The organism is Nocardioides sp. Root140, from assembly GCF_001426745.1.
Taxonomy (GTDB): domain Bacteria; phylum Actinomycetota; class Actinomycetes; order Propionibacteriales; family Nocardioidaceae; genus Nocardioides.
This window is the reverse complement of record NZ_LMFI01000012.1, coordinates 112,993-226,324: the sequence shown is the minus strand read 5'-3', so window position 1 is coordinate 226,324 and position 113,332 is coordinate 112,993. Positions and strand designations below refer to the sequence as shown.

General features: G+C 69.8%; 113 protein-coding genes and 1 tRNA gene (2 of these 114 running past the window's edge). 39 read left to right on the top strand and 75 right to left on the bottom strand.

Annotated features, from left to right (window positions below; genetic code table 11):
• From ASD30_RS21165 to ASD30_RS21155, 3 genes are all read right to left on the bottom strand, one after another.
• Positions 1-465: the 5' end (the start) of a PhoH family protein gene (locus ASD30_RS21165; RefSeq protein WP_056686703.1), read on the bottom strand. 552 nt of this gene lie to the left of the window's left edge; 465 of the gene's 1,017 nt are visible here — the first part of the coding sequence; the start codon lies at positions 463-465; its stop codon lies off the left edge, out of view.
• A complete protein-coding gene (locus ASD30_RS21160; RefSeq protein ID WP_056686700.1) occupies positions 462-662 on the bottom strand; it encodes a hypothetical protein in 201 nt (66 codons plus the stop codon). The genes ASD30_RS21165 and ASD30_RS21160 overlap by 4 nt, the downstream gene beginning before the upstream one ends.
• A 124-nt stretch (positions 663-786) precedes the next feature.
• Entirely contained in the window at positions 787-1,143 is a 357-nt protein-coding gene (locus ASD30_RS21155; protein WP_056686697.1) for a histidine triad nucleotide-binding protein, read from the bottom strand.
• 87 nt (positions 1,144-1,230) lie between these two features.
• On the opposite strand from ASD30_RS21155, the gene ASD30_RS21150 reads away from it, so the two are divergent.
• The 3 genes from ASD30_RS21150 to ASD30_RS21140 are packed head-to-tail and all read left to right on the top strand — an operon-like array spanning position 1,231 to position 3,964.
• Positions 1,231-1,803 carry a SigE family RNA polymerase sigma factor gene (locus ASD30_RS21150; protein ID WP_056686693.1) on the top strand — a complete coding sequence of 191 codons (573 nt, stop codon included), beginning with the start codon at positions 1,231-1,233 and terminating at the stop codon, positions 1,801-1,803.
• Positions 1,800-2,903, top strand: a complete 1,104-nt coding sequence (locus ASD30_RS21145) for a Gmad2 immunoglobulin-like domain-containing protein (RefSeq protein WP_056686690.1) — start codon at positions 1,800-1,802, stop codon at positions 2,901-2,903. Before ASD30_RS21150 ends, ASD30_RS21145 begins: the two co-directional genes overlap by 4 nt.
• A 17-nt stretch (positions 2,904-2,920) precedes the next feature.
• On the top strand, positions 2,921-3,964 hold the full coding sequence (locus tag ASD30_RS21140; protein WP_056686687.1) for a winged helix DNA-binding domain-containing protein: 1,044 nt from the start codon (positions 2,921-2,923) through the stop codon (positions 3,962-3,964).
• On the opposite strand, the gene ASD30_RS21135 is transcribed toward ASD30_RS21140, so the two are convergent.
• From ASD30_RS21135 to hrcA, 4 genes are all read right to left on the bottom strand, one after another.
• On the bottom strand, positions 3,950-5,242 hold the full coding sequence (locus tag ASD30_RS21135) for a cytochrome P450 (protein ID WP_082564051.1): 1,293 nt from the start codon (positions 5,240-5,242) through the stop codon (positions 3,950-3,952). The two genes, ASD30_RS21140 and ASD30_RS21135, sit on opposite strands and share 15 nt — an antisense overlap.
• Before the next feature lie 79 nt (positions 5,243-5,321).
• Positions 5,322-6,062 carry a 16S rRNA (uracil(1498)-N(3))-methyltransferase gene (locus ASD30_RS21130; RefSeq protein ID WP_056686681.1) on the bottom strand — a complete coding sequence of 247 codons (741 nt, stop codon included), beginning with the start codon at positions 6,060-6,062 and terminating at the stop codon, positions 5,322-5,324.
• Entirely contained in the window at positions 6,062-7,237 is a 1,176-nt protein-coding gene (gene dnaJ / locus ASD30_RS21125) for a molecular chaperone DnaJ (RefSeq protein ID WP_056686678.1), read from the bottom strand. Before dnaJ ends, ASD30_RS21130 begins: the two co-directional genes overlap by 1 nt.
• Before the next feature lie 37 nt (positions 7,238-7,274).
• Positions 7,275-8,297, bottom strand: coding sequence for a heat-inducible transcriptional repressor HrcA (gene hrcA / locus ASD30_RS21120; protein WP_056686675.1), 1,023 nt, complete (start codon positions 8,295-8,297; stop codon positions 7,275-7,277).
• Positions 8,298-8,446: 149 nt separating this feature from the next.
• Between hrcA and ASD30_RS21115 the strand changes: the two genes are divergently transcribed.
• The 3 genes from ASD30_RS21115 (at position 8,447) to ASD30_RS21105 (ending at position 10,990) form a co-directional block, all read left to right on the top strand.
• Complete coding sequence (locus tag ASD30_RS21115; protein ID WP_056686672.1) at positions 8,447-9,148, top strand: hypothetical protein; 702 nt, start codon at positions 8,447-8,449, stop codon at positions 9,146-9,148.
• 146 nt (positions 9,149-9,294) lie between these two features.
• Positions 9,295-10,116, top strand: coding sequence for an MBL fold metallo-hydrolase (locus ASD30_RS21110; protein ID WP_056686669.1), 822 nt, complete (start codon positions 9,295-9,297; stop codon positions 10,114-10,116).
• Between the two features lie 19 nt (positions 10,117-10,135).
• Positions 10,136-10,990: a DUF3097 domain-containing protein gene (locus ASD30_RS21105; RefSeq protein ID WP_056686665.1), complete on the top strand. Its 855-nt coding sequence runs from the start codon at positions 10,136-10,138 to the stop codon at positions 10,988-10,990.
• Between the two features lie 106 nt (positions 10,991-11,096).
• On the opposite strand, the gene hemW is transcribed toward ASD30_RS21105, so the two are convergent.
• From hemW to ASD30_RS21080, 5 genes are all read right to left on the bottom strand, one after another.
• Positions 11,097-12,344 carry a radical SAM family heme chaperone HemW gene (gene hemW / locus ASD30_RS21100; protein WP_082564050.1) on the bottom strand — a complete coding sequence of 416 codons (1,248 nt, stop codon included), beginning with the start codon at positions 12,342-12,344 and terminating at the stop codon, positions 11,097-11,099.
• A 24-nt stretch (positions 12,345-12,368) separates the two neighbouring features.
• Complete coding sequence (locus tag ASD30_RS21095) at positions 12,369-13,283, bottom strand: intradiol ring-cleavage dioxygenase (protein ID WP_056686658.1); 915 nt, start codon at positions 13,281-13,283, stop codon at positions 12,369-12,371.
• Positions 13,284-13,406: 123 nt separating this feature from the next.
• Positions 13,407-15,227, bottom strand: a complete 1,821-nt coding sequence (locus ASD30_RS21090; protein ID WP_056686655.1) for an AMP-dependent synthetase/ligase — start codon at positions 15,225-15,227, stop codon at positions 13,407-13,409.
• 185 nt (positions 15,228-15,412) lie between these two features.
• Positions 15,413-16,162 (bottom strand): SDR family oxidoreductase, encoded by a 750-nt coding sequence (locus ASD30_RS21085; RefSeq protein ID WP_056686652.1) that lies wholly within the window; start codon positions 16,160-16,162, stop codon positions 15,413-15,415.
• Between the two features lie 25 nt (positions 16,163-16,187).
• Complete coding sequence (locus ASD30_RS21080; protein WP_056686649.1) at positions 16,188-17,126, bottom strand: aminoglycoside phosphotransferase family protein; 939 nt, start codon at positions 17,124-17,126, stop codon at positions 16,188-16,190.
• 96 nt (positions 17,127-17,222) lie between these two features.
• Here ASD30_RS21080 and ASD30_RS21075 point away from each other — a divergent pair, with 96 nt between their 5' ends.
• Positions 17,223-18,020: a hypothetical protein gene (locus ASD30_RS21075; protein ID WP_056686645.1), complete on the top strand. Its 798-nt coding sequence runs from the start codon at positions 17,223-17,225 to the stop codon at positions 18,018-18,020.
• 8 nt (positions 18,021-18,028) lie between these two features.
• On the opposite strand, the gene lepA is transcribed toward ASD30_RS21075, so the two are convergent.
• Both lepA and ASD30_RS21065 read right to left on the bottom strand, forming a co-directional pair.
• Positions 18,029-19,918, bottom strand: a complete 1,890-nt coding sequence (gene lepA, locus ASD30_RS21070; RefSeq protein WP_056686642.1) for a translation elongation factor 4 — start codon at positions 19,916-19,918, stop codon at positions 18,029-18,031.
• 79 nt (positions 19,919-19,997) lie between these two features.
• A complete protein-coding gene (locus ASD30_RS21065; protein WP_056686640.1) occupies positions 19,998-20,537 on the bottom strand; it encodes a GNAT family N-acetyltransferase in 540 nt (179 codons plus the stop codon).
• A gap of 168 nt (positions 20,538-20,705) precedes the next feature.
• Between ASD30_RS21065 and ASD30_RS21060 the strand changes: the two genes are divergently transcribed.
• The 3 genes from ASD30_RS21060 (at position 20,706) to rpsT (ending at position 22,710) form a co-directional block, all read left to right on the top strand.
• Positions 20,706-21,194 carry a DUF4189 domain-containing protein gene (locus ASD30_RS21060; protein WP_056686637.1) on the top strand — a complete coding sequence of 163 codons (489 nt, stop codon included), beginning with the start codon at positions 20,706-20,708 and terminating at the stop codon, positions 21,192-21,194.
• A gap of 103 nt (positions 21,195-21,297) precedes the next feature.
• Positions 21,298-22,236 (top strand): hypothetical protein, encoded by a 939-nt coding sequence (locus ASD30_RS21055; protein WP_056686634.1) that lies wholly within the window; start codon positions 21,298-21,300, stop codon positions 22,234-22,236.
• A gap of 213 nt (positions 22,237-22,449) precedes the next feature.
• Positions 22,450-22,710, top strand: coding sequence for a 30S ribosomal protein S20 (gene rpsT / locus ASD30_RS21050; protein WP_056686631.1), 261 nt, complete (start codon positions 22,450-22,452; stop codon positions 22,708-22,710).
• A 126-nt stretch (positions 22,711-22,836) separates the two neighbouring features.
• Here the strand turns inward: rpsT and holA are convergent, their stop codons facing one another.
• The 5 genes from holA to leuS form a co-directional block, all read right to left on the bottom strand.
• Positions 22,837-23,829: a DNA polymerase III subunit delta gene (holA, locus tag ASD30_RS21045; RefSeq protein WP_056686628.1), complete on the bottom strand. Its 993-nt coding sequence runs from the start codon at positions 23,827-23,829 to the stop codon at positions 22,837-22,839.
• Between the two features lie 84 nt (positions 23,830-23,913).
• Entirely contained in the window at positions 23,914-26,211 is a 2,298-nt protein-coding gene (locus ASD30_RS21040) for a ComEC/Rec2 family competence protein (RefSeq protein ID WP_235532646.1), read from the bottom strand.
• On the bottom strand, positions 26,211-27,263 hold the full coding sequence (locus tag ASD30_RS27675; protein WP_056686625.1) for a ComEA family DNA-binding protein: 1,053 nt from the start codon (positions 27,261-27,263) through the stop codon (positions 26,211-26,213). Before ASD30_RS27675 ends, ASD30_RS21040 begins: the two co-directional genes overlap by 1 nt.
• A gap of 98 nt (positions 27,264-27,361) precedes the next feature.
• Positions 27,362-28,222 carry a DegV family protein gene (locus tag ASD30_RS21030; RefSeq protein ID WP_056686622.1) on the bottom strand — a complete coding sequence of 287 codons (861 nt, stop codon included), beginning with the start codon at positions 28,220-28,222 and terminating at the stop codon, positions 27,362-27,364.
• A 101-nt stretch (positions 28,223-28,323) separates the two neighbouring features.
• Positions 28,324-30,840, bottom strand: a complete 2,517-nt coding sequence (gene leuS / locus ASD30_RS21025) for a leucine--tRNA ligase (RefSeq protein ID WP_056686619.1) — start codon at positions 30,838-30,840, stop codon at positions 28,324-28,326.
• 310 nt (positions 30,841-31,150) lie between these two features.
• Between leuS and ASD30_RS21020 the strand changes: the two genes are divergently transcribed.
• Together ASD30_RS21020 and ASD30_RS21015 are read left to right on the top strand one after the other, a co-directional pair.
• Positions 31,151-31,771, top strand: coding sequence for a hypothetical protein (locus ASD30_RS21020; protein ID WP_056686616.1), 621 nt, complete (start codon positions 31,151-31,153; stop codon positions 31,769-31,771).
• A 55-nt stretch (positions 31,772-31,826) separates the two neighbouring features.
• Positions 31,827-32,588, top strand: coding sequence for an SDR family NAD(P)-dependent oxidoreductase (locus ASD30_RS21015; RefSeq protein WP_056686612.1), 762 nt, complete (start codon positions 31,827-31,829; stop codon positions 32,586-32,588).
• Positions 32,589-32,613: 25 nt separating this feature from the next.
• On the opposite strand, the gene ASD30_RS21010 is transcribed toward ASD30_RS21015, so the two are convergent.
• Both ASD30_RS21010 and ASD30_RS21005 read right to left on the bottom strand, forming a co-directional pair.
• Positions 32,614-33,267 carry a response regulator gene (locus ASD30_RS21010; protein ID WP_056686809.1) on the bottom strand — a complete coding sequence of 218 codons (654 nt, stop codon included), beginning with the start codon at positions 33,265-33,267 and terminating at the stop codon, positions 32,614-32,616.
• On the bottom strand, positions 33,264-34,220 hold the full coding sequence (locus ASD30_RS21005) for a sensor histidine kinase (protein ID WP_056686609.1): 957 nt from the start codon (positions 34,218-34,220) through the stop codon (positions 33,264-33,266). Before ASD30_RS21005 ends, ASD30_RS21010 begins: the two co-directional genes overlap by 4 nt.
• A 193-nt stretch (positions 34,221-34,413) precedes the next feature.
• On the opposite strand from ASD30_RS21005, the gene ASD30_RS21000 reads away from it, so the two are divergent.
• Positions 34,414-34,833 (top strand): hypothetical protein, encoded by a 420-nt coding sequence (locus ASD30_RS21000; RefSeq protein ID WP_056686606.1) that lies wholly within the window; start codon positions 34,414-34,416, stop codon positions 34,831-34,833.
• 21 nt (positions 34,834-34,854) lie between these two features.
• Positions 34,855-36,351, top strand: coding sequence for a potassium/proton antiporter (locus ASD30_RS20995; RefSeq protein WP_056686603.1), 1,497 nt, complete (start codon positions 34,855-34,857; stop codon positions 36,349-36,351).
• Positions 36,352-36,368: 17 nt separating this feature from the next.
• On the opposite strand, the gene ASD30_RS20990 is transcribed toward ASD30_RS20995, so the two are convergent.
• The 10 genes from ASD30_RS20990 to ASD30_RS20950 form a co-directional block, all read right to left on the bottom strand.
• The gene (locus ASD30_RS20990) at positions 36,369-36,836 is read right to left on the bottom strand and encodes a universal stress protein (protein ID WP_056686601.1); all 468 of its coding nucleotides are present in this window, start codon (positions 36,834-36,836) and stop codon (positions 36,369-36,371) included.
• A 73-nt stretch (positions 36,837-36,909) separates the two neighbouring features.
• Positions 36,910-37,722 (bottom strand): alpha/beta fold hydrolase, encoded by an 813-nt coding sequence (locus ASD30_RS20985; RefSeq protein WP_056686598.1) that lies wholly within the window; start codon positions 37,720-37,722, stop codon positions 36,910-36,912.
• Between the two features lie 141 nt (positions 37,723-37,863).
• A complete protein-coding gene (locus tag ASD30_RS20980) occupies positions 37,864-38,997 on the bottom strand; it encodes a hypothetical protein (protein ID WP_056686595.1) in 1,134 nt (377 codons plus the stop codon).
• 295 nt (positions 38,998-39,292) lie between these two features.
• Positions 39,293-39,368: transfer RNA gene (locus ASD30_RS20975), tRNA-Ala, on the bottom strand.
• 147 nt (positions 39,369-39,515) lie between these two features.
• The gene (locus tag ASD30_RS20970; RefSeq protein ID WP_056686592.1) at positions 39,516-40,142 is read right to left on the bottom strand and encodes a histidine phosphatase family protein; all 627 of its coding nucleotides are present in this window, start codon (positions 40,140-40,142) and stop codon (positions 39,516-39,518) included.
• The gene (gene rsfS, locus ASD30_RS20965; RefSeq protein ID WP_056686589.1) at positions 40,139-40,516 is read right to left on the bottom strand and encodes a ribosome silencing factor; all 378 of its coding nucleotides are present in this window, start codon (positions 40,514-40,516) and stop codon (positions 40,139-40,141) included. The genes ASD30_RS20970 and rsfS overlap by 4 nt, the downstream gene beginning before the upstream one ends.
• A complete protein-coding gene (gene nadD / locus ASD30_RS20960) occupies positions 40,513-41,124 on the bottom strand; it encodes a nicotinate-nucleotide adenylyltransferase (protein WP_056686586.1) in 612 nt (203 codons plus the stop codon). The genes rsfS and nadD overlap by 4 nt, the downstream gene beginning before the upstream one ends.
• A gap of 2 nt (positions 41,125-41,126) precedes the next feature.
• Entirely contained in the window at positions 41,127-41,276 is a 150-nt protein-coding gene (locus tag ASD30_RS26750) for a hypothetical protein (RefSeq protein WP_156388885.1), read from the bottom strand.
• A gap of 73 nt (positions 41,277-41,349) precedes the next feature.
• Positions 41,350-41,808: a hypothetical protein gene (locus ASD30_RS20955; RefSeq protein WP_056686582.1), complete on the bottom strand. Its 459-nt coding sequence runs from the start codon at positions 41,806-41,808 to the stop codon at positions 41,350-41,352.
• Between the two features lie 57 nt (positions 41,809-41,865).
• Positions 41,866-43,116, bottom strand: coding sequence for a glutamate-5-semialdehyde dehydrogenase (locus ASD30_RS20950; protein ID WP_056686578.1), 1,251 nt, complete (start codon positions 43,114-43,116; stop codon positions 41,866-41,868).
• A gap of 88 nt (positions 43,117-43,204) precedes the next feature.
• Here ASD30_RS20950 and ASD30_RS20945 point away from each other — a divergent pair, with 88 nt between their 5' ends.
• Positions 43,205-44,668: a lysyl oxidase family protein gene (locus ASD30_RS20945; RefSeq protein ID WP_082564048.1), complete on the top strand. Its 1,464-nt coding sequence runs from the start codon at positions 43,205-43,207 to the stop codon at positions 44,666-44,668.
• 204 nt (positions 44,669-44,872) lie between these two features.
• On the opposite strand, the gene ASD30_RS20940 is transcribed toward ASD30_RS20945, so the two are convergent.
• The 4 genes from ASD30_RS20940 to ASD30_RS20925 form a co-directional block, all read right to left on the bottom strand.
• On the bottom strand, positions 44,873-45,817 hold the full coding sequence (locus ASD30_RS20940) for an electron transfer flavoprotein subunit alpha/FixB family protein (RefSeq protein ID WP_056686572.1): 945 nt from the start codon (positions 45,815-45,817) through the stop codon (positions 44,873-44,875).
• An 11-nt stretch (positions 45,818-45,828) separates the two neighbouring features.
• Positions 45,829-46,611 (bottom strand): electron transfer flavoprotein subunit beta/FixA family protein, encoded by a 783-nt coding sequence (locus ASD30_RS20935; protein WP_235530242.1) that lies wholly within the window; start codon positions 46,609-46,611, stop codon positions 45,829-45,831.
• A 351-nt stretch (positions 46,612-46,962) separates the two neighbouring features.
• Positions 46,963-47,340, bottom strand: coding sequence for a hypothetical protein (locus ASD30_RS20930; RefSeq protein WP_235530240.1), 378 nt, complete (start codon positions 47,338-47,340; stop codon positions 46,963-46,965).
• A 69-nt stretch (positions 47,341-47,409) separates the two neighbouring features.
• Positions 47,410-48,213, bottom strand: coding sequence for an enoyl-CoA hydratase/isomerase family protein (locus ASD30_RS20925; RefSeq protein WP_056686565.1), 804 nt, complete (start codon positions 48,211-48,213; stop codon positions 47,410-47,412).
• Between the two features lie 75 nt (positions 48,214-48,288).
• On the opposite strand from ASD30_RS20925, the gene glgX reads away from it, so the two are divergent.
• The gene (glgX, locus tag ASD30_RS20920) at positions 48,289-50,454 is read left to right on the top strand and encodes a glycogen debranching protein GlgX (RefSeq protein WP_056686802.1); all 2,166 of its coding nucleotides are present in this window, start codon (positions 48,289-48,291) and stop codon (positions 50,452-50,454) included.
• 16 nt (positions 50,455-50,470) lie between these two features.
• Here the strand turns inward: glgX and ASD30_RS20915 are convergent, their stop codons facing one another.
• A complete protein-coding gene (locus tag ASD30_RS20915) occupies positions 50,471-50,833 on the bottom strand; it encodes a hypothetical protein (RefSeq protein ID WP_156393740.1) in 363 nt (120 codons plus the stop codon).
• 57 nt (positions 50,834-50,890) lie between these two features.
• Here ASD30_RS20915 and ASD30_RS20910 point away from each other — a divergent pair, with 57 nt between their 5' ends.
• Complete coding sequence (locus ASD30_RS20910; protein ID WP_082564047.1) at positions 50,891-51,652, top strand: ion channel; 762 nt, start codon at positions 50,891-50,893, stop codon at positions 51,650-51,652.
• A 117-nt stretch (positions 51,653-51,769) separates the two neighbouring features.
• Here the strand turns inward: ASD30_RS20910 and ASD30_RS20905 are convergent, their stop codons facing one another.
• Together ASD30_RS20905 and glgP are read right to left on the bottom strand one after the other, a co-directional pair.
• On the bottom strand, positions 51,770-53,464 hold the full coding sequence (locus tag ASD30_RS20905; protein ID WP_056686559.1) for an MFS transporter: 1,695 nt from the start codon (positions 53,462-53,464) through the stop codon (positions 51,770-51,772).
• Positions 53,465-53,530: 66 nt separating this feature from the next.
• Complete coding sequence (gene glgP, locus ASD30_RS20900) at positions 53,531-56,125, bottom strand: alpha-glucan family phosphorylase (protein ID WP_056686556.1); 2,595 nt, start codon at positions 56,123-56,125, stop codon at positions 53,531-53,533.
• Between the two features lie 113 nt (positions 56,126-56,238).
• Between glgP and ASD30_RS20895 the strand changes: the two genes are divergently transcribed.
• From ASD30_RS20895 to ASD30_RS20865, 7 genes are all read left to right on the top strand, one after another.
• Positions 56,239-57,117, top strand: coding sequence for a hypothetical protein (locus ASD30_RS20895; RefSeq protein WP_156393739.1), 879 nt, complete (start codon positions 56,239-56,241; stop codon positions 57,115-57,117).
• 54 nt (positions 57,118-57,171) lie between these two features.
• Positions 57,172-59,160, top strand: a complete 1,989-nt coding sequence (locus tag ASD30_RS20890) for an alpha-1,4-glucan--maltose-1-phosphate maltosyltransferase (RefSeq protein ID WP_056686550.1) — start codon at positions 57,172-57,174, stop codon at positions 59,158-59,160.
• Positions 59,157-60,848 carry a maltose alpha-D-glucosyltransferase gene (gene treS, locus ASD30_RS20885; RefSeq protein WP_056686547.1) on the top strand — a complete coding sequence of 564 codons (1,692 nt, stop codon included), beginning with the start codon at positions 59,157-59,159 and terminating at the stop codon, positions 60,846-60,848. The genes ASD30_RS20890 and treS overlap by 4 nt, the downstream gene beginning before the upstream one ends.
• Positions 60,845-62,236: a maltokinase N-terminal cap-like domain-containing protein gene (locus ASD30_RS20880; protein WP_056686544.1), complete on the top strand. Its 1,392-nt coding sequence runs from the start codon at positions 60,845-60,847 to the stop codon at positions 62,234-62,236. The genes treS and ASD30_RS20880 overlap by 4 nt, the downstream gene beginning before the upstream one ends.
• A gap of 27 nt (positions 62,237-62,263) precedes the next feature.
• The gene (gene glgB, locus ASD30_RS20875; protein WP_056686541.1) at positions 62,264-64,444 is read left to right on the top strand and encodes a 1,4-alpha-glucan branching protein GlgB; all 2,181 of its coding nucleotides are present in this window, start codon (positions 62,264-62,266) and stop codon (positions 64,442-64,444) included.
• Between the two features lies 1 nt (position 64,445).
• Entirely contained in the window at positions 64,446-65,408 is a 963-nt protein-coding gene (locus ASD30_RS20870; RefSeq protein WP_056686538.1) for a phosphotransferase, read from the top strand.
• Between the two features lie 188 nt (positions 65,409-65,596).
• The gene (locus tag ASD30_RS20865; RefSeq protein WP_056686535.1) at positions 65,597-66,376 is read left to right on the top strand and encodes an NUDIX domain-containing protein; all 780 of its coding nucleotides are present in this window, start codon (positions 65,597-65,599) and stop codon (positions 66,374-66,376) included.
• A 118-nt stretch (positions 66,377-66,494) separates the two neighbouring features.
• Here the strand turns inward: ASD30_RS20865 and ASD30_RS27795 are convergent, their stop codons facing one another.
• Both ASD30_RS27795 and ASD30_RS20855 read right to left on the bottom strand, forming a co-directional pair.
• On the bottom strand, positions 66,495-67,445 hold the full coding sequence (locus ASD30_RS27795) for a tetratricopeptide repeat protein (protein ID WP_056686533.1): 951 nt from the start codon (positions 67,443-67,445) through the stop codon (positions 66,495-66,497).
• Positions 67,446-67,467: 22 nt separating this feature from the next.
• Positions 67,468-68,499, bottom strand: coding sequence for a hypothetical protein (locus ASD30_RS20855; protein WP_156393737.1), 1,032 nt, complete (start codon positions 68,497-68,499; stop codon positions 67,468-67,470).
• Positions 68,500-68,735: 236 nt separating this feature from the next.
• On the opposite strand from ASD30_RS20855, the gene ASD30_RS20850 reads away from it, so the two are divergent.
• Together ASD30_RS20850 and ASD30_RS20845 are read left to right on the top strand one after the other, a co-directional pair.
• Positions 68,736-69,491 carry an SDR family NAD(P)-dependent oxidoreductase gene (locus ASD30_RS20850; protein WP_056686527.1) on the top strand — a complete coding sequence of 252 codons (756 nt, stop codon included), beginning with the start codon at positions 68,736-68,738 and terminating at the stop codon, positions 69,489-69,491.
• Positions 69,492-69,513: 22 nt separating this feature from the next.
• A complete protein-coding gene (locus tag ASD30_RS20845; protein WP_056686523.1) occupies positions 69,514-70,590 on the top strand; it encodes a serine/threonine-protein kinase in 1,077 nt (358 codons plus the stop codon).
• A gap of 99 nt (positions 70,591-70,689) precedes the next feature.
• Here ASD30_RS20845 and ASD30_RS20840 read toward each other — a convergent pair whose 3' ends face one another.
• From ASD30_RS20840 to ASD30_RS20820, 6 genes are all read right to left on the bottom strand, one after another.
• Positions 70,690-71,967, bottom strand: coding sequence for a hypothetical protein (locus tag ASD30_RS20840; RefSeq protein ID WP_056686520.1), 1,278 nt, complete (start codon positions 71,965-71,967; stop codon positions 70,690-70,692).
• A gap of 38 nt (positions 71,968-72,005) precedes the next feature.
• On the bottom strand, positions 72,006-72,494 hold the full coding sequence (locus tag ASD30_RS20835) for a MarR family winged helix-turn-helix transcriptional regulator (protein WP_056686517.1): 489 nt from the start codon (positions 72,492-72,494) through the stop codon (positions 72,006-72,008).
• Between the two features lie 8 nt (positions 72,495-72,502).
• Entirely contained in the window at positions 72,503-73,024 is a 522-nt protein-coding gene (locus ASD30_RS20830) for a PH domain-containing protein (protein ID WP_056686514.1), read from the bottom strand.
• 5 nt (positions 73,025-73,029) lie between these two features.
• Complete coding sequence (locus ASD30_RS26745) at positions 73,030-73,200, bottom strand: hypothetical protein (protein ID WP_156388880.1); 171 nt, start codon at positions 73,198-73,200, stop codon at positions 73,030-73,032.
• 116 nt (positions 73,201-73,316) lie between these two features.
• Positions 73,317-74,321, bottom strand: coding sequence for a methylmalonyl Co-A mutase-associated GTPase MeaB (gene meaB / locus ASD30_RS20825; protein ID WP_056686511.1), 1,005 nt, complete (start codon positions 74,319-74,321; stop codon positions 73,317-73,319).
• 1 nt (position 74,322) lies between these two features.
• A complete protein-coding gene (locus ASD30_RS20820) occupies positions 74,323-75,507 on the bottom strand; it encodes an acetyl-CoA C-acetyltransferase (RefSeq protein ID WP_056686509.1) in 1,185 nt (394 codons plus the stop codon).
• A 129-nt stretch (positions 75,508-75,636) separates the two neighbouring features.
• Here ASD30_RS20820 and mce point away from each other — a divergent pair, with 129 nt between their 5' ends.
• The 4 genes from mce (at position 75,637) to ASD30_RS20800 (ending at position 80,220) form a co-directional block, all read left to right on the top strand.
• Entirely contained in the window at positions 75,637-76,092 is a 456-nt protein-coding gene (gene mce / locus ASD30_RS20815) for a methylmalonyl-CoA epimerase (protein ID WP_056686506.1), read from the top strand.
• Between the two features lie 93 nt (positions 76,093-76,185).
• On the top strand, positions 76,186-77,526 hold the full coding sequence (gene ccrA / locus ASD30_RS20810; RefSeq protein WP_056686504.1) for a crotonyl-CoA carboxylase/reductase: 1,341 nt from the start codon (positions 76,186-76,188) through the stop codon (positions 77,524-77,526).
• Positions 77,527-77,647: 121 nt separating this feature from the next.
• Entirely contained in the window at positions 77,648-79,000 is a 1,353-nt protein-coding gene (locus tag ASD30_RS20805; RefSeq protein WP_056686502.1) for a hypothetical protein, read from the top strand.
• 8 nt (positions 79,001-79,008) lie between these two features.
• The gene (locus ASD30_RS20800) at positions 79,009-80,220 is read left to right on the top strand and encodes an AI-2E family transporter (protein ID WP_082564045.1); all 1,212 of its coding nucleotides are present in this window, start codon (positions 79,009-79,011) and stop codon (positions 80,218-80,220) included.
• Between the two features lie 83 nt (positions 80,221-80,303).
• Here ASD30_RS20800 and ASD30_RS20795 read toward each other — a convergent pair whose 3' ends face one another.
• Positions 80,304-81,278, bottom strand: coding sequence for an EamA family transporter (locus ASD30_RS20795; protein WP_056686498.1), 975 nt, complete (start codon positions 81,276-81,278; stop codon positions 80,304-80,306).
• Positions 81,279-81,316: 38 nt separating this feature from the next.
• Between ASD30_RS20795 and ASD30_RS20790 the strand changes: the two genes are divergently transcribed.
• The 3 genes from ASD30_RS20790 to ASD30_RS20780 all read left to right on the top strand — a co-directional run bounded on the left by ASD30_RS20790 (position 81,317) and on the right by ASD30_RS20780 (position 83,129).
• Positions 81,317-81,847: a CGNR zinc finger domain-containing protein gene (locus ASD30_RS20790; RefSeq protein WP_056686496.1), complete on the top strand. Its 531-nt coding sequence runs from the start codon at positions 81,317-81,319 to the stop codon at positions 81,845-81,847.
• 78 nt (positions 81,848-81,925) lie between these two features.
• On the top strand, positions 81,926-82,744 hold the full coding sequence (locus ASD30_RS20785) for a MerR family transcriptional regulator (protein ID WP_056686796.1): 819 nt from the start codon (positions 81,926-81,928) through the stop codon (positions 82,742-82,744).
• Positions 82,745-82,778: 34 nt separating this feature from the next.
• Positions 82,779-83,129 carry a VOC family protein gene (locus ASD30_RS20780; protein ID WP_056686493.1) on the top strand — a complete coding sequence of 117 codons (351 nt, stop codon included), beginning with the start codon at positions 82,779-82,781 and terminating at the stop codon, positions 83,127-83,129.
• 73 nt (positions 83,130-83,202) lie between these two features.
• Here the strand turns inward: ASD30_RS20780 and ASD30_RS20775 are convergent, their stop codons facing one another.
• A complete protein-coding gene (locus ASD30_RS20775) occupies positions 83,203-83,991 on the bottom strand; it encodes an alpha/beta fold hydrolase (RefSeq protein WP_235530238.1) in 789 nt (262 codons plus the stop codon).
• Between the two features lie 290 nt (positions 83,992-84,281).
• Between ASD30_RS20775 and ASD30_RS20770 the strand changes: the two genes are divergently transcribed.
• A complete protein-coding gene (locus ASD30_RS20770) occupies positions 84,282-84,872 on the top strand; it encodes a DinB family protein (protein ID WP_056686490.1) in 591 nt (196 codons plus the stop codon).
• An 11-nt stretch (positions 84,873-84,883) separates the two neighbouring features.
• The gene (locus ASD30_RS20765; protein WP_056686487.1) at positions 84,884-85,351 is read left to right on the top strand and encodes a VOC family protein; all 468 of its coding nucleotides are present in this window, start codon (positions 84,884-84,886) and stop codon (positions 85,349-85,351) included.
• Between the two features lie 112 nt (positions 85,352-85,463).
• On the opposite strand, the gene ASD30_RS20760 is transcribed toward ASD30_RS20765, so the two are convergent.
• Both ASD30_RS20760 and ASD30_RS20755 read right to left on the bottom strand, forming a co-directional pair.
• Positions 85,464-87,272: a 3-hydroxyacyl-CoA dehydrogenase family protein gene (locus ASD30_RS20760; RefSeq protein ID WP_056686484.1), complete on the bottom strand. Its 1,809-nt coding sequence runs from the start codon at positions 87,270-87,272 to the stop codon at positions 85,464-85,466.
• A 96-nt stretch (positions 87,273-87,368) separates the two neighbouring features.
• Positions 87,369-88,589 (bottom strand): 3-hydroxyacyl-CoA dehydrogenase NAD-binding domain-containing protein, encoded by a 1,221-nt coding sequence (locus ASD30_RS20755; RefSeq protein ID WP_056686480.1) that lies wholly within the window; start codon positions 88,587-88,589, stop codon positions 87,369-87,371.
• 95 nt (positions 88,590-88,684) lie between these two features.
• On the opposite strand from ASD30_RS20755, the gene nucS reads away from it, so the two are divergent.
• Both nucS and ASD30_RS26180 read left to right on the top strand, forming a co-directional pair.
• The gene (gene nucS, locus ASD30_RS20750; RefSeq protein WP_056686477.1) at positions 88,685-89,374 is read left to right on the top strand and encodes an endonuclease NucS; all 690 of its coding nucleotides are present in this window, start codon (positions 88,685-88,687) and stop codon (positions 89,372-89,374) included.
• Between the two features lie 45 nt (positions 89,375-89,419).
• Complete coding sequence (locus ASD30_RS26180; protein ID WP_082564060.1) at positions 89,420-89,968, top strand: DUF952 domain-containing protein; 549 nt, start codon at positions 89,420-89,422, stop codon at positions 89,966-89,968.
• 6 nt (positions 89,969-89,974) lie between these two features.
• Here ASD30_RS26180 and ASD30_RS20740 read toward each other — a convergent pair whose 3' ends face one another.
• The 4 genes from ASD30_RS20740 to ASD30_RS20730 all read right to left on the bottom strand — a co-directional run bounded on the left by ASD30_RS20740 (position 89,975) and on the right by ASD30_RS20730 (position 94,034).
• Positions 89,975-90,880 (bottom strand): FAD-dependent oxidoreductase, encoded by a 906-nt coding sequence (locus ASD30_RS20740; protein WP_056686473.1) that lies wholly within the window; start codon positions 90,878-90,880, stop codon positions 89,975-89,977.
• A gap of 68 nt (positions 90,881-90,948) precedes the next feature.
• Positions 90,949-91,668: a hypothetical protein gene (locus ASD30_RS20735; protein ID WP_156393736.1), complete on the bottom strand. Its 720-nt coding sequence runs from the start codon at positions 91,666-91,668 to the stop codon at positions 90,949-90,951.
• Between the two features lie 106 nt (positions 91,669-91,774).
• The gene (locus tag ASD30_RS27285) at positions 91,775-91,948 is read right to left on the bottom strand and encodes a hypothetical protein (RefSeq protein WP_200951203.1); all 174 of its coding nucleotides are present in this window, start codon (positions 91,946-91,948) and stop codon (positions 91,775-91,777) included.
• A gap of 73 nt (positions 91,949-92,021) precedes the next feature.
• Positions 92,022-94,034 carry a protein meaA gene (locus ASD30_RS20730; protein ID WP_056686467.1) on the bottom strand — a complete coding sequence of 671 codons (2,013 nt, stop codon included), beginning with the start codon at positions 94,032-94,034 and terminating at the stop codon, positions 92,022-92,024.
• Between the two features lie 79 nt (positions 94,035-94,113).
• Here ASD30_RS20730 and ASD30_RS20725 point away from each other — a divergent pair, with 79 nt between their 5' ends.
• The gene (locus ASD30_RS20725; RefSeq protein WP_056686464.1) at positions 94,114-94,629 is read left to right on the top strand and encodes a hypothetical protein; all 516 of its coding nucleotides are present in this window, start codon (positions 94,114-94,116) and stop codon (positions 94,627-94,629) included.
• A 28-nt stretch (positions 94,630-94,657) separates the two neighbouring features.
• On the opposite strand, the gene ASD30_RS20720 is transcribed toward ASD30_RS20725, so the two are convergent.
• Entirely contained in the window at positions 94,658-94,966 is a 309-nt protein-coding gene (locus ASD30_RS20720; RefSeq protein WP_056686460.1) for an STAS domain-containing protein, read from the bottom strand.
• Between the two features lie 251 nt (positions 94,967-95,217).
• Here ASD30_RS20720 and ASD30_RS20715 point away from each other — a divergent pair, with 251 nt between their 5' ends.
• Complete coding sequence (locus tag ASD30_RS20715) at positions 95,218-95,793, top strand: cob(I)yrinic acid a,c-diamide adenosyltransferase (protein WP_056686458.1); 576 nt, start codon at positions 95,218-95,220, stop codon at positions 95,791-95,793.
• 77 nt (positions 95,794-95,870) lie between these two features.
• Here ASD30_RS20715 and ASD30_RS20710 read toward each other — a convergent pair whose 3' ends face one another.
• From ASD30_RS20710 to ASD30_RS20615, 20 genes are all read right to left on the bottom strand, one after another.
• Positions 95,871-97,064: an MFS transporter gene (locus ASD30_RS20710; RefSeq protein WP_235532645.1), complete on the bottom strand. Its 1,194-nt coding sequence runs from the start codon at positions 97,062-97,064 to the stop codon at positions 95,871-95,873.
• A gap of 8 nt (positions 97,065-97,072) precedes the next feature.
• Positions 97,073-97,528: a DUF2550 domain-containing protein gene (locus ASD30_RS20705; RefSeq protein WP_056686452.1), complete on the bottom strand. Its 456-nt coding sequence runs from the start codon at positions 97,526-97,528 to the stop codon at positions 97,073-97,075.
• 60 nt (positions 97,529-97,588) lie between these two features.
• Positions 97,589-97,993, bottom strand: a complete 405-nt coding sequence (locus tag ASD30_RS20700) for a F0F1 ATP synthase subunit epsilon (RefSeq protein WP_056686450.1) — start codon at positions 97,991-97,993, stop codon at positions 97,589-97,591.
• The gene (atpD, locus tag ASD30_RS20695) at positions 97,993-99,447 is read right to left on the bottom strand and encodes a F0F1 ATP synthase subunit beta (protein WP_056686447.1); all 1,455 of its coding nucleotides are present in this window, start codon (positions 99,445-99,447) and stop codon (positions 97,993-97,995) included. The genes ASD30_RS20700 and atpD overlap by 1 nt, the downstream gene beginning before the upstream one ends.
• Positions 99,448-99,465: 18 nt before the next feature.
• The gene (locus ASD30_RS20690; RefSeq protein WP_056686446.1) at positions 99,466-100,398 is read right to left on the bottom strand and encodes a F0F1 ATP synthase subunit gamma; all 933 of its coding nucleotides are present in this window, start codon (positions 100,396-100,398) and stop codon (positions 99,466-99,468) included.
• 45 nt (positions 100,399-100,443) lie between these two features.
• The gene (atpA, locus tag ASD30_RS20685) at positions 100,444-102,084 is read right to left on the bottom strand and encodes a F0F1 ATP synthase subunit alpha (RefSeq protein WP_056686441.1); all 1,641 of its coding nucleotides are present in this window, start codon (positions 102,082-102,084) and stop codon (positions 100,444-100,446) included.
• A gap of 65 nt (positions 102,085-102,149) precedes the next feature.
• A complete protein-coding gene (locus tag ASD30_RS20680; protein ID WP_056686439.1) occupies positions 102,150-102,959 on the bottom strand; it encodes a F0F1 ATP synthase subunit delta in 810 nt (269 codons plus the stop codon).
• Entirely contained in the window at positions 102,959-103,498 is a 540-nt protein-coding gene (locus ASD30_RS20675; protein ID WP_056686436.1) for a F0F1 ATP synthase subunit B, read from the bottom strand. Before ASD30_RS20675 ends, ASD30_RS20680 begins: the two co-directional genes overlap by 1 nt.
• Before the next feature lie 52 nt (positions 103,499-103,550).
• Positions 103,551-103,760, bottom strand: a complete 210-nt coding sequence (gene atpE, locus ASD30_RS20670; RefSeq protein WP_056686433.1) for an ATP synthase F0 subunit C — start codon at positions 103,758-103,760, stop codon at positions 103,551-103,553.
• Between the two features lie 89 nt (positions 103,761-103,849).
• Positions 103,850-104,674 carry a F0F1 ATP synthase subunit A gene (atpB, locus tag ASD30_RS20665; RefSeq protein WP_235530236.1) on the bottom strand — a complete coding sequence of 275 codons (825 nt, stop codon included), beginning with the start codon at positions 104,672-104,674 and terminating at the stop codon, positions 103,850-103,852.
• 25 nt (positions 104,675-104,699) lie between these two features.
• The gene (locus tag ASD30_RS27665; RefSeq protein ID WP_056686425.1) at positions 104,700-104,945 is read right to left on the bottom strand and encodes an AtpZ/AtpI family protein; all 246 of its coding nucleotides are present in this window, start codon (positions 104,943-104,945) and stop codon (positions 104,700-104,702) included.
• Between the two features lie 30 nt (positions 104,946-104,975).
• Positions 104,976-105,422 carry a hypothetical protein gene (locus ASD30_RS20655; RefSeq protein WP_056686423.1) on the bottom strand — a complete coding sequence of 149 codons (447 nt, stop codon included), beginning with the start codon at positions 105,420-105,422 and terminating at the stop codon, positions 104,976-104,978.
• Positions 105,423-105,547: 125 nt separating this feature from the next.
• Positions 105,548-106,678 carry a glycosyltransferase family 4 protein gene (locus tag ASD30_RS20650; RefSeq protein WP_056686420.1) on the bottom strand — a complete coding sequence of 377 codons (1,131 nt, stop codon included), beginning with the start codon at positions 106,676-106,678 and terminating at the stop codon, positions 105,548-105,550.
• Positions 106,678-107,331 (bottom strand): L-threonylcarbamoyladenylate synthase, encoded by a 654-nt coding sequence (locus tag ASD30_RS20645; protein WP_056686417.1) that lies wholly within the window; start codon positions 107,329-107,331, stop codon positions 106,678-106,680. The genes ASD30_RS20650 and ASD30_RS20645 overlap by 1 nt, the downstream gene beginning before the upstream one ends.
• A gap of 4 nt (positions 107,332-107,335) precedes the next feature.
• Positions 107,336-108,187, bottom strand: a complete 852-nt coding sequence (prmC, locus tag ASD30_RS20640; RefSeq protein ID WP_056686414.1) for a peptide chain release factor N(5)-glutamine methyltransferase — start codon at positions 108,185-108,187, stop codon at positions 107,336-107,338.
• On the bottom strand, positions 108,184-109,257 hold the full coding sequence (gene prfA, locus ASD30_RS20635) for a peptide chain release factor 1 (protein WP_056686412.1): 1,074 nt from the start codon (positions 109,255-109,257) through the stop codon (positions 108,184-108,186). The genes prmC and prfA overlap by 4 nt, the downstream gene beginning before the upstream one ends.
• A 98-nt stretch (positions 109,258-109,355) precedes the next feature.
• A complete protein-coding gene (gene rpmE, locus ASD30_RS20630) occupies positions 109,356-109,595 on the bottom strand; it encodes a 50S ribosomal protein L31 (RefSeq protein WP_056686409.1) in 240 nt (79 codons plus the stop codon).
• Between the two features lie 130 nt (positions 109,596-109,725).
• Entirely contained in the window at positions 109,726-110,970 is a 1,245-nt protein-coding gene (locus ASD30_RS20625) for a multidrug effflux MFS transporter (protein WP_082564044.1), read from the bottom strand.
• A gap of 8 nt (positions 110,971-110,978) precedes the next feature.
• A complete protein-coding gene (locus tag ASD30_RS20620; RefSeq protein WP_056686406.1) occupies positions 110,979-112,517 on the bottom strand; it encodes an ATP-binding protein in 1,539 nt (512 codons plus the stop codon).
• Positions 112,514-113,332, bottom strand: partial view of a glycosyltransferase family 2 protein gene (locus ASD30_RS20615; RefSeq protein ID WP_056686403.1) — the 3' portion only. It continues 648 nt past the right edge of the window; the window shows 819 of its 1,467 coding nt (coding positions 649-1,467); its start codon lies off the right edge, out of view; its stop codon occupies positions 112,514-112,516. Before ASD30_RS20615 ends, ASD30_RS20620 begins: the two co-directional genes overlap by 4 nt.

Sequence of the window (113,332 nt, the reverse complement as noted above, 5' to 3'; positions counted from 1 at the left end):
GGCCAGGTAGGTCTTGCCGGTGCCGGCCGGGCCGATGCCGAAGGTGATCGTGCTCTTGTCGATCGAGTCGACGTAGCGCTTCTGGTTCAGCGTCTTGGGCCGGATGGTGCGGCCGCGGTTGCTCAGGATGTTGAGCGAGAGCACGTCGGCCGGGCGCTCGGTGGTCTCGGCGCGCAGCATCGACACGACCCGCTCGACGGTCTCGTCGGTGATGCCCTGACCGGTGCGGATGATCGTCACCAGCTCTTCGAGGAGTCGCTCCACGAGCGCGATCTCGGCCGGTGCGCCCTGGAGGGTCACCTGGTTGCCACGCACGTGTACGTCGGCCTCGAAGGCGCGCTCGATCAGGGACAGGTGTTCGTCGTTGGGCCCGAGCAGGCTGACCATGTTGACGCTCGACGGCACGACGACGGTGTGCTTGGTGGTCGGGCCGCGGGAGCCGGACTCGCTCTGGGTGTCTGTCATGAGGACTCCATGCTACGGCGCGGCGAGCACCGGGTCACACCGGCTTTTTGCGACAGGGCTGCCACGGCCTCGGCATCGGCGGCGTCATCGGTGATCAGCTGGCAGATCGCGCTGGCGTCGCAGATCCGGGCCAGCGCCACCTTGCCGAGCTTGTGCGATCCCGCGACGACGCTGACCCGCTGGGCGCTGCTGACCATCTCCGCGTTGATGCCGGCGCACGGCCGTCGCCGACGAGGTCACCCGACTCCTCGGGCTCCTGTCCGGCTCGGTCGTCAGCGCGGACTGACCAGCGCCGTCAGCGCCGGCCGCCGTACGCGACCGTCAGCCCGGGGGCCAGGTCAGGTCGCGCCCGCCGAGCACGTGCAGGTGGGCGTGGAAGACCGTCTGCTGCGCGGCCGCCCCGGTGTTGAACACCGCGCGGTAGCCGGGCAGGTCCTCCTTCTCGGCGACCTCGCGGGCAGTGGTGAACAGCTCGGCCAACGCCGCCGGCTCGTGGTCGGCCAGCGACGCGGCGTTCTCGTAGTGGCTGCGCGGCACGACCAGGAAGTGCGTCGGCGCCTGCGGTTGCAGGTCTCGGAAGGCGACCGTGAGATCTGTGGCGTGCACGATCTCGGCGGGCAGGTCGCCGGCCACGATCTTGCAGAAGATGCAGTCGTCAGGGGGAACGGGTGCACTCATGCAGGCCACACTAGAGGTGGCGCCGCGAGCAATGAAGGGCCCCCGGCGTGTAAACCGGCGGAGCGACCTGCGCGTGCCACTAGCGTGATGACCCATGCACCTCCGACGACGACGGACCGCCCAGTGACCGGCGACGGCCGGCCCGGCGACGCCGACTCCGCGGTCGAGCAGCTGTACGCCGCCCACTGGCGCTCGCTGGTCCGCCTCTCGGTGCTGCTGGTGCGTGACACCGGCACGGCCGAGGAGATCGTCCAGGACGCGTTCGTCGCGATGCACGGGCGGTGGGGCAGGTTGCGCGAGCCGGAGAAGGGCCTCGCCTACCTGCGCCAGGCCGTGGTGAACCGGTCGCGGTCGGTCCTGAGGCACCGCAAGGTGGTCGACCGGCACCTCGAGGTCGAACGCCACCGCGGTGTGCCCCTCGCCCCCGGCGCCGACGAGCACGCCCTCGAGCAGGCGCGGCGCGAGAGCGTCCTCGACGCTGTGGCCGCACTCCCCCGACGCCAGCGCGAGGTGATCGCGCTGCGCTACTACCTCGATCTCACCGAAGCACAGATCGCGGACACCCTCGGCATCAGCCGCGGTGCCGTGAAGAGCCACGCGTCGCGTGGCGCCGAGTCGTTGCGCCAGCACCTCGGAGAACTCCTGGAGGACCACTCATGAACCGCCCCGAGAAGAACGACCCGCTCCGGGAGCTGATCTCCGACGCGGTCTCCGACGTGGAGCCCGCAGACGGGCTCGAGTCCATCCGCAACCGAACGAAGGTGACCAGCATGAGCACTCGCCGACCCTGGATCTACGGCGCCGGTGGCGCCATCGTCGCCACCGCTGCCGTCATCACCGCGATCGCGTTCGCCGGGAACTTCGGCGACGGTGACTCCGCCGACCCCGGCCCGGCCGGGAGCTCGTCGGCCGGCACCACCGATGGTGCGACCGACGACGTCACCGTCGAGGACCCGTCGGCCTTCACGACCGAGGGCGAGACCGACCCGGCCGACCCACCGGCGGTACTCGTCACCGTGCCGGTCTACTACATCGGTGACGGCCCGGGGGGCAGCGTGCTGTTCCGCGAGTTCACCAAGCTGCGACCGGGATCCGGGCAGAGCAATGTCGAGGCCGCCCTCGGGATGGCCGTCAGCGGCACCCCGATGGATCCCGACTACCGCCAGCCGTGGCCGGACGGCACCAAGGTCGACACCACGGCCGAGACGATGCAGGGCGACGTGATCGTCGTACCCCTTCTCGAGGGTGGCACGCCCTTGCACGACCGGCCCGACGGCATGAGCGAGCGCGACGCCCAGCTGGCGATCGAGCAGCTCGTCTACACGGCACAGGCCGCCGTCGGCAAGGGTCGACTGCCCGTCCAGATCCTGCTCGACGGCGAGCACAGCGACACCGTCCTCGGCGTACCCACCTCGGAGCCCCTCGCCAACGCCGACGTGCTCGACACGCTCTCGCTGATGAACGTGACGGCGCCCGTCGAGGGAGCCGAGGTGTCCGGGTCGTTCACCGCCACCGGCGTCAACAACAGCTTCGAGTCGAACGTCCAGTGGCAGGTGCTCAAGGGCGACAAGGTGGTCAAGGACGGCTTCGGCACCGCCGAGGGCTGGGGCATGGATCGCCTGTTCCCCTGGAAGGTGAAGGTCGACGTCAGCGGCCTGGCCCCGGGCGAGTACACCTTCAAGGCGATGAACGACGACCCCACCGGTGGTGCCGAGGGCAACGGGCCGGACGTCGACACGAAGACCATCGTCGTCAAGTGAACGCCTAGGTTGGGGTCGTGCAGCTCACGCCACGCGACCTCAACCGCACCCTGTTGGCTCGCCAGCACCTGCTGGAGCGCACGACGATGCCGGTCCCGGCGATGGTCGCGCACCTGGTCGGCCTGCAGGCCCAGGCCAACCTGCCGCCGTACCTCTCGCTGGCCGCACGTCTGGAGGGCTTCGACCCGTACGACGTGAGCGCCGGCCTGACCACGAAGGCTCTGGTCCGGCTGCTGACGATGCGCGGCACCGTGCACCTCCTGGTGCCCGACGACGCGCTGTCGCTGCGGCAGTGGACGCAGCCGCGCCAGGACCGCGAACGCGCCGCCAGCCAGAACACCGCGTCCGCGCTGCACCTCGACGCAGGTGAGTTCGCGACCGCCGTCTCCGAGCTGCTCGCCGACGCTCCACTCTCGGGCAAGGAGCTCGGACTTCGCCTCGAGGAGCGCTTCCCCGGCGTGCCGCCGACCGCCCTGACCAACCTGGCCCGCGTGGACCTTCCCCTGGCCCAGCTGCCTCCGCGCGGCTGCTGGCAACAGGCGGGCGGAGTCGTCTACCAGTACGTCGACCGGTGGCTGGAGCGATCGTTGGTCGAGCCCGATCCCCCGGCGATCGTCCGCCGCTACGTGCGCGCGTTCGGGCCGGCCACCGCTGCCGACGTGACCGCCTGGTCGGGCATCACCCGGCTCGGTCCGGTGGTCGCCGGGATGGACGACCTCGTGCGGCACACCGACGAGAACGGCCGGGCACTGTTCGACGTCGAGGGAGCGCCGATCGTGAACGCTGAGGCGGCGGCGCCGGTGCGCCTGCTCGGACAGTACGACAACGTGTGGCTCTCCCACGCTGCGCGCGATCGCGTGACCACCACCCTCAACCGCAAGCGCTGGATGGGACCGAACGGCGGGATGGCGAACACGGTCTTCGTCGACGGCATGCTCGAGGGGCTGTGGCGGGTCGTCGACGACGCCCTCGAGTTCGAGCTGTTCCGTGACCTGACCCGTGCCGAGCAGCAGGAGCTCGACGCGGAGGCCGCGCGGGTCGAGGCGCTACTTGCCTCGTGACTCCGGTCCGGGGATCACCGGCACCCGCTCCACGCCGTACACCAGAGAGCTGTGCCGGAAGCCGAGGTCGGAGTCGGCCAGCTGCATCTGGGGGAAGCGGCGCACCAGCGCGGGGAAGGAGGTCCGCAGCTCCATGCGGGCCAGCTCGGAGCCGATGCAGCGGTGCAGGCCGTGGCCGAAGGCCAGGTGGCCGTGTGCCGGCCGGGTCGGGTCGAACGCGTCGGGCGCGTCGCCGAAGACCGGGTCGCGGTTGACGCCCGGGACCGAGACCAGCACCACGTCGCCCTTGTGCACCCGGTTGCCTCCCACGGTCATGTCCTGCCTGGCGAACCGCGGGAACGCCACCTGCACCACCGAGAGGTAGCGCAGCAGTTCCTCGACCACCGGGTTCACCGACTCGTCGTCGTCGCGCAGCCGCTCCCATGTGGTGCGGTCGCCGAGCAGCACGGCCGTGCCCATCGCGAGCATGCCGGCACTGGTCTCCATGCCGCCGGTGAAGACCCCGTCGGCGAGCCCGGCCAGGTCGTAGTCGCTGATCTCGTCGCCGTGCTCGCGAAGGATCTGGCCGATCAGGCCCGGACCGGGCTCGGCGCGTTGCCGGCGGGTGGCCTCCTTGAGGAACTCCCGCGAGTCCGAGATGGCCCCGAGCGTGCCGTAGCCACCCTCGGTGACGTCGAACCGGGCGCTGCCCAGCCCGCGGAAGATCTCGCGGTCGTGGTCGGGCAGCCCGAGCAGCTCGCAGATCACCAGGAACGGCACGGGGAACGCGAAGGTCGGCACGAGGTCGACGACCTCCTGATCGCGGGCACGCGCGGCGATCTCGTCCAGCTGTTGCTCGACGATGCGGGTCACCATCGGGCGGATGCGTTCGAGCCGGTGCATCGTGAACTCGGGCGTGATCAGCTTGCGCAGCCGCGTGTGGTCGGGCGGATCGGTGAAGCCGAGACCGCCGATGTCGCCGTCGGACGCGCCGCGCTTGCCGACGTACGGGCGGATGTCGGTGCTGTACGCCGTCGGATCCATCAGCACCTCGCGGCCCTCGTCGAGCCCGGTGACGAGCCACACGTTCATCCCCAGCAGGGCGGTGAGGTGATGGACAGGGGCCTCGCTGCGGGTCTCGGCGAGGCGGGGCTGGGGGTCGAAGCCGTTGCGGGCCAGGGGCCAGCCGAGTGCGTCGGGCACCTTGTCGAGCCGGGACAGGTCAATGGTCTGGGCCGGCATCAGACGCAGCAGGGTCTTGCGCACCAGCCCCTGCAGCTGTCGCTTCATCACACTCATGCCTCCAGCATCACCGAGTCCGTGCTGCCTCACATCGGGGTTCTCCCCGAGTGCGTCCCCCATTCAAACCCTCCTCCGGTCACGACCAACGGTCAGTGCCCGCCAACAACGCGGCCACTGCGGCCAGCCCGGCGGTGGAGGTGCGCAGGACCTCGCGTCCCAGTCGCACGGGGCGAACCCCCGCGGCCTCGAAGGAAGCGAGCTCCTCGTCACTGATGCCACCCTCGGGACCGACCACCACCACCATGGTGACACTCCCCTGCACAGAGATCGCGGACAAGGGCTCCGTGGCGCCCTCGTGGAGCACGACGGCCACCTCGGCCTCGCCGAGCAGGGCGGCGACGTCCTCGGTGGTGGCCAGCGGCGCCACCGTCGGGAACCAGGCGCGCCGGGACTGCTTGGCCGCCTCGCGTGCCGTGGCCGTCCACTTCGCGTGTGACTTGGCCGCGCGGTCACCACGCCACACCGCCACCGACCGGGACGCTGCCCACGGCACGATCACGTCGACGCCGATCTCGGTGAGCACCTCGACTGCGAGCTCTCCGCGGTCACCCTTGGGCAGGGCCTGGACCACCGTGACCGACGGGGCCTGACGCTCCTCGTGGCGCGGCTCCGCCACCTCGACGGTGAACACCCGCTTGCCCGTGGTTGCCACGACTCCGCGGGCCGACGTACCAGCACCGTCGGTGAGCACGACCTGCTCCCCGACCCGGAGCCGGCGTACGGCGACCGCGTGGTGGGCCTCGTCGCCGGAGATCTCCACCACGTCACCTGCGGCCACACCCGCGAGGGTGGCCACCAGGTGCACGGGCAGCGACATCAGTGGTTGAAGGCGTCGCGGAGGCGACCGAAGACGCCCTTGTGGGTGGCCTGGACGCTGCCGTCGGGGGTCTCCTCGCCACGGAGGGCGGCGAGCTCGCGGAGCAGCTCCTCCTGGCGCGGGTCCAGGCGGGTCGGGGTGTCGACCACCACGGTCACGATGAGGTCACCGCGGCCGACGTTGCGCAGGCCGGGAACCCCGCGTGCACTGAGCGTCTGGGTGGCGCCGGACTGGGTGCCGGGCCGGATCTCGAGGGCGAAGCTGGTCTCGACGTCGGAGTCGTCACCGGCCAGGTCGGCCTCGAGCGTGGGCAGGGTCAGGGAGGCACCCAGCGCGGCCGCGGTCATCGGCACCGTCACCGTGCAGTGCAGGTCGTTGCCGTGGCGGGTGAAGGTCGGATGGGGGGCGACGTGGATCTCGACGAACAGGTCGCCGGCCGGGCCACCGCCCGGGCCGACCTCGCCCTGGCCGCTGAGCTGGACACGCGTGCCGACGTCGACCCCGGCCGGGATCTTCACGGTGAGGCTGCGGCGCGAGCGCACGCGCCCGTCGCCGGCACACTCGCGACAGGGGTCGGGGATGATCGTGCCGAAGCCGCGGCAGGCCGCGCAGGGCCGCAGGGTGCGGATCTCACCCAGGAACGAGCGCTGCACGTGGGCGACCTCTCCCGCGCCGCGGCAGGTCTCGCAGGTGATCGGCTTGCTGCCCGGCGCGGCACCGTCGCCGTGGCAGGCCTCGCACTGGATGGCGGTGTCGACCTTCAGCTCGCGGGTGACCCCGAAGGCCGCCTCGGCGAGCTCGATCTCGAGGCGGATCAGGGCATCCTGGCCGCGGCGCATCCGTGGTCGCGGTCCACGACCACCCTGGCCGGCCTGGCCCTGGCCACCGAAGAAGGCGTCCATGATGTCGGTGAAGGAGAACCCGGCGCCCTGGCCGAACCCGCCGGCGCCCATGCCGCCGCCGAAGGGGTCGCCGCCGCGGTCGTACGCCGCACGCTTCTGGGGGTCGCTGAGCACCTCGTAGGCCAGCGAGACCTCCTTGAACTTCTCCTGGGTCTCGGGGTCGGGGTTGACGTCGGGGTGCAGCTGTCGGGCCAACCGTCGGTAGGCCTTCTTGATGGCGTCCGCATCCGCGTCTCGTGACACGCCGAGGAGTTCGTAGAGGTCCTGGCTCATGAGTCCTTCTGGTTCGTGGTGGTGATGATCGAGTGGGTCACGCTTCGTTGAGGATCCGCGAGACGTAGCGGGCCACGGCGCGAACGCTGGCCATGGTGCCCGGGTAGTCCATGCGGGTGGGACCGACGATGCCGAGGGTGGCCAAGGCCTGCTCCTGCGGGCCGTAGCCGGTCGCGATCACGCTGGTGGTGGCGAGTTCCTGGTAGGGGCCCTCGTGTCCGATGCGGACGGTCACGGCGTCGCCGTCGCCGGCCTCACCGAGGAGCTTCAGGAGCACGACGTGCTCCTCGAGCGCCTCGAGAAGGGGTCTGATGGTGGTGTCGAAACCGTCGCCGAAGCGGGCCAGGTTCGCCGTACCGCCGACGGCGACGCGAGCGTCGGAGCGGTGGTCGGACATCGCCTCGACCAGCGCGGCGACGACGGCCGTGGCCACGGGCCGGCCGGCTGGCGGCAGCTGGTCGACGACGTCGTCGAGGGCCAGGGCCGCGTCGGCGATGACCTCGCCGATGGCAGCCCGGTTGACCAGGGTGCGCAGCTTCTGGAGGTCGTCGTCGCCGAGGTCGCCGTTGAGGTCGAGCACGCGCTGCTCGACGCGACCGGTGCTCAGGATCAGCACCAGCAGCAGGCGGTTGGGGGTCAGGGCGACGATCTCGACGTGGCGCACGGTGCTGCGGCTCAGCGTCGGGTACTGCACGACCGCGACCTGGCGGGTCAGCTGGGCCAGCAGTCGCACGCTGCGCTGCACGACATCGTCGAGGTCGACCGCGCCCTCGAGGAAGGATGCGATCGCGCGCTGCTCGGCGGCGCTCATCGGCTTGACCGTGGTGAGTCGGTCGACGAAGAGGCGGTAGCCCTTGTCGGTGGGCACCCGGCCGGCGCTGGTGTGGGGCTGGGTGATGAACCCCTCCTCCTCGAGCGCGGCCATGTCGTTGCGGACCGTGGCCGGCGAGACACCGAGCTGGTGCCGCTCCACGAGGGCACGCGAACCGACCGGCTCCTCGGTCGAGACGTAGTCCTCGACGATCGCCCGGAGCACGGCAAGGCGGCGGTCCTCGACCATGGTCGTCCTCCTCGATGCTGGCACTCCGACTTTACGAGTGCCAATGCTACTCGGCAGGCCCCGCGAACGCCGAAGCCGTGCCGTGAGGGTCTGGTCACCCCACGTTCATTAGGTTAGGCTGCCCTAAGTTTCAAGTAGAGAGCGAGTCCATGACCACCACCAGCCCGTCGCCCGACCCGGCCAGCCTGGCCGCCCACGCCCGCAGCATCCTGTCCTGCCCCGAAGGCGTCAGCCTCGTGGTCGAGGGCGCCGAGTACGACCTCGACGAGGGCGTCTCACTGCACGACGACGCGGGCACGCCTACTTTCTTCGCGCCGTTCGGCTGCACCGTCGACCGGGCTGCGGGCGAGAACCGCAACGCCCTGCTGCGGGTCACCGGCCGACTCGACGCCGACAACGACGTCCGCTCGCACGTCGTCCTGGCCGGCACCCTGCGGGTCCAGGGCGAGTGCTGCCACGAGGACACACTGCGAGTGGTCACGCTCGAGATCGGGATGGTCTCGCTCGTCCTGACCGGCGGCGGCCACCCCGAGCGCCACCTCACCGTGCCGACCTCGCAGTTCCGGCACCCGGCCCACCGCCTGAACCGCGGCTACCTGCACAGCTGCGCGCAGCATGCCAACGAGTGCCACCAGGACGAGCTGCTCCGGGCGGTCGCCCTCGCCACGGGCACGCCGCTGGGCCAGCTGGCCGGCGTCACCCTGGCCGACCTGCGTCCCGCGGGCGTCAGCCTCCGGTGGATCGACGCCTCCGGCTCGCACTCGCGCGAGATCGCCTTCCCGGTGCCGGCCCGCAACCCCGAGGAGCTGGCCGGCCTGCTCAGCGCCCACCTCCACAGCGACCTCTGCTGACCCTTCCCGCGAACCGTGGATTCTTGATGCGCGAGCCGTGGATTCTTGTGTCACGAGCCTGCAGTTGTTGGTGTGCGAGCCGGTGATTCTTGCGGTGACGCGGCACGGCCGTACGGCGTCCGCGGGCCACGTCCTAGTCTGGCCGGATGGCTACTCCCCTGGTCGAGGTCGCGGATCGTGTCTGGGTCGCGCGCCACGAGTGGTTCGACGTCAACGTCACGGTGATCGGTGGCACCACCGGCCTCGTGGTCGTCGACACCCTTGCCTCGACGCGCGAGATGCGCGGCACCCTGGACGCCGTACGACGCCTCGGTGAGGTGGTCGCCGTGGTCAACACGCACGAGCACTTCGACCACGTGCTCGGCAACTCGCTCTTCGACGGCCTCCCGATCCATGCGCACGAGGAGACGGCGGCCGCACTCGAGCGCTTCCGCGACGACCGGCCGGCGTACGACGGCGAGCGGAGCGAGGAGATCGACGCCTCCCCCGTCGTGGTGCCCACCGACACGTTCTCGTCCGCGCGCGTGGTCGACCTGGGAGATCGACAGGTCGAGCTGCTCCACCCCGGTCGCGGCCACACCGCCGGCGACATCGTGGTGCGCGTGCCGGATGTGAACGTCGTGGTCACGGGCGACCTCCTCGAGGAGTCCGCGCCACCGGCGTACGGCGAGGACTCGTGGCCCATGGACTGGCCCACCTCGCTGGACCTCGTCATATCGCTGATGACCGACGAGACGGTCGTCGTACCGGGCCACGGGGCGGTCGTGGACCTCGACTTCGTGCACGAGCAACGCGGTGGGATCGGCGTCGTCGCGGAGACGATCCGCGACCTCGCCGGGCGCGGCATCCCCGCGAGCCAGGCGCTGGCCGAGGGCGAGTGGCCCTGGCCACACGAAGCGCTGCGGCACGCCGTCGCTCGCGGGTACGAGCAACTCCCCCGCGCGTCGAAGCGGCTCCCGCTGATCTGATCGGGCTAGCGTTCGCAGGGTGTCTTCCCCCAACGACCGCTACGGATCAGACGTGCTCAACACCGACTGGGGCGCGCCCAAGAACGGCCGCGCCACCGAGGTGGAGGCCGACACCGGGTTGGTCGTCGAGGAGATCACCACCGACTGGTGCGGCGAGATCGTGGCCGTCGACCGCGACATCGACACGGTGACGCTCGAGGACCGCCGCAGCCAGCGCCGCACGTTCCCGCTCGGCCCCGGGTTCCTGCTCGAGGGCAAGCCGGTGATCCTTACCCGGCCGACCCGGTTGAAGACTCCCGCCAAGCCGACGCGTACGGCGAGCGGGTCGGTCGCCGTACACGGCGCGAAGGCCCGCGTGGCGCGAGCCAGTCGCATCTTCGTCGAGGGCCGCCACGACGCCGAGCTGGTCGAGAAGGTGTGGGGTGACGACCTGCGCATCGAGGGCGTGGTCGTGGAGTTCCTGGGCGGCGTCGACGACCTGTCCGAGCACCTCCGCGACTTCAAGCCGGGACCGGACAGGCGGGTCGGCGTTCTCGTCGACCACCTCGTCCGCGGCTCGAAGGAGAGCCGGATCGCCCAGTCGATCGCGAAGTCCCCGGTCGGCAAGCACGTGCTCATCGTCGGCCACCCGTTCATCGATGTCTGGGCGGCGGTGAAGCCCGAGCGGCTGGGCATCGCCCGGTGGCCCGACGTGCCGCGCAACATCGAGTGGAAGTACGGCGTCTGCCAGCAGCTTGGCTGGCCGCACCGCAACCAGACCGACATCGCCCGCGCCTGGCAGCACATCCTCGGCGGGGTGCGCGGCTTCCAGGATCTCGACCCGGCTCTGCTCGGCAGGGTCGAGGAGCTGATCGACTTCGTGACCGCTCCCTGAGGTCGCTGCCTGGCGCCAGACCGCAAGGACTGCAGGTTCGGACGTCAAGGACTGCGGGTTCGAGGCGCAAGAATCCACGGTTCGCGCATCAAGAATGCACGGTTGGTCAGATGAGGTCGCGGACGACGGCGTCGGCCAGCAGCCTGCCTTGCAGGGTCAGCACCAGACGCCCCGGGTCGTGTGGGCCCTGGTCGAGTGGGTTCGGGTCGAGTGGGTTCGGCTCGATGAGGCCGCGGGCGAGCAGGTCGGGCAGCAGCGCGCGGGCCTGGTCGTCGAGCAGGTCGAGTGACAGTCCGTCGCGGATCCGGATCTCCAGCAGCACGCGCTCGACCCGGCGGGTCTCGTCGTCGAGGACCTCCCGGGCCAGCGCCGGGCTGACTCCTCGGGAGATGCGCTCGGCGTACGCCGCCGGGTGCTTGACGTTCCACCAGCGAACCCCGCCGACGTGGGAGTGCGCGCCGGGGCCGACGCCCCACCAGTCCGCCCCCTGCCAATAGAGCATGTTGTGCCGGCATCGCGTGTCGACGCCGGTCGACCAGTTCGAGACCTCGTACCAGCCCAGTCCGGCCGCCGACAGGGCCGCGTCGGTGGCGAGGTACTTGTCGGCGTGGTCGTCGTCATCGGTCATCGGCACCTCCCCCCGGCGCACCCGACGGGCCAGCGCCGTGCCCTCCTCCACGATCAGCGAGTACGCCGACACATGGTCGGGGCGGCACGCCAGCGCGGCGTCGAGCGACTCCTGCCAGTCGGCTGCCGACTCCCCCGGCGTCCCGTAGATCAGGTCGAGGCTGACCTGGTCGAAGCCGGCCTGCCTGGCCCAGTCGACCACCGCCGGGACTCGCAACGGGTCGTGGGTGCGGTCGAGGGTCTTGAGCACATGTGGCACCGCCGACTGCATGCCGAACGAAAGCCGGTTGAACCCGCCGTGACGCAGGGCCTCGAGGTCCCACAGGGCCACGCTGTCCGGGTTCGCCTCCGTCGTGACCTCGACGTCGTCGGCCAGACCGAACTCGGCGGAGATCGACGCGACGATGGCGGTCAGGTCGGCCGGGGGCAGCAGCGTCGGCGTACCGCCGCCGAAGAAGATCGTGTCGACGCGACGGTCGACGTCGCCGAGCACGGCGCGCGCCTGGCGGATCTCGGCGATCGCCGACTCGGCGTACGTCGCACGCGTGACGCCCTCACCCAGCTCGGTCGCGGTGTAGGTGTTGAAGTCGCAGTAGCCGCAACGCACCGTGCAGAACGGCACGTGGACGTAGACGCCGAACGGGCGGTCGGCGGCCCCGGCCAGCGCCAATTCCGGGAGCCGGCCGTCGGCGGGAGCCGGGTCTCCGGGAGGCAGGGCTGAGGGCACCCGCCCATCCAATCACCGGGTGGCTCAAACCGGGACATTCAGCGTGGCCACATACCCCTTCTCCATCGAGCCGGTGACCTTGGCCATCTGCAACGAGTGGCCGTCGGAGAACACGTTGTCCTGGTCGAGAGGCGTCTGCTCCATGTTCGAAGCGCTCGTCCCGTAGCCGTCCGCGTTCGCGTAGACCTCGTCGCAGACGTCCTCGGGGAAGGCGAGCTGCGAGGTGCGCAGGCGGTTCGACGCACTCGTGGCGTCGTCGAGGGATGGGTAGATCTCGAAGTGGATGTGCGGCCACCTGCCCATGTAGGCGGCCGGGAAGATGGTGGTGAACGTGACGTTGCCCGACTCGTCGGCCGCCTGGACGCCGCGCAGGTAGTTCTCTTCGGAGACGGCCTCGGAGTAGAGCGAGTAGTTGCCGTCGCGGTCGCAGTGCCACACGTAGACGGCCGCGCCGGCCAGCGCCGAGATCTCCTCGCCGTCGAGGTCGTAGACCTTCAGCTTGAGGGTCAGCGGTACGCCGGCGGCGACACCCGACGCACTGCCGAAGCTGCTGGTGATGTCGCTGCGGACCACGCCGCTCTCGGTGAGCACGTTGACGCCGTTGGTGCCGTCGGCCGGGTAGGGGCCGTTGGTCTCCTCGGGGATCTCCCCCTCGGCGACGTCGGCGCCTGAGTCCGCACCGCCACCGGCCGGTGGCGCCCCGCCTGCCGGCGGCCCGCCCTGCGCCGCGGACTCCGTGCCGCTGACCACGGTCTTGTCCGACCCCTCGGCGCAGGCCACCAGACCCGCGGCGCCCACTGCGCCGAAGAGGGCGAGTACACCGCGCCGCGCCATCGGCCGCCTTCCGCTCTCGACGATGCGACCGAGGTCCTGCGACAGGCCCTCGTCGTGGGCATGGTCATGGCCGTCGCGCTCGCCGTCGTCGTGCACCGGGTTCATCGTCGTACCGCCTCCAGGAAATGCCGAATGGGTGTCGGCGGATCTCTCCGCCGACACCCATCAGAGCCGGTCGACCTGTGTGCCTGCTGTGCGTTGCCAGTGCCGGAGCACAGAGCCCCAGGCTCAGCCGTAGAAGGACGCGATGAGCTCCTTGTTGTTGTCCTCCACGACCTTGCGCTTGACCTTCATCGACGGCGTCAGCTCGCCGGACTCGATGCTCAGGTCGTGGTCGAGGATCTTGAACTTCTTGATCGTCTCCCAGCGGTTGAGGCGGCCGTTGAGCTCGTCGACGTACCCGCTGACCATCTCCTTGGCCTCGGGGCTGGTGACGACCTCGGTGTAGGAAGCCCCCTCCTTGCCGTTCTGGGCGGCCCAGTCGGTCATCTGGTCGGGGTCGAGGGTGACCAGGGCCGAGACGAAGTTGCGCTCGTTGCCGATCACCAGGAACTGGCTGGCGTAGGGGCAGATCGCCTTGAACTGCGACTCGATCGCCGACGGCGCGATGTACTTGCCGCCGGAGGTCTTGAAGAGGTCCTTCTTGCGGTCGGTGATCTTGAGGAAGCCGTCGTCGTCGAGCTCCCCGATGTCACCGGTGTGCAGCCAGCCGTCCTCGGTGAGCGCCTCGGCGGTGGCCTCCGGGAGGTTGTGATAGCCCTCCATGACGTGGGGGCCGCGCAGCAGCACCTCGCCGTCCTCGGCGATCTTCACCTCGCTGCCCGGGAACGGCGCGCCCACCGAGCCGAACTTGTACTGGTCGGGGTGGTTGACCGTGGCGCCGGCCGCGTTCTCGGTCATGCCGTAGCCCTCGAGCACCGTGATGCCCGCGGCGTGGAACCACTCGGCGACCTCACGGTTCAGCGCCGCGGAACCGGAGATGAAGAACCGGACCCGGCCACCGAACCGGTCACGGACCTTGCTGAACACCAGCTTGTCGAACAGCCCGTGCTGGAGCTTGAGGGTCAACGGGACCGTTTTGCCCTCGCGCTTGAGCCGGTCGACCTCGAGGCCCACCGCGAACGCCTTCTTGAACAGCTTCTCCTTGGCGCCACCCTCGGCAGCCTGCATGGTGACGATGCGCGAGTAGGCCTTCTCGAAGATGCGCGGGGCGGCACCCATGAAGGTCGGCTTCACGATCGCCAGGTTGTCGATGATCTTGTCGACCCGGCCGTCGACCGCGGTCGGGAAGCCGCAGGCCAGCTGGGTCGAGAGCAGCACCTTGCCGAACGAGTGGGCCATCGGCAGCCACAGGAACTGCAGGTCGTCCTCGTGAAGGATGTCCTGGGAGGCGATCGCCTCACCCTCGTAGACCCAGGCCCGGTGGCGCAGGCGGACGCCCTTGGGCCGGCCCGTCGTGCCGGAGGTGTAGATCAGGGTGGCGAGCTGCTCGGGGTCGATGGCCGCAGCGTGGTCGGTCACCGCTGCGGGGTTGGCCTCGAGGAACTCTGCGCCGAGCCGCTCGAGCTCGGCCAGGTCGATCACCCAGTCGCCGTCGGCGGTGCCGTCGAACGTGACCACCTTGGCCAGGTGGGGCAGCTCCGCGCGGTGCTCGACCAGCTTGGCGACCTGGTCGTCGTCCTCCGCGAAGACCACGCGCGACTCCGAGTCGCTGAGGATGTACGCCGTGTCGGCCGCGTTCGTCGACGGGTAGACCGTCGTCGTGGCGGCACCAGCGCACATCACGGCGAGGTCGGCGAGGATCCACTCGTAGCGGGTGCCTGCGGCGATACCGACGCGTTGTTCGGGCTCGATGCCCAGTGCCATCAGGCCTGCCGCGAGACGGGACACGCGGTCGCCCACCTGCTGCCAGGTGACGGACTCCCAGTTGTCGCCGACCGGGAAGCGGTATGCCTCACTGGCCGACGACTTCTCCACCCTGTCGAGGAACTGCACCGCAACGTTGCGGGGCATCGTCTCGACGAACGATGCGTCGTAGTTGATCGGCATCTCACTCCTGATGGTTCGGCTGTGCGGGCGCGGTCGTCTGACACGACCCACCCTCGTGTACGTACCAGTAACCTAGATCACCGAGGCACCTCGCGCACGCGATCCCGCCCACCAGTCGCACAATGGGCGCAAAAGCCCATGAATCAGGCAGTGCCCCGCGCGGACGGCCGGCTGCACCGGCGCGGTCAGCGACCACCGGCGACCCGCAGGGTCGTGCCGGTGACGTAGGACGCGGCGTCGGAGAGCAGCCAGGCCACGGCCTCGGCTATCTCGTCGGGTGTTCCAGCCCGGCCCAACGGCACACGCCCTCCCACCCGCTCGAGCCGGCCGGGATCACCCGCGTCCGCATGGATGCGGGTGTCGACGAGGCCGGGAGCCACCGCCACGACCCGCACCCCGTCGGCGGCCACCTCCTGCGCCAGGCCGACCGTCAACGCGTCGATGCCCGCCTTGGCGGACGCGTAGTGGACGTACTCCCCCGGCGCGCCGAGGGTCGCCGCGCCGGAGCCGATGTTGACCAGCACGCCTCCTGCCCCGCCGTACGAACGGCCGAGGGCGCGCACGGCCGCTCGGGCCACGAGGATCGCGGCGGTCAGGTTGAGCTCGATGCTGCGACGTACGACGTCGACGGGGGTCTCGGCGAGTGGCGCGATGTGCAGGGTCGCCCCGGCGTTGTTGACCACGCCGGTCAGCGGACCGGCCCCGGACGTGGCGGCCGCGAACAAGGCATCGATGCCGTCATCGGTGGTGAGGTCGCCGCGCACCACTGTGCAGGAGGCACCCGCTTCGCGCACGGCCGCCGCAGTCTCCGACGCGGCGACCTCGTCGCGGGCATGGCCCAGCACCAGGTCATGGCCGTCGGCCGCGAGTCGCAGGGCCGTGGCGGCACCGATCCCGCGCGTGCCGCCGGTGACGAGGGTGACCGGTCGTGTCATGGAGCCAGTCAACCAGTCGTCCGCGTCAGTCCTGGACTGCCTTGGCGAGCGTGACGCACTGGGTGATCCACTCCCGGTCCCCAGCGGTGAGCGGGCCGCCGGCACGCTCGGCGTCCTGCACCGCCCACATCGCGTTGTGCACCATGCGTACGACGACCCAGTCGCGAGTGCGCTCCTCGTCGAGCTCCGCGTGGTCGACCAGCGTGTGGAAGCGCCGGCGTACGGCGTCGCGCAGGTCACCGCCCGCGACCATCTCGTCCCACCTGTTCCACAACATCGGAGCGACCTCGTAGTGCGGGTCGCCACTCATCGGCTTCGGGTCGATCACCAACCAGGGCTGACGATCGCCGGCCAGGACGTTCTCATAGTGGAGGTCGCCGTGGATCAGCGTGTCGGTGCTGGCAGGGTCGTCGACGAAGGACTTCCCCAGCGCCGTGGCCTGCTCGACGAGCCGCCGCGGGATCGGGGCGTTGCGCGGCAGCCGCGACAGGTCGTCGTTCCACCGGCCGACGAACGAGGTCAGCGAGCGCAGCTGTGGGAGTGCCGGCACGTGGATCCGCCGGTAGAGGCCGGCCACCACCTCGCAGGCCTCCAGGTCCCAGAGGTCGGTGAGGTCCTCGGGATGCAGCCGTTCGAGGAGCATCGCCCGGCGCCGCGGATCGGCGCGCAGCAGCGCCACCGCTCCATGACCGTGCCAGTGCTGCAGGGCCAGGTGCTCGTGGTCGGACTCCTCGGCGTCGGCGTCCGTGTGCAGCTTGAGCACCGCGGGCAGCCCGGACACGGTGCGCACCGGCAGGACCAGGGAGCAGAAGCCGTGCATCGACGGTCCGTCGAGCGTCAGGTCCCACTCGGCCAGCACCTCGGCGGCCAGTCTGGGCAGAGCATCCAGCCAGTCGGCCCACGCGTCGCCCAGCCGGGCCTGCGCGCGCAGTCCGGAGGGGATCTCCACGACGTCACCGTTCACGTGGGCCAGCCTAGGAGTGCCCGTGTGACCCGTGGTTTGCGCGACCCGGAACTGGATAGTCTCCCCGCACCCACTGACCTCCCGGAAGCAGACGACATGAACCTGCAGGACCCGACCCGACCCGACGCTGTCATCCTGCTCCCCGCAGTGCCGGCCACCATGGCGGAGGTCTTCGGGGTGGTCTCCCCGGAGCTGGCAGCCGCCCTCGAGGGTGTGCCGCCGGTTCCCGCGCTGGCATCCCGGGTCAACGGGTGCGAGCTCACCCTCGGTGTCGTGGGTGCTCCGATCACCGACCGGGACCTGCTGGCCGACCTGTCCACGAGTCCACTGCGCGCCACCCTGGAGCCCGCCGTCGCCGCTCACCGTGCGTACGCCACCATCACGGCCCCGACCGACGATCCCTGGACCAGCTCGGACCTGGTCAGCAATCTGGTCGCCTACCTGCTGGACGACACCGATGCGAAGGCGGTCTGGTTGCCGCGCCAGATGATCGTGAACACCGATGTGATGTACGTCCACGACGTGGCCGAGGGTCAGCCCGAGCGCACCTGGTTCCGGGTGCACGCGATGCAGGGCAGCGCCGGTGCGGCGACTGCCTTCACCCGGGGCCTCGGTGCCTTCGGCTGGCCCGAGGTGCAGGCCACCAACTGGCCGGGAGGCCCGGCCGACGCCTTCACCGCACTCACCGAGGCACTCGGAGCTCGGGTGCGGGAGCGACGGGCCCTGGGCGCGGGCGAGCAGCTGGAGCTCGCCGGCACCCGCTTCAGCCTGCAGCCGGGAACCGACGTCGTGGGCCAGGGCCTGGACGTGCTCGACCTGGTCCCCGGAGGAGCGTCGACCGGGCCGACCGTCGCGGAGCCGGCCAGGAAGCGCGGCTGGTTCCGGCGCGGCTGACCCTGCTGCTACTTCTTGGACTTCTCCGTGGGCTGCGTGGTCGAGAGGGCGGCGACGAACGCCTCCTGCGGCACCTCGACCCGGCCGACCATCTTCATCCGCTTCTTGCCTTCCTTCTGCTTCTCCAGAAGCTTGCGCTTGCGGCTGATGTCGCCGCCGTAGCACTTGGCGAGCACGTCCTTGCGGATCGCGCGGATATTCTCGCGGGCGATCACCCGGGCACCGATGGCGGCCTGGATCGGCACCTCGAACTGCTGCCTGGGAATCAGTTCCTTCAGCTTGCCGGCCAGCATCACGCCGTAGTTGTACGCCGCATCGCGGTGCACGATCGCGGAGAACGCGTCGACGGGCTCGCCCTGCAGCAGGATGTCGACCTTGACCAGGTCGGCGGCCTGGTCACCCGAGCGTTCGTAGTCGAGCGAGGCATACCCCTTGGTGCGCGACTTCAGCTGGTCGAAGAAGTCGAAGACGATCTCGCCCATCGGCAAGGTGTAGCGCATCTCGACGCGGTCCTCGGAGAGGTAGTCCATGCCGCCGAGCTGACCGCGCTTGGCCTGACAGAGCTCCATGATCGTGCCGATGTAGTCGGACGGCGTCAGGATCGTCGCGCGCACGACCGGCTCACGCACCTCGGCGACCTTGCCGTCAGGGTACTCGCTGGGGTTGGTGCACTCGATGACCGTGCCGTCTTCCATCGTGACGGTGTAGATCACGTTGGGCGTGGTGGAGATCAGGTCGAGGTTGAACTCGCGCTCGAGCCGCTCACGGACGATCTCCATGTGCAGCAGGCCGAGGAAGCCGCAGCGGAAGCCGAAGCCGAGGGCACCGGAGGTCTCCGGCTCATAGGCGAGCGCGGCGTCGTTGAGCTGCAGGCGCTCCAGCGCATCGCGCAGATTGGGGTACTCGTCGCCGTCAATGGGGTAGAGCCCGGCATAGACCATCGGATTCGGATGCTTGTAGCCACCGAGGGCCTCGGTGGCTCCGTGGTGCTGACTGGTGACGGTGTCACCGACCCGCGACTGGCGCACGTCCTTCACGCCGGTGATGAGGTAGCCGACCTCGCCGACCCCGATCTCGCTCCCCTTCACCGGCTCGGGGCTGATCACGCCGACCTCGAGCATTTCGTGCACGACGCCGTTCGACATCATCTTGATGCGGTCGCGGTGGGAGAGCTTGCCGTCGACGACGCGGACGTAGGTCACCACGCCGCGGTAGGTGTCGTAGACGGAGTCGAAGATCAGTGCCCGCGCAGGCGCATCGGCGTCGCCGACGGGCGCGGGGGTCTGCTTGACGATCTCGTTGAGCAATGCCTCGACTCCGACGCCGGTCTTCGCGGAGGTGAGGAGTACGTCGGACACGTCGCAGCCCACCAGCCCGGCAAGCTCGGCGGCGTACTTCTCGACGTTGGCGCCGGGCAGGTCGATCTTGTTGAGCACCGGGATGATGTGGAGGTCCGCGCCCATGGCCAGGTAGAGGTTCGCCAGGGTCTGCGCCTCGATGCCCTGGGCAGCGTCGACCAGGAGGACGGCCGCCTCACATGCCTCGAGCGAGCGCGAGACCTCATAGGTGAAGTCGACGTGGCCGGGAGTGTCGATCATGTTGAGCACATAGTCGCCCGGCCCCGAGTCGATGCCGTGACTCGCGGCTGCTTCCTGCGTGACGGTCCACGGCATCCGGACCGCCTGCGACTTGATCGTGATGCCGCGCTCGCGTTCGATGTCCATGCGGTCGAGGTACTGAGCCCGGGCAGCCCGCGCATCGACGACTCCGGTGAGCTGGAGCATCCGGTCGGCAAGGGTCGACTTGCCGTGGTCGATGTGCGCGATGATGCAGAAGTTCCTGATGATCGCGGGATCGGTGTGGCCGGGCTTCGGCGCTTGCGAGGTCAACGGCGGCATGCTCTCTGGGCTGTGGTGCGGAGTACGACGTGCGGCTCGTCATTGTCCCATGACCCCGGGCCAGCGCCGAACCGACAGATCAGTGGCTGTGGCCGGCGGTGGGCACCCAGTAGCGTCGCTTGTCGCCACGGAGCGACTCGAGCACCCCGCCGGAGGCCTCGATGGCCCGGATCGAGCCGACGTTGTCGTCGTCGCAGGTGACCAGGGCCGGGTCGATGCCGAAGCCGTGGGCCAGCGGCAGCATGCCTCGCAGCATCGCGGTCGCGTGTCCGCGTCGCCGGGCCGAGGGGCGTACGTCGTACCCGATGTGGCCGCCTATGTCCGCCAGGAAGTCGTTGAGCTCCTGGCGCAGCGCGATCCGCCCGAGGTAGGTCTCGCCGTCGACGTACCACCGGGTGGAGGTCAGTACCCAACGCTCGGGCAGGCGGGACCGGTCGACCTCCTCGGCGGCGAGCTGGTCGACGAAGGCTGCGAAGCCCTCGGCGCTGTGCCACGTGGCGGAGTACTTCTCGATCCAGCCGGCGGTCTGGGTGTCGCGGGCGCCCTCGGCGACGTACTCGTCCATCGCCTCGAGGAACGAGGCCATGACACGGGACGTGGGGCTGACGAGTTCCGGCATGCCTCACACGACATCACGTGGAGGGGCCGTCGCGCATCGCAATTATGTCCGGGAAGGTGGGTCGAGCCGTTCATCCGCGAGTCAACCGTCGCCGAACCGTTTCGGACGACGTCGTGCGGGTAGGGGCGGGGCGTCACCGCATCAACCATCCAGAAAGGGACTGCTCCCATGAGCAAGCTGATCACCCGAGCAGGTGTCCTGCTCGCCGCCCTCCTCATGACCGTCGGCGTCATGGCCGCACTGAGCACCGGCGCCACCGCGGCCACCGCGGCGCCGGCGGCCACGGTCGCAGCCGGCCCCGCCGCAAGCACGACTGCCGCTCCGGCCCGACTGGCCGCGCGACGCTACAACTGGGGGGCGATCGCCATATCGGACGGCGACTACGCCTGGGGCACGTCGTACGACTACGCCACCAAGCGCAACGCGCGCATCTCCGCGATCCGCCGGTGCCGCGCGCACTCCAACTACCCGTACAAGTGCGTGGTCAGGATGGTGATCGTGAACCAGTGCGGCGCCTACGCCTACAAGCGCCGCGCCGACGGCACGCTGCACTGGGGCTACGCTCGCTACTACTCGAAGGCCCGCACCATCCGGACCGCCAAGGCCCGCGCCGGCTACAACTCGCGGCTCCTGACGTGGGTGTGCACCACCCGCTGATCCGACACCCTCATGTGGACGCCGGTCCGCACCTCCGGGTGCCGGCCGGCGTCCTCGTGTCCGCCGTCGTGGCGCAGACAAGACCCCCAGGAGACCATCCCGCATGACCAGCACCCTCCCGGCCCGTCCAGCCAGCGGCACGACCGCGCGCCGGCTCGAGTGGCAGTTCCTCCCGCCGCACATCCGCGCGCTGGTCGAGGAGCACTGCGGCTCCCCCGTCGTCCGGGCCGACTCCCAAGGGGGCGGGTTCACCCCCGGCTTCGCCTCGGTGCTGACGTGCGAGGACGGCACCCAGCACTTCGTGAAGGCCGCCTCGGTGAAGGCGCAGAGGATGTTCGCGCTCTCCTACCGCGAGGAGGCGCGCAAGCTGGGCGTCCTCCAGGAACTCGTGCCCGCACCCCGTCTCCTGTGGTCGCACGACGACGACTGGGTGGTGCTCGGGTTCGAGTACGTCGACGCGCACCTGCCGGCGCGCCCCTGGCAGCGACCTGACCTCGACCGGCTCCTCGACGCACTGGAGGCGGTCGCCGACGTCGAGGCGCCGGCCGACCTGGCTCTGGACCTGATCGAGGAGGACCTCGCCGACCTGCCGGCGTACTGGGACGTGATCCGGGAACGGCACCCGAGCCTGGCCCATGCCGACGAGGCAGCCGACCTGGCCGCCGGGTTCGCCGAGGCCCTGCGTGGCGGCGCGGTGCAGCACACCGACATCCGCGACGACAACACCCTGCTCGGCACCGACGGCGCCCTGTGGATCTGCGACTGGAACTGGCCGGTCCTCGGGGCGCCATGGTTCGACACGCTGTCTGCCCTGATCGGTCCCCGCGGCGACGGCCTCGACGTCGAGGCTGTCCTGGCCTCTCGCCGGCTGACCCGCGACGTGCCACCCGCACACGTCGACAGCGCCCTGGCCCTGCTCGCCGGGCACTTCCTGAAGTCCGCCGACGACCCGGTGCCGTCCAACTCGCCCCACATGCGCGCCTCCCAGGCCTGGCAGGGGGCCGCCGTGTGGTCCTGGCTCTCCGAACGCCGCAACTGGTGACCCGTCGCCAGTTCGCATCGACCTGTCGCCAGTTCGACCCGAACGACGGATTTGGGGCGTTCCGGGGCCGCTGATAGAGTTTCTCCTTGCATGTCTGGCGCCCTCTTCGCTGACACGCCACGGACCGGATTTCCCGCTGGTCCAACGGGCTTTACTCACCGGCCCACCCAAGACCTCATATCCCAGTCCGAACCAAGTGAAAGCGCAGCAAACGTGGCGAACATCAAGTCCCAGATCAAGCGCAACCGTCAGAACGAGCTTGCGCGCGAGCGCAACAAGTCGGTCAAGACCGGTCTGAAGTCGGCCGTGCGCAAGTTCCGCGAACTCGCGGAGTCGGGCGACAAGGACGCCGCCGCGGCCGCCGCCGTCGACGCGAACAAGAAGCTCGACAAGGCCGCCTCCAAGGGCGTCATCCACAAGAACCAGGCCGCGAACCGCAAGTCGGCCATCAGCAAGAAGGCCGCCTCGCTCTGAGGTAGCCCTTGCCGCAACCAGGCGCCGTCCCCGTCAGGGGTCCGGCGCCTTTTTGCATGCCGACCCGTCGTGAACTCGAACCGACCCGTCGCCAGTTCGCGAACTCACGACGGGTCGCGAGCAAGGTCAGCGGCCGGGACGCTGCTCGCGCAGACCGGCGACCGTGAGCACGAGTCGTTCGAGGGTGTAGGCCGCATCGTGGGCCGCGCCCTTGATGTCGGCGTCGGCCTGGGCAATCGCGCGGATCGCCGAGCCGAGACCATCGGGGGTCCATGAGCGTGACTGGTCGCGCAGCGTGCGCAGCTTCCAGGGCGGTACGCCGACCTCACGGGCCAGGTCGGCCTCACGCATGCCCCGCGGCGCGGAGACGTAGCGGGCCAGGCCCCGCACACCACCGGCGAAGGCGGACGTGATCAGCACCGGAGGCGTGCCCCCGTCGAGAGCCCAGCGCAGCTCCTCGAGAGCAGGCGCCCGACGCCCGAAGAACGCGTGGTCGGCGACGGCGAACGACTTCGCCTCGGCGCGGCCACCGAAGTAGCGCTTGACCCGTTCGACGGTCAGCGACTCCCCCGGGTAGTCGTTGACGAGCTGGTGGGCCGCAGCGGCCAGCGAGCGCAGGTCCTGGCCGATGGCCTGGACGAGGAAGTCGGCGGCGTCGTCGTCGAGGCGCGAGCCGTGCCCGCGCACCTCCGAGACCACGAAGCGGGTGAACTCGACGCCCTTGACTGCCTGCGACTTCACCTCGTTGACGGCGCCGACCTTGCGCAGCTTGGTGAGCACGCCGCTCCCCTTCTGCCCGCCGCCGTGCACCAGCACCAACGCGATGTCCTCGGCCGGGGCCGCGCAGTAGTCGAGCAGCCCGGCCACCGACTCGTCGGGCAGGTTCTCCAGCCCCCGCACGACCACGCACCGGGTCGTGGAGAACAGTGACGGCGCCGCCAGCTCGCCCAGCGTGGCGAGGGTGAGGTCGTTGCCCTGGGCCTCGGAGAACTCAGCCTCCGCGTCGTGCTTTCGGACGGCGGCGCGCACTCCGACGACCGTGCGTTCGTTGAGGAACTCTTCGCTGCCGGTCACCAGCGTGACTCGGCCGAGGACGTCTGCTGCGCGTGGTTCTGCCATGGTGCGCCAAGCCTGCCACAGCCCGCCGACAGCGCCGACCCGCGGTGCGGCGGCCGGCCCGCCAGCCCGAGTCCGCGGGGCCATTCAGTCGCCGGTGGAGACCCGGAGCCTTCCGTCACGCAACGCGACGACCACGTCGCCGTCCCGGTCGGTGCGGAAGACCCGGGCTCCGGAGTCGCGCAGCGGTTCCATCGTGGAGGCCGCCGGGTGGCCGTAGTCGTTGTCCTCGCCCACCGACGCGATCGCGATCGCCGGATCGAGTGCGACCAGGAAGTCCATCTCCTGGTAGCGGCTGCCGTGGTGAGGGATCTTCAGCACGTCGACGCGCAGGCCCGGGTAGGCGGCCGCGAGTCGGGCCTGCCCGTCGGGCTCGACGTCACCGGTCAGCAGGATCCGGACCCCACGGATCTCGGCCAGCACCACCAGGGAGGCGTTGTTCGGGTCGCCGGCCAGCAGCGTGCCGGGCACGGGGCCGATCACCTGCATGCGCACGTCGCCGATCTGCTGCACCTCGCCGTACGCCGGGGTGCGGATCCGGCCGTCGGTCTCCGCCTGGACCGCGGCGAACCGCTCCTCCGGCTCCGGCAGCCCGCTGACGAGTACGGCGCCCACCCGGCGCCCACCCACCGTCTCGGCGAAGCCGTCGACGTGATCGGCGTGGAAGTGGCTGAGCACGATCGTGGGCAGCACCTTCACGCCCAGTCGCTCGAGGCAGTGGTCCATCGAACCGGCCTGGGGTCCGACGTCGACCAGCACGGCCTGCCCGTCGCCGGCGTTCAGCGCGATCCCGTCGCCCTGCCCCACGTCGCACACCGTCATCACCCACCCCTCGGGCGGCCAGCCCGGCGACGGCAACGGCACCAGCACGACCAGCACCATCAGCAGGCAGCAGCCCAGACCCGAGGAGCGGTGGGCCAGCAGCGTGCCGAGCGTGACTGCCAGCCCCGCGCAGATCGCGGTGAGCACACCGAGCGCGATCCAGTCGGTGCCCCACTCGATCGCGGGGAGCGCCAGCCCTGCGGCGCGGTCGGCGATCGCGATGATGCCGCGCGCGCAGAGGCAGGCCAGCCACCCGGGCACCATGCCGGCCCCGCTCCACACCAGTCCGATGACTCCTCCGAGCAGCCCGCACACCGTGGCCGGGGCGACCAGCGGCCCCGCAGCCAGGTTTGCCAGCACCGCGACCAGGCTGACCTGGCCCGAGATCGCGGCCACCAACGGAGTGCAGGCCAGCTGTGCCGCGGTCGGTACGGCGATCGCCTGGGCCATCCACATCGGCATCCAGTGCGCCAGGGCACGCGACCACACCGGCGAGAGCAGCAGGATGCCTGCCGTGGCCAGCACGGACAGCGCGAACCCGACGGCCGTGGCCAGCCACGGGTCGAGCAGCAACAGTCCCACCACGGCCACGCCGATCGCCCGCACGCCCCGACCGGTGCCGTTCGAGCCCATCCCGAGCAGCGCGACCGTGCCCATCGCGGCGGCTCGGACCACGCTCGGCTCGGTGCGGGCGAGGAGGATGAACCCGACGATGCCCGCCGCCCCGAGTGCGTACTGCCAGCGGCCACGCACCCCGCACCACCGGCCCACCACCAGCAGGAACCCGACGACCAGCGTGAGGTTGGTGCCGGAGACGGCCAGGAGGTGGGTCAGCCCAGAGGCCCTGAACTCCTCCTGGACCTGGTCGGGCAGGCCTTGGTCGTCGCCGTCGACCAGGGCCGGCACCAGTTCGCGGGCCGGGGCCGGACCGACCGAGGAGGACTCCCTGATCGCGTGGCGCACCGCGGCGGAACCACGCCACAGGACCGAGGGTGGGTCCGCCCGCGGCGGCGGGCCGAACGGTGTCAGCACCGCCGCCACGTCATGTCCCCCGGACGGCGCCAGCCGGCCGCGCACGGTCATGGTGCTGCCCAGCTCGACGTGCGCCCACGACTCGTCGGCGATCAGCAGCACCGGCGTGTGCACGTCGTACGACGACCCGCGTGCACCCAGCACGGAGACGGTGCCCCGCATGATGATGGACGTGGCGAACTGCCCCTGCACCGGTCGCGGGTCGGAGGTCACGGTCACCCGCGCGGACACGGCGGTACGGGTCTCGGACAAGGCCGCAGCCGGACCGGACCGCACGGCCAGGTCGCGCAGCGCAGCACTGGTCCCGACGGCCAGTGCGATCAGGAACCAGGCCACGACGGCACGCCGCAGCGCCGGCGTCTCGACCAGGCGGAAGACCACCAGGGTGACCAGCGCGCCGGCCACGGCCGAGGGAACGGGCGCGAGCAGTCCTCCCACACCTCCCAGCCAGGCGGCCAGCCCGGCGGCCGGCATCCGCAGGTCGGCGACCTCCGGCACCTCGGCCAGTCGGAGCAGGTCACCGGCACGCATCAGAGTGTGACGTGCGGTGCCAGGTCGGCCAGCGTCTTCTCACCGATTCCGTCGACCTCGAGGAGCTGGTCGACGCTCTGGAAACCTCCGTTCGTGTCGCGCCACGCGATGATGGCCTCGGCCGTGACCGGACCGACCCCGGGCAGCTCCTCCAGCTCGGTGCCGGTCGCCGTGTTGAGGTTGACCAGCTCGCCGGCCGGAGCACCGGAGGACGGGGGTGACGTGGCCGCGACACCCGGCGGAGCGGGTACCCCGACAGCGATCTGTTCACCGTCGACCAGGGGCCGGGCCTGGTTGAGACCGCTGAGGTCGACGCCGCGCCGGACGCCACCGGCAGCCTTCAGGGCGTCGACGACGCGGGCACCGGGCTCCAGCACGACGATGCCGGGGCGTCGCACCTTGCCGGTCACGTCGACGACCAGCTCGGTGGACGGGGACGCCGATCCCGAAGACATCGGCGCCGACGCCGAGGGCACCCCACCCGCAGGCGTTGCGAGGGCGGCACCACCCATCGGCTCGGCGACCGGGGCCCCGGCGTCGTCGCGGATCACCCACCACGCCGTGATCGCCAGACCCACGGCGACCAGCACGGCCAAGGCCGCCACCTGGCCGGCCGTGAGGGCCACTCGACCACGGAAGGCGGAGACGTCGACCCACGAGCGCGTCGTACGCCGGGCGGCGTGGCGTCCCGGCACGGGCAATGCCGGCGCCGGCAGATCGACGGGAGCGTCGGGACCGGACGCCCGTGGAGAGCCCGGCACGACCGACGACTCGGGCAGGGCCGGCTCGGACAGAGGCGGCACTGACGGTGGCGGGACCCAGCCGTCGTCGTCGTCATCAGGCGCGATCGCCGACTCACGCGCCAGCCGCAGCTCACGCACGTGCGTGTGCCCGTCATCGCCGGGCCCGGCGTCGGGGGACGGCGACCGCGGCGGGGACCCGGACGGCGACCGAGTCTCGGGGCCGGAGTGCGCGCGCAGCTCGGCGCTCAGCAGCTCCAGCCGACGGGAGACGGCTTCGGCGTGCGCAGTGGACTGACCTCGGGGACGCATTCCACGACCGTAGGAAAACCCGAGGGCGAACGACAGGGCACCCACTCCGCCCTGTGGACAGGAGCGTGAATCGCGTGCAGCTCAGTGCACGACAGTGCTCAGGCGCCGGTGGGCATCACACACACGGCGACCATTCCGGGGCCGACGTGGGCGCCCAGGACGGCGCCCAGCTCGACGGTCCGGACCGGTGCCTGCAGGCCGAGCCGGGCGGCCAGCTTGTTCGCGAGCTGCTCGGCCCGGTCCGGGCTGGCCAGGTGGGCCACGGTCAGCTCGACCGGGTCCTCCCCCGCGGCTTCGGCTGCAAGGTCCTCGAGTCGCGCCAGGGCCTTGCCCGCCGTACGCACCTTCTCGAACGACTCGATGCTGCCGTTCTCGATGCGCAGCAACGGCTTGACCGCGAGGGCCCCACCGAAGAACGCGGCGGCACTGCCCACGCGGCCGCCGCGCCGCAGGTACTCGAGGGTGTCGACGTAGAACAGGGACGTCGACGACAGGGCCCGCTCCAGGCCGATCTTCCCGGCCTTCTCCGCACTGGCGCCCCCCTCGAGGGCCCGCACGGCGGCGATCGCGGCGTACCCGACCGCCGGACCGACCTGCTGCGTGTCAACCACGTGCACCGGGATCGTCGCGTCACGCGAGGCCATCAGCGCGGACTCGAAGGTGCCGCTCATCCGGCTCGAGAGGTGGAACGTGACGATCTCGTCGTACCCCTGCGCAGCGAGGTCCGCGTAGACCTCGAGCATCCCTGCCGGGCTCGGCCGCGACGTGGTCACCGGCGTGAACGACTTCAGGGCCGCGGCCACCATCTCGGGGCTGGCGCCCTCGTCGACGCCCTCGTCGTAGGAGGTCGCGCCGATGATCACCTGCAGGGGAATCACGACGATTCCGTGGGCCGCGGCCTCGTCGTGCGTCAGTGTCGAGGTGGAGTCGGTGACGACGGCGACACGACGCTCAGGCATGCCCGAACCCTATCGTGGCGGGGCAGATTCACAGGCGAGCCTGTGAATCTGCCCGAATGCCGTGAAGCTTCACGTCATTCGGGCAGAAACGCACGGGCAGGTCAGCCCGCGACGATGTTGACCAGCTTCGGGGCGCGCACGATCACCTTGCGCACGGTCTTGCCCTCCAGCGCCTTGACGATCGCGGGATCGGCCAGCGCCGCCGCCTCCAGGTCGGCCTCGGAGACGTCGGGAGACACGTCCAGACGGGCCTTCACCTTGCCCTGGACCTGCACCACCGCGACCACGGAGTCCTCGACCAGCAACGCCTCGTCGACCACTGGCCAGCCGGCCCGGGCGACCGTCGGCTCGTGGCCCAGTCGGTGCCACATCTCCTCGGCCGTGTACGGCGCGACCAGCGACAGCATGATCGACACCGCCTCGGTGGCCTCACGGACCGCCGGGTCGGCCGGGCCGCAGCCGGAGTCGATCGCCTTGCGGGTCGCGTTGACCAGCTCCATGATGCGGGCGACCAGCACGTTGAACCGGTACGACTCCACCAGAGCGGCACCGTCGTGCAGCGTCCGGTGGGTGACCTTGCGCAGCGCCACGTCGCCGGCCGCCGGGTCGGCGCCGGGCTCGGAGGCCACGTCGCCACTCAACCGCCAGGCGCGTTGCAGGAACTTCGCCGAACCGGCCGGAGACACGTCGGCCCAGTCGATGTTGTCCTCGGGTGGGCTCGCGAAGACCAGGGTCAGGCGTACGGCGTCGACACCGAACTCCGCAAGTTGGTCCCCCAGGTTGATGCCGTTGCCCAGGGACTTGCTCATCTTGCGACCGTTGTTGATCACCTTGCCCTGCGACAGGTACGCCGAGAACGGCTCGTCCCACGAGATCAGCCCCATGTCGCGCATGGCCTTGGTGAAGAAGCGGGCGTACAGCAGGTGCAGGACGGCGTGCTCGTCACCGCCGATGTACAGGTCGCACGGGCCCCACTTCTCGGCCAGCGCGGGGTCGAAGGCCCGGGTGTCGTCATTGGGCGACAGGTAGCGCAGGAAGTACCACGACGAGTCCACGAACGTGTCCATCGTGTCCGTGTCGCGCTTCGCGGGTCCGCCACACGTGGGGCAGGCGACGTTGACCCAGTCGGTGGCCGCGCCCAGAGGCGAGACCCCCTTGGGCTTCAGGTCCGCACCACGCAGGTCGGGCAGTACGACGGGCAGCTGGTCCTCGGGGACCGGAACCTCGCCGTCGACCGGGCAGTGGATGATCGGGATCGGGGCACCCCAGTAGCGCTGGCGCGACAGCAGCCAGTCACGCAGCCGGAAGTTGACCGTGCCGCGGCCCAGGCCGGCGTCCTGCAGGTAGGAGATGGTCGTCGACTTGGCCTCGTCGACCGGCAGTCCGTTGATGTCCAGCGGGGCGTCCACGCCGGCCGCGGGCGAGTTTATCGTCGGCCCCTCGCCGTGGAAGGCCTCGCCCTCGAAGTCGGCCGGCGGCTCGGTGGTGCGCACGATCGGCAGGCCCATCTGCGTGGCGAACTGCCAGTCGCGCTGGTCTCCGCCGGGCACCCCCATCACCGCGCCGGTGCCGTAGTCGGCCAGCACGTAGTCCGTGGCCCACACGGGGATCTGGGCACCGGTGACCGGATTGGTCGCCGTGACGCCCAGGTCGACGCCGGTCTTCGGACGGTCGGTGGACAGCCGCTCGATCTCGGTCTCCCGGCGGATCTCCTCGCGGTACGTCTCGAACTCCGTGCGGCGCTCGTCGGTCACCAGCTCCTCGGCCAAGGGCGCGTCGACGGCCACGACCATGAAGGTCGTGCCGAAGATCGTGTCGGGCCTCGTGGTGTAGACCGTGACGGGTTCGGCCCGTCCCTCGATCACGAAGTCGACGTGCGCACCCTCGGAGCGCCCGATCCAGTTGCGCTGGGCGTTGACGACCTTGTCCGACCAGTTCTCCTGCAGGTCGTCCAGGCAGTCCAGCAGCTCCTGGGCGTACGCCGTGGTGCGGAAGTACCACTGGGTCAGCTCGCGCTTGGTGACCTCGGCGCCGCAGCGCTCACACGCACCGTCGACGACCTGCTCGTTGGCCAGCACGGTCTGGTCGTTCGGGCACCAGTTGACCGGGCTGTTCTTGCGGTAGGCCAGGCCCTGCTCGCGCAGCTTCAGGAACAGCCACTGTGTCCAGCGGTAGTACTCCGGGTCGGAGGTGTGCAGCCGGCGGGTCCAGTCGAAGCTCAGGCCGTACTTCTTGAAGGACTCGAACTGCGTCTCGATGTTGGCGTAGGTGTACGTCGCCGGGTGGGTGTCGTTCTTGATGGCGGCGTTCTCGGCGGGAAGGCCGAAGGAGTCCCAGCCCATCGGGTTCAGGACCTCGTAGCCCTTCTGCCACCAGTAGCGTGCGATCACGTCGTGCAGCGCGGTGACCTCGGCGTGGCCCATGTGCAGGTCGCCCGAGGGGTAGGGGAACATCGTGAGGGCGTAGCGCTTCTCGCGGGGCGAGTCGTCGTGCGCGACGAAGGGCGCCAGGTCCTCCCAGACCTGCTGCCACCTGTCCTGCGTCGCCATGACGTCGTACGTCGCCTCGCGGTCGGTGTCGACCGAATCGACCTGTGTCCGCTCGACCTGCTCACTCATCTGTTTCTCCTCGTGTCATCCCGCGTCCCGCATGTCAGTTCCGGCCGGCATCCAGGCAGTGCCTCTCGCACTGTCTGAGTGCACAAAAAAACCCTCCGGGCAGGGAGGGTGGCCGCGATGATCGTTCTCGATCAGCGCGGCTGGCGAAGAAGCAACCGCTGAGACATGCCACCATGTTACCGCAGGTCCCAGCCGGGGATTGGCCGGTACGAGCCATGGGCAGAAGACATGCACACCGGGGGCATCCGCCCCCGCCGAACACTCAGCCGGAACACCCACACCACTCCGCCGAACACCGAGGGTCCCCACCATGCGCCTGCGCTCCGCACTCCCCGTCGTCGTCTGTCTCGCAGCCCTCGTCCTGACCGGGTGCGACAGCGGCGACTCCACCGAGTCGGCCGTGGCCGGCGACCCCGCCAGTGCGCCCACGTTGAACGTGCCCGAGCCGACGACCTCTCCGACCGACGGGCCGAGCCTGTCACCGACCGTCCCCACCTCCCCGACCTCGCCGTCCACGGACGCCGACGTCACACCCGGCGGCACGGTGCTGAAGTACGGCGAGACCGCCACCGTCGCGCTGACCGACAGCGGGGACGGCGCGCTCGTCGAGTACACCGTCCGGAACGTCGCGATCGGCAAGGCCGGACCTCTCGGCCGCAACGCCCTGGTGACCATCGAGGTACGCGCCGTCGACGACCTGGCCAGCGCGCTGTCGCTGGGCGCGTTCGACTGGAAGGGCATCGTCGACACCGGTGAGGAGACGGTCTTCGGCATCGAGGAAGGGTGCGACGGACAGCTGCCGGTCACCGCGGCCGGTGAGAGCGGCACCATGTGCGTGGCGATGTCGGTCCCCGACGATGCCAAGGCCGTGACCGAGGTCCAGTACTCCGGCCTCGGAATGTCCGGTGACCCGATCGTCTGGAAGCCCTGAGGCCGTTCCACGGCGAGCCGCCGGAGCGGGTCCGGACCGTGATACCAATGTGCGCATGAGCCTCTCCGACCTGTTCCGACTCGACGACAAGGTGGCCGTCGTGACGGGCGCCTCCAGCGGCCTCGGGGTCGCCTTCGCCCAGGGCTTCGCGGAAGCGGGAGCCGACGTCGTGCTCGGCGCCCGCCGCGTCGACCGCCTCGAGGAGACCGCCGAGCTCGTGCGCGCCGCCGGACGCCGCGTGCTCACCGTCGCCACCGACGTCGCCGACCAGGCCCAGTGCCAGGCCCTCGTCGACGCGGCGATGGCGGAGTTCGGGCGGGTCGACGTGCTGGTCAACAACGCCGGCATCGGCACCGCCGTCCCCGCGACGCACGAGACGGTCGAGCAGTTCACCAGCGTGATCGACGTGAACCTCAACGGCTGCTACTGGATGGCCCAGGCCTGCGGCCGCGTCATGGAGCCGGGCAGCTCGATCATCAACATCAGCTCGGTCCTCGGCCTCACCACCGCCGGGCTCCCCCAGGCCGCGTACGCCGCCAGCAAGGCCGGGCTGATCGGCCTCACCCGCGACCTGGCGCAGCAGTGGACCGGCCGCAAGGGCATCCGCGTGAACGCGATCGCCCCCGGCTTCTTCACCTCCGAGATGACCGAGCAGTACCCGCCGGGCTACCTCGAGCAGCAGCAACAGCGCATCCCGGCCGGGCGCAAGGGAGACCCGCGCGAGCTGGCCGCCACCGCGGTCTTCCTGGCCTCCGACGCAGCGGGCTACATCACCGGCCAGACCCTGCCGGTGGACGGCGGCATGACGATCACCTGAGCCGGCGGCGACGTACCGGTCGGCGTCACGGCTCGATCAGGCCCACCCTGATCGCGTAGCGGGTCAGCTCCGTGCGGTCGCGCATGCCCAGCTTGGCGAGCACGTTCTCACGGTGCCGCTCGACGGTCTTGACGCTGATCGTCAGCTCCCGAGCGATCTCCCGTGACGAGTGGCCCTCCGCGATCAGCTTCACGACCTCGTCCTCACGCGGCGTGAGCACGGCACGGGGCAGGCGCTCGCCGCGGCTCAACCGCGCGAGGTAGTCGCGCACCAGCGTCGACTCCGCGCCCGGGTAGAGGAACGACTCGCCACGCAGTGCGGCCCGGCAGGCGTCGACGAGGTCGCGGTCGGCCACGGACTTCAGCACGTAGCCGCTGGCGCCGACCCGCAGCGACTCGAAGAAGTACTGCTCGTTGTCGTGCATCGAGAGCATCAGGATCCGCGGCGGATCCTTGCGCCGCGAGATCTCGCGGGCCGCCTGGAGTCCGGTGAGCCGCGGCATCGCCACGTCGAGGATCGCCAGGTCGACCTCGGTGGTGCGCAGCAGCTCCACCGCCTCGGCTCCGTCGCCGGCCTCGGCCACCACCTCGAGGTCGGGCTGCTGCTCGAGGATCATGCGTACGCCGCGGCGTACCAGCGTGTGGTCGTCGGCCAGGAGGATCCGCGCCGACCTGCTCACCACGGCACCTCCAGGCGTACGACGGTGCCACCGCCGTCACGACGCTCGACGGCCAGGTTCCCGTGCACCAACGACGCCCGCTCGCGCATGCCGCGCAACCCCGTGCCGGTCGCGCCGGATCGGATGCCGCGGCCGTCGTCGGCCACCGTGAGGACGACGTCGCCGCCCACCTGCGCCAGCGACAGCTCCACCGTGGCCGCCTCCGCGTGCCGCGCCACGTTTGTCAGCGCCTCCTGGGCGACCCGGAAGACGACCAGCTCGACGGCGTCGTCCAGCACCGGCAGCCCAGGCATGATGCCGCGACTCACGTGGGTGGAGGTGTGCGTGAAGAGCTCGGTGGTCAGTGCGGCCAGGGCACTGCGCAGGCCGAGGTCCTCGAGCACGTGCGGCCGCAGCTGACGGGCCACGCCGCGCACCTCGTCGAGACTGGCTCGCGTGGCTTCGCGGGCCCGCTCGAGGGAGGCGGCGGTCTCGGGTGGAGCCTGTTCGGCCAGCGCGCCCAGCTCGAGGAGCACGGCGGTGAGCGACTGTCCGACGCCGTCGTGCAGCTCCTGGGCGATGCGGGCCCGCTCGGCCTCCTGTGCCGCGAGGGCGGCCAGGCTGCTGTCGCGCTGCGCGGCCTCGATCCGGCCCAGCAGGTCGTTGACGGAGATCGCGAGCTCCCGCGAGATGCCGGACTCGGGGACCGGCAGTCTCTCGATCGGATCGGTCGAACGGGCCCTGTCCAGCTGGGCGACGAGTCGGTCCAGCGGCCTCAGGTTGCTGCCGACGAGCACGGAGTTCGCCACGATCATCACGGCCAGGCCGACGGCCAGCACGATGACCTCGGACCACAGGGGGCGTGGCGACACGGTGGCCGGGGAGAACGCGAGCAACGCCGTACCGAGGGCGAACAGCACACCGTTGATCAGGATCACCCGTGAGGAGAGCGAGACACCGTGGGCGCTGGTCATGCCGCCATGCTCACGCACCCGTCCAAGCCTGTCCACGCAATCACGGCCTCGCAGGCAGTTTTGGGGAGCAGACCCCATGTGTTGTGGCGCGGCAGTCGCGAAGACTGGAGACCAGCGGGGCCCCGCCTCGATGTCCTTGCATCGGATCCGGCGGGGCCACCGCACCAGCACGGCGCACAGGAAGGGGCGAGGCATGCTCGTCGTGGTTGTCGGGCTCGTCGCGGTCTCGGTGCTGCTCGTGTGCGTCGCGGCGTTCCTGCGGCGTACCTCCGAAGCGACGCCGGAGCCGCACCGACTCTGGGCGGTCGCCTCGGCCAACACCACGGACGGGGTCACCGCGCGCACGGGAGTCGAGTTCGTGGTGCACCTGCCCGGGGCGGTGGCCGACGCCGGAACACTCAGTGACGCGGTGGAGGACCTGCTGCGCCGCGGGATCGCGGCCTCACCTGCCCATGCGCTCCCCTCGATCGGCGATGACCCGGCCGGGTTGTCCGGCGCCACCGTGGCCGGCGTCGCGATCGAGAGCGCGGTCGTCACGTCGTCCGAGGTCGAGGTCACCCCCGAGCTGCGCCGCCTGATGCTCGACCGCACGACGCCGCACGGGACCGGCTGACCGGATGGGCGCACCTCCCTCATGGATCTGAACGTGGCGATCCTCGGTGCCACCCTGGTCCTGCTGGCCGGGGTGGCAGCCGTCCGCGTGTCCGCCCGTGCCGGTGTGCCCAGCCTCCTGCTCTACCTGGCCATCGGCCTCGCGATCGGCGAGGCCGGCCTCGGCCTGCAGTTCGAGGACGTCGACCTCACCATGCTGCTCGGCACCCTCGCCCTGGCCGTGATCCTGGGCGAGGGCGGGTTCAGCACGAAGTGGTCGGTGATCCGGCCCGTCGTCGGCCTGGCCGGGGTGATGGCCACCCTCGGCGTCGCGGTCAGCGTCGCGGTGACGTCGGCCATCGCCTGGCTGGTGCTCGACGTCGACGTGCGTACGGCGCTCGTGCTCGGCGCGGTCGTGGGTTCGACGGACGCCGCTGCGACGTTCTCCGTGCTGCGCCGGATGCCGATCAGGCCGCGGCTGCGGTCACTGCTCGAGGCGGAGTCGGGCTTCAACGACCCACCGGTGATCATCCTCGTCACGGTGGTGGTCAGCGACGCCTGGGACACCGCGAACCCGTGGCAGATCGGCGGCCTGATCGTCTACCAGCTGACCCTCGGCGTGCTGATCGGCCTGGTCGTGGCCTGGTTCGGCCAGCACCTCCTGCAGCGCAGCGCGCTCCCCTCCGCCGGGCTCTACCCGCTGGCCACGATCGCGATCATGTTCCTGGCCTTCGCCACCGCCGGTGCGGCCGGGGCGAGCGCGCTGATGGCGATCTACGTCGCCGGCATGTGGCTCGGCAATGCCGACCTGCCCCACCGGCAGGCCACCGCCGGCTTCGCGGACGGTCTCGGCTGGCTTGCCCAGATCGGGCTCTTCGTCCTGCTCGGCCTGCTGGCCAGCCCCTCCCGCCTGCCGGAGGCCTTCGCGTCCGCGGCGATCGTCGGCATCGGACTGACCTTCGTGGCCCGCCCCGTCTCGGTGTTCGTGTGCACGTCCTGGGCCCGGATCCCCCTGCGCGAACAGGTCTTCCTGTCGTGGGCGGGCCTGCGGGGCGCCGTGCCGATCGTGTTGGCCACCATCCCCGTGGCACAGGGACTGCCTGCTGCGCAACGCATCTTCGACGTGGTCTTCCTGTTGGTCGTGGCATTCACGCTGGTGCAGGCACCGACGCTGCCGTGGCTGGCTCGTCGTACCGGCGTGACCGTGGACTCCACACCCGAGGAGCTCGAGGTCGAGTCGGCGCCGCTGGAGCACATGCACGCCCACCTGTTGCAGTTCCGGGTCCCGTCGGGGTCGCAGCTGCACGGGGTCTACGTGAGCGACCTCCGGCTCCCACCCGGTGCCGCACTCGCCCTGGTGCACCGCGACCGGGAGCTGCTCAGTCCCGACGTACACACCTCGTTGCGTGGTGGCGACCACCTGCTGCTCGCGGTCCCGGACGACGCCCGGCAGGCCACCGAGGAGCGGCTGCGCGCGATCGGGAACCATGGCCGGCTCGCGGTCTGGTACGGCGAACGCCCGGCGCCAGCCCCGGCCTGAGCGGGGTGCCGACGAGGTCAGTCGCGGACGACGACGACCGGGCCGGAGGCGTGCCGGATGCACTGGTCGGCCACCGAGCCGAGGACCAGGCTCTTGAACCCGCCGCGCCCGCGGCTGCCGACCACGAGCACGTCCGCGGTCTCTGCCGCCTTGATGAGTGCCTGCGCCGACGGACCGCAGGCGACGTGCACGTGCACCTCGATCGCGGAGTCACCGACGATGCCGGCCACCCGGGCCTTCTCTGCCTCGAGCGTGGCCTCCTCGAGCTCGAGCATCGATGGAGTGATGCCCAGCGGGACGTCGTCGGGCCTGATCGCACTGGTGAAGGTCCAGGCCCGGATCACGTGGACGGCGCAGCCCCGACGCGCGGCCTCGCCCACCGCGTAGGTGATCGCGGCGGCCGCGGATCGGGATCCGTCGTCGCCCACCACGACGCCGCCCTCGGGAGTGATGTCGCGGTTGAGCTGGTCCCTGACGCCTGCCATGGGTCAACCATGCACCATCGCTGCGGTCGACGGCGAGGGTTCGGAGTGGTTCGCCCCGGTTCGGCAGGTCAGGTCAGGCGACGCCCCGACTGCTGCTCCGGGTGCGTCCCACGACCTCGTCGATGACGTCGAGGATCGCGTCGGGATCGTCGATCATCGGCACGTGGCCGCAGTCCTTGAGCGGCACGTGGCGCGCCGCCGGGAGTCGCAGGCGCGCCGTCCGGGACTGTCGGTAGGGCAACAGCCTGTCCTTGGTCCCCCACGCCACCGTGGTCGGCACGTCGACCTGCTCCTCGAATGCGTACCCGACGCCCGAACGGGCGGTCGGGAAGAATCCGCTGCTGCGCTTCATCGCCAGGCAGTCCTGGTACGTCGCCCACGCCGTCATGCGGTCCGGATGGGCATAGAGCGGAGCACCGACCAGGCGCCTGCCCGCGGCTGACCCGGCGACCAGCTGGAGGACCCGATCGGGCAGGGTCGCCGCGACTCGCATGAGTACAAGAGGGACCAGCGCCTGGAAGCGGTCGACGCGGCCGAAGAACCCGGCCGGGCTGATTGCGGTCACCGACGACGCCAGACCACGGGCACCGAGCTCGAGGGCGATCGCGCCACCGAGCGAGTTGCCGACGACGTGCGGGCGGTCGATGCCCCACTCCGCGAAGTTCGCCGCGAGGTCGGCGCACGCGTGGTCCATCGTGTAGGCCACGCCCTTCGGGTAGCCCGGGGAGTCACCGAACCCGGCGAGGTCGAGCGCGATCACGTCGTAGCGGTCGGCGAGACGGTCGAAGAGCGGCGCCCAGGCACCGCGCCGGTGACCGATGCCGTGGATCAGCACGACGGGTTCACCAGAACCGGCGCGATCATGGACCAGGTGGGACAACTGCATGTCGACAAGCCTCCTGAAGTACGTGTTACGTGGAGTCTCACATACTTCAGGTACGAAGGGAACAGGCACGACCGGCATTGCTGGAGGGAATCACGCAGGTTCCGCGTGATTCCCTCCAGCAGATCGACTGCCTGCGACTGTCTACGGAGTGCCGGGGAAGCGGGCGAACCGGACCCGGTCGACCCCGCCGACCGTGGTGAAGGTGCCGCCGACCGACAGCGAGTTCGGCGTCGGGGTGATCGCCCAGACCCCCATGTCGCCACCGACGGGGTTCGGGTCCCAAGGGGTCACCGTGCCGTCCGAGGCGTTCAGCGAGGCCAGGAAGCAGCGCTTGATCTTGTAGGTGACGATCTGGGAGAAGTGCCCGCCGATGTAGACCTCGGTCGCCGTGGGGTAGATCGCCTGCGTGTCACCGCTGGTCTTGCGGATCCACACCAGGTCGCTGGTCGCCGTGTCGTAGGAGAAGAGGCGGTTGTCGGGCGTCGAGAAGTAGAGACGTGAGCCGTCCGGGGAGAGGCCCAGCGTGATCGAGAGGTCGCTGCCCTCGGCCGGGTTGAACGCCGTGGCGTCACCGGTGGTCGAGGCGATCGCCCCCACACCGAACGGACGGTCGAGCCCGCCGAGCTTGGAGAACGCACCGGCCGCATAGACGACCGCGCCGTCCGGTGACACCCGGATCGACTTCACCCCGGCATTGGCGCGGGAGCGGAAGTTCGAGATGACGTCACCCGACGAGCTCAGCGCCACGAGCGAGGCACGGACGGTTCCGTCGATGCCGCTGAAGGTGCCACCCACGTAGAGCCTGTCGGCGTACGTCGTCAGGGCCGAGATGCCGGGCGACGTGCCCGTCGTGTCGGCCTGCCAGGTCGGGAGCGCGGTCCCGGTCGCGATGTCGACCGCCGCCAGGTTGGCGCGGGCAGCGCCTCCGGCCGTCGTGAACCTGCCGCCCACGTAGACGGTCGTGCCGTCCGCCGAGCCGGCCAGTGCCCGGACGATGCCGTCGGTCGACGGGTTGAAGGTCGGGTCGAGGGTGCCGTCGGCGCGGATGGCGGCCACGTTCGCCCGCGGCTTGCCGCCGACCGTCGTGAAGTCCCCTCCGATGATCGTCAGGTCGCCCACCTGGGCGATCGCGTAGACGGGGCCGTTGACCCGGGGCGTCGCGTCCGTGGTCATCGACGGACTCGCCTGTGTCGGCTGGGCGAACATCATCAATGCCATGGCGACCGCCGCGATCACCGTGCGTCGCCCACGTCGAATCAACAGCTCAACGTCCATCGTGCGGCCTCCCAGCTCGACGCTTCGGCCGCACGGTGCGTCCAGTGTCACGTTAGGTTTCGGGACGCCCCGCGAGCATGCCGCAATTTGGTTACTTCGCGGGCCGCACGTGGGCCCACGCCGGCGACAAGCCAGGAAGACCGCCTGCCGGCGTGCCGTTGAACATGCAGTTCGCACCTTCACCCGCCCCGGTCACGCTCAACAGCCGGCTCGCGGAGCCCAACTGCATGTTGAACGGCACGGCTCCCGGTGCACCAACGCAGAACGGCCGCCCGAAGGCGGCCGCTCTGAGATTTGGTGGAGCTGAGGGGACTCGAACCCCTGACCCCCTGCATGCCATGCAGGTGCGCTACCAGCTGCGCCACAGCCCCATCATCACCAGCCTTGCGGCTGACAACGTCGGGAAGTTTAACCAACGTCCGGTCGAGATGCGAAATCGGGGGTCGGCACGGCACTTGTGCGGCGCTGTTGACGGATCGCACGTCGTACGACGCGTGTGGAGCGACCGTCACCTCGCGTCACCCGGGAGGGGTGGGACGGGCGGTCAGGTTGTAGGCCGCGAGCCGGAATCGACCACCCTCGTCGAGCTCCTCGAGCACCGCCCAACCGCAGTTGTCGAGGCCCTGGAGGCCGGAGGCCTGCTCGCCCGGCCAGTTGAGTGCGGCCATCAGCGCCACCTTCAGCGCCGCGCCGTGGGCCACGACCACGCCACACTCCCCCGCGGCCAGACCGGCCACGACGTCGTCGAGCCCGTCCGCGAAGCGGGACACCACGTCGGCAGTCGTCTCACCTCCGGGAACAGCCGTGAAGTGCCCGGCCCGGAAATCGGCGTACTCGGCCGGGAACTGCTCGGCGTACTCCGCCATGGTCAGCCCGGTGCGCGCCCCGAGGTCGAACTCGCGGAACCGCTCGTCGAGCCGCGCGTCGAGGCCGGTCTCCTTGGAGACGTACGCCGCAGTCTGGCGGGCGCGGGCCAGGTCGGAGGACCACAGCACGGTCGGTGCGTACGCCGCGACGTACGGCGCCACGGCGGACGCCTGCTCGTGCCCCGTGTCGTCGAGCTCGACGTCGGCATGCCCCTGCCCACGGCCGATCGCGTTCCACGCGGTCTGGCCGTGCCGGAGCAGGACGAGTCGTCGGGTCACTTCTCGTGGGAGACGACGTCTGCCGGCAGCTCGATGGCCGGACAGTCGCGCCAGAGTCGCTCGAGCGCGTAGAACTCGCGCTCCTCCTCGTGCTGCACGTGCACGACGATCTCGCCGTAGTCGATCAGCACCCAGCGTCCGTCGCGCTCACCCTCGCGACGGATCGGCTTGGCACCGATCTCGCGGAGCTTGTCCTCGATCTCGTCGACGATCGACTTGACCTGGCGGTCGTTGGAGGCCGAGGCCAGCACGAACGCGTCGGTGATCGCCAACTGCTCGGAGACGTCGAAGGCAATGATCTTCTGGGCCAGCTTGTCCGAGGCCGCACGTGCGGCGGCATGGACGAGCTCGACGGCATGGTCGGTGGCGGTCACTTCGTTGCTCCAGAGGGATAGAGGTCGTGCTTGGCGATGTATTGGACGACACCGTCCGGCACGAGGTACCAGACCGGTTCGCCGCGTTGCTTGCGGTCACGACAGTCGGTCGAGGAGATCGCCAGGGCGGGAATCTCGACCAGCGTCACCCGTTCGTGCGGGATCGAGGCCAGGGTCTCGGCCTCCATCTCGTAGCCGGGCCGGGTGCAGCCCACGAAGTTGGCGAGCTTGAACAGCTCCTCGACGTCACGCCAGGTGAAGATGTTGGCCAGCGCGTCCGCCCCGGTGATGAAGTAGAGATCGGCGTCGGGCAGCTGCTCGCCCAGGTCGCGCAGCGTGTCGATCGTGTACGTCGGACCGTCCCGGTCGATGTCGACCCGGGAGACGGTGAACCGGGGATTCGCCGCGGTCGCGATCACCGTCATCAGATATCGGTGCTCCGCCGGTGACACCACGCGATCCGACTTCTGCCACGGATCGCCGGTGGGCACGAAGATGACCTCGTCGAGGTCGAACCACGCCTGCACCTCGCTGGCCGCGACGAGGTGTCCGTGGTGGATCGGGTCGAAGGTGCCACCCATCACCCCCACGCGACGGCGTTCGCCCATGATCAGCTGTGCTCGCGCCCGCCGCCGATGGCAATCAGGATCAGCAGTGAGGCCAGCAGGAGGCCGAGCGCGATGGCGCCGACGACGTACGGGCTGACGGCGGGCTCACTGTGGGCCTCGGCGGCGATGATGGTCAAGGAGGTCAACGACATGGCCGCGATCCTATCGTGAGCCGGGCGTCGGCCACGCCACCGGACGCCGATCCGGATTCACCCGGCACCGGACTCAGTGGAACAGGCTGGTCAGGCCGGCCAGGATCACCCACGACTGGATGCTGCGTCCGACGAAGATGGTGGTGACGTACATCGTCATGTTGAACCGCAGGGCGCCGGCGATCGCACCCATCACCAGCAGGGGTGGCGCTCCGACCAGGGCGCTGGAGAACATGAAGGCTGCGGCCAACCTCGGCCGGGCCTCGATGCGCTTCTCCCAGCGGTCGAAGCTGTTCTTCCAGCGCTCGGACTCCATGCGCTTGCGCATCCACGGCAGCTGCAGCGACTTCTGCGTGCCGTGGTACCACAGCACCTTGCCCAGGGCCTGGCCCGCGCCCGCCGCAATGGCGACCGGGAGGGCGGCACTCTTGGGGATCTGGGTGGCGAGAGCCACCAGGTAGACCTCGACGTTGAAGATCGGCACGACGGCCGAGAGGATGCTGAAGCCGAGTGTGCCGAAGAACGCCTTCATGCCCCGGCTCCCCCGAGTCGCACCCCACGCATGACAGGGACGCTACAGGCTGTTGCCTCAGCGGATGTGACCGTCCCCCGTCACGACGTATTTCGTGCTGGTCATCTCGACCAGTCCCATGGGGCCGCGGGCGTGCAGCTTCTGGGTGCTGATGCCGATCTCCGCACCGAAGCCGAACTCACCCCCGTCGGTGAATCGCGTGGACGCGTTGACCAGCACGGCGGCCGAGTCCACGGCCGTGGTGAAGCGCCGGGCCGCCGCCTGGCTCTCGGTCACGATCGCCTCGGTGTGCTGGCTGCTGTTGGCGCGGATGTGCCGGATCGCCCCCTCGATGTCGGGGACGACGGCAGCCGCGATGTCGAGGCTGAGGAACTCCTCGGCGTAGTCCTCGTCGGTGGCCGGCACCACCCCGTCGTACTCACGGAAGCGCTCGTCGCCGTGGATCGTGACGCCCTTGTCCTGCAGGGCGTCGATGATCGTCGGCAGGAAGTCATCGGCGATGTCCTCGTGCACCAGCAGGGTCTCGGCCGCGTTGCACACACTGGTGCGGTGGGTCTTGGAGTTGACCACGATCGCGACCGCCTTCTCGAGGTCGGCGTCGACGTCGACGTAGACGTGGCAGTTCCCGACACCGGTCTCGATCACAGGCACCGTCGACTCGGCGACCACGCTGCGGATCAGGCCGGCGCCTCCGCGCGGGATGAGTACGTCGACCAGGCCGCGCGCCCGCATCAGCACCTTGGCGCCCTCGTGGCCCTCCCCCGGCACCAGCTGCACGACGTCGGGGTTGAGGCCGAGTCCCTCGATCGCCTCGCGGAGCACCTCGACGATGCGGGTGTTGGAGGAGAGCGCGGAGTTGGAGCCCTTGAGCAGCACCGAGTTCCCGGACTTGAGGCAGATGCCTGCGGCGTCGGCGGTCACGTTGGGACGGGCTTCGTAGATGATGCCGACCACGCCGAACGGCACCCGCACCTGGCGCAGCTCGAGGCCGTTGGCCAGCGTGCTGCCGCGCACCACCTCGCCGACCGGGTCGGCCAGCCCGGCGACGTCGCGGAGGCCCTGGGCCATGCCCTCGATGCGCTCGCGGTCGAGGCGCAGCCGGTCGATGATGTTGGGCGGCGTGCCGGCCTGCTCGGCCCGGGCGATGTCGTCGCGGTTCGCGGCCACGATGGACTCGGTCCCGGCCTCCAGCGCGTCGGCCATCGCCGCCAGCACGGCGTCCTTGGTCGACCTGGTGGCGATCGCGAGATCGTGGCTCGCCTCCCGGGCGCGCTCCGCGACTGTCCTGACGTCCTGCTCGATGCTCACTCCTTGAGCCTAGTCGGCGAACGACGCAACCATCGGGGTGTCTCAGGCGTCTGACACAGCAGGGAGTCCATCCATCGGGAGGCAACACGTGAAACGTTCCAGGCTCGTCATCGCCCTTGCTGCTCCACTCACCGCACTCGCCTGTGTCGCCGCCGGCAGCACGGCCGGGGCGGCACCGACCCTGTCCACGGCATCTTCCGGGGCCTCGGGCGTCTCGACCGCCGACGAGGCCACCCCGTCACCGCTGCGACTGACGGCGCCCCGCCTGGTCGAGGGCTACCTGTCCGGCACGCGGGTCGAGTTCGACCCGTCGCTGCGACTGGTGGCGCAGGGTGCCCCCTTCGAGATCAGGTCGAAGCGCACGGCGTACGGCGCCCCGATCGTCACCACCTGGCACCACGGGGGCGAGGTGGTCACCCTTCCCCGGCGTACGGTCACCGACTTCGCGGGCCTGCCCGGCTTCCTGCGGATGGACTTTCGCAAGGGCGGCGAACTCGTCACCACCCGCTACCGGTCCGGCTGCCTGAACAGCTGGTCCACCGAGAGGGCACACCCCGATGCCCCGCTGCGCTCGCCGTACCCCCAGAGCTGCTCGACCAGCCGCATCATGCTCGGCTCGGTGATGGGCATCCAGGAGGGCTACGCCACACGGCTCGACTCCTGGATGCGGCTGAAGCTCGCGCCGGGGCGCTACCAGGTGACGGTGGCGGTCACCGCGAAGTACCGCACCCTTTTCGGCATCCCCGCCTCGGACGGGGTGAAGACCTTCACCCTTCGGGTCAGCAAGGACGCACCCGACTACGACGATCACGAGCGTCGGACCGTCACGCCGTCGTTGCGACCAGGCACGACCGAGCCCACCAGGGCGGCAGCCGGTGCACCGGGCGAGCCCCAGCCCGACCTGCGCTCGATCCCCGCGTTCGGCATCCGGGTGGACGGCTCGGGCAACTACCTGCAGTTCTCCGCGAACGTGTGGAACGCCGGCAACAGTCCCCTCGTCGTCGACGGCTTCCGTCGGCCGAACGAGGACATCATGGACGCCTACCAGTACTTCCTGGACGCCGACGGCAACCAGGTCGGCTATCGCCTGGTCGGCACCATGGCGTGGGACAACAAGGACACCCACCAGCACTGGCACTTCCGTGACTTCGCCCGCTACCGCCTGCTCGATGCGCACAAGGTGGGCGTGGTCCGCTCGCGCAAGGAGGCGTTCTGCCTGGCCAACACCGACGCCATCGACTACACCGTCGACGGCGCCGACTGGCAGCCGGACACCACAGACCTGCACACCGCGTGCGGTGAGCGCGACTCCCTCAGCATCCGCGAGGTGCTGGCCTCGGGCTCGGGTGACACCTACGCGCAGTTCCGGGCGGGTCAGTCGTTCAGCCTGAAGGGGCTGCCCAACGGGGTCTATTACATCGCGGTCGAGGCCAACCCGGTGCACAACCTGGTCGAGAGCGACACCACGAACAACGTCGCCTACCGCAAGGTGCTCATCGGCGGACGGCTCGGTGCCCGCACGGTCAAGGTCTACCCGATGAACGTCGACTGACCCGTCGCCAGTTCCCGTTGACCCGTCGCCAGTTCTCGTTGACCCGTCGCCAGTTCTCGTGGTCCCACCGAATTCACGACGGGTCGACCGAAACTGACGACGGGTCGATCAGGACTGGCGACGGGTCGACGGAAATGAGGAACGCCGCGTCCTCCCCGACGGGAGGACGCGGCGTTCGTCGTACGACGTGCTGGCGGCGAGGGGTCAGCCCTTGCGCTGGTTGATCGCCTCGGTCAGGGCCGGGAGGACCGTGTGGAGGTCACCGACGACACCGAAGTCGACGAGCTCGAAGATCGGGGCCTCCTCGTCCTTGTTGACGGCCACGATGGTCTTCGAGGTCTGCATGCCGGCGCGGTGCTGGATCGCACCGGAGATGCCGTTGGCGACGTAGAGCTGCGGCGAGACGACCTTGCCGGTCTGGCCGACCTGGAAGGTGTGCGGCTTCCAGCCGGAGTCGACGGCGGCACGCGAGGCGCCGACGGCGGCACCGAGCGAGTCGGCGAGCGCCTCGATCGGGTCGAAGTTGCCGCCGGTGCCACGACCACCGGAGACCACGATGGCGGCCTCGGTGAGCTCGGGGCGACCGGTCGCCTCACGCGGCTGCGAGGCCACGATCTGGGCGGTCTTGGCCGCGTCGGAGATCGTCGCGGCGAACTGCTCGACGGCACCGGCACCGGCCACCTCCTCGGGGGCAGCCGAGTTGGGCTTGACCGTGATGATCGGCGTGCCCTTGGCGACCTTGGCCTGCACGGTGAACGAACCGGCGAAGACCGACTGGGTGGTGACCCCGCCGTCGGTGACGTCGGTCGCGTCGGTGATGACACCCGACTCGATCTTGATCGCCAGGCGACCGGCGATCTCCTTGCCCTCGGCGGAGGACGGGATCAGGATCGCACCGGGCGAGGCCTGGGCGGCGATCTGGGCGAGCACCTCGGCCTTGGGGGCCACGAGGTAGCCCTTGATCTCGGCGTCGTCGACGACGTAGACCTTCTCGGCACCGAACTTCTTCAGCGCCTCGACGGGGGCCTCACCGGAGCCGATGAAGACGGCCGACGGCTCGCCGAGGCGGCGGGCGATCGTCAGGAGCTCGTTGGTGGTCTTGCGGACGTTGCCGTCGACGTGGTCGACGAGTACCAGGATTTCAGACATGTTCAGGCTCCTCAGATGAACTTCTTGGAGGCGAGGAAGTCGGCCAGCGCCTTGGCGCCCGAGCCGTCCTCGTCGGTCACGATCTCGCCGGCGGTGCGCGGCGGGCGGGCCGTGGTCTCCTCGACCGTGGTCCAGGCGGCATCGAGGCCGACCTGGCCGGCGTCGACACCGAGGTCGGCCAGCGTGTAGGTCTCCAGCGGCTTCTTCTTCGCCGCCATGATGCCCTTGAACGACGGGTAGCGGGCCTCACCGGTCTGGTCGGTGACCGACAGCAGGACGGGCAGCGTGGCACCGATGACCTCGGTGGCGGCGTCGCCGTCGCGCTTGGCACGGATCTGGTCGCCCTGGGTCTCGACGACCGAGGCGAAGGTGACCTGCGGCAGGCCGAGGCGCTCGGCGAGCATCGCGGGGACGAGGCTGGTGCCGGCGTCGGTGGAGGCCATGCCGGTGACGACGAGGTCGGCAGCGCCGTTGCCCTCGGCGATCTTCTCGATCGCCTTGGCGAGGATCAGCGAGGTCGCGACGGCGTCGGAGCCGGCGATCGCGTCGTCGGTCACCAGGACACCCTGGTCGACACCCATCTGGAGGGCCTTGCGGACGGCGTCGGTGGCCTTCTCGGGGCCGATCGAGAGAGCGGTCACGGTGACGTCGTCGCCGGACTTCTCCTTGATCTGGAGTGCCTGCTCGACGGCGTACTCGTCGAGCTCGGACAGGAGCCCGTCGACGCCGACGCGGTCGACGGTGTTGTCCGACTCGAACCGCCGGTCGGCGGTGGCGTCGGGGACATGCTTCACGAGGACAACAATGTTCATGGTGGCGCGGCCTGGTCGGCCCCTCCTGTGCAAGTGGATACGACACGCCGCGGCTGCGGCGAGAACGATTGTGCTGTGAGGTTACCGGGTGGTCGCGGCGTGACGGAACAGCGTCCACGGCGAGATAACTCACAACCGACGCGCCGTACGACGTCCGCCGTGACTTCACGCAACGGTGGAGAGCACTGACTGCAGCGACCTTCACCGAATCCGGGTTCGGGGATGGCAGTGTCGGGTGTGAGGAGACACACCGAAGAGGCCCGGCACGTGGCACACACGATCCACACACCGGGCCTTCGGCTCGTCAGCGCCCCACGGCGCTGCGTCGTACGGTCAGGGGCGGATGACCTTGTCGAGCACCTTGCCGATGACCAGCCACACCACCGCGCCGATGCCCCAGTTGAAGAGGGCGTTCTTGATCTCGGCGTTCTTGCCGGTGAACTCCTTGATGCCGTTCTCCAGGCTGAAGATGCCGAGGTCGAGTCGGCCGGCCCAGTCGCGCACGAACTCGACGAGCCCGTTGTCGGCGTTGGCCTTGAGCGCATAGGTCAGGGCGCCGAGCGCCAGGATCAGCGCGAACACGGCGCACAGCAGCCACACGACCTGGGCGACCCGGGTGCGCACTGACCCGAGGCTGATCTCGATCGGTGCCTTGCGCGAAGAGGGCTTCTCCTCGGCCTTGCCCTTGGTCTTGTCCTGGTTCTCGGCCACTACCGATCCCTTCGTTGGTCTCAACTCTCCAGCACGAACATTAGGGTCAACGCGCCGTCGGTGCAGGAGTCACGCGCCGCGGAACTCCGCCTTGCCGGGGCCGTTCTCCACGAACGACGACATCCCGATGGTGCGGTCCTCGGTGGCGAAGAGCGCTGCGAACTGCGCCCGCTCGATCTCGAGGCCGGTCTCGAGGTCGACCTCGAGTCCGCGGTCGATGGACTCCTTGGCCGCGCGGACGGCGTACGACGCGGCGCCGGCGAACTGCGCGGCCCACTTCACGGCCTCGGCGTACACCTCGTCGGCGGGGACGACGCGGTCGACGAGGCCGATGGCGAGCGCCTCGTCGGCCTTCACGAACCGACCGGTGAAGATGAGGTCCTTGGCCTTGCTCGGGCCGATCAGGCGGGTCAGTCGCTGGGTGCCTCCGGCGCCCGGGATGATGCCGAGGAGGATCTCGGGCTGGCCCAGGGTGGCGTTGTCGGCGGCGATGCGCACGTCGGCGCAGAGGGCCAGCTCGCAGCCACCGCCGAGGGCGTAGCCGGTGACCGCGGCGACGACCGGCTTGGGGATCTTCGCCACGGCCGTGAACGCGGACTGCAGCCCACCGGAGCGGTCGACCATCTCCGTGTAGGACATGTCGGCCATCTCCTTGACGTCGGCGCCGGCGGCGAAGACGCGCTCGCCGCCGTAGACGACCACGGCCTTGACGTCAGCGCGTGCCGTGGCCTCGGCGGCGGCGGCCCGGATCTCCTCCTGGACCTGCTTGTTCAACGCGTTCATCTTGGGTCGGTCGAGGCGGATGGTGCCGACGCCGTCGGCCACCTCGAGCCGGACGAATTCGCTGGTGCCGGCGGTCTCGTTGGTGCCCATGTGCGGTTGCAACTCCTGACGTGGTTCGGGTGACGGATGCGACTCTAGTGGGCGGGCTCGTGGACAATGTCGCGGGTGACTCCCGGAATCTGGACCCACCCAGGGCAACACGCCGCCGTGTGGCCTGGGCGCAACTACCCCCTCGGCGCCACCTGGTCGGCGGAGGCGACGAACTTCGCCGTCCACGCGCCGGCCGCGACCGGCGTGACCGTGTGCCTCTTCGACGAGCACGGCGGTGAGAAGCGCCATGCACTGACGGAGCAGTCCCTGGGCATCTGGCACGGAGCCATCCCGGGCGTGCCGGTCGGCACGTTGTACGGCTACCGCGTCGACGGGCCGTGGCACCCCGAGTCGGGGCTGCGGTTCAACCCGGCACAGCTTCTGCTCGACCCCTTCGCCCGTGCGGTCTCCGGGGCGGTCACGCATGATCCGGCAATCTATGCGCACCAGCTCGAGGCGCCCGACGAACGCAACGACACCGACTCCTCGCCGTACGTCCCGCGCAGTGTCGTGGTGCACGACGACTTCGACTGGGGCGGCGACGCGCCCATGCACCGCCGCTGGCGCGACACCGTCATCTACGAGCTGCACGTCAAGGGCATGACCGCGCTGCACGACCGGGTTCCCGAGGAGCTGCGCGGCACGTACGCCGGGCTGGGCACCCCGGCGGTGACCGACTACCTCAAGGACCTCGGCGTGACCGCCGTCGAGCTGCTGCCGATCCACCAGTTCGTCTCCGAGCCCCGGCTCATGGAGAACGGTCAGGTCAACTACTGGGGCTACAATTCGATCGGTTTCTTCGCGCCGCACAACGGCTACGCCGCCTCCGGCGACCGCGGCGAGCAGGTCACCGAGTTCAAGGCCATGGTCAAGGCGCTGCACGAGGCCGGGCTCGAGGTGATCCTCGACGTCGTCTTCAACCACACCGCCGAGGGTGGCGCGCTCGGGCCGAGCCTCTCGTTCCGCGGCCTCGACGACCGCGGCACCTACCAACGGGTCCGGCCCGAGCCGAACGAGGACGACACGCCGCCGCCGTACGACGACACCTACTGGGACGTGACCGGGTGCGGCAACACGGTCGACGCCTCGAACCCGCACGTGCTGCGGCTGATCCTGGACTCGCTGCGCTACTGGGTGACCGAGATGCACGTCGACGGGTTCCGCTTCGACCTCGCCTCGGCGTTGACCCGGGTGCGGCAGGAGGTCGACATGGACTGTCACCTGCTCACCGCGATCGGCCAGGACCCGGTCCTGCGGCACGTGAAGCTGATCGCGGAGCCGTGGGACGCGTCGATGGACGGCTACCGCGTGGGCGAGTTCCCGCCGCCGTGGGTGGAGTGGAACGACCAGTACCGCGACACGATCCGCGACTTCTGGCGCGGACACTCAGCCGGCATCCGCACCGTCGCGACGCGCCTGGCAGGTTCGTCCGACCTGTACGCCGACGACGGCCGCTCGCCGTACTCGACGGTCAACTTCGTGACCGCCCACGACGGGTTCACCGTGCGCGATCTGGTCACCTACGACCACAAGCACAACGAGGCAAACGGTGAGGACAACCGCGACGGCACCGACAACAACCGCTCGTGGAACCACGGCGTCGAGGGCGAGACCGACGACGCGGAGATCGTCGCGTTGCGGCGTCGCCAGGCAGCCAACCTGATGGCGACGCTCTGCCTGTCGAACGGCACGCCGATGCTGACCGCGGGCGATGAGCGCGGGCGCACCCAGCACGGCAACAACAACGCCTACACGCACGACGACGAGACCTCCTGGATCGACTGGCGGCCCGACGACGCGTGGCTCGACGTCTACGAGGTCACCAAGGCCGCGCTGCGCCTGCGCCGCGAGCACCCGGCGCTGCGCCAGCGCCACTGGTTCGAGGGACGTCCGGCGATCAAGGACGGGCCGAAGGACCTTGCCTGGCTGCACCCGTCCGGACGCGAGATGACCGCCGACGACTGGTTCGACGAGTCACTCGCGGTGATCGGCATGTTCGTCTCGGGGGCACCGCTGCGCTCCCCCGGCCCCCGCGGCGAGCAGCAGGTCGACCGGTCCTTCATGATCTGGCTCAACGGCTCGGGCGACAGTGTCACCTTCACGTTGCCCGAGAACGAGTGGGTGCAGAGCGGCGAGGTCGTGCTCTCCACCGACCCCGATCAACCCCCGGGCGCCGCGGTGAAGGCCGGTGGCGCGATCGAGCTGGGCGCCCACTCCGTCGTCGTGCTCCGCCAGACCTGAGCCCCGAGGCTTAGACTCACTGGCCGTCGCACTGCTCGCGGAGGTCCTCGAGTGCCTCGTCGGCCTCGTCCATGTCGTTGCTCATGATGCCGCGCATGATGCGCTCCCCGGACTTGGCGAAGCCGGAGTCCTCACCCTCGGCAGCACGCGCATGACTGCCGATCGCCAGCAGCCGGTCGGCTTTGGTCGCGTCGAACTCGTCGAGCATCTCCTTGACGGACTCGTCATCGGGAAGCGCGTCGATGGACGTGCACGCGAGCTCGATGTCCGTCTCGGGGGCGGCGAAGGCGACCCGGCCGATCAGCAGGCCCACCCCCACCGCGAGGATCACACCGGCCAGGACCAGGACCATTCGACGATTGCCAGGAGAAGCATCCATGGCGCCCACGCTAACAACGTTTGACCCCGTGACCGCGGGGCGGAAGGATCAGCGACCGTGACCCAGTGGCTCCGGTTGACCCGTCAGCACCCGTCGGCCGTCCTGCTGTTCGTGCAGCTGCTCGGCATCGTGGCCTACCCGTTCCTCGGGGAGGCGCCGGTGGGACGAGCCGTGTTCGGCACGTTTGCCCTTGTGGTGCTGGCGATTGCGGTGATGGCGATCCGGATGACCCCGGCGCTCAGCTGGGTGGCCGTGCTGCTGGGCGGGCCAGTGATCGTGTTGACCGTCCTCGAGGCCACCTCGCCCGACAACGAGGCGTTCGCGCTGTGGTCGGCGGTCTTCCACGCCGCGTTCTACTTCTACACGGCGTTCGCGCTGATCCGTTACATGTTCTCCGACACCGTGGTCACCACCGACGAGGTCTTCGCCACCGGGGCCACCTTCACCGTCCTGGCATGGGCCTTCGCCTACGTGTACGCCGCCACGCAGCTCATCTGGCCCGACTCGTTCAACGCCGCGGTCAACACTGCCGACCCGCGCTCGTGGACCGAGCTGCTGTTCCTCTCGGTCACCACGCTGACCAGCACCGGGCTCTCCGACATCGTGCCGATCCGGCCGCACGCGCGCTCGTTCGTGATGATCGAGCAGATCGCCGGCATGCTCTACCTCGCCCTGGTGGTGGCCCGCATCATGGCGCTGCTGTCGGCCCGCGCGACCCGGCTGAGTGCCTCGCACGAGGAGGTTCGCGCCGAAGCATGGACCCCGGAGCCCGACGACGACCGGGCCGAGGGCTCGGGCACCGACGCAGCGCCGTCCTGAACGGGCCTTGCGGGTGGGCTTCCCCGGCGTCGCCGATGGCATCGACGTCGTGGGCGCGCACCGGTCCGATTCCTTCCAGCTCCGACGAGATCTCGTGCATCGGCCCGGACACGAGCTTCAGCTCGAGGTCGGCGGCGGTTCGGCGGGCGGATCCTCGGGGGCGAACCGGTCGAGCATGACCGAGACGCCGACCGCTGCCTCCCGGGCACTGGGGGTGAACCCGAGGACGACAGGCAGGAAGCGGTCCGACAGCAGGGCCCACAATCGGGCGTCGGTCGCGGCCACCACCGTCGCCGTGCGGGGCGTGCGCCGCAACAGCGCTATCTCGCCGAAGCCCTCTCCCGGGCCGAGGGTGGCCACCACGGCCCCGTCGCCGACCACCTGGACCTCGCCCACCTCGATCACGTAGTACCGGTCCCCGAGGTCACCCTGGGAGAAGACCACGTGGCCCGCCGGCACGTCGAGCGGCTCCAGACCCCGGGCCAGTTGCTCGACGGAGGGCAGCGGCAGCGTCCGCAGCATCGCCACTCGCTGGAGGAGCTCGACGTCGTGGTCGTGCTCCCCCACCGTGCCGTCGAGGAGTCGCAGCCGTCGCCACGCGAGCATCGCCAGGACCGGACACACGAGGCCGATGCCGACCAGTGCGGAGCGCGGGCCGTAGGTCGCGACCACCCAGGACGCGGCCACCGCCCCGATCCCGATGAACACCGCGACCAGGCTCTCCAGGACCCCGAACACCCGGGCCAGCACCTCGTCGGGCGCCAGCCGACCGAGCAGGGTGAAGCCCGCGACGTCGATCAACGCGTTGCCGACGCCGACGAAGGCCACGAGGAAGAGGGCCGGCCACTCCTCGGGGAAGGCCCCGACGAGCGCGAGCGGGAGCCCCCACAGTGCGACGCCCACCGCGAACCAGGCGCCCAGTCGGCGGGTGCCGACGAGCAGCGAGGCGGCAAGTGAGCCGAGCACGGCACCCACACCGACGGCCGCCATCAACGTGCCGACCCCGGCGTCTCCCGTGCCGAGCAGCTCGAGGGGAACCACGACGGAGAGCACGGTCAACGCGCCCCGGGTGAAGGACTGGGCCGCGGCGAGACCGAGAATCAGGGCCAGGTCGGCGTTCCGGAGCACCGCACGCACTCCCTCAGCGGCCTCTCGGACGAGCCAAGGCCGGGCCGCTACCGAGGGTCGGGGCGGAGCGTCGTACGACAGCCGGAGCAGGAGCGCGCCCGCCCACAGGGACGAGAGGGCCGCCACCGCGAACACCACGGCCACGTCGGTGAGCCCGAGCAGCACCGCCGCCAGGAGCGGGCCCACCAAGGTGGCGGCGGAGTCGAGGAAGCCTCGGACCACGTTGGCACTGGCCAGCTCGTGCCCGGTGTGGCACAACGAGGGCAGCAACGCGGAGTGTGCCGGCCGGAAGAGGGTCGCCGCGATCGTCGACAGCACAGCCAGGACGTAGATCACGACGGGCGGGCCCGCGAGTGCGGCAACGACAGCCGCTCCGGCGGTCGCGACACCCCGCACCGTCGACACCACGATCAGGACCCGTTCGCGACGTCCGCGGTCGGCGAGGGGCGACAGGAGCGGGGCGATGAGCGCGGAGGGCGCCATCCGCAGGAGCCCGACCAGACCCACCGCGGTCGCGCCACCGTCGCGGTAGGCGACGATGCCGAGGGCCACCGTGAAGGCCCACTCGGCGGTCCAGGCACCGAGGAAGCTCAGCTGGGCCCGGCGCAGGTCGGGGTTGCGGGCGTTGCTGGTGAACGCCGCCGCGGCGCCGGCCAGCCGGTTGCGACCCGCGGCCTCCCTCATGGACCGACTGTAGGTCCGCCCCGTCACCGTCGGTGCCGGAACGCCCCGATCAACCGGAGGGCCGACTCAGGGCAGGGCGACCAGTCCGAGCTCGGCGGGCGACGCCAACAGGTCGTGACGCGGCAGGATGCGAACCGTGTAGCCGAAGGGGCCTGGCCGCTCCAGCGTGACCGCTCCGTCGAACCGGTGTCGGCCGCCGTCGTACGACGCCACCGGCTGCAGGGACTCCCCCACGGTGTCTGCCAGCGTGTCGTCAGCGGCGATCGTGCCGTGCACCAGCTGCACGTCGACGTCCTCGGGGGCGAGGCCACCCAGCGACACGAACGCGTGCACCGACAGGCGCGAGCCGACCTCGGGTGAGTCGGCGACGTCGTGGGACTCGACGTGCTCGACCCGCACCCCGGGCCACGCGGAACGCACCCGTTGCTTCCACTCCGCGAAGGCCGCTGCGCGCGCGTGGTCCGTGAGCTCACGCGCGGTGCCGACCGCCGGGGCGTAGAGCTGCTCGACGTAGTCGCGCACCATGCGGCTCGAGAGCACCTTCGGGCCCAACGACTTGAGCGTGTGGCGCACCATCTCGATCCAGCGCGAGGGCACGCCGGCGTCGTCGAGGTCGTAGAAGCGCGGCGCGATCTCCTCCTCGATCAGTGTGTAGAGGGCACCGGCCTCGAGGTCGTCGCGACGGTCGGGATCGTCGATGCCGTCGGCGGACGGGATCGACCAGCCGTTGCGGCCGTCGTACCACTCGTCCCACCAACCGTCGAGGATCGAGAGGTTCAGGCCACCGTTGAGCGCGGCCTTCATGCCCGACGTACCGCAGGCCTCGTAGGGACGCAGCGGGTTGTTGAGCCACACGTCGCAGCCCGGGTAGAGCGGCTGCGCCATGGCGATGTCGTAGTTGGGCAGGAACACGATGCGGTGCCGCACCTCGGGGTCGTCGGCGAACCTGACGATCTCCTGGATCAGCTCCTTGCCACCGTCGTCGGCGGGGTGCGACTTGCCGGCGATGACCAGCTGGATCGGGCGGTCCGGGTCGAGCAGCAGCCGCTTGAGGCGCTCCGGTTCGCGAAGCATCAGGGTCAGCCGCTTGTACGACGGCACCCGGCGCGCGAACCCGATGGTCAGGACGTCGGGGTCGAGCGCCTCGTCGACCCAGCCGAGCTCGGCCTCGGCGGCGCCCCGGTGCTCCCATGAGGCGCGCAGCCTGCGGCGGGCGTCCTCGACCAGTCGCTCACGCAGCAGCCGCTTGACCCTCCAGATGTCGGTCGAGGCGACGCGGTCGACGACGTCCCAGGCGCCGGGACTGTCGGTGGAGACCTCGCCGCCCACGGCCGAGCCCAGCTCGAAGACCTCGCGGGCCACCCAGGTCGGGGCATGGACGCCGTTGGTGATCGACCCGATCGGCACGTCTGTCTCGTCGAAGCCCGGCCACAGGCCGTTGAACATGCCGCGTGAGACGTGGCCGTGCAGCTGCGAGACGCCGTTGGCGCGCTGGGCCAGCCGGAAGCCCATCACCGCCATGTTGAACACACCCGGGTCGCCGCCCTCGTAGTCCTCGGCGCCCAGGGCGAGCACACGGTCGGACGGTACGCCCGGCACAGCGCCGCCGCCGTTGTCTCCCGAGCCGCCGAAGTACTGCGCGATCAGGTCGGTCGGGAAGCGGTCGATGCCGGCCGGGACGGGCGTGTGCGTGGTGAAGACGGTGCCGGCCCTCGAGACCTCGAGTGCCGTGTCGAAGTCGAGCCGTGGCCCGGCCTCATCGACGGTGAGCTCGCGGATCCGCTCGAGGCCGAGGAAACCCGCGTGGCCCTCGTTGGTGTGGAACACCTCGGGTGCCGGGGCTCCGGTCAGCCGTGAATGGGCCCGCAACGCCTTGACCCCACCGATGCCGAGGAGCAGCTCCTGGAGGAGGCGGTGCTCGCTGGTGCCGCCGTACAGGCGATCGGTGACGGTGCGCAGGTGCTCCGCGTTCGCCTCGGTGTCGGCGTCCAGCATCAGCAGCGGCACCCGCCCGACGCGCGCCACCCAGACGCGGGCGTGCAGCGGGTCGTCGCCGGGGAGCGGAACCGTGACCGAGGCCGGTTCGCCGCCCGCCTCGCGCAGCAGCGAGATGGGCAGGCCGTTGGGGTCGAGGACCGGATAGGTCTCCTCCTGCCAGCCCTCGCGGGACAGGTGCTGGCGGAAGTACCCGTGTCGGTAGAGCAGGCCGACGCCGACGATCGGGACGCCAAGGTCGGAGGCCGTCTTCAGGTGGTCGCCGGCGAGGATACCGAGGCCGCCGGAGTACTGCGGCAGCACGGCGGTGATGCCGAACTCGGGAGAGAAGTAGGCGATCGACGTGGGCCAGGTTCCCTGCGTGGCCGCGGTCTTCTGGAACCAGCGGTCGCCGGTGAGGTACGTCGTGAGGTCGGCATGCACTGCCCCCATCTCGCCCAGGAACGAGTCGTCGGCCGCCAGCTCGTCGAGGCGCGCGGGCGGGACCGCGCCCAGCAACCTGACCGGGTCGTGGTGGACCGACTCCCACAGCTCGGCGTCAACGGCCCGGAAGAGGTCCTGGGTCGCGGGGTGCCAGGCCCAACGCAGGTTGGTGGACAGCTCCCCGAGCGGGTGCAGCGCCTCGGGCAGGACGGGCTGGACGGTGAACCTTCGGATCGCACGCATGGCCTGACGCTAGCCCACGGCACAACCGCCACGCCTCGGACAAATCAGCGTTCTACTTCCAGAGTTTCGACATCTAATCCAGAATGTAAAGACAACCCTGGGGAGGGAGAAGAATGGCAGACCCTGTCATGCAGGAGAGCAGGCTCGAGGGCAGGGAGACTGCCCCGCTCGTCTCATTGGTGCTGGTCGTGCTCGGCCTGCTCTCGGCCGTGGTGGGCCTGGTGCTCTTCGCCGGCAGCGAGCAGACCGGCAAGGGCTTCGCGTGGGAGTTCGCGAGTCCCGTGACCGCCGCGCTGATCGGCGCGGGCTTCCTCGGCGCAGTGCCGATGATGCTGGGTGCCGCGATGCGCGACCACTGGGAGGAGGTCCGGATCGCCGTGCTGCCCGCACTCTTGCTGGTCAGCGGGCTCCTCGTCGTCACCGTGATGCACCTGGGCGAGACCCGGGTCGGTGGCGGACCGGTGATCGCCTACGTGCTCTCACTCGGCTGGCTCGCGGCGATGGCTGCCCTGCCGTTCGCCATCCTGTCTGCCCTGGCCGCGCAGTCCCGTGAACCCGCACTGCCGATGGAGCGCCGCTTCCCGATCCCGCGTTGGGCGTTGCCGGCCATCGCCGTCGAGGGAGCGGCCGGTCTCGGTCTCGGGCTGGCCCTCCTCGTCGAACCGGGCTGGTGGATCCCGATGCTGCCGTGGGACCTGCAGGTCGTCGACGCCCGCGCACTCGGCGTGTGGGTGCTCGTCCTGGGCGTCGCCCTGCTCCAGGCGCTGGTCGAGGACGACCTCGAACGGGTGCGCCCGGGGCTGGCCGGCGTGATGATGATCGGCGCCCTCGGCCTGGTCGCGCTGGCCTGGCACCACGCTGCGATCAGCGGTCGGGGCTGGCCCACGATCGCAGCGGTCGCCCTGGTCGGCGGGATGTTCCTCACCGGCCTGGTCGGGCTCGTGCTGCACCGCCGGGCGGTCCGGGAGCAAGCGGTTCCGACAGCGGCCTGACCCGGGTCGCCCTGCCGTTTGCTTGTGGCGGGGCGATCCGGAAGTCTGGGGCCCATGGTCGGACGCATACCCGTGATGGACGTGACCCCGGTCGTGGACCTGGGCCGCCAGCCCGCCAAGGCCACCCTTGACGAGCCGTTCCCGGTGACCGCCTCGGTCTTCCGCGAGGGCCACAACAAGCTCGGCGCCGAGGTGGTGCTCACCGATCCTGCCGGCGTACGACGCCCGCCGGTGCGGATGACCCTCGACCCTGACGTGCCCGACCGCTGGACGGCCTGGGTGACCCCCGACCGCGAGGGTCCGTGGACCTTCGAGGTGCACGCGTGGTCCGACCCGGTCGCCACGTGGCAGCACGCGGCCGACATCAAGATCCCCGCCGACATCGACACCGAGCTGATGTTCACCGAGGGACGACTGCTCCTCGAGCGGGTGCTGGCTGCCGTGCCCGCGACCGACCGCGCCACCCGCGACCTTGTCGGTTCCGCGCTCAAGGCCACCACCGACACGAGCCGGCCGGTCGCGGCGCGCCTCGCCGTGCTCCAGTCGCCCGAGCTCCGGGCCGCCCTCGTCGACCACCCGCTGCGCGACCTGGTCACCGTCGAGGGTCCCTACGCGGCGTACGCCGACCGCCGTCGCGCCCTCTACGGCAGCTGGTACGAGTTCTTCCCGCGTTCCGAGGGCGCCACCCTCGACCCGTTGACCGGCAAGGTCACCACCGGCACGTTCCGCACCGCGGCCAAGCGCCTCGACGCGGTCGCCGACATGGGCTTCGACGTGGTCTACCTGCCGCCGATCCACCCGATCGGCGAGGTCAACCGCAAGGGACCCAACAACACGCTGACCCCCGGACCCGACGACGTGGGTTCGCCGTGGGCGATCGGCTCGAAGGACGGCGGCCACGACGCCGTCCACCCCGACCTCGGCACGATCGACGACTTCGACGCCTTCGTCGCCCGCGCCGGCGAGCTCGGCATCGAGGTGGCGCTCGACCTGGCGCTGCAGGCTGCCCCCGACCACCCGTGGGTCACGACCAACCCGGAGTGGTTCACCACCCGCGCCGACGGCACCATCGCCTACGCGGAGAACCCGCCGAAGAAGTACCAGGACATCTACCCGATCAACTTCGACAACGACCCGACCGGCATCTACGCCGAGGTGCTCCGGGTCGTGTGCCACTGGGTGAAGCACGGCGTCCGCATCTTCCGCGTCGACAACCCGCACACCAAGCCGCTCGCCTTCTGGGAGCGCCTGCTCGCCGAGGTGCGCCGCATCGACCCGGGCGTGCTGTTCCTCTCCGAGGCCTTCACCCGGCCGGCGATGATGCACGGGCTCGGGGCGATCGGCTACCACCAGAGCTACACCTACTTCACCTGGCGCACCGGCAAGCAGGAGCTCGGCGACTACCTGCTCGAGCTGAGCCACGAGTCCAGCCACCTGATGCGGCCGAACCTCTTCGTCAACACCCCCGACATCCTCCACGCCTATCTGCAGTACGGCGGCCCGGCGGCGTTCAAGGTGCGCGCCACGGTGGCCGCACTGGGCGCCCCGAGCTGGGGCGTCTACGCCGGGTTCGAGCTCTTCGAGCACGTGGCGGTCAAGCCCGGGTCGGAGGAGTACCTCGACTCCGAGAAGTACCAGATCCGCATCCGGGACTGGGCCGCTGCCGACGAGCAGGGCCGCACCCTGGCGCCGTACATCACGAAGCTGAACGCGCTGCGGCGCGCGCACCCGGCGCTGCAGCTGCTGCGGAACGTGACCGTGCACCGCACCGACGACGACGCGATCCTCTGCTTCAGCAAGACTGCGCACATTCCGGGGGCGGGCGACGACATCGTGATCGTCGTGGTCAACCTCGACCCGCACGCCACGCGGGAGACGATGGTGCACCTCGACCTCGCTGCCCTCGGCCTCGACCCGCACGAGGCCTTCGTCGTCCACGACGAGCTCACCGACCAGACGTGGAACTGGACCGAGCACAACTACGTCCGGCTCGACCCGTCGGTCGAGCCGGCCCACATCCTGACCGTGAGGAGCCCCCGTTGACCGAGAGCCAGAGCATCGGCGAGAGCACGATCGGCGACCAGCCGGAGTGGTTCAAGACCGCGGTCTTCTATGAGGTGCTGGTGCGCTCGTTCCGCGACTCCAACGGTGACGGCACCGGCGACTTCAAGGGACTGACCGAGAAGCTCGACTACCTCGAGTGGCTCGGCGTCGACTGCCTGTGGGTGCCGCCGTTCTTCACCTCACCGCTGCGCGACGGCGGGTACGACGTCGCCGACTACACCAACATCCTTCCCGAGGCGGGGTCGGTCGACGACTTCCACGAGTTCCTCGACGAGGCCCACAAGCGCGGCATCCGGGTGATCATCGACTTCGTGATGAACCACACCAGTGACGCCCACCCGTGGTTCCAGGCCAGTCGTGAGGACCCCGACGGCCCGTACGGCGACTTCTACGTGTGGTCCGACACCGACGAGCTCTACCAGGACGCGCGGGTCATCTTCGTCGACACCGAGCCGTCGAACTGGACCTGGGACCCGGTGCGCCAGCAGTACTTCTGGCACCGGTTCTTCAGCCACCAGCCCGACCTCAACTTCGACAACCCCAAGGTCCACGACGCCATGTTCGAGGCGATGGCCTTCTGGCTCGACATGGGCCTCGACGGCTTCCGCCTCGACGCGGTGCCCTACCTCTACGAACGTCCCGGCACCAACGGCGAGAACCTCCCCGAGACCCACGAGTTCCTCCGCAAGTGCCGCAGGTTCGTCGACGAGAACTACCCCGGGCGGGTGCTGCTGTGTGAGGCGAACCAGTGGCCCGCCGACGTGGTCGACTACTTCGGCAACCCCGAGGTCGGCGGCGACGAGTGCCACATGGCCTTCCACTTCCCGGTGATGCCGCGCATCTTCATGGCCGTACGCCGCGAGTCGCGCTACCCGATCTCGGAGATCCTCGAGCAGACTCCGGCGATCCCCGACTCGTGCCAGTGGGGCATCTTCCTTCGCAACCACGACGAGCTGACCCTCGAGATGGTCACCGACGACGACCGCGACTACATGTGGGACGAATACGCCAAGGACCCCCGCATGAAGGCCAACATCGGCATCCGCCGGCGGCTGGCACCCCTGCTCGACAACGACATCAACCAGATCGAGCTGTTCACCGCCCTGCTGCTCTCGTTGCCCGGCTCCCCGGTGCTCTACTACGGCGACGAGATCGGCATGGGCGACAACATCTGGCTCGGTGACCGTGACGGCGTACGCACCCCGATGCAGTGGACGCCCGACCGCAACGCCGGCTTCTCCTCGGCGACGCCCGGCAAGCTGCACCTGCCGGCGATCCAGGACCCGGTCTTCGGCTTCCAGGCGGTCAACGTCGAGTCGCAGATGGAGAACGCCTCCTCGTTGCTGCACTGGACCCGCCGCATGGTCCACGCCCGTCGCCAGCACGACGCCTTCGGGCTCGGCACGTTCCACGACCTCGGCGGGTCCAATCCGAGCGTGCTGTCCTATGCGCGCGAGCACGGCGACGACGTCATCGTCTGCGTCAACAACCTCTCCCGCTTCCCGCAGCCGGTCGAGCTCGACCTGCGACAGTGGGAGGGCCGCTCCCCCACCGAGCTGCTGGGCGGGGTGCCGTTCCCCGCGATCGGCGAGCTGCCCTACCTGCTGACCCTCGGTGGCTACGGCTTCTACTGGTTCCGCCTGCCCAAGGAGGAGACCGCACCGTGACCGTGCACGACCACCTCACCGCCTTCGTCGAGTCCGCACGGTGGTTCGGCGGCAAAGGGCGCGCGTTCACCGTCACCTCGACCCGCCGTACGGGTGTGCTGCCGGCGTCCGACGACGGCCCCAAGGTCGCCATCGACCTGGTCGAGGTGACCTACGACGACGGCGACCGTGAGCTCTACCAGGTGCCGCTGTCGTTCCGCAGCGAGGCCGACGGCCGACTCGACCACGCCCTGATCGGCACCTGGACCGACGACGACTTCGGCGACTCGTTCGTCTACGACGCCGTGCACGACCGCGACGCGATGGGCCAGTGGCTGAGCGCCTTCGCCGAAGCCGGGTCCGACGCCTCCAGCCGGCGCGACCTGCTGGTCTTCCACCGGCTGCCGGGCCACGACCTCGACCTGACCGCACACTCGACCCTGTTCAGCGGCGAGCAGTCGAACTCCTCGGTCGCCTTCGGCGAGGACTGCCTGATGAAGGTGTTCCGCAAGGTGACGCCGGGGGTGAACCCCGACATCCAGATCCACCACGTGCTCACCGAGGCCGGCTCCGACAACGTCGCCGCGCTCTACGGCTGGCTCGACACCGTCGACGAGGCCTCCGACTCGATCATCCAGCTGGCGATGCTCCAGCAGTTCCTCCGCACCGCCAGCGACGGGTGGGAGCTGGCGCAGGCGAGCGTGCGCAACCTGTACGCCGAGGCCGACCTGCACGCCGACGAGGTGGGCGGCGACTTCGCCTCCGAGAGTGAGCGGCTCGGTGCCGCCCTGGCCGAGACCCACCAGGTCCTGGCCGAGGCGTTCCCCACCGAGCAGTTCGCGGCGGCCGACGTCACGGCCCTTGGCCGGGGCATGCACGACCGGCTCACCGATGCCATCGAGATCGTGCCCGGCCTCGCCGACCACGCGCCGGCACTGCGGGCGATGTTCGACCGCTTCGGGTCGCTCGGTTCCCTCACCGTGCAGCGCATGCACGGCGACCTGCACCTCGGCCAGACGCTGCGCACGGTCAAGGGCTGGAAGATCGTCGACTTCGAGGGCGAGCCTGCCAAGCCGCTGGCCGACCGGCTGCTGCCCGATTCCGTGTGGCGCGACGTGGCCGGCATGCTCCGCTCGTTCGACTACGCCGCGGCGGTCGTCGAGCGCGCCTTCCGTGGCTCCGACGACACCGGCAACGCGCAGCGCGCGTACCGCGGCGAGGAGTGGACGCAGCGCAACCGCGACGCCTTCGTCACCGCGTACGCCGGCCGCGACCTCACCGACGACGAACGGCTGGTGCTGGCCGCCTACGAGGCCGACAAGGCCGTCTACGAATGCGTCTACGAGGCCCGCAACCGCCCCACCTGGCTGGACATCCCGCTCGCCGGGATCGCCCGGCTGACCGCCTGATCCACGCCCGAACCGAGGAGGTCCACCGTGCCGGTCCGACCGATCGACCACACCGAGCTCGAGCTGCTGGTCAGCGGCGGTCACGGCGACCCGCACGCAGTGCTGGGCGCCCACCCCCACGAGGGCGCGGTGACGGTGCGGGTGCTGCGCCCGCTCGCCTCGTCCGTCGAGGTGCTGCACGGACAGGAGCGCACCGCACTCGCGCATGAGCACGCGGGCGTCTGGGTCGGCGAGCTGCCGGTCTCCGAAATCCCCGACTACCGGATCGCGGTGGCCTACGACGGCGGCGAGCCCACGACGTACGACGACCCCTACCGCTACCTGCCGACGTTGGGCGAGACCGACCTGCACCTGATCAACGAGGGGCGCCACGAGCAGCTGTGGCAGGCGCTCGGCGCCCACGTACGCCGCTACGACAGCGGCGTGACCGGCACGTCGTTCGCGGTCTGGGCGCCCAACGCCCGCGGCGTGCGCCTGATCGGCGACTTCAACGGCTGGGACGGCCGGTCCACCCCGATGCGCCAGCTCGGCAGGTCGGGGGTGTGGGAGATCTTCCTGCCCGACGTGGGCGACGGTGCGACGTACAAGTTCGCCCTGCTCGGTCCCGACGGCCAGTGGCATGAGAAGGCCGACCCGCTCGCCTTCGCCACCGAGGTGCCGCCGCAGACCGCGTCGAAGGTGACCACCTCGGCGTACGCCTGGGGCGACGACCAGTGGATGCGGCAGCGCGCGCAGCAGCGGCACACCGAGGAGCCGATGTCGGTCTACGAGGTGCACCTCGGGTCGTGGCGCAAGCACGGTTCCGAGATGCTCGACTACGCCGAGCTGGCCGACGAGCTGGTGGCCTACGTGCGCGGTCTCGGCTTCACCCATGTCGAGCTGCTGCCGGTGATGGAGCACCCGTACGGCGGCTCCTGGGGCTACCAGGTGACCTCCTACTACGCGCCGAGCGCACGGTTCGGTGACCCCGACGGGCTTCGGTTGCTGGTCGACCGCTTCCACCAGGCGGGCATCGGCGTGCTGCTCGACTGGGTGCCGGCGCACTTCCCGAAGGACGAGTTCGCGCTGGCCCGCTTCGACGGCACGCCGCTCTACGAGCACCCCGACCCGTCGCTCGGCGAGCACCCCGAGTGGGGCACCTACATCTTCGACTTCGGCCGCAACGAGGTGCGCAACTTCCTGGTCGCCAGTGCGCTCTACTGGCTCGAGGAGTTCCACGCCGACGGCCTCCGGGTCGACGCGGTGGCGTCGATGCTCTACCTCGACTACTCCCGCGAGCCGGGCGAGTGGACCCCCAACGTGCACGGCGGGCGCGAGAACCTCGAGGCCGTGCAGTTCCTCCAGGAGCTCAACGCCACGGTCTACCGGCGGGTGCCCGGCGTGATGATGGTGGCCGAGGAGTCGACCGCCTGGCCCGGGGTCACCCAGCCCACCTCCGACGGCGGGCTCGGGTTCGGGTTCAAGTGGAACATGGGATGGATGCACGACACCCTCGCCTACGTGCAGCAGGACCCGATCCACCGCGTGCACCACCACGGGCAGCTCACGTTCCCGATGGTCTACGCCTACGCGGAGAACTACGTGCTGCCGCTCTCGCACGACGAGGTCGTGCACGGCAAGGGCTCGTTGCTGCGCAAGATGCCCGGCGACCGGTGGCAGCAGCTGGCCAACCTGCGCGCCTACCTGGCATTGCAGTGGGCCCACCCCGGCAAGCAGCTGCTGTTCATGGGTTGCGAGCTCGGCCAGGAGTCGGAATGGGCCGAGGCGCGTGAGCTGGACTGGTGGCTGCTCGACCACGTGGAGCACCGCGGCATGCACGACCTGGTCCGCGACCTCAACGGCGTCTACCGCGACTCCCCCGCCCTGTTCGCGCTCGACCACGACCCGGCCGGCTTCGCGTGGATCGACGCCAACGACGCGCAGCGCAACGTCTTCTCGTTCGTCCGGCGTGCGAACAACGGGCCCGACGTCGTCTGTGTCACCAACTTCTCACCGGTCCCGCACCACGACTACGTGCTGGGCATGCCTGCCGCCGGCGACTGGCACGAGGTGCTGAACACCGACGCCACCGCCTACAGCGGCTCCGGTGTCGGCAACCTCGGCCGGGTCGAGGCGGTCGTCGGGGAGTGGTCCGGCCAGCCGGCCCGCACCACCGTCGTGGTGCCGCCCCTGGCCACGATCTGGCTGCGCCGCGACGAGGAATCCTGACTTGTTCGACGCCGGACTCACACCGCTCGAGGGCGGGCACAGTGGCGAGACCTTCCTCGGCACGAGCGGCGGGGAGAAGGTCGTCGTACGCATCCTCGCGGCGCGGTCGGCACAACGCGGGCCGGACGCGGTCGACATCGACGCCGCCGTCCTGCGCCTGGTGCGCGGACTGCTGCCGGTGCCCGAGGTCCTGGAGGTACGCCGACCCGACCCGGTGGGCGACGTCCCCGGCATCCTGGTCACCTCGTTCCTGCCCGGCGAGCGGCTCGACCTCGTGCTGGCCGACGCCGACGAGACGTTGCAGGGCAGGATCGGCGTCCACCTCGGCGACGTGCTGACCCGGCTCACCCGGATGCCGTTCCTGCGCGGCGGTCCGTTCGTCGACGCGGACCTGCGGATCGGCTCCTTCGGGGCTGGGGCCGCCGACCTGCGCACGTTCGTCGAGCACGTCGTCCCCGGCTCGGCACTGGAGGCCTGGGCGCCGGAGGACCTCGACAGGCTGTTCGCGCTCGCCGATCACGCCCAGGACCTGCTCGACCCGATCGCCCGGCGCTGCCTGGTGCACAGCGACTTCAACCCGAAGAACCTGCTCGTCGACCCCGGGACGGGTGAGGTCACCGGCGTGCTCGACTGGGAGTTCGCGCACGCCGGCCTGCCGGTGACCGACCTCGGCAACCTGCTGCGCTTCGAGCACTCTCCCGCGTTCGTCGAGTCGCTCCTCGACACCGTCGAGATCGACGGCCTCCCCGGCCGCGAGGACGGCGGTGCCGGAACCAGCGACGACCGCACCGTCGCCGCTGGTACGGGGCGGATGCACAGCGCCCGGCTGCTCGAGCTGGCCCGGGCCGCGGACCTCTGGGCGCTGGTCGACCTGGCCGGCCGGGCCGGCGAGAACCCGGTCGCCGCGCGCGCCCACGACCTGCTCCTCACCCTCACCCGCACCGGCGACCTGCACCCCGCCTGACCCCCACGAACCTGCAATTGTTGATGCGCGAACCGTGGATTCTTGATGCGCGAGCCGCGGATTCTTGCGTCGCGAACCTGCACGTCCGGCGCTGTCAAGGACCGCAGGGCTTGGCGGTTCGAGGCGCAACAAGTGCCAGTTCGCGACGCAAGAAGTGCGGGTTGGTGAGGGATGGATAGGGTGGCGCCGTGACCGAGCAGCCGACCGCCGTGGCCGTCGTCGTCGAGACCACCTCTGACGGCGCCGCACGGATCAGTTGGGGCCCCGACCTGCGCGAGCTCTCCTTCACCAAGGCGATCGAGACGGTCACCGCCGGCGTCAACGGCGCCCTCGAGGAGCACCATCGCGTCGAGGCCCACGTGCACGTCGACGACGACGCCGGGCTCCGGGTCGCCACCTGGTCGGGCCTGCGGCGCGAGGGCGTACGTCGCGACGCCGACGGCGAGTTCGTCGTACTCGCCCGGCTGGCCGACGACCCGCCGCTGACCGATGGCGCGGGCTTCCGGGCAATGCTCAATTCGTTCCTGCCACGCAAGCGGGCGATCGGCCAGATGCTGGTCCGCGACGACGCGGGCAGGGTCCTGATGTGCCGGCTGACCTACAAGAAGGACTGGGACCTGCCCGGGGGCGTGGTCGAGGTCGGCGAGTCACCGCGCCTGGCCACCGCACGCGAGCTGGCCGAGGAGCTCGGCGTCGACATCCCCGCCGGGAAGCTGCTGCTCACCGACTGGCTGCCGCCGTGGTCAGGCTGGGACGACGCGGTCTGCCTGGTCTTCGACGGTGGCGTGCACGACGCATCCCTGGTCGACGGCATGGTGCTCGAGGCACGCGAGATCCGGGAGGCTGCCTTCCTCACCCTCGACGAGATCCAGGAACGGGCCGCCGACTTCACCCATCGGCGGGTGGCGGCCACGCTGGCCAACGCGGGTGACACCGGATCGGCGTACACCGAGTCCGGCCACCCCTGACCGTCGCCCGCTCCCCCGCAGTAACGCGGGGTCGTGGTCGCTCCACACGCGTCCTGCCACGGGCGAACCGACCACACCACCGCGCAAGTGCCGGGAAGAATCCGATGCCGGACCCAGGTCAGAAGAGCGCGGAAGCCAGGTTCTGGCGGCCCCGGATCACTCGCGAGTCCTCGTTGCCCACCGCGGCGAACAACCCGAGCAGGTGGGTGCGGGCCTTGTCGCGCTCGGCACCGGAGGTACGCCGGACCAGGTCGACCAGCCGGTTGAACGCGTCGTCGACGTGGCCGCCGAGCATGTCGAGGTCGGCGACCAGGGTCTGCGCGTCGACGTCATCGGGAGCGGACGCCGCAGCCTCGCGCGCGGTGTTCAGGTCGACGCCCTGGGTGCGCTGGAGCACCTTCGCCATCGCCAGTCCCGCAGCGGCCTCGACGTCGGCCGGGTTGGCGTCGACGAGCTTCTGGTACTCCTCGACCGCGAGGTCGATGTTGCCCTCGCCGAGCGCGTCCTGTGCGGCGGCGTAGCGGGGGTCGGCCTCGGGCTCGGCGTCCTCGTCACCCTCGGCACCGGTGGCCGGGAGCGGCTGGTGGCGGCCGGTGATGCCCTGGGCGGTGAGCTGCTGGGCCAGCTGGTTGAAGAGGGTTCGGAGCTCGTCGGCGCCGAGGGCGCCGGGGATCGGCTGGCTGGCCGGGCGACCGTCGATGATGACGAGCATCAGCGGCACCTGCGGGATCTGCATCGCCTGGGCGATCTGGGGGGACGCGTCGATGTCGACGAGACCGGCGAGGAAACGGCCGTCGTACTCGCCCGTCACCGCGGCCACGTCGCGGGCGTAGGTCGTGCTCTCCGGCGACTGGCCCGGTGAGTGGAAGACGAGGACGACCGGACCAGTCATCGACGACTCGAGCAGCGACTGGAAGTTCGCTTCGGAGACCTCGACCGAGTAGGCGCCGGCAGCGCCACCCGAGGAACCGGGGGCGCCGGCGCCCGACGATCCGGCGGGCGGGGTTGCCGGACGGCGCAGCCCGGAGAGGTCGATCGCACCAGGACGGGAGAACGGCTGTTGACTCATGGGGACCATCTTCCCCGATGACTCAACGGCTGACGATCGTGCCCCTGTAGGAAGGCGCGTGGACCACGAGGTCGGCGCCGTGCCGGTGTCCGATCCGGGAGGTGATCACGAACTTCGGAAGGCATCCGCTGGCGTGGCTCACCCGCACCCGGCCGGCTCCGGAGACGGTGCTGTGGTGGACGTCGGCGGCCACCCACGAGAGACGGTCCACCACGGTCCTCGCGACGCCGCACCGGGCGCCGCGGCGGGCTTCCTGGAGGGCCCGGACGACCAGGCGCACACCCGACCCGCTGCGACTGACCCGTCCCGAGCACAGCTCACGGCCAGCGGTGCTGGAGTCGCGGCTGCCCCCCACAGCCGAGCAGGTGGTCACCTTGTGGTCGGCAGCCACCTCGAACGTCGTGGCCTCGCTGCCCACCCCCACGACCCGGCGTACGGACAGGCCCTCACCGGCCCGCAGCACGCGCGAGCGCCGCGAGGTGGACACGCTGCGGTTCCACCACGGCACCACGGCCGACACCCAGAGCCGCGAGGTGCGACCGACCTGCCACGTGTTCGCGCTCTGGTAGCCGGAGGACGACGGTCGCGGTCGCAGCCCGCTGGCCCACACCCGACAGACCACGTCGCCCGTCGTCGGCGCCACGTAGACGAACCGCGCCACCAGACCGGTCGCGTGGCCGCGCATCACGTTGCGGGAGGCTCCCGCCGTGCGTACGCCGGCCGCGGTCGGCGTACACGTGAGGGAGAGGGAGGCGAGCAGCAACTGGTCGGGGGTCGTGCGGCCCTGCTCGGCCACCACCTTGGTGGCCACGTAGCGCCGCTCGCCGGCCGAGGCCCGGAAGCGCACCGAGAACACCGGGACGACACGGTCGCGGCGGTACGTCGGCAGGTACGCCGGGACGGTGCGGGTCCGGTCGGCCGTGCGGTCAAGATGGCTGCGGCCAGCATCCGAGGATGCGGCGGAGACCCAGACTGGCAGTGTGTCGTCGTCTGCTGCGGCGTGGCCCGGAAGTGCCACCGACAACCCCACGAGCACCGCGAACAGGGCACTCACCAGCCTCGACACAGCCCGCACACCCTGCCCTTGCACCCGTCCTCGCCCTGAACGCCGACACCCTACTCGGCCGACTCTGCGAATGCCGGGTTTTTCTGCAATGATGGGCCGCGGCCCGGCCGGCTACCCGGTAGTACACCTCTCGTGCGATCCACAACGCACCGAACGCGGTGACTGCTCCTGCCCGCGCCCGACCACCCACCCCTTGTCGTCATCGTTTCTCGGGAGGAGAACACGTGGCTGCCCCGTCGTACGACTTCACCGGGCGACGCGTGCTCGTGGTCGGCGGCACCCGTGGACTCGGCAACCTGGTGGCCCGCAACTTCTCTCGATACGGCGCCAGCGTCACGGTGACCGGCACCCAGTCGCTGACCTCGGCGTACGACGTCAACCTCGACGCGTTCTCCTACCTGCGTCTCGACCTGACCAGCCACGACTCGATCGTGCGCGTGGCGGAGCAGGTCGGCGATGTCGACATCGTGGTCAACGCGGCGAGCGCCCGCGTTCCGCACTCCAGCGACGTGCACGAGCAGGAGTTCGTCTCCGAATCGGTGCGTCTGGGCCTGCTCGGCCCGAGCCAGCTGACCCACCGCCTGCGCCACCGGCTCGGAGAGAGCACCATGCGCGGCGGCGGATCGGTGATCAACACCCACTACGTGCGTCGCTGGTGCGAGATGGCGGTCGGACCCGCCAACGCCCACCAGGAGATGCTCAACAGCACGGCCCGCCTTGCCGCCGCCTGGGCACCCAACGGCGTGCGCGTCAACGGCGTCGCCTCGACCGTCATGGTCCCGAGGCAGAGCCAGCTGCGGGTCCAGATCGACCGGCAGTCCGGGCCCCTGCTCACCCGCACCCGCACCCAGCGCACCGGTACCCTCCAGGACGTCGGCAGTGCCGTGCTCTTCCTGGCCAGCACAGGCGCAGCGTTCATCACCGGCCAGACCCTCATGGTCAACGGCAGCGGCGCCGGCGGCGCCCGCATGGCCTACTGACTCGCTGGGTAGGGTCTCCCGCGTGGGTGAAGTCTTCGCAGGCCGGTACGAACTCCTCGACCCGATCGCCATGGGCGGCATGGGCACGGTGTGGTGCGTCCTCGACCGTGCCGACCACCAGGTCAAGGCGGCCAAGATCCTGCGCCAGTCCGATGCGGCATCGCTGCTGCGCTTCGTGCGCGAGCAGTCCATGCGCATCGACCACCTCCACGTGGTCACGCCCCAGTCGTGGGCCGGCATGGACGACCGCGTGCTCTTCACCATGCCGCTGGTCCGTGGCGGGTCCGTGGCCGACCTCCTCAAGCAGTACGGCGCCCTGCCCGTGCGCTGGGTGGCCCTCCTAGTCGACCAGACCCTGCAGGCGCTCGAGGCCGTGCACGGTGCCGGCATCGTGCACCGCGACGTGAAGCCGGCGAACCTGCTGCTCGAGCCCACCGGCGGCGGCCGGCCGCACGTGCGACTGACCGACTTCGGCATCGCCGCACCGCTCGACGAACCGCGGATGACCCGGGCCTCGATGGTGATCGGCAGCCCCGGCTACATGGCCCCGGAGCAGTGGCGCGGCGCCGACCCCGACTTCCGCTCCGACCTATACTCGGTCGGCCGGGTCGGCATCGAGATGCTCACCGGTGTGCGCCCCACCGCCGACTCCCCCGGCCTCGACGTCGACGCGCTGCGCACCGACGACGAGCACCGCGACGCCCTGCTGGACCTCCTGGCCAAGGCCTGCGACGAGGACCCCGCGCAACGCCCCGCGTCGGCGGCCGGCATGCGGGCCGAACTGGCCGCGCTGCGCCTCGACACCCTGCCCGCGTCACTCGGCGAGACCGTCACGGTGCGCGACCACTTCGACGGGCTGGCCACGACGCTGCCCGGCTCCCCGACCGACACGTCGGCCTCGACCCGGCTCGACCACGGCACGGCGCCGGCGACCCGCGTCGACCATCGCACGGCCCCCGGCACGCGCGTCGACCACGGTGCGGCCACGCGGGTCCAGCCCGTGGCGCCGGCCCAGGTGGGTTCACGGCTCCCGGCGTACGTCCTGCTGGTGGTGGGCCTGGTCGCCGTCCTCGTGGGCGCCTGGCTGCTGCTCACCTGATCCCACGAACCTGCAGTCCTTGATGCGCGAGCGGGCAGTTCTTGCGCTCTCCGTACGTCAAGAACTGCCGGGTCGAAGCGCAACAGTTGCAGGTTCGTGTCAGGGGCGACGCAGGCGCAGGGCGCCGAGGGCGAGGCAGACCAGCCCGGCCAGGCCGATGCCGAGCCCGGAGACATGGCGGGCCGAGAGCCAGCCCGCGTCGTCCGGCTCGGGTGCGGGGTTGCCCGAGGCCACCTCCGACCGCTTGCCGTCGCCGACCAGGAAGGGCTGGTCCTCGGCGTACGTCGGGGCACCGGCGATGTCGCCCTGTGCCTCGACGGTGAGCGCGAACCCGATCTCCGCAGGGCCACGCTCGGAGGCGGTCTCCTCCGGGACGACGACGCTCACGTAGTAGTCGCCGGGCAGGTAGGTGTTCTGGTCGTCGTAGCGGTTCAGGTAGCGCACCGGGCCGACACCGGTGTCGAGATCGAGCGCCGTGTCGTCGACTGATCCATCGACGTCGGAGTCGGAGTAGGCCGAGTCGAGGTCGCGGCGCATCGGGTTGTAGAGACCCAGGTAGAGGGTCGGCCCCGAGATGCCGAACTTCTTCTCCAGATCCTTCCCGGACAGGGCCTCCACGTGCAGCGCCGCGGCCAGGGTCTGGCCCCACTCGAGGTGCACGCGGTAGAGACGCTGCTCACCCTCGGTGACGGTGGAATCGTAGGTGCCCGACTTCAGCAGCGGCGCCTCGTCGAACGACGTCGCGCCCTCGATGGTCCCGCGGTCGACGCCGTCGGCCGGCGCCCGGAACGACGCCTCCGTCTCCGGCACCTCTGGGAGACGCTCGTTGGCGTCTGCCAACGGGCTCTCCTCCACCACCTTGATGGTCATCGGCAGGTCGGACGTGCCGGTGCGGGTGTCGGTGTTGGGCCCCACTTCGAACCGGATCACCGTGGAGGTGAGGCACACCGAGTTGCGGTCGCCGTGCCCATCGGGACCGACCTCGAGATCAACTCCGATGGCGGTGCTCGGCGTTGCGTAGCTGGCGCTGGCTGTCTCGCTGCCGCAGGACGTGCCGTCGTCGGCAAAGGCCTCGAGCTTGATCGACTCCGACGACTCGGCTGGTGTGGCAGTCACCGAGACGTGGACGGACGTGTCGTCCGCCGTACGTCGATAGGCGAACTGCCGCTCCAGGGACTCTCCAGCCTTGAGCGTGGTGCTCCACAGCCCGGCCTTCAGCATCGTCGGGTTGCCTGCGTCAGTGGTGGACTTCACCGGCGTACCGCCGAGGTCGACCGGATCGCCGGGATCGGCACTGGCAGCCGGCGCCAGGGCGACCACGCCCACCAGCGCGAGCGCGGCCGTGCGGCGTACGACGGAACCCGGGATCACGATCACGCCCGGCACCCTACCCAGATCTGGCCGGAATCCACCGATCAGAAGTCCCCGGCCGCATTGCGGACGGGACGCAGCAACGCCGACAGCTGGGTGAGCTCGTCGTCGGAGAGCGCCTCGAGGGCGAAGCCGGCCGCGATCAGGTCGGCCGTGGCCGCCTCGACGACGGCCCGGCCGGTCTCGGTGATCTCGGCGAGGACCGTGCGCCCGTCATCGGGGTGCCGACGGCGTACGACGTGCTCCGAGGCGACCAGGCGATTGATGATCGAGGTGATCGAGGTCGGGTGCACCTGCAGGCGCTCCCCCATCTTGCCCAGCGGCAGCGACCCGCGGGAGGAGAAGGTCAGCAGCACCAGCGCCTCGTAGCGGGCGAAGGTGAGCCCGTGGGGCTTGAGGATCGCGTCGAGACGGGCCAGCACCAGCTGCTGCACGCGCATCAGCGAGGTGACCGCGTGCATCGCCGTCTGGTCGCTCCAGCGCAGCCCCCACTGGCGGGCGGCCTCGTCGATCGGGTCGAAGGGAAGGGGCATGGGCGGACCTAGTTGACCTTCGGGCCGCGGAGGCCGGAACGCTGGACGACACGCTGGATCGACAGGTCGCGCTGGTCGGGCTGGCCGACGAAGCGGATGTCGCGCAGGCCCTGCTCCTGGGCGGCGGACTCGAAGACGAAGTGGCCGTAGCCGATGATGCGGCCCTGGAAGGGCTTGACCACGGTGATGTCGAGAATCCGGCTCAGCGGCATGGTGGCCAGGTGTTGGCTGAGCACGCCGTGGACCCGGAAGACCCGCATGTTGGTGATCACGAAGCGGTCGCGGAAGTGCGCCAGCGTCTTCCAGGCGGCGTGGGCCAGGATCACGAAGGCGAGCAGGAAGGGGAACCAGGCGAGGTCGAGGTCGATGAACGGGAAGACCACCAGCAGCCCGATCGCAGCCAGGACCTCGAGCACCGGCAGGGTGTAGACGATCCAGTGGTGCATGACCTCGTCCACGATCACCTCGCCCTCCTCGCGGAGGAGGTGCTTGCGGATGTTCGGGTCCGTGAGGGCCTTGGTCAACCCCATGACCGTTAGAACAACTCGTTGAGGAAGCGGATCGTCGCCTCGAAGAGCTGCGTGGTCAGGGCCCATCCCTCACCGGCGCCGGCGCTGGCCAGCTCGGCGAGGCCGCTGGGGTCCTTGAACATGTAGAAGCCGATGAACAGGACGACGACGGCGAGTACGCCTTTCTTGGCGTCCATCTCAATCTCCATCCTCAGGTGAATCGTCGGGGCGTGCGTCTGCGCGCGTCGGAAACGCATGCCCGGTCATTGTGGCAACTCCGCCGCCGCGTGTCGCGGAGGCGCGCCCGGGCGCGTCATTCCAGGTGCGTGGCCAGGAGCTCGTCGGCCGCGGCCCACGGGTCACTGGTGCCACCGGCCACCCGGGCGGCCAGGGTGTCGAGCTCGGTACGCCGGTCGCTGATGCCGCCCCATCTCTGGCGCAGTGCGGTCAACGCGATCGCCTCGATCTCCTCGCGGGCACGGCGGGTACGCCGCCGCAACAGCTCCCCTGTGGACTCCAACCAGGCGTGGTGCTCGTCGATCGCGGTGACCACCTCGGCCAGGCCTTCGCCGTTCTGCGCCGTGGTCATCAGGATCGGCGGCTTCCAGGCGCCTTCGGGCCGCTGCGACAGGGCGAGCGCGCCGCGCAGGTCGCGGCGTACGGTGCTGGCCCCGTCGCGGTCGGCCTTGTTGATCACGTAGAGGTCGCCGATCTCGAGGATGCCCGCCTTCGCGGCCTGGATGCCGTCGCCCATGCCGGGCGCGAGCAGCACGATCGTGGTGTCCGCGAGGCCGGCGATCTCGACCTCACTCTGGCCCACACCGACGGTCTCGACCACGATCGTGTCGAAGCCCGACGCGTCGAGCACCCGCATCGCCTGCGGAGTGCTCCACGACAGACCGCCGAGATGGCCGCGCGAGGCCATCGAACGGATGAAGACGTCGCGGTCGGTCGCGTGGTCCTGCATGCGGACGCGGTCGCCGAGCAGCGCGCCGCCGGAGAACGGCGACGACGGATCGATGGCGAGTACGCCGACCCGCTGTCCTGCACCACGCAGCTCGGTGATCAGGGCGCTGGTGGTCGTGGACTTGCCGACCCCCGGGGAGCCGGTGATGCCGACGATCCTCGCCCGGCCCGAGTGCGGCGCCAGCAGAGCCATCACTTCGCGCAGCAGCGGGGACTCGTCCTCGACCAGGGAGATGAGGCGCCCGACCGAGCGCGGGTCCCCCGTGCGGGCCTTCTCGACGAGCTCGGGGACGGCAACGGCCGACCGACCACGGGGTCGGCCGGCCGTCGCTGCGTCAGGTGTGGAGACCAAGTCAGGCCTTCGCGGGGACCTTGATGATCAGGGCGTCGCCCTGACCGCCGCCGCCACACAGGGCGGCGGCACCGGTGCCGCCACCACGGCGCTGGAGCTCCAGCGCGAGGTGCAGCACGATGCGGGTGCCCGACATGCCGACCGGGTGGCCGATGGCGATGGCGCCACCGTTGACGTTGATCTTGTCGTCGGAGACGCCGAGCTGGCGACCCGACTCGATGCCGACGGCCGCGAACGCCTCGTTGAGCTCGAAGAGGTCGATGTCGGAGACCGCGATGCCCTCCTTCTCGGCAGCCTTGGCGATCGCGTTGGCCGGCTGCAGCTGCAGCGTGGAGTCGGGGCCGGCGACCTGGCCGGAGGCGCCGATCTCGGCGAGCCACTCGAGGCCGAGCTCCTCGGCCTTGGCCTTGCTCATCACGATGACCGCGGCGGCGCCGTCGGAGATCTGCGAGGCGGAGCCGGCGGTGATGGTGCCGTCCTTGGAGACCGGGCGCAGTCCGGCCAGCGACTCGACGGTCGTGTCGCCACGGATGCCCTCGTCCTGGCTGACCGTGACGTCACCCTTGCGCGACTTGATCGTGACCGGCACGACCTCCTCGTCGAAGAGGCCGTTCTTCCAGGCCAGCGCGGCACGCTGGTGCGACTGGGCGGAGAAGGCGTCCTGCTCCTCGCGGGTCAGCTTGGCGCCGGCGACGTTGTGGCTGTCGGTGAGGTTGATCATGGCCTGGTCGGTGAACTGGTCGTAGAGCGCGTCGTACGCCATCGAGTCGACCAGCGACGTGTCGCCGTACTTGAAGCCCTCGCGGGACTTCGGCAGCAGGTGCGGGGCCTGGGTCATCGACTCCATGCCGCCGGCCACGACGATGTCGTGCTCACCGGCGCGGATCAGCTGGTCGGCCAGCGCGATGGCGTTGATGCCGGAGAGACACACCTTGTTGATGGTGATCGCGGGGACGTCCATCGGGATGCCACCCTTGACCGCGGCCTGGCGCGCGGCGATCTGCCCGGCACCGGCCTGGATGACCTGGCCCATGATCACGTAGTCGACCTGGTCGCCGGCGACGCCGGCCTTCTCCAGGGCGCCCTTGATGGCGACGCCACCGAGATCGGCAGCACTCAGGCTCTTGAGACCACCGAGAAGGCGGCCGACGGGCGTACGGGCCCCTGCGACGATGACGGACGACATGGTTGTTCCTCCTGCGTCAAACACGAATGGAATGCTTTCGAGCCTATCCCCGACCTACCCGTCGGCAACATGTGTCCCGGATGTGGACGTCGTCACGCTCTCTCCACCGTTTCGTACGACCATGGACCCATGACCGCACCACTGGAAGTCCCCGAGCACCTGTTCATCGCCATCGACCACGTCGGCATCGCCGTACCCGACCTGGACGTGGCGACCGCCTACTACCGCGACAACTTCGGCATGAAGGTCGTGCACGAGGAGGTCAACGAGGAGCAGGGCGTGCGCGAGGCCATGGTCGGCGTCGGCGACTCGGGCTCGTGCATCCAGCTGCTGGCGCCGCTCAACGACGAGTCGACGATCGCGAAGTTCCTCGGCCGTTCCGGACCGGGCCTGCAGCAGCTCGCCTACCGGGTCACCGACGTCGAGCAGGTCGCCGCGATCCTGCGCGAGCGCGGCCTGCGCCTGCTGTACGACGCCCCCAAGCGGGGTACGTCGAACTCGCGGGTGAACTTCATCCACCCCAAGGACGCCGGTGGTGTGCTCGTCGAGCTCGTCGAGCCTGCTGCCGCCTCCGACCACGCCTGAGACGTCCGTCTCATCCCCCACCACGGCCGGTTAACGACCAGTATCTTGTGCCGAAATCGCCCGACCATACGCAACTGATCAGGGAGCACGCCCGTGCAGCACATTCTTGACGCAATCCTCGCCGGCGACACCGCCACCGAGGACTTCGCCAACCTCGACCTGCCCGAGTCCTACAAGGCGGTCACCGTCCACAAGGACGAGGTCGGCATGTTCGAGGGCCTCGACAGCAAGGAGAAGGACCCCCGCAAGTCCCTCCACGTCGAGGACGTCGCGCTTCCCGAGCTCGGCCCCGGTGAGGCGTACGTCGCAGTCATGGCCTCGGCGATCAACTACAACACCGTGTGGACCTCGATCTTCGAGCCGGTCTCGACCTTCGGCTTCCTCGAGCGCTACGGCCGCCTCTCCGAGCTCACCAAGCGCCACGACCTGCCCTACCACGTGGTCGGCTCCGACCTCTCGGGCGTCGTGCTCAAGACCGGCGCCGGCGTGACCAAGTGGAAGGCCGGCGACCGCGTCGTCGCCCACTGTCTCTCGGTCGAGATGGAGAGCGCCGACGGCCACAACGACTCGATGCTCGACCCCGAGCAGCGCATCTGGGGCTTCGAGACCAACTTCGGTGGCCTCGCCGAGGTCGCCCTGGTCAAGTCGAACCAGCTGATGCCGAAGCCGGAGCACCTCACCTGGGAAGAGGCTGCCTCCCCCGGCCTGGTGAACTCCACCGCCTACCGCCAGCTCGTCTCGAAGAACGGCGGCCAGATGAAGCAGGGCGACAACGTCCTGATCTGGGGCGCCTCCGGTGGCCTCGGCGGCTTCGCCACGCAGTACGCCCTCAACGGTGGCGCCACGCCCGTGTGTGTCGTCTCCAACGAGGAGAAGGCCGCGATCGCCCGCAGCATGGGCGCGGAGCTGATCATCAACCGCTCCGAAGAGGCCTACAAGTTCTGGAACGACGAAGGCACCGCGCAGGACCCGAAGGAGTGGAAGCGCTTCGGGGCCAAGATCCGCGAGCTCACCGGCGGCGAGGACATCGACATCGTCTTCGAGCACCCGGGCCGTGAGACGTTCGGCGCGTCGGTCTACGTGACCCGCAAGGGCGGCACGATCACCACCTGCGCCTCGACCTCGGGCTACATGCACGAGTACGACAACCGCTACCTGTGGATGAACCTGAAGCGCATCATCAGCTCGCACTTCGCCAACTACCGCGAGTCGTGGGAGGCCAACCGCCTCATCGCACAGGGCAAGATCCACCCGACCCTGTCGCGCACCTACACCCTCGACCAGGTCGGCCAGGCCGCGCTCGACGTGCACCACAACAAGCACCAGGGCAAGGTCGGCGTCCTCGCGCTCTCCCCGGAAGAGGGCCTGGGCGTGCTCAACCACGAGCTCCGCGAGAAGCACCTGACGAAGATCAACGCCTTCCGCGGCATCTGATCGACCAAATCACACCCCGGTTCGCGCAATCTGCGCGAGCCGGGGTGTGTTCTTTTTCGTCCATCCGCCACACTTGGCACGCAACCCGGGATGCATCACCACTGACGGAGGAAATAACCCCATGAGCAGCGACGACGGCCTGTCCATCTTCGACGAGGAGCCGACCAAGGGCGGCGCGCCCGAGGGCGCCGACGACGCCACGCAGGTCATCCCCGTGGTGAAGCGCGAGAGCGACGAGAAGTCCTCGCCCCCCAGGACGGCTGCGAAGCCGACCCAGACGAGCACCACGGTCCGCCCGGCGGCCCAGCCCGCCCGCCAGCCCTCGGCCAAGCAGGAGCCGGCCGCGCAGGCGCCCGCCCAGCCGGCCCGGCCCGCTGCCCAGGTCCCTTCCCAGCCTGCCGCACCCGCGCGTCCCGCAGCGCGCCCCTCAGGCAGCCTGGTCAACACCCAGGCCACGTCGCAGGGCGGCTCCCAGACCGGTCAGTCCCGGCTCCCCGCACTGCCCGTCGTACGACGCAACGGCTACGACCAGGCCGCCGTCGACTCCCTGCTCTCACAGCTGACCAACGAGAAGGCCGGCCTCGGCAACAGCCTCGGCGCGTCCGAGAAGCGGGTCATCGAGCTGGAGTCCGAACTGGCCGGCCTGCGCAAGCAGGTCTCCGAGGTCGAGGCGCCGTCGTACGCCGGGCTCGGCGGCCGCGCGAACGAGCTGCTCCGCCTGGCCGAGGAGGAGGCCGAGGACATCCGCCTCCAGGCCATCCGCGAGGCCACGGAGATCCGTGCCCAGGCCACCAAGGACGCCAAGGCGATCCGTTCCGACGCCACCCGTGAGGCCGAGGACATGCGCACCGTCCAGCTCGCCGAGCTCGACGAGCAGCGCACCCGCCTGATCGCCGACGCCGAGCAGGAGCGCGCCCTGGCCCGCACCGAGGCCAACGACCTGCGCGCCGCCGCCAAGCGCGAGGCCGACCAGCTGCGCCTGGCCGCCACGCAGGAGAGCAACGACGCCAAGGTCAGCGCCGCCCGTGAGGCGGAGAAGTCCCGCGCCGCCGCCGACCGTGAGGTGCAGGAAGCCCGGCGCACGCTCGCGGTCGAGAAGGAGCGGCTGGCCAAGGAGGCCGCCGACCACCACTCGAACGCCACCGCCGAGACGCGTCGCCTGGTCGAGGAGGCCGAGCAGCGTGCCGTCGCAGCCGAGGAGCGCGCCACCGAGGCCAGCACCCAGGCCACGGCCCACCGCCAGCAGGCACAGTCCGAGTCCGACGCCCTGCTCACCCGTGCGCGTCGGGAGGCCGAGCAGATCGTCGCCTCGGCCCGTAGCCAGGCCGAGAGCCTGACCGCGTCCGGACAGGCCGACGCCGACCGCGAGCTGGCCGCAGTGCGCGCCGAGGTCGACCGCATGACGAAGCGTCGCGACGCGATCACCGCCCAGCTCGGAGCACTCCGCGACGTCGTCGCCGGCTTCGACGACTGAGCGCATCCATGGCCCATCACGGGGATCACGGCCCTGACCTGGACGACGGGGTCGACGACGCGGCGGTCGCTGCCGAGGCTGCCGAGCGCGCGGAGGACGCTGCCGAGCGCGCCGAACTGGCCGAGGACGAGGTCGAGGAGCATCTGGAGAAGCACCACGTCGGCGAGCGGCACCTCGGCCAGCCCGGTCCACCCATCGGGCACTCGCCGTACTACATCGGTTTCTTCGGCGGCCTCGGCCTGCTGACGGCGTACTGGCTCGGACAGCAGGTGCTGGCGATCGGCTCGACGCTGGTCCTGGTCGTGGTCTCCATGTTCCTGGCGGCCGGCCTTAACCCGCTCGTCGAGTGGTTCGAGCGACGCGGCATGCGGCGCTCGCTGGCCGTGCTGTCGGTGATCGTGATCGTGCTGATCGCGATCGGCCTGTTCATCTCGGCGATCGTGCCGGTGATCAGCGAGCAGGTCGCCGCGCTGACCAGCAACGCACCCCACTGGCTGGACCAGCTGCAGGAGAACAAGCGGGTCCAGAAGTGGAACGAGGACTACGACCTCATCCAGAAGGCCAAGGACTACATCGAGGACGGCAACCTCGCCCAGCGCGCCTTCGGTGGTGTGCTCGGCTTCGGCCTCGCGGTCCTCTCGGCGCTGCTGAACGCGTTCATCGTGATCGTGCTGACGCTCTACTTCCTGGCCTCGCTGCCGAAGACCAAGGCCGCGTTCTACCGCCTCGCGCCCGCCTCGCGTCGCGACCGGGTCACCCGCCTGGGCGACCGGGTGCTCCAGGGCATCGGCGGCTACGTCTCCGGTGCCTTCGTCGTCGCGGTCTGCGCGTCACTCGCCTCGTTGGTGTTCCTGTTCATCGTGGGCCTGGGCGAGTACGCCGTCGCGTTGTCGTTCGTGGTCGGTCTGCTCTCGTTGATCCCGATGGTCGGTGCCACGATCGCCATGCTGATCGTGTCGGCGATCGGGTTCACGATCTCGCCGGGCGTCGGGATCGCCTGCCTGGTCTACTACGCGCTCTACCAGCAGCTCGAGAACTACGTGATCTACCCGCGCGTGATGCAGCGCTCGGTCAGCGTGCCGGGCTCGGTCACCGTGATCGCGGCACTGGTCGGTGGAGGCCTGCTCGGTGTGGTCGGCGCCCTGATGGCCGTGCCGACCGCGGCCGCAATCCTGCTGCTCACCCAGGAGGTGTTCGTCCGCCGTCAGGACGAACGCTGACCTGTCGCCAGTTCTGATCGACCCGTCGCCAGTTCAGGTCGACCCGTCGCCAGTTCGCGAACTCGCGCCGGGTCAGCGGGAACTCACGACGGGTCGGGGACCCCGACCTCGATCCCGGCCCGGGGCTCACCCAGCTTCACGATCACGACCCCGGCGAGCACGAACACTCCCCCGGCCAGCTGCAGCCAGCCCGGCAGCTCGTCGAGCAGCAGCCAGGCGAAGAACATCGCGGCGATCACCTCGGTCAGGGCCACGAACGAGGCCAGTCGCGAGCCGAGTCGGCGTCCGGCCGCGATGCCGGTCGTGTAGGCCAGCGCCGCGGTCACCACGCCGAGCAGCACGAGAGGGACCCACCAGGGAACCTGCATGCCGTCGTACGACGCATCGGCGGTCGAGGCGGCCATCGGCACCACTCCGACGAGGCCGGCCAGGCCCAGGCAGGCGGCGCCGACCACGAGACCGCCCGCGCCCAGCACCAGCGGCGGGAGCCCGTTGTCCTCGTCGGCGGAGATCACGAAGTAGGTGGCCGCGCCGATCATCGCACCCAGTGCCCACAGCACGCCGGCCACACTCAGCGACGCACCAGAGACCACGTCGAGCAGCAGCACCAGGCCTCCTGCGGCCACGGCGGCACCGACCAGGGTGAGCGGGCCCGGCGCGTGCCCGTGCCGCAGCCAGAGCCACACCACGACCGCGACCGGTGCGGTGTACTCGATCAGCAGCGCGACACCCACCTGCATGTGCGCGACCGCGTAGAAGTAGCACAGCTGGCAACCGGCCACGGCCACGACGCCGTACGCCGCCACCAGCAAGCCGTTGCGGCGCACCAGGTGCCAGCGACCGCGAACGGCGAGCAGTGCGGGCACCAGCAGGATCAGCGCACCGATCGACACGCGGACCGTGACCGCCGCGCCTGCGCTCCAGCCGGATTCGAGCAAGCCCTTGGCCAGGGCCCCGGAGAGTCCGAACGACGCCGCCGAAGCCAGCGCGAAGGCGAGACCGGAGCCGAGCCGCGATGACGAGACAGGTGTGAGGACGTCATGAGTCATCGCGGTCATGGCACATGACGCTACGCTCAGGCATGTAAGGTGTCAACATGGTTTTCGCTCATGACACGGAGGTGTCGCTCCAGGCCGCCGTCGCCCTGGTCAACACCGCCGTCACGCCCGAGACCCTGACCACTGTCGCGGAGGCCGACGCGTTCTGGACGACCTGGGAGTACACCGGCCGCCACGAGCGCACCCGCGCGGAGCTGGACGACATCCGGGCCCTGCGACCGGTGCTGCGCGAGGTGCTGACCAGCGAGCGCGACCGCAGCGCGACGCTGGTCAACGAGCTGCTGGCCGAGGCCGGCGCACTCCCCCAGCTGGTGCGCCACGACGAGTGGGACTGGCACCTGCACGCCATCGCGCCCGACCGCCCGTGGGCGCAACGCATCATGGTGGAGACCGCGATGGCGATGATCGACGTGGTCCGCAGCGACGAGATGTCGCGCCTGGGTGTCTGCGCCGACGACGACTGCGACGGACTGGTGCTCGACCTCTCCCGCAACCGCTCGCGCCGGTTCTGCAGCACCACCTGCGGCAACCGGGCCGCCGTCGCCGCCTACCGGGCCCGCCAGGGCTGAGCCTCCGCGGACCACCGAACGAGCCCTGCCCACAGGAGGCTTGACCCTCCGGTGACCGGAGGGTGTTTGATCGTCGCCATGGCCACCACCGTCACCATCGGGGAGTTCTCCCGACTCACCTACCTCAGCGTGAAGACGCTGCACCACTACCACGAGGTCGGGTTGCTCGAGCCGGCCAGCATCGACGTCGGTAGCGGCTACCGGAGGTACGACCTCGACCAGGTCGGGCAGGCTCATCTGATCCGCCGGCTGCGTGACCTGAACATGCCGGTGGCGCAGGTGCGTGAGGTGGTCTCGGCTCCGAACCAGGAGACCAGCGACGCAGCACTCAAGGCGCACCTCACGCGCATGGAGACAGAGCTCGAACGCACCAGGGACGTCGTCGCCTCCCTGCGGCTGCTGCTCTCCCCCGGCCCGGCGCTCGCGGTGGACTACCGCACCGTGCCCGACCTCCCTGCGCTCGCCGTCTCCGCGATTGTCTCGATCGACGACATCTTCGAGTGGTCGGACGAGACGTTCGGCCGCCTCGCGATGGCTGCGGGGCGGCTCGGCATCGAGGCGAGTGGGCCGGCCGGGGCGACGTACGCCCGCGAGTTCTTCGAGGACGACGCCGGCGAGGTGGTCGCCTTCCTGCCGGTTCCTGCCGCCACCGGTGAGCCGACCGGGGACGCCGCGGTCACCCGCCTGGAGCTCCCCGGTGGCAGGTTCGCCGTCACGGAGCACGTCGGGCTGTTCGATGACTTCGATCGGACGTACGGCGCCCTGGGCAGTCACGTGGCCCGCAACGACGAAGGTCTGCCGGACCCGATCCGGGAGCGCTACCTGGTCGGCTCCGACGAGACAGATCACCCCAGCGAACACCGCACCGAGATCTGCTGGCCACTCCGGTCAGCATGACGCCCATGCTTCACCCGACAACAAGGAGCTCATCATGACCATCATCATGGCCGCCGTGACGTTCGACTGCAGCGACGCCGCTGCCCTCGCGGACTTCTGGTCCGCCCTCATGGAGGTGCCCGTCGACCCCGAGGCGACCGTGGACTACGCCAGCATCGGGATGGGCGGGAGCATCAGCCCGGCCCTCGTCTTCATGAAGGTGCCGGACCGGACGCCGGGCAAGAACGCCGTGCACCTCGACCTGGCTTCCTCCACGTGGACCGCACAGGTCGACCGTGCGGTGGACCTCGGCGCCAAGCGCCTGGGTGAGTTCGACGAGGCCGGGTTCCAGTGGGTGACGCTCGCCGATCCCGAGGGCAACCTGTTCGACATCGCCAAGGGTTGACACTCCGGCCGCGTCGCTGACCGGCGGCGGCGCGGCCGAGAGCGTTGCGGTCGAAGGCGGCGCCTTCGCCGGACTACGCCAACTCGACGAAGCGGGACAGCACCTGCCGGAAGATCTCGGGCTGCTCGGAGTGCACCCAGTGCCCGGCACCCTTGACCGTGACCCGCGACGCGCGCGGGAACCAGCGCAGCATCGCATCGGCGTACTCGTCGGTGACGTACGCCGAATTGGCGCCGGCGACCCACAGCACCCGACCCTCGTACGGCGCCACGTCGCCGAGCCGGTCCTCGGGCCAGCCACCCAGCACGTCGAGCTCACGACCGAGCAGCTCGAGGTTGGGCTGCCAGCGCCAGCCGGTGCCCTCACGTCGGAGGTTCTGCAGAAGGAAGCTGCGCACGGTCGTGCTGGGCGCGGCGACCTCGAGGGCCGCATCAGCGTCGGAGCGCCGCTCAAGGGAGTCGAGGTCCATGCCCTGCATGCCCTCGATGAACACTCCGAACTCGCTGCCGTTCGCGTAGTCCACGGGCGACATGTCGACCACGGCCAGCCGCTCGACCAGCTCGGGGTGGCGCAGCGCCAGCACCATCGCGATCTTGGCGCCCATCGAGTGCCCGACCAACACCACCGGGTCATCGGCCGAGAACAGCTCGGCGAGACGGTCGGCGAACTCGACGTAGTCGAGATGCTCCGTCCAGGCCGAGCGCCCGTGGTTGGGCATGTCGACCAGCGTCACCCGGTGATCGGGGGCCAGCGACTTCGCGACCTGCGTCCAGTTCTTGCCCTGGCCGAAGAGCCCGTGGAAGAACACGACCCGCGACCCGCTCTCGCCCATCTCGGTCAGGTACACGTCGCTCTGCGTCACGGGCACAGGCTACGGTGCGGTCGGCGTACCACGACGGGGTGGGCGCAATTGCCTTGGCAGGGACGGACCGCTCCGTCATCGTGGGAGTCATGCCTGACACCGCAGCGCAGTGGTGTGCCCGTGTCGCGGCACGCCTGGAGGCCGACGGGCCGCGTCGCCCGCCATGCGGCTGGTCGAGGAAGCCGGCGGCACAGCGACGTCCGTGCCCGATTTCTGAGTCCGCGCAATAGCGGTCAGGAACTGGCCGGAAAGGACGACAGACTGGTGCTCCACCGACGAGAGGACATCCCATGCCCGCCCAGGCTCCCCCTGTCACCGACGAACGCGACGGCCTCCGCGCCTATGTCATCCAGCAACAGGACGCCTATCGCGCCGTCATCTTCGGCCTCACCGACGAGGAGGCCGGTCGTACGCCGACCACCAGCGCACTGAGCGTCGGTGCGTTGGTCAAGCACGCCACGCACAACCAGATCAGCTGGGCGGCCAGCGTGAACGCCTCGCCCGGGCCGGTCGTCGACGACCGCCCACAGGAGGAGCAGTACGCCGAGCGCGAGCGCATGATCACCTGGCTCGAGGGCGACACGGTCGACGGGGCATTGAAGGCGTTCGATGACGCGAGTGCCGCGGTCCTCGAGGCGATTGCCGCCGTGGACCTCGATGCCCCGGTTCCGGTGCCGCCCGCACCCTGGAACCCCACCGACATCGCCCACTGGTCGGTGCGCTGGGTCTGGCTCCATTTGATCGAGGAGATGGCTCGGCACGCCGGTCACGCCGACATCATCCGCGAGGCGATCGACGGCGCAACGATGTATGAGCTGGTCGCGGCGCGCGAGGGCTGGCCAGAGACGCCGTGGCTCAAGCCGTGGCGCCGGGCCGAGTGAAGGGGCCTGCCATGAGCGATGTTCGAACAGTCCAGATCACCTTCGACTGCGCCGATCCCCAGTCCCTGAGCCAGTTCTGGGCCTCGGCCCTGGGCTACGTCAACCCCTGCCCACCCGGTCGCGAGGTGTCGGAGGGCACGGACGTCTTCGAGGCGTGGCACGAGTTCCTGGCCGAGGCCGGCGTACCCGAGAGCGAGTGGAACTCCGCGTCCGCGGCAGAGGACCCCGACGGCAGCGGGCCTCGGCTTTTCTTCCAGCGGGTGCCCGAGGGGAAGACCGCGAAGAACCGCGTGCACCTCGACGTACGCGCGGCGCCCGGTCTCGGTCCCGAGGAGCGGATGGCCGCACTGGAGGCCGAGTGCGAGCGACTCGTCGCGATGGGCGCCACCCGCGGCAAGCGGTTCGAGCCGTCCCCGCCGATGAGCAACGGCTTCATCGTGATGGCCGATCCCGAAGGCAACGAGTTCTGCCTCGACTGAGGCAGTCCCTGACGTTTCGGTCCTCTGGAAGGGCCGAAACGTCAGGGACTACCGCGCGTCAGGGGCCGAAACGTCAGGGACTATCGCGCGTCAGGGGCCGAAACGTCAGGGACTATCGGGCGGAGTAGTCGCGGAAGCCGCGCTTGGTCTTGCGGCCGAGGTAGCCGGCGGTGACCAGGTGCTCCAGCAGCGGCGCGGGCGCGAAGCCCGGCTCGCGGAACTCGAGGTAGAGCTCCTTCTGGATCGCCAGCGACACGTCGTTGCCGACCACGTCGAGCAGCTCGAACGGGCCCATCGGCAGCGCACAGCCCTGCTTCATGGCCGTGTCGATGTCGTCGGCGGTCGCGTAGTGCGCCTCGAGCATCTTCACCGCGTCGTTGAGGTAGGGGAACAGCAACGCGTTGACGATGAACCCGGCCCGGTCGCCACACGAGACGGCCACCTTGCCGACCTTGTCGCACAGCGCCCGCGTCGACTCGGCCACGTCGTCGGAGGTGGAGACCGTCGTGACGACCTCGACCAGCTTCATGATCGCGGCGGGGTTGAAGAAGTGCATGCCGATGACGTCCTGCGGCCGCGAGGTCACCTTGGCCATCGCGATGATCGGCAGCGACGAGGTGGTGGTGGCCAGGATCGCACCAGGCTTGCAGATCTCGTCGAGGTTCTCGAACAGCGTGGTCTTGATCGCGAGGTCCTCCGCGATCGCCTCGACCACGAGGTCGACGTCGGCCAGGTCGTCGAGGCTCGTGGTGCCGGAGATGCGAGCAAGCGCTGCGGCCTTGTCGTCCTCGGTGGCCCTGCCCCGCTGGATCTGCTTGTCGAAGTTGCGGGTGATCCCCGCGACGACGCCGTCGACCTTCTCCTGGGAGCGGCCGACGTACAGGACGTCGTGTCCGCTCTTCGCGAAGACCTCGACGATGCCGGACGCCATCGTGCCGGTGCCGACCACGCCGACGGTCGTGATGTCGTGGCGCAGCTGAGGCGCGTTGTCGGCCGACGGGGTCCGCTCGTCGGCGACGACCTTGGAGCTGTCGGGACCCTCGTAGGTGTAGAAGCCGCGGCCCGTCTTGCGGCCGAGCAGACCGGCGGTGACCATCTGCTTGAGGATCGGCGCCGGCGCGTGCAGGCGGTCGCGGCCCTGCTTGTACATCGTGTCCAGGATCTCGTACGCCGTGTCGAGGCCGATCAGGTCGAGCAGCGCGAGCGGGCCCATCGGGTAGCCACACCCGAAGCGCATGGCGGCGTCGATGTCCTCGCGGGAGGCGTACCTGCCCTCGTAGAACGACACCGCGTGGTTGAGGTAGCCGAAGAGCAGCGTGTTGGCGATGAAGCCGGCCTTGTCACCGCAGACGACGGGGTTCTTGCCCACCTGCTCGACCAGCGACTTCGCCCGCTCGAGCACGTCGGCCTCGGTGACGACCGTGCGGATGATCTCGACGAGGTTCTGCACCGGAGCCGGGTTGAAGAAGTGGATGCCGACCACACGGCCGGGACGGCTGTTGGCCGTGGAGATCTCGGTGACCGACAGGGACGAGGTGTTCGTGGCCAGGATCGCGTCGGGCGCGACGATGTCGTCGAGCTGGCGGAATATCGCCTTCTTGACCTCGAGCGACTCCACGACCGCCTCGACCACGAAGTCGGCGGGCGCCAGGTCGGCCATCGAGGTGCCAAGCGAGATGCGGTCGAGCAGGGTCTTCTGGTCCGTCTCACTGAGCTTGCCGCGCGCCACGGCGCGCCCGGTCGAGTGCTCGAGGTGCTGGCGGCCACGCGCCACACCCTCGTCGTCCTGGTCGACACCGATGACGGTGAAGCCGTTGCGGGCGAAGACTTCGGCGATGCCGGCACCCATGGTGCCGAGGCCGATCACGCCGACGGTCGAGATCTCGCGAGGGGCAGTGGGCTCAGGCGCTGCGGTCGTCATGCATCGAATGATGGCACGACGTCCGCAGCACCCGATCCGCTCCCACGGATCGGGACAAACCGCCTCTCGGGCGGCCTGACCCGTTGGTTCCAGTAATCAGCTGTAGTCGTGGAAGCCCCGGCCGGTCTTGCGACCGAGGTGACCGTCCGTGACGACCTTCTCGAGTCCGGCGGCAGGCGTGAAGCCCGGCTCCTTGAACTCGGCGTACAGCTCCTGCTGGATCGCCAGCGACACGTCGTTGCCGACCACGTCGAGCAGCGCGAACGGGCCCATCGGGAACCCGGCCTGCTCCTTGATCGCCGCGTCGATCTCCTCGATGTCGCCGCGACCCTCGTCGATGACCTTGACGGCGTCGTTGAGGTAGGGGAACAGCAACGCGTTCACGATGAATCCCGCGCGGTCGCCGCACGACACGGCCACCTTGCCGACCTTGGCGGTCAGCGCACGCACGGTCTCGTCGACCTCGGGGCTGGTCAGCTCGGTGGTGACCACCTCGACCAGCTTCATGATCGCGGCCGGGTTGAAGAAGTGCATGCCGATGACGACCTCGGGTCGCCCGGTCACGCCGGCCAGCTCGGTGATCGGCAGCGACGACGTCGTGGTGCTCAGGATCGCGCCCTGCTTGACGATCCGGTCCAGGTCGCGGAAGAGCTCGGTCTTGACGGCCAGGTCCTCGGCGATCGCCTCGACGACCAGGTCCACGTCGGCCAGCGCCTCACGCTCGGTGGCCGCGGTCAGGCGGGCCAGTACGTCGGCCTTGCCGGCCTCGTCGAGCTTGCCACGCGAGATCGCCTTGTCCAGCGACTTGGTGATCGCCGCGACCACACCGTCGGTCTTCTCGGTCGAACGGCCGACGAACACCACGTCGTAACCGCTCTTGGCGAAGACCTCGACGATGCCCGACGCCATGGTGCCGGTGCCGACCACGCCGACCGTGGTGATCTCGTGGCGCAGCTGCGGCGCGCTGTCGGCGGAGGGAGTCTCGTCGTCGGCGACGACTGCGCCGTCGGCGTACGTGTAGAAGCCGCGACCCGACTCCTTGCCCAGGCGACCCTCGGCGACCAGCTCGTCGAGCAGGTCCGCGGGCTTGTGCAGGTTGTCGCCGGACTCGGCGAACCGGGCGGCGAGCACGTCGCGCACGACACCGAGACCGAGCTCGTCCAGGACGGTCAGCGGGCCGGACGGGTAGCCGCAGCCGAAGCGCATGGCAGCGTCGATGTCCGCGCGGGTGGCGTACGACGTCTCGTACATGCGCACGGCGTGGTTGAGGTACGGGAAGACCAGCTCGCGGAAGGTCTGCTCAGTGGTGTCGGTCATGGCGAAGACTGTAAACGTCGTTCCTACCCATGAGTAGCCGAAGTTCACCCATCGGACCGTAGCGTTCGTCACGCCTGCGGGTAGCCTGCTCTCCCGTGAGACTCGTTGTAGCCCGTTGCCAGGTCGACTACGCCGGCCGACTGACCGCTCATCTGCCGATGGCCACCCGCGTGCTGATGATCAAGGCCGACGGTTCGGTCCTCGTCCACAGCGACGGCGGCTCCTACAAGCCGCTGAACTGGATGTCGCCTCCCTGCACGGTGAAGGAGCTCGTCAACGACGAGGGCCACCTCGAGTGGAACGTCACCAGTCGCAGCACCGCCAAGGGCCCGGAGGACACCCTGCGCATCGTGCTCGAGGAGATCCACCACGACTCCGAGCACGACCTCGGCATCGACCCCGGCCTCCAGAAGGACGGCGTCGAGAAGCACCTCCAGGAGCTCCTCGCCGACCACCCGGCCACCCTCTCCCCCGGACTCACGCTGGTACGCCGGGAGTTCCCGACGGCGATCGGCCCGGTCGACCTCATGTGCCGCGACGAGAACGGCGAGTCCGTGGCCGTCGAGATCAAGCGCCGCGGCGACATCGACGGGGTGGAGCAGCTGACCCGCTACCTCGAGCTGCTCAACCGCGACCCGCTGCTCTCCCCCGTGCGTGGCATCTACGCGGCCCAGGAGATCCGGCCGCAGGCCAAGGTGCTGGCCGGCGACCGCGGCATCCACTGCGTCACCGTCGACTACAACGCCCTGCGCGGCCTCGACGATCCCACCGACAGGCTCTTCTGACCCGCGTCCGCGGGGTCGGGCACGAGTCCTGACATGATGCGCGCCATGCAGATCTTCCACATCGCCGAGAAGTCGCGCTGGGACGCCGCCAGGCTGGCCGGCTCCTACGCGCAGTCGACGTACGGCCGCACGCTCGAGGACGAGGGCTTCATCCACGCGTCGCGCGAGGACCAGTGGGAGACCGTCCGCGAGCGCTACTACGCCGATGCGCCGGGCCCCCTGGTGCTGCTCACCATCGAGACCGACAAGCTCACCTCGGAATGGCGCGAGGACACGGTCGGCGACACGACGTACCCGCACATCTACGGCCCCCTCAACCCGGCGGCCGTGGTCCACGAGAAGCCGTTGCCGAGGCTGCAGCGGGACGGGACGGCCCGACCGCAGGAGTCCTTCGCGAAGCTCTTCTTCGCCGAGATCATCACGCGGATGTGCGCCGCGGTCCTGGTCATGGCGCTGGCCATCGCCGGCCACTACGCAGCCGTCGGCATCTTCGGCGAGGACCGGGGACTCCTCGGCGTGATCGTCGGTGCGGTGGTGGGCCTCGCCATCGTGGTGCCGCTCCTGCACCGTCGCAACGCCCGCCTGAAGGCCTAGCGACCCTCAGGCGTTGACGAGGTCCGCGACCTCGTCGGCGCATCCCCACGACATCGTGACGCCGGCGCCGCCGTGCCCGTAGCAGTGCACGACGCGCCCGACCCTCTCGACGCGCACCGCGGGCCGCACCGGCCGGAGCCCGACCTTGTGCCGCAGCACCTTGGCGCCCTCGATCTCGGGCATGATCCGCGCCGCACGGGCCAGGATCTCGCGGGCGGTCCCCGGTGACGGCGTCCGGCTCCAGTCCCCCTCGTCGGACGTGCCGCCGATGACGACGTCGCGCGAGCGGGGTACGACGTACGTCGGGCCGTCGTCGTCGATGGCCCACCGCTCGATGCCCCGCTGCTCGACCACCACGACCTGGCCGCGCACCGGCACGACGGACTTGTCCGAGGCCAGGTGGCGCGCGCCGAGTCCGGCGCAGTTGACCACGAGGTCGCCACCGGTCGGCAGCGCCTGCAGGTTCATCCTCGTGATCGTGCCGCCGAGCTCTTCGACGCGCTCGGCCAGCCAGCGCAGGTAGAGGGGCATCTCCACGACCGGCGTGGTGAACGTCCAACCGTCGACGAAGCCGGGCGGGAGCGAGGTCTCACGGTCGAGCGAGGGCACTGCCGCGCGCCACCACGGCTCTGCCTTGCGGGTGGTGAACACCTCGGTGCCGGTGACCATGCGGACCCCGGTCTCGCGGTCGCCGGCCAGGCCGACGAACTCGGCGTACGACGCCCCCGACCAGGCCGTCACCCGGTCCTGCGGCAGCGCCCGGTAGGGGTACCAGATGGCCGCGGCGACCGAGCTCGTCGTCTCCAACGGCAGGTCACGGGCCAGCACGTCGACCCGGTGGCCGGACTCGAGCAGCCTGATGGCGCAGGTGAGCCCGACGACTCCCGCCCCGACCACGTTCACGCGTGCCATGGGGAGAGTCTGCCGCAGACCCGCAAGGGTTGTCGGTGAACTCTCCCCACGGGCGCGTGGCGCGGGGCTCAGCGGTTGAAGCGGGGCAGGTAGCGCACGTGCCACCCGCCCACGCGGGACGCCGCGGCGTCGCTGAGGACGACCTGCTTGCGCGCCGAGATGACCCACTTGCCGTTGCGGTAGGCGTAGGTCTCCGCCTGACCGCCCCAGCGGTTCCCATTGCCCCGCGTGACGCCGGTGTGCACGAGACGGATCTCGCCGTTCGCGTTGCGCGTCCGCCGCACGCCCTCCTGGACCATCACCGTGCTGTCGACGGTCCACTGGGGACGAATCGGAGACCGCTCCAGGACGAGGCGCCCGTTGCGCCAGGTGACGATCGAGTGCCACGCGGTGTGCGCACCCATGCCGGTGAGGATGCTGATCTCCGACCCCTTGACCGGGTCGATCGGCGCGTCACCGTGGTAGACGCACGGGTTGCCCCACGAGGTGTAGAGGTCCTTGGTGCCCGCCACCCGCGTCCCCATGGTCACGCGCACGGAGCACACGTTGGCCGACTTCCTGCGGATCGAGATGCCGTCGATCGTGCCGTCACCGTCGACGTCGCTCGCCGTCGACATCAGGCGCCACTTCGAGGTGCCGGCGTACGGGTTGACCGCCTGGGCGTCGACACTGACCTTGGCCGACGCTGCGGTGCGCACCGCCGTCGGTGCCGAGGCATGTGCCGGCGACTGGGCCAGCACGGTGCCCATGGTCGCGGTCAGGGCCAGGGTCATCAGAGACTTCTTCACGAGGTTCCCCCATCGCTGCGGGTCCGCTGTTCGGACCATCACTTGAGGAGACGCACTCGATCCCGGATTGGTTCGCGCCAATCTCGCGGAGCGGACCCGGGAGGGGTCAGGCGGCCTTGGCGAGCTTCTTCGCGGTCTTCTTGTCGACCTTGACCAGCTTGCGCTTCTTCACGGTGTAGCCCGAGGGAAGCGTGCCTTCCTTGAGCATGCGCAGCGGGCAGCGCTTGCAGCGGTCCTTGGACACGCAGCACTTGCTCTTCGGCTTCTTGGACTTGCCCACCCGAGGATCGTACCAAGCGCGCTTAGGCGTGCCTTACCTTCTGTGACGTACGCCGCACGCCCGGCCCGACGACCTACAGCCCGTTGGCCCGCCGGATCACGTCGACGATGCCGCCCATGATCTCGGTGAGCCCGAAGTCCTTGGGGGTGTAGACCGCGGCGACACCGCTGGCCACCAGCGCCTTGCCGTCGGACTCGGGGATGATGCCACCGACGATCACCGGGACGTCGCCCATGCCGGCCTCCTCGAGGCCCTTGAGCACGGCCGGCACCAGCTCCATGTGCGAGCCGGAGAGGATCGAGAGCCCGACGCAGTGCACGTCCTCGGCCACCGCAGCGGCGACGATCTGCTCGGGCGTCAGGCGGATGCCCTGGTAGATGACCTCGAACCCGGCGTCACGGGCGCGGACGGCGACCTGCTCGGCACCGTTGGAGTGACCGTCGAGGCCCGGCTTGCCGACCAGCAGGCGCAGCCGTCCGCCGAGCTCCTCGCCGGTGGCGGTGACCTTCTCGCGCACGGCGGTCAGCTCGGCGCCGGCCTCGGCCACACCGACCGCACCGGAGACACCGGTGGGGGCCCGGAACTCGCCGAAGACCTCGCGCAGGGTGCCGGCCCACTCGCCGGTGGTCGCACCGGCGCGGGCGGCGACCAGGGTCGCCTCCATCAGGTTCCCGGTGCCCTTGGCAGCCTCGGCCAGGTCGGCCAGCGCCTTGGTCACGGCAGCGTCGTCACGCTCGGACTTCCAGGCCTCGACGGAGGCCTTGGCGGCCTCCTCGGCCTTGGGGTCGGCCGTCATGATCGCGTCGTCCAGGTTGGCGGTCAGCGGCGAGGGCTCGGTGGTCTCGAAGCTGTTGACGCCGACGATCTTCTCCTCGCCGGACTCGATGCGGCCACGGCGGGCGGCGTGTGCCGAGACCAGCTCGGACTTCATGTAGCCCGACTCGACCGCGGCGATCGCACCGCCGAGGGCCTGCACGCGGTCCATCTCGGCCTTGGCGCCGGCGACGAGCTCGTCGACCTTCGCCGCGATGACGTGGGACCCGTCGAAGATGTCTTCGTACTCGAGCAGGTCGGACTCGAAGGCCAGCACCTGCTGCAGGCGCAGCGACCACTGCTGGTCCCACGGACGCGGCAGGCCGAGGGCCTCGTTCCAGGCCGGCAGCTGTACGGCGCGGGCACGGGCGTTCTTCGACAGCGTCACGCCGAGCATCTCGAGCACGATGCGCTGGACGTTGTTCTCCGGCTGGGCCTCGGTCAGGCCGAGCGAGTTGACCTGGACGCCGTACCGGAAGCGGCGCATCTTCGGGTCGCTCACCCCATAGCGCTCACGGGTGATCTCGTCCCAGAGCTGCACGAAGGCCCGCATCTTGCAGGTCTCCTCGACGAAGCGGACGCCCGCGTTGACGAAGAACGAGATGCGGCCGACGACCTTCTCGAAGTCCTCCTCGGAGACCTGGCCCGCGGCCTTGACCGCGTCGAGGACCGCGATGGCGGTGCCGAGCGCGTAGGCGAGCTCCTGGGTCGGCGTGGCACCGGCCTCCTGCAGGTGGTAGCTGCAGATGTTGATCGGGTTCCACTTGGGGATGTAGTTGACCGTGTAGGCGATCATGTCGCTGATCAGGCGCAGGGAGTGCTCGGGCGGGAACACGTAGGTCCCGCGGGAGAGGTACTCCTTGATGATGTCGTTCTGCGTGGTGCCGGCGAGCTGCTTGGCGACCTCGGCCGGGTCCAGCGTGGGGTTCTGCTCCTCGGCGGCCACCTGGTACATCGCGAGCAGCCACATGGCCGTCGCGTTGATCGTCATGGAGGTGTTCATCTCCGTGAGCGGGATGTCCTTGAAGAGCTTGCGCATCTCCCCCATGTGCGGGACCGGTACGCCGACCTTGCCGACCTCACCACGCGCCAGGGGCGAGTCGGGGTCGTAGCCGGTCTGCGTGGGCAGGTCGAAGGCCACCGAGAGTCCGGTCTGGCCCTTCGAGAGGTTGTTTCGGTAGAGCGCATTGGACGCCTCGGCCGTGGAGTGGCCGGCGTAGGTGCGCATCACCCAGGGGCGATCCTTGGCCACGGGCTTCTCTGCAGAGCTCATGGGCTGAGCCTAGAGCGTCCGTTAACTTCCGGTAACCGGTCTCACGTGTGGCAATGACTACACCGGGCAGGATGGGCGCATGCCCGAGAACCAGCCTCGTCCGCCGCATCCCGCTCCCCCGCCCTGGCCGGGAAAGCAGTGGCCGGCGCAGCACCAGGCCCCGCCGTGGCCGCCCTACGCACCGCTTCCGCCGAGGCCGGAGAGCACACTGCGCGCGCCACTCGTCTGGACGGCCGTCTTCAGCTCGCTCGGCGTGATCATGGTGGTCGGCACCTTCGCGTTGATCCTGGTGCTGGTGCTCGGGTTCGTCTACGCCCTGATCGTGGCCGCGAGCGGGGACGAAAACTGGAGCCTCGGAGGCTTCCTGGGCGATTTCATCAGCAGCGCGTTCGGCCCGACCCTCGTGCTCGTCCTCATCGCCTCCGTGATCGCGTTCGTCCTGTCTGCCGGCGTCCTGGTGCTGCTGCGCCTGAACACGGCCGTACGCCGGTGGGCGCCGGCACTGCAAGGGCTCTGCTCGGCGGCCGTCGTCTACGGCGCGGCAACGTTGCTGCTTGCGATGCTGTCCCTTGCCGGGCAGCTGCTCAGCTCCTGAGCCACTCGGCCCGCTGGCCACGACGAGGTCAGGCGGAGATCGGCTCGCGTTCGACCTCGACGAGTCGGAAGAGGTGGGACATGTGCAGGAGTCGGCGTACGGAAGGACCACAGCCGCGCAACCGGAGGTGGCGGCCCTGGCGCTCGGCCGTGCGCGTGGCGACGGCAAGCACCTTGAGTGCGGTGAGGTCAACGGTCGACACGTCGGTCAGGTCGACGACGACGTCGTCGAGGCTGGCGCTCATGTGCTCGTAGATGGCGGTGCGCACTTCCATGGTGCTCCGGACGTCGAACGGTCCAGCCAGCACGAGCGTGGATCCGTCTCGCATGATGTCCATCTCGCCTCCCTTCGCGGTGACACCCGATTGCCACCCATCGAACTCTGGTGTTCACAGACTATGACGCGTCACACGCCAAAAGCGTTGCCCCTGCGGCCATTAATTTCCACTGAGTTTCCCGGGTGCACCCTGTGCGAACGCCTTGCGACCGGACCGTCCGCTATGTGGCGGGTGTGACGCATGTGGTTTCGCGGTCAACCTTCTCTGACCGGTCCGCGAGGCCGTCGGTCCGGCGCACTAGGCTCGGGCGCATGGTCAACCTCACCCGCATCTACACGCGCACCGGCGACGCCGGGCAGACCCGTCTCGGTGACATGAGCGTCGCCTCGAAGAACGATCTGCGCCTCGAGGCCTACGCAACCGTCGACGAGGCCAACGCGGTGATCGGGGTGGCGCTCGCCCAGGGCGATCTCGACGCCGACGTCGTCGCCGTCCTGACCACGATCCAGAACGACCTCTTCGACGTCGGTGCCGACTTCTGCACCCCGATCGTGGAGAACCCGGAGTACCCACCACTGCGCATCGAGCAGGACTACATCGATCGCCTCGAGGGTTGGTGCGACCAGTTCAACGAGCCGCTCGAGAAGCTGCGCTCGTTCATCCTCAACGGCGGCACCGTCGGCGCGGCCCACCTGCACGTCGCGCGCACCGTCGTACGCCGGGCCGAGCGGTCGGCCTGGCTGGCCTTCGCCGAGCACGAGGCCACGATGAACGTGCTGGCGATCAAGTACCTCAACCGACTCTCGGACCTGCTGTTCATCCTGGCCCGGCACGCCAACCGTGAGAACGGTGACGTCCTGTGGGTCCCCGGCGGCGAGCGGTCCTGACCAACCGTGGGTTCCTGCGCCTCGAACCGTGGGTTCTTGCGCCTCGAACCGTGGATTCCTGAGGCACCTGCCACTGATCAACCGGGGCGGACCTCACGACGGCCCGACTCACGTGCCGCGGGTACGACGAACGCCGACGGCACGAGGAGTACGACGACCACCAGCAACGCGCGCAACGTGCCGACCTCCTCGGCCAGGAAGCCGAGCAGGGGCGGGCCGGCCAGGAACGCCGTGTAGCCGATCGTCGAGACCACGCTGACCCGTGATGCCGCATGCTCCGGGTCGTCGGCGGCGGCGCTCATGCCGACCGGGAAGCCGAGTGAGGCACCCAGTCCCCACAGCAGGATGCCGGAGACCACCAGGGCGGGGTGTCCGCCGAAGACGATCAGCAGCAGTCCGGCCCCGGCGGCCAGCATCGTCGACCAGAGCACGCCGACCCGGCCGTGCCGGTCGATGAGCCGACTCCCCCAGAAGCGCCCGACGGTCATCGCGGTGACGAACAGGGCGAAACCAGCGACGCCGACCCAGTGCTCGACGTCGTAGCCGTCGACCAGGGCGACCGCCAGCCAGTCGTTCGCGGCGCCCTCGGTGAGGGCCAGCGCCAGGACCATCAGGCCGATCAGCAAGGTTCGTGGCTCGGTCCAGGCGCCGAGAGCAGAACCGCTGCGGTCCGGCAGCTCACCCTCCTCGAGGGCGCGAGGCAGGAAGCGGCGGACCAACGGGCCCACCAGGCAGACCGCGAACAGGGCGACCGCGCCGAGGTGCACGGGCATCGGCAGGTGCAGCCCGGCGGCCAGGGCGCCGAGCAGCGCACCCGCCACCGTGCCGAGACTGAAACCGGCGTGGAAGCGCGGCATGATCGTGCGCGCCAGCTCGTGCTCGACCGCGGCGCCCTCGACGTTCATCGCGACGTCCCAGGTGCCGGTCCCGATGCCGTAGAGCAGCAGTCCCGCGGCGGTCACGGCGGTGTGCTCGAAGACCCCGGCCCCGAGCGCGACCAGCACCAGGCCGACCCCGTCGACGCAGGCACCGATCAGCACGACTCGCGCGGCCCCGACCCGGTTGACCAGGGCGCCGGTCAACGGCAGCGCGAGCAGGGAGCCCACGGACAGGGCCAGGAGCAGCAGCCCGAGCTGACCGTTGGAGAGGTCGAGGCGCTCACGGGCGTCAGGGATGCGGGAGACCCAGGAGGCGAAGCAGAAGCCGTTGAGGGCGAAGACCGCGGCCACCGCGTTGCGGGCGGCCAGGGTGGGCCCGGACGTGCCGGTCACCACGGGCGTCAGAGCCGCGGCCGGCGCTGGTTCCAGTCCGCGCCGGGAGGGGCGGCCTCGAGCCACGACTGGAAGCCCATCAGGGAGCTCGGACTCATCGCGAACTCGATGGGGCCGCCCTCGGACTCGACGACGACGATCACGTGCTCGGCGTACAGGGACATCTGTTCGGTGCCCTCGGCGTCGCGGCGACCGGCGTAGACCAGGTCGGTGCGCAGCCAGCTGCTGCGCGGCCGGGGCGAGAGCGAGAAGATGCGGAACCACTCGAGCCGCTCGCCGGAGTAGCGACCGAGTCCGAGAACCCAACCGCGCCCGGTCTGTTCAGACCGGGCGCGGTGGCTCAATTCAAATGTGCCGCCGTTGCGGGAGAGCGCGCGGCGACGAACGACGAGCGCAACTCCGTAGACGACAACGAGGACGAGGATGATGCCGACAGAGTCGACCAACCACTGCCAGAGCGGCATCCATCCCTCCCTACCAAAGCGACGCGTGGCGTCACTCTAGCGGGCGATGCTGCCCTCGTCTCAGGAGGCCCTCTCCGCTGCCCTGATGCGGGCCTCGGCACTGCGGACGGCCTCTTGTGCGGCGTCGTCGTTCTCCCCGGCGGCCTGGGCGCGCTCGAGGTCGTGACGGGCCTTCTCGAGGTCGATGTCGTGCGACATCTCGGCGTACTCGGAGAGGATCGAGACACGGTTGTTGGCGACCGAGAGGAACCCGGTCTCCACGGCCGCGACCCAGGTCTCACCCTCGAGCGTGCGGATGTCGACGACGCCCTCGATCAGCAGCGAGAGCATCGGCGCGTGACCGGGCAGGACACCGACGTCGCCCTCGGTGGTGCGGGCGATGACCATCGAGGCCTCGCCCGACCACACCAGGCGATCGGCGGCGACCAGCTCGACCTGCAGCGGGTCGGAGGTTGACTCAGCCATCAGAGCGACTTCTGGATCTCGGCCCACTTGGCTTCGACGTCCTCGAGCCCACCGCACATGAAGAAGGCCTGCTCGGCGACGTGGTCGTACTCGCCGTCCGCAATCTTCGTGAACGCCTCGACGGTGTCGCCGATGGAGACCGTGGAACCCTCGATGCCGGTGAACTGCTTGGCGACGTACGTGTTCTGCGAGAGGAACCGCTGGATGCGGCGGGCCCGCGACACGATGATCTTGTCCTCTTCGCCGAGCTCGTCGACACCGAGGATGGCGATGATGTCCTGGAGCTCCTTGTTGCGCTGCAGGATCGACTTGATGCGGACCGCGGTGTTGTAGTGGTCGTTGCCGATGTATTGCGGGTCGAGGATCCGCGAGGTCGACGTCAACGGGTCCACGGCCGGGTAGATGCCGAGCGAGGCGATCTCTCGCGAGAGCTCGGTGGTCGCGTCCAGGTGGGCGAAGGTGGTCGCCGGGGCCGGGTCGGTGTAGTCGTCGGCGGGAACGTAGATCGCCTGCATCGAGGTGATCGAGTGACCGCGCGTCGAGGTGATCCGCTCCTGGAGCTGACCCATCTCGTCGGCGAGGTTCGGCTGGTAACCCACGGCGGACGGCATGCGGCCGAGCAGCGTGGAGACCTCGGAACCGGCCTGCGTGAACCGGAAGATGTTGTCGATGAAGAGCAGCACGTCCTGGTTCTTCACGTCGCGGAAGTACTCCGCCATCGTGAGCGCCGACAGGGCGACCCGCAGACGCGTGCCCGGCGGCTCGTCCATCTGGCCGAAGACGAGGGCGGTCTGGCCGATGACGCCGGCCTCTTCCATCTCGACGATGAGGTCGTTGCCCTCACGGGTGCGCTCGCCGACACCGGCGAACACCGACACACCACCGTGGTTCTTGGCCACACGGGCGATCATTTCCTGGATCAGCACGGTCTTGCCGACACCGGCACCACCGAACAGGCCGATCTTTCCACCGGTCACGTAGGGCGTGAGCAGGTCGATGACCTTGATGCCGGTCTCGAACATCTGGGTCTTGGACTCGAGCTGGTCGAAGGCCGGAGCCTTGCGGTGGATGCCCCAGCGCTCGCTGACCTCGAGGGTCTCGCCCTCTTCGAGGTTCAGGCAGTCACCGGTGGTGTTGAAGACCTTGCCGAGCGTGGCGTCGCCCACCGGCACGGTGATCGACTCACCGGTGTCGATGATCTGTCCGCCACGGACCAGGCCGTCGGTGGGCTTCATCGAGATGGCGCGCACCATGCCGTCACCGATGTGCTGGGCGACCTCGAGGATGATCGTCTTGGTCTCGCCGTTCAGCTCGAACTCGCACGTGAGTGCGTTGTAGATGCCGGGCATCGAGTCGGTCGGGAACTCGATGTCCACGACCGGGCCGATGACGCGGGCAATGCGGCCGACACCACCCGCGGTGGTCTCGTTGCCCTCAGTAACAGTGGCAGTCATTTATCTCACTTCTCCGCTTCAGTCTTGGCCGGCGTTGGCGTCGGCAAGGGCGTTGACGCCACCGACAATCTCGCTGATTTCCTGGGTAATGCCGGCCTGGCGGGCCTGGTTGGCAATACGCGTGTACTTCTTGATGAGCTCGTCCGCGTTGTCCGTCGCAGCCTTCATCGCCTTCTGACGGGCAGCCAGCTCGGAAGCGGCGGCCTGCAGGTGGGCGAAGAAGATGCGGCTCTGGACGTAACGCGGCAGCAGGGAGTCGAGGACGTCGGCAGGCGACGGCTCGAACTCGTAGAGCGGCAGCAGCTCCGACTCCTCCGGGGCTTCCTCACCTTCGACGACCTCCAGGGGAAGCAGACGAACGGCGGTCGGCTCCTGGACCAGCATCGAGCGGAACCGCGTGTAGACCACGTGCACCTCGTCGACTCCGGGAGCAATCCCCTCGTCGGCCGCGGTGTCGTCGTCATTGAGGAACGCCTGGATCAGCGTCTCGCCGATGTCGTGCGCCACGTCGTACGTCGGCTGGTCGGAGAAGCCCGTCCAGCTCTGCACGATCGGGCGCCCGCGGAACCGGAAGTAGGCCTCGCCCTTGCGTCCGGAGACGTAGAGGTCTGCCTTCTTGCCCTCACCGCGCAGCTTCTCGAGGAGGCGCTCGGCCTCCTTGAGCACGCTCGAGGAGTAGGCGCCGGCCAGACCGCGGTCGCTGGTCACGATCAGCACCGCGGCCTTGGTCGGGTTCTCCGGCTCCGTGGTCAGGGCGTGGTCGACATTGGAGTACGTCGCCACGGCCGAGACCGCACGGGTCAGCTCACGGGCGTACGGCGCTGCCGCCTGCGCCCGCTGCTGTGCCTTGATGATGCGGGACGCGGCGATCAGCTCCATGGCGCGCGTGATCTTCTTCATCGACTCCGTCGACTTGATCCGCGCACGGTACTCGCGCACCGAGAGGGCCATCAGAGATCACCCCCGCCGTGGACGCCGTGGTAGCCAATGAACACGTCAGCCCCGCTTCTGCTTGACGATCTGCTCCTGCTCGACGTCCTCGTCCTCGAGAGCGACGTGCTCTTCCTTGCCGGCCTTGATGGACTGGCCGTCGGAGGTCTCGAACTGGTCGAGGAAGGAGTCGTACGCAGCAGTCAGCTGGTCCTCGGTGGAGTCCTCGAACTTCTGCGTCTCGCGGATGCCGGCGAGGATGCCCTCGTGCGAACGGCGCAGGTAGTCGAGGAACTCGTTCTCGAACCGGAGGACGTCCTCGGTCGGGACCTTGTCGAGGCGGCCGGAGGTTCCGGTCCACAGCGACACGGTCATCTCCTCGACCGGGTACGGGGAGTACTGCGGCTGCTTGAGCAGGGCCATCAGGCGCTGGCCGCGGTCGAGCTGCTGGCGCGAGGCCGCGTCGAGGTCGGAGGCGAACATGGCGAACGCCTCCATGGCACGGAACTGCGCCAGGTCGACCTTGAGCGAACCGGTGACCGCCTTCATCGCCTTCGTCATGGCCGAGCCACCCACGCGGGAGACCGACACACCGACGTCGATGGCCGGACGCTGGTTGGCCGCGAACAGGTCGGACTGCAGGAAGATCTGGCCGTCGGTGATCGAGATGACGTTGGTCGGGATGAACGCCGAGACGTCGTTGGCCTTGGTCTCGATGATCGGGAGGCCCGTCATCGAGCCCTTGCCCATCTCGTCGGAGAGCTTGGCGCAACGCTCGAGCAGGCGGCTGTGCAGGTAGAACACGTCACCCGGGTAGGCCTCACGGCCCGGCGGACGACGCAGCAGCAGCGACACGGCGCGGTAGGCCTCGGCCTGCTTGGTCAGGTCGTCGAACACGATCAGGACGTGCTTGCCGTCGTACATCCACTGCTGGCCGATGGCCGAGCCGGTGTAGGGGGCGAGGTACTTGAAGCCGGCGGAGTCGGAGGCCGGGGACGCCACGATGGTGGTGTACTCCAGCGCGCCGGCCTCTTCCAGGGCGCCACGCACGGAGGCGATGGTCGAACCCTTCTGGCCGATGGCGACGTAGATGCAGCGCACCTGCTTGTCCGGGTCACCGGACTCCCAGTTGGCCTTCTGGTTGATGATCGTGTCGATGGCGATCGTGGTCTTGCCGGTCGCGCGGTCACCGATGATCAGCTGGCGCTGGCCGCGGCCGACCGGGGTCAGGGCGTCGATCGCCTTGATGCCGGTGGCGAGCGGCTCGTGCACCGACTTGCGCTCCATGACGCCGGGCGCCTGGAGCTCGAGGGCACGACGGCCGGTGGTCTCGATCTCGCCGAGACCGTCGATGGCGGTGCCGAGCGGGTCGACGACCCGGCCCAGGTAACCGTCGCCGACGGGGACCGAGAGGACCTCACCGGTACGGCGTACCGGCTGACCCTCCTCGATGCCGTCGAAGTCACCCAGGATGACGACACCGATCTCGCGGGTGTCGAGGTTCAGGGCCAGGCCACGGGTGCCGTCCTCGAACTCGAGCAGCTCGTTCGCCATCACCGATGGCAGGCCCTGGACACGGGCGATGCCGTCGCCGGCCTCGGCCACGATGCCGACCTCTTCACGGCTCGCGGTGTCGGGCTTGTAGTCCGACACGAAGCGCTGCAGCGCGTCCCGGATCTCGTCCGGACGGATCGAAAGCTCCGTCATCACACTTCCTTATCTTGAGTCTGCTCGGTTCAGTTCAGGTACTGATGGTTGGTCAGCCGGAAAAATCAGCCGGCCAACTTGCGGCCGGCGTCACTGAGCCGGCTGGCAACGGTGCCATCGATGACGTCGTCGCCGATCTCCACACGGAGACCTCCGATGACGTCGGGGTCGATGACCTCGTTGAGGTGCACTGCACGGCCGTACTGCCGGGCAAGTGCGTCGGTGAGGCGCTGGCGGTCCGCGTCGGTGAGCGGGCGGGCCACTCGGACCTCCGCCACGCTCTCGCTGTGGACGGCTGCGGCGACCTGCTGGTACTCAGCGAGGGCCGCGGAGACCGTCCGGTAGGTGCCGGCCAGTGCCTGCTTGGTCAGCGTCACCGTGGCCGGCAGCGCCTTGCCGTCGAGCAGGTCACCCACGAGGGCGACCTTGTCGTCGGAGGTGCGCGCCGGGTCGGACAACGCGTCACGGAGCTGGGGGTTCGCCTTGACCAGCTGGCCGACCACGAAAAGCTCGTCCGCGAGGCGGCCGGCCTGGTCGCCGGACGACTTCACGGTCGCGATCTCGCTGAGTCGCTCCAGGGCGTCGGCGAGGTTCCGGCCGACCGTCCAACGGCGACCCACTGCACTCTTGACGAGCTGCAACGTGCCGCCGTCCGCCTTGCCACCGAACAGGTCCTCGACCAGGCCGGCCTTGGCCTCGGGCGGGACCGTCGTGTCGGTGAACACGCGACGGAGGGAACCGTCGGACCGCACCACGAGCGCCACCGCGAACAGGTCGTCACCGACCCGCTCGGCGTCGGCGCCACCGGAGAGCGTGCTCTCCAGCTCACCCGACAGTGCGGCCAGTGCGTCGGCCGAGGCTCCCCGAAGCAACATCAGTTGGCTCCCTCGAGCTCGGCGAGGAAGCGGTCGACGACGCGGCTCTGGCGAGCTTCGTCATCGAGGCTCTCCCCGACGATGCGACCGGCCAGGCCGGTCGCCAGGGAGCCGACCTCGGCGCGGAGCGAGGTGACCGCCTGCTGGCGCTCGGCCTCGATCTGGGCCTTGCCGTGCTCGACGATGCGGGTGGACTCGGCCTGGGCCTGCTCCCGCATCTCCGCCACGATCGTGGCGCCCTGCTCACGGGCCTCCTCACGGATGCGCGCCGCTTCGTGGCGTGCCTCCGAGAGCTGGCGGTCGAGCTCGGCGAGCTTGGCGTCCGCCTCGGCCTGCTTGGTCTCGGCGGCCGCGAGGCCACCTTCGATCGCCGAGGTGCGCTCGGAGAACGTCGCCTCGAAGTTCGGCACGACCCACTTCTTCACGGCGAAGAAGAGGAGGCCGAAGACGACGAGCGAGAGCACCATCTCGATCGGGTGGGGCACGAGCGGGTTGAGCTCGTGTCCTTCCTCTGCTGCGAGGATGGTCAGAGTCTGCATGAGCAGGTCCTTCTTCCGGGTCCTAGATCAGGCGTGATGGCCGACGCGTCGACTAAAGGACGAACGCGAGGGCGATACCGATGATCGCGAGCGCTTCGGCGAGCGCGAAGCCCAGGATGGCGATGGTCTGCAGGCGGCTCTGGGCCTCCGGCTGACGGGCGACACCGTTGATGTAAGCGGCGAAGATCAGACCGATACCGATACCGGGGCCGATAGCGGCGAGGCCGTAGCCGATCATGTTGGCGGAGCCTTCGATAGCCATTGCAAGCACGGCTTGTTCCTTTCGGTTATTTCCTGGTTGGAAACTTTGGGGGGCGGGGCAGGAGCTGGGGTGGTGCGGGAGCGTGGTGGTCAGTGCTCGTCTGCGAGTGAGCCCTGGATGTACATGGCGTTCAGCAGGACGAACACGTAGGCCTGCAGGAACTGGATCAGGAGCTCGAGGAACGAGATCACGATGAAGAGCAGCCAGGCCAGGATCCCCACCGGGGCGTACTGGATGGACATCTCGGTGATGAGGTACTGGCCACCGAGGGCGAACAGGATGAGCAGCATGTGGCCGGCGAACATGTTGCAGAACAGACGCAGGGCCAGCGTGACCGGCCGCACGAGGATGTTCGACATGAACTCGAGCGGGACGAGCAACGGGTACATCGCCGGGCTCACGCCGGACGGGACACAGGTCAGCTTCAGCCAACCGACGAAGCCGTGCTTCTTCACCCCGGCGCCGATGTAGACGAACCAGCTCATCAGGGCGAGCGTGTAGACCAGTCCCGCACGCGAGAAGGTCGGGAACTGGAAGAACGGGACGCTCGCGAGGAGGTTGTTGATCAGCAGGAAGAAGAACAGCGCGAAGAGGTACGGGACGTACGGCAGGAAGTCCTTGGACCCGATGATGTCGCGGCCCATCGAGTTGCGGACGAAGCCGTACCCCTGCTCGCCGACGTACTGCAGCTTGCCGGGAACCATGGCCCGCTTGCGCGAAGCGGCCCAGAAGAAGACGAACACCAGGCCGGCCACGAGGACCAGCTGAATCATCGGCTTGGTCACGCCGAGGTACATGTGCTCGCCGAGGAACTCGAAGGTCTTGTCCGGACCGATGGGTGGGAGGTTGAAGTCCCCCGGGCCGGGCGGCGTGAAGCCGTCGGCGCGTGTCACGGACGTCGCGATTGAACTCACGGTGTCTCCTGTGTCGGCAGCTGCGCTACTTGTGGTCTGTGAATGGTTGTCTGAATCTGGCCCAGGTCATGTAGATCCCGAAGCCTGCACCGAGCAGGATCCCGATCGCCACGATGTAGGTGGTGCCCAGCCAGCGATCCAGTCCCCAGCCGAGCGCTCCATACAGGAACACGCCGGCAACGATGTATCCGAACGCATGCCACGGGTCGCCCTGTGGTTCGTTGGAGGAACGCTTGTCGGAGTGCGCGGTCGGAGGTTTCTGCTGAGCCATCGCGAACCGGACAATAGCAGTCGCGGCGACTCATCGCGCACCCGCGTCCGTCAGGTCGTACGCCGGCAGGCGCAGACGCGTGGTGAGAACGATCTGGGACACCATCCAGCCCACCGTGCCGACGATGACGGCACCGGCGAGCCAGCGGCCGTCGAGCACGTCGTCGACGAGCCCGGAGTCGGCAAGTGCGTAGAAGATGACCCCGATCAGGACCACCTGGAGGGTGTAGGTCAGCAGCGCGATCAGCAGGGACGCCGCAGGGCTGATGCCGGCCACGAGGTTGACCAGGAACGATCCCCCGGCGAACACGAGCACCACGATCAACGTGCCGGCCAGTGCGCCGTACGCCGCCGCGGAGTCGGCGACCAACGCACCGGTCACACTGGCGAGGGCGCCGAGGAGGAGCGCTCCGACGGCCGCACCGAGGAGCACTGACTCACCGCTGCGGGTGAGGTTGCGCTTCGACTCGGTCGTCATGATGGCGGCCGTTTCTCTTCGGGGATTCGGGCGGTCTTTCGAACGCTTGTGAAAAGTAGCACAAAGTCCGTGCGGGGTGCCAATCGGGTCTCGATAGGCTCGCTACTCGACCACCGAGAAGCGCGTCAGGCGTCGACCGGATCCAGTCTGTTGACCCGCGGCAGGACGAACGTCAGCGCCACCGTGGCCACGAACCAGAGGAGCAGCGCGACCCACGTCAGCGGGCTCGCGTAGAGGCTTGCCAGCACCGTGCCGAAGCCGATCAGCCCCGCCCACAGCCAGATGATCAGCACGGCGCGGCGGTGGGAGTGCCCGATCTCGAGCATCCGGTGGTGCAGGTGCTGCTTGTCGGGGTGGTAGAACATCTGGCCCCGACGGGTACGGCGGATGACGGCCAGCAGGAGGTCGACGAACGGCACGATCAGGATCGACAGGGGCACGATGATCGGCAGGAAGGTCGGCAGCAGGCTGGCCTGCGATCCCCCACCGCCCCGGGTGACGTCGGTGGCCGAGAACTGGCCCGAGAGCGTCAGCGCCGAGGCCGAGAGGAACAGCCCGAGCAGCATCGAGCCGCTGTCGCCCATGAACAGACGGGCCGGGTAGAAGTTGTGCGGCAGGAAGCCGGCGCAGGCGCCGCCCAGTGAGGCACTCAGCAGGGCTCCGGTCACGGCCAGCGACTGGTCGTTGAGGTTGGCGATCTGGTAGCAGAAGACGAACAGCGCGCAGGCGCCCAGGCCGACCACGCCGGAGGCCAGTCCGTCGAGGCCGTCGATGAAGTTCACCGCGTTCACCGTCGCCACCACCGTGAGCACGGTCAGGAGCGCGCTCTGGGACTGGTCGATGGAGAACTGTCCCCCACCGGGCGCCGGGAAGAAGAGGTACTGCACGCCGAACGCGATCAGGAAGCCCGCGGCGAGCACCTGGCCGCCGAGCTTGGTCAGCGCGTCGAGCTCGATCAGGTCGTCGAGGACGCCGACCATGCAGATCAACGCCCCGGCGATCAGCACGACGCCGGCGTCGCGGAACACGTTGGGGGCGCTGAGCGAGAGGAAGGGCAGCTGGCGGGCCACGAAGTAGGCCGCGGTCAGGCCGCCGAGGAGGGCCAGGCCGCCGAAGTAGGGAATCGGCACGGCGTGCATGTCGCGGTCGCGGACCTTTGCGACCGCGCCGGTGCGCAGCGCGATCTCGCGGGCGATGACGGTGAGCAGGTAGGTCACCGATGCGGCGACCAGGAAGACGAGGAGGTACTCGCGCATCAGTCGGTTTCCGTGAGGGCCACGTCGAGCGGCTCCAGCACCTCGTTGATCGCATCGACCCCGATGCCCCCGGCACGCAGCAGCCGCGGCTGCTCCCCGGTGACGTCGACGATCGTCGAGGGGACGCCTCCCCGGGAGGGTCCGCCGTCGACGATGACGTCCACCGACTCACCGAGCATCTCCTCGGCCTGGTCGGCGTCGAGGGCCGCCGGTCGGCCGGTCAGGTTCGCCGAGCTGACGGCGAGCGGGCCGGTGCGTTCGAGGATGGCCAGGGCGATCGGCTCGTCGGGCATCCGCACCGCGACCGTGCCGCGGGTGTCACCGAGGTCCCACTTGAGCGAGCCCTGCTCCGTGCAGACCAGGGTCAGCGGTCCGGGCCAGAAGGCGTCGACCAGCGCCCGCGCCCAGGGGGCCACGCCGGTGGTCAGTGCGTCGAGGGTGGTCGCGGCGCTGACCAGGACCGGTGGAGGCATCTCGCGTCCGCGTCCCTTGGCCGCCAGCAGGGCCGTCACGGAGTCCGCGTCGAATGCGTCGGCAGCCAGTCCGTAGACGGTGTCGGTGGGAAACACGACCAGCTCGCCTCGTCGTACGGCCAGGGTGGCTGCGGTGACCGCGGCCTCGAGCTCCGCGTCGTCGGTGGTCGGGTACTTCACGGGGCTATCGTGCCAGCCGGGCCGTCACGTAGCGCGCGCGACCTGCCAGATCGAGGTGATCGCGTACCTCGGCCCAGCGACCGGTGGCGGCGAAGACCGCCGGCGCGGAATCGGCCTGCACGTCCGCGTGCTCCGCACCCACGACTCCCCCGTCGCACAGCAGCAGGCCGGCCCGTTCCTCGAGCACCCGCATGGCGACCAGTCCGTCGTCGCCGGAGAAGAGGGCCAGGTGCGGATCGTGGTCGCGCGCCTCCGGGGCCACGGACTCCCACGCCTCGAGGGGAATGTAGGGCGGGTTGCAGACCACGACGTCGACCGTGCCGGCGAGGTCGTCGTACGCCGTGGCCATGTCGCCTTGGCGCAGCTCGACGCCGGTGCCGGCGAGGTTGCGTTCGGCCCAGCGGTGCGCGGACTCGTCGAGCTCGACGGCATGCACCCGGGCCTCCGGGACCTCGTCGGCCACGGCGCGGGCGATCGCACCGGAGCCGGTGCACAGGTCGACCACGACCGCTGGGCGGCCGGTGACCCGCTGTGCCTGCTCGATCGCCCAGCCCGCCAGCAGCTCGGTCTCCGGCCGCGGCACGAAGACCCCCGGGCCGACGGCGAGCTCGACGTGACGGAACGCGGCCACGCCGGTCAGGTGCTGCAGCGGCTCGCGGTCGGCACGACGCCGGACCAGGAGGTCGTACGCCGCACGGCGTTCGTCGTCCAGCTCCGGCGGGTCGACCACCAGCATCGTCCGCGTGGTGCCGAGCACGAAGGCCAACAGCTCGGCGGCGTCGAAGTCGGGACTGGCCACTCCGGCTGCCGTCAGAGTGGCGGTGGCTCCGCGGAGCACGTCACGCACGGCGCTCACGACTCGAGTGCATCCAGCCGGGTGGCCAGGTCGGCCTGGACACAGCTGTCGATCACCGGCCCGAGATCGCCGTCCAGCACGCTGTCGAGGTTGTAGGCCTTGTAGCCGGTGCGGTGGTCGGAGAGGCGGTTCTCCGGGAAGTTGTAGGTGCGAATCCGCTCGGAGCGGTCGACCGTGCGGATCTGGCTCTTGCGCGCGGCGCTCGCCTCGGCGTTGGCCTCATCCTCGGCGGCGGCAAGCAGTCGCGCGCGGAGGATGCGCATCGCGGACTCCTTGTTCTGCAACTGCGACTTCTCGTTCTGGCAGCTGACCACGATGCCGGTCGGCAGGTGCGTGATGCGCACGGCGGAGTCGGTGGTGTTGACGCTCTGGCCACCCGGACCACTGGAGCGGAAGACGTCGATGCGCAGGTCGTTGTCGTCGACCGTGACGTCGACCTGCTCGGCCTCGGGCATCACCAGGACGCCTGCGGCGGAGGTGTGCACGCGGCCCTGGGACTCGGTGACCGGCACCCGCTGGACGCGGTGGACTCCGCCCTCGAACTTGAGCAGGGCGAACGGTGCCTCACCGGGCTCGGGAATTCCCTTGGCCTTCACGGCAACGGTGACGCTCTTGTAGCCGCCGAGGTCGGACGGCGTCGCGTCGAGCACCTCGGTCTTCCAGCCACGCTGCTCGGCATAGCGGGTGTACATGCGCAGCAGGTCTGCGGCGAAGAGGGCCGACTCCTCGCCGCCCTCCCCCGACTTCACCTCGAGCAGCGCGTCCTTGGCGTCGCTCGGGTCACGGGGCACCAGCAGGTGCCGCAGGTGCTCCTCGGCGCGGGTACGACGCTCGGCGAGCTCGACCGCCTCGTCGGCGAACGCCGGGTCCTCCCCCGCCAGCTCACGGGCCGCCTCGATGTCGTCTCCGAGCCCGAGCCATTCGTCGTAGGTGCGGGCGATCGCGGACAGCTCGGCGTAGCGCTGGTTGAGGGTCTTGGCCAGCCGCTGGTCGGCGTGGGTCCCGGGCTCGGCGAGCCTGGCCTCGATCTCGCGGTGCTCGGCGAGCAATCCCTCGACGGCCTCGAACACGGCGTACTCCTCAACGGCAACAGGCGTGTGACACGAACACGGACAAATGCAAGACGCCGGCCACCCGCACACGTGCGGGGACCGGCGACTCGGAGAAGCTAGTTGGCTTCGGTCTTCTCGGCAGGCTTCGCGGCCTTCTTGGCGTAGCGGGCCTCGAAGCGGGCGACGCGGCCGCCGGTGTCAAGGATCTTCTGCTTGCCGGTGTAGAACGGGTGGCACGCCGAGCACACGTCGGAGTGGATGGAGCCGCTCGTGACGGTGCTGCGAGTCGTGAACGAGTTGCCACAGGTGCAGGTCACCTGGGTGTCGACGTACTCGGGGTGGATTTCCTTCTGCATGGTGTCCTCGCTAACAGGGTCGCCGGGTCGCCACCACCGGATGTGGGAGCGTGAACCGGAACCAGCGCACAATTGTGCCACCGTCTGCAACCATCGCACCAATCGGGCTATTCCCGCGTCCGGCAGACGCTCAGGCGAACGCGCGCACCTGCGGATCACGGCGTACGACGACCACGAGCAAGATGAGCGCGAGGACCACGGCGCAGACCATCACGGCCCCCATCGGCACGGTGGTCGTGCTGTCGAACAGCCCGACCACGGGTGCCACGACTCCCCCGACACCGAACTGCAGGAAGCCGAGCACGGCCGCAGCCGAACCCGCTGCTTCACCGTGGCGACTCAGGGCCAACGCCGGGACGTTCGGCATGATCAGCCCGGCGCAACCCAGCAGCACCGCCAAGGGAAGCAGGGCGCCGACGAGGCCGCCGATCCCGGTCAGGCCGGTCAGCACCAGGGCGATGGCGGCCACCAACGCGACGACGATCGAGGTCGTCATCACGTCGAGGATCCGGAACCGGCGCAACAGCGCCGGGTTCACCTGGGACATCACGATCAAGGCCAGGGCGTTCGCACCGAAGACCACGGAGAACTCTGCTGCACTCAGATCGAAGCCCTCCTGGAGAACGAACGAGGCCCCCGAGATGTAGCTGAACATCGCGGCCATCATCAGTCCACCGATCAAGGCAAGCGCGAGGAACGCCCGGTCGGCCAACAGGGAGCGATAGGTCCCCAGGCTCGAACGGATCCGCGCCGGGCGTCGCCGCTCGGGCGGCAGCGTCTCGCGAAGCGCCACCGTGGCGAGGACGACCATCAGCGCGGCCGCCACCGCGAGCACGACGAAGATGCCACGCCAGGACGTCCAGCCGAGCACCACGCTGCCCAACGTGGGGGCCAGCATGGGTGCGGCCCCCATCACCAGCATGAGCCGGGACATGATCCGCGCCACCGCGATGCCCTCGAACTGGTCACGGACGACGGCCATCGCAGTCACGGAGACCGCGGCACCGGCGAAGCCCTGCACGAGGCGGGCACCCGCGAGCATCTCGACCGAGGGCGCCAACGCGCACAGGACGGACGCCGCGGCATGGACCGCAAGGCCAGTGACCAATGGCCGCTTGCGCCCGAGGGCGTCGGACAGGGGCCCGATGACGAGCTGCCCGAAGGCAAGTCCGAGCAGCATCCCGGTCAGCGTCAGCTGGGCCTGCGACTCCCCGGCCGACAGGTCGTCTCTCAGTCCCGGGAGCGCCGGGAGGTACATGTCGATGCTCAGCGGTCCGAGGGCGATCAACGCACCGAGCACCAGCACCACCTGCGCGTGGCTGCCGGTCGGTTCCGACGAGGTCCTGGGCGCGGTCGTCGGAATCGTTGAGGTCACGACAGGGATCAACCCTGGACGGCGTCGTTTTCTTCCCGGTTGGCTCCCCTACCGTGGCTGCGCACCGGCAGGTGGATGGTGACGAGGGTGAACTCGTTCTCCACGGATTCGAACGACACCCGTCCGCCGTGCCTGGCCAGGATCACCTGCACCATGCGGACTCCGAGCCCAGTGCCGCCGATCTGGCGGCTCACGGCATTCGACCCACGGAAGAAGCGGGAGCCCAGGCGGTCGAGGTCCTGGGACGGGATGCCGATGCCGTCATCGCGCACGGTCAGGGTCGCCTCCTCGCCGTCCGTGCGCAGTCGCACCTCGACGTTGCCGTCGTCCAGGGAGAACTTCACCGCGTTCGAGACCACGTTGAGGATGGCCCGCGACAGCTGGGTCTTGTCCGCCAGGACGCGGATCAGGACGTCGGGCACGTCGACGACGAACCGGATCCCCCGGTTGGTGGCCGCGATGCGCAGGTCCATCACCACGTCCTCGACGACCGCGGCAAGGTCGACCTCGGTGAGAGTGGTGTGCCGGGCCTCGGCGTTCGACAGGCTCAGCAGATCTTCCACGAGCACACTGAGACGACCGACGTTGCGCTCCACGACGTCCCACATCTGGACGGTCCCCGGGTCCGGATCGTCCATCTCGTCACGCAACAGCTCGAGGTAGCCGCGGATGCTGGTCAGTGGTGTGCGCAGCTCATGGGAGACGTTGGAGACGAAGTCGGTCTTGGCCTGGTCGAGGTCGAGGAGCCGGGACCTGGTCTGGGCCTCGACCTGTTGGCCGCGCTCACTCTCCGCTGCCAGGACGTTGAACGCCCTGGCCACCGCCGTGATCTCGCGCGGGCCGCTGACCGGCGCCCGTGCCGAGGTGTCTCCCGCCGCGAGGGCGCTGACCGTGCGTTCGAGCTCCGACAGGGGGTCCCCCACCCGACGACGCAACCGACGGCCCAGGAACCAGCCCAGCAGCGCGGCCAGGAGAGTCAGGGTGACCATCGCGATGATCGCGCGGCGATACGCCAGCCGGGCCCGGTGTCGGGCCTCGTCGCCCTCGGCCTCGAGGGAGTCATCGATCTGCACGTTCACTGCCCGCAGGTCGTCGAAGACGGCCTTCCCCTCGGCGAACCGGCCCGGGTCGTAGCCGGTCGCTCCCGGGGCGTCGGCCAGCCGAGGCCGCGCGTAGACGACCTGCCACTGCTCCACCAGCTCCTCCTGACGCGCGACCAGCCCCTTCAAGTCGGGGCGGATGTGGTCGTGCTTCCGCAGCTCCGCGGCGGTGTCGGGGAGCGCTCGGAGGGCCGCACGGTAGGGCGCCAGCGCCGACTCCTGCCCGTCGATCACCCAGCCACGGACGCCGGTCTCGGCATCGGTCATCAGCTGCATGAAGTCGCGGTTGGCCTTCTCACCGGGGGCGACCTCGTCGGCCACCCGGTTCACCGACAGGTTGGTCCGGTAGACACCGATCACTCCGAGGATGCCCAGCACCATCATCAACAGGAGGATCGGGGTGACCAACCGCGCGATCAGGCGCCCCACGGTGTCGCGCTCGATCATGCGTCACCCCCGAAACCGCGGCGCTTCATCTCGCCCCACACGGGGGTGGACTTCCGCATCGCCTCCACGGCACCTCCGGCTCTCCACAACGCGGTGAGCTGGCGATAGCCGAAGTTCTCCTCCACCGCACCCCGGACCGCACGCATCAGGTCGCCGGCTCCGCGATACCGGCGGTAGGACATCTCCTCGGCCAGGAGCGCGGTCAGCGTCAACAGGAAGGCGTAGAGGATCGACGCGGCGAGCAAGAGCACCACCAACCACAGGTCGACCAGGTCGTGCCCACCCAGCCAGCCGGCGTGCTCGAGGCCGAGAAGTGCCATCACCACCATGAAGTAGGCCACCCCGAAGAGCTCGAGGAACGGGGCGAGCAGCTCGAAGAGCACGAACCAGGGCATGGTGACCATCCCGATCACGCCGTACTTCGGGCGCAGCAGCATGCCCCGGTGCCGGCCCAGGATCTCGGCGAGGCCGCGGTGCCAGCGACGCCTCTGCCTGGCCAGCACCGCACGCTCCTCCGGCGCCTCGGTCCACGCGACCGGTTCGGAGACGAAGACCACCTTGCCGTCGATGCCCTCGTCGCCCATCCAGCGGTAGATCCGGACCACGAGCTCGGCGTCCTCGCCGATGCAGTCGACGGCGAGCCCGCCGACCGCCTGCAGCACGTCCCTGCGGAAGATGCCGAACGCACCCGAGATGATCAGCAGGCCTCCGGTGGCCGACCAACCGGCACGGCCGATCATGAACGCGCGGAGGTACTCGACCACCTGCACGCGCGACAACCACGTGCGCGGCATGCGGACGTCGGTGACCCGTCC

Coding starts and splice junctions, on each gene's coding strand:
- mce (WP_056686506.1), top strand. CDS start 75,637: ATGACCGCACCACTGGAAGTCCCCGAGCACCTGTTCATCGCCATCGAC.
- ASD30_RS21145 (WP_056686690.1), top strand. CDS start 1,800: ATGAACCGCCCCGAGAAGAACGACCCGCTCCGGGAGCTGATCTCCGAC.
- ASD30_RS20680 (WP_056686439.1), bottom strand. CDS start 102,959: ATGTTGCTTCGGGGAGCCTCGGCCGACGCACTGGCCGCACTGTCGGGT.
- ASD30_RS20705 (WP_056686452.1), bottom strand. CDS start 97,528: ATGCCGCTCTGGCAGTGGTTGGTCGACTCTGTCGGCATCATCCTCGTC.
- ASD30_RS20725 (WP_056686464.1), top strand. CDS start 94,114: ATGCCCGAGAACCAGCCTCGTCCGCCGCATCCCGCTCCCCCGCCCTGG.
- ASD30_RS20620 (WP_056686406.1), bottom strand. CDS start 112,517: ATGATCGAGCGCGACACCGTGGGGCGCCTGATCGCGCGGTTGGTCACC.
- ASD30_RS20720 (WP_056686460.1), bottom strand. CDS start 94,966: ATGGACATCATGCGAGACGGATCCACGCTCGTGCTGGCTGGACCGTTC.
- dnaJ (WP_056686678.1), bottom strand. CDS start 7,237: ATGAGCCAGGACCTCTACGAACTCCTCGGCGTGTCACGAGACGCGGAT.
- ASD30_RS20895 (WP_156393739.1), top strand. CDS start 56,239: ATGGCAGACCCTGTCATGCAGGAGAGCAGGCTCGAGGGCAGGGAGACT.
- ASD30_RS20785 (WP_056686796.1), top strand. CDS start 81,926: ATGGCCACCACCGTCACCATCGGGGAGTTCTCCCGACTCACCTACCTC.
- ASD30_RS20820 (WP_056686509.1), bottom strand. CDS start 75,507: ATGTCGTCCGTCATCGTCGCAGGGGCCCGTACGCCCGTCGGCCGCCTT.
- ASD30_RS21055 (WP_056686634.1), top strand. CDS start 21,298: ATGACCAGCACCCTCCCGGCCCGTCCAGCCAGCGGCACGACCGCGCGC.
- ASD30_RS20655 (WP_056686423.1), bottom strand. CDS start 105,422: ATGACGACCGAGTCGAAGCGCAACCTCACCCGCAGCGGTGAGTCAGTG.
- ASD30_RS20795 (WP_056686498.1), bottom strand. CDS start 81,278: ATGACCGCGATGACTCATGACGTCCTCACACCTGTCTCGTCATCGCGG.
- ASD30_RS20790 (WP_056686496.1), top strand. CDS start 81,317: ATGGTTTTCGCTCATGACACGGAGGTGTCGCTCCAGGCCGCCGTCGCC.
- ASD30_RS21155 (WP_056686697.1), bottom strand. CDS start 1,143: ATGAGTGCACCCGTTCCCCCTGACGACTGCATCTTCTGCAAGATCGTG.
- ASD30_RS20650 (WP_056686420.1), bottom strand. CDS start 106,678: ATGCGCGAGTACCTCCTCGTCTTCCTGGTCGCCGCATCGGTGACCTAC.
- atpE (WP_056686433.1), bottom strand. CDS start 103,760: ATGGCTATCGAAGGCTCCGCCAACATGATCGGCTACGGCCTCGCCGCT.
- ASD30_RS21085 (WP_056686652.1), bottom strand. CDS start 16,162: ATGACACGACCGGTCACCCTCGTCACCGGCGGCACGCGCGGGATCGGT.
- ASD30_RS20905 (WP_056686559.1), bottom strand. CDS start 53,464: ATGAGGGAGGCCGCGGGTCGCAACCGGCTGGCCGGCGCCGCGGCGGCG.
- ASD30_RS20715 (WP_056686458.1), top strand. CDS start 95,218: ATGGTCAACCTCACCCGCATCTACACGCGCACCGGCGACGCCGGGCAG.
- ASD30_RS20675 (WP_056686436.1), bottom strand. CDS start 103,498: ATGCAGACTCTGACCATCCTCGCAGCAGAGGAAGGACACGAGCTCAAC.
- ASD30_RS20925 (WP_056686565.1), bottom strand. CDS start 48,213: ATGGGCACCAACGAGACCGCCGGCACCAGCGAATTCGTCCGGCTCGAG.
- ASD30_RS20740 (WP_056686473.1), bottom strand. CDS start 90,880: ATGGCACGCGTGAACGTGGTCGGGGCGGGAGTCGTCGGGCTCACCTGC.
- ASD30_RS21090 (WP_056686655.1), bottom strand. CDS start 15,227: ATGCCGATCAACTACGACGCATCGTTCGTCGAGACGATGCCCCGCAAC.
- ASD30_RS21000 (WP_056686606.1), top strand. CDS start 34,414: ATGCTCGTCGTGGTTGTCGGGCTCGTCGCGGTCTCGGTGCTGCTCGTG.
- ASD30_RS20800 (WP_082564045.1), top strand. CDS start 79,009: ATGGCCCATCACGGGGATCACGGCCCTGACCTGGACGACGGGGTCGAC.
- ASD30_RS26180 (WP_082564060.1), top strand. CDS start 89,420: ATGCAGATCTTCCACATCGCCGAGAAGTCGCGCTGGGACGCCGCCAGG.
- ASD30_RS20700 (WP_056686450.1), bottom strand. CDS start 97,993: ATGGCTGAGTCAACCTCCGACCCGCTGCAGGTCGAGCTGGTCGCCGCC.
- ASD30_RS20730 (WP_056686467.1), bottom strand. CDS start 94,034: ATGAGCTCTGCAGAGAAGCCCGTGGCCAAGGATCGCCCCTGGGTGATG.
- rpmE (WP_056686409.1), bottom strand. CDS start 109,595: ATGCAGAAGGAAATCCACCCCGAGTACGTCGACACCCAGGTGACCTGC.
- ASD30_RS20995 (WP_056686603.1), top strand. CDS start 34,855: ATGGATCTGAACGTGGCGATCCTCGGTGCCACCCTGGTCCTGCTGGCC.
- ASD30_RS26750 (WP_156388885.1), bottom strand. CDS start 41,276: ATGTCGTTGACCTCCTTGACCATCATCGCCGCCGAGGCCCACAGTGAG.
- ASD30_RS20985 (WP_056686598.1), bottom strand. CDS start 37,722: ATGCAGTTGTCCCACCTGGTCCATGATCGCGCCGGTTCTGGTGAACCC.
- glgP (WP_056686556.1), bottom strand. CDS start 56,125: ATGCGTGCGATCCGAAGGTTCACCGTCCAGCCCGTCCTGCCCGAGGCG.
- ASD30_RS21115 (WP_056686672.1), top strand. CDS start 8,447: ATGACCACCACCAGCCCGTCGCCCGACCCGGCCAGCCTGGCCGCCCAC.
- atpD (WP_056686447.1), bottom strand. CDS start 99,447: ATGACTGCCACTGTTACTGAGGGCAACGAGACCACCGCGGGTGGTGTC.
- ASD30_RS21040 (WP_235532646.1), bottom strand. CDS start 26,211: ATGCGTGCCGGTGACCTGCTCCGACTGGCCGAGGTGCCGGAGGTCGCC.
- ASD30_RS20940 (WP_056686572.1), bottom strand. CDS start 45,817: ATGTCTGAAATCCTGGTACTCGTCGACCACGTCGACGGCAACGTCCGC.
- ASD30_RS21005 (WP_056686609.1), bottom strand. CDS start 34,220: ATGACCAGCGCCCACGGTGTCTCGCTCTCCTCACGGGTGATCCTGATC.
- ASD30_RS20915 (WP_156393740.1), bottom strand. CDS start 50,833: ATGGATGCTTCTCCTGGCAATCGTCGAATGGTCCTGGTCCTGGCCGGT.
- ASD30_RS20890 (WP_056686550.1), top strand. CDS start 57,172: ATGGTCGGACGCATACCCGTGATGGACGTGACCCCGGTCGTGGACCTG.
- holA (WP_056686628.1), bottom strand. CDS start 23,829: ATGGCAGAACCACGCGCAGCAGACGTCCTCGGCCGAGTCACGCTGGTG.
- ASD30_RS20805 (WP_056686502.1), top strand. CDS start 77,648: ATGAGCAGCGACGACGGCCTGTCCATCTTCGACGAGGAGCCGACCAAG.
- ASD30_RS20690 (WP_056686446.1), bottom strand. CDS start 100,398: ATGGCCCTCTCGGTGCGCGAGTACCGTGCGCGGATCAAGTCGACGGAG.
- ASD30_RS20955 (WP_056686582.1), bottom strand. CDS start 41,808: ATGAAGGCGTTCTTCGGCACACTCGGCTTCAGCATCCTCTCGGCCGTC.
- ASD30_RS21135 (WP_082564051.1), bottom strand. CDS start 5,242: ATGAGTGTGATGAAGCGACAGCTGCAGGGGCTGGTGCGCAAGACCCTG.
- lepA (WP_056686642.1), bottom strand. CDS start 19,918: ATGCCGCCGTTGACCTCGCAAGCGCCGAAGCCCGGCCACACCGATCCC.
- leuS (WP_056686619.1), bottom strand. CDS start 30,840: ATGAGTGAGCAGGTCGAGCGGACACAGGTCGATTCGGTCGACACCGAC.
- hrcA (WP_056686675.1), bottom strand. CDS start 8,297: ATGGTCGAGGACCGCCGCCTTGCCGTGCTCCGGGCGATCGTCGAGGAC.
- nadD (WP_056686586.1), bottom strand. CDS start 41,124: ATGGGCGAACGCCGTCGCGTGGGGGTGATGGGTGGCACCTTCGACCCG.
- ASD30_RS20980 (WP_056686595.1), bottom strand. CDS start 38,997: ATGGACGTTGAGCTGTTGATTCGACGTGGGCGACGCACGGTGATCGCG.
- ASD30_RS21030 (WP_056686622.1), bottom strand. CDS start 28,222: ATGCCTGAGCGTCGTGTCGCCGTCGTCACCGACTCCACCTCGACACTG.
- ASD30_RS20990 (WP_056686601.1), bottom strand. CDS start 36,836: ATGGCAGGCGTCAGGGACCAGCTCAACCGCGACATCACTCCCGAGGGC.
- ASD30_RS21095 (WP_056686658.1), bottom strand. CDS start 13,283: ATGAACCCGGTGCACGACGACGGCGAGCGCGACGGCCATGACCATGCC.
- ASD30_RS20770 (WP_056686490.1), top strand. CDS start 84,282: ATGCCCGCCCAGGCTCCCCCTGTCACCGACGAACGCGACGGCCTCCGC.
- ASD30_RS27665 (WP_056686425.1), bottom strand. CDS start 104,945: ATGGCTCAGCAGAAACCTCCGACCGCGCACTCCGACAAGCGTTCCTCC.
- ASD30_RS20765 (WP_056686487.1), top strand. CDS start 84,884: ATGAGCGATGTTCGAACAGTCCAGATCACCTTCGACTGCGCCGATCCC.
- ASD30_RS21130 (WP_056686681.1), bottom strand. CDS start 6,062: ATGTCGCTGCCCGTGCACCTGGTGGCCACCCTCGCGGGTGTGGCCGCA.
- ASD30_RS20835 (WP_056686517.1), bottom strand. CDS start 72,494: ATGCCCCTTCCCTTCGACCCGATCGACGAGGCCGCCCGCCAGTGGGGG.
- ASD30_RS21020 (WP_056686616.1), top strand. CDS start 31,151: ATGCGCCTGCGCTCCGCACTCCCCGTCGTCGTCTGTCTCGCAGCCCTC.
- ASD30_RS21065 (WP_056686640.1), bottom strand. CDS start 20,537: ATGCCGGAACTCGTCAGCCCCACGTCCCGTGTCATGGCCTCGTTCCTC.
- ASD30_RS20830 (WP_056686514.1), bottom strand. CDS start 73,024: ATGGGGTTGACCAAGGCCCTCACGGACCCGAACATCCGCAAGCACCTC.
- ASD30_RS21060 (WP_056686637.1), top strand. CDS start 20,706: ATGAGCAAGCTGATCACCCGAGCAGGTGTCCTGCTCGCCGCCCTCCTC.
- ASD30_RS20780 (WP_056686493.1), top strand. CDS start 82,779: ATGACCATCATCATGGCCGCCGTGACGTTCGACTGCAGCGACGCCGCT.
- ASD30_RS27795 (WP_056686533.1), bottom strand. CDS start 67,445: ATGAGTCAACAGCCGTTCTCCCGTCCTGGTGCGATCGACCTCTCCGGG.
- ASD30_RS21015 (WP_056686612.1), top strand. CDS start 31,827: ATGAGCCTCTCCGACCTGTTCCGACTCGACGACAAGGTGGCCGTCGTG.
- ASD30_RS21075 (WP_056686645.1), top strand. CDS start 17,223: ATGAACCTGCAGGACCCGACCCGACCCGACGCTGTCATCCTGCTCCCC.
- ASD30_RS27675 (WP_056686625.1), bottom strand. CDS start 27,263: ATGCGTCCCCGAGGTCAGTCCACTGCGCACGCCGAAGCCGTCTCCCGT.
- ASD30_RS20760 (WP_056686484.1), bottom strand. CDS start 87,272: ATGACGACCGCAGCGCCTGAGCCCACTGCCCCTCGCGAGATCTCGACC.
- ASD30_RS21150 (WP_056686693.1), top strand. CDS start 1,231: ATGACCCATGCACCTCCGACGACGACGGACCGCCCAGTGACCGGCGAC.
- ASD30_RS26745 (WP_156388880.1), bottom strand. CDS start 73,200: ATGGACGCCAAGAAAGGCGTACTCGCCGTCGTCGTCCTGTTCATCGGC.
- ASD30_RS20755 (WP_056686480.1), bottom strand. CDS start 88,589: ATGACCGACACCACTGAGCAGACCTTCCGCGAGCTGGTCTTCCCGTAC.
- ASD30_RS21110 (WP_056686669.1), top strand. CDS start 9,295: ATGGCTACTCCCCTGGTCGAGGTCGCGGATCGTGTCTGGGTCGCGCGC.
- atpA (WP_056686441.1), bottom strand. CDS start 102,084: ATGACGGAGCTTTCGATCCGTCCGGACGAGATCCGGGACGCGCTGCAG.
- ASD30_RS21160 (WP_056686700.1), bottom strand. CDS start 662: ATGGTCAGCAGCGCCCAGCGGGTCAGCGTCGTCGCGGGATCGCACAAG.